The sequence below is a fragment of the Rhodoflexus caldus genome (genome assembly GCF_021206925.1).
GTDB classification, from domain to species: Bacteria; Bacteroidota; Bacteroidia; order Cytophagales; family Thermoflexibacteraceae; genus Rhodoflexus; species Rhodoflexus caldus.
Window position 1 is genome coordinate 115,344 of record NZ_JAJPRF010000003.1, and the last position, 115,343, is coordinate 230,686.

Genomic DNA, 115,343 nt, shown 5'->3' on the forward strand with positions numbered 1-115,343 from the left:
GCATCAAACCGTTTGAGGAGGCACTTGCTTACATTACTTCACACCCCGATGTGTGGGTTACTACTGCTGCCGAAATAGCGGAGTATTACTACGAACACTATTATGATATTGTGCTTCAAGCAATTGAGGCATAAAAAAGGCAGCTCAATCGGGCTGCCTTCGTTTTTATTTCTTTTTCGGAATCCACGCCCAGAGCATTTCGCAGACAATGGGCTGCTCGCCGCTTTCATCGGTTACGGTAACAGGCACGTAGAGTTCACCTTTGGGTGTATTGCGAATCATTTCCTGTTGCTCGGGAGTCAGCGTAGCAACGGCGCGCATAGCCCCTTGCGAGCGCCTCACAAAATCCGATTTGATGGATTTGATAAGTGGAAGGCGGTCATCGGGGACGTTCATACCGACGACCATGCCTGTTGCGGTTTCGGCCAGCAAAATCATGGCTGCTGCATGAATCTGCCCGATGTGGTTGCCTGTTTTGCGGCGGTTTTTCAGGTGCAGAACCACCTCATTTTCAGTCAGTTTTTCAAAATGAATACCGGCAGTACCCACTAAGGGAACAGCGCGACCGACTGCCCATGAAAGTACCCACTTGGGGTATTTGCTTAAACGTTTGGCATAAGTCGCCAGACGATTGGTTGAAGACATAGTACTACAATATCAATTGCTAAAATTCTTTGTGTTCTCTGTGGTAAACCTTTGCGCCTTTTGCGGTAAAAAAGACAAACCGCAGTGTATGCCAAGGCTCAAACGCAAAATGCACAGAGGTGCATCAGCAGCTAATGAAAGCGCAAGAGGTTTGCGAAAAATGTTTCATGTAAATTGCTGAAAAACAAATATTTACACCTGACAGGCTTCCCAAACCTGTCAGGTGTAAATACAACTACCAGAAAATGATATACAGCGCGGCAATCGCTCCGGCAATCAGCATGGCGCCAATGTTGAAAGTGGTGCTGGTACGCAAGAGTGCAGCATCAACGGTAATGCCCTTCGGATTGTCTTTGCTGCGGCTGTCCATCAGGCTGATGATGATGATGCCGGCTGCCAGCACGAGGAAAACAACCCCCATGCGGTCAATGAAGGGCAGCGCAGGCAGCAATTGTTTCAGCAGTGCCGACAGCGGGATGGTTGTAATGGCTGCAAACAGGGCAGCATTGGCGGTGGTGCGTTTCCAGAAGAAACCGAACAAGAAAATTGCCACAACCCCCGGCGATACAAAGCCTGTATATTCCTGAATAAATTGGAAGGCTTGGTCTAACGCGCCCAAGGCCGGTGCAACAATTGCCGCAATGGCAAAGGCAGCAAGTGCAACAATGCGTCCCGTTTTCACCAGATTGGCCTCCGATGCCTTTGGATTGATAAAGTTTTTATACAAATCCATGGTGAAAATAGTAGCGGTACTGTTGGCCATAGAGGCAAGCGATGAAACGATGGCTGCCGCCAATGCCGCAAAAGCCACGCCTTTGAGTCCTACGGGTAACAGGTTTAGCAATGCGGGGTAGGCTTTGTCAGATTTGACAATACCTGTTGCTGCGTCGGTCATGGCAGTGGTGAAAGTGCCTGCGCCGCCTTCCTGCATTACAACCACGTAAGCCGCAATGCCCGGAACAACCACAATCAGCGGCATGAGCAGTTTCAGGAAACCTGCGAAGATGACACCTTTTTGCGCTTCGTCTAAACTTTTAGCGGCCAGTGCGCGCTGTGTGATGTATTGGTTGCAGCCCCAGTAGTTCAGGTTGGCAATCCACATGCCGCCAATGAGTACGCTCAAACCGGGCAAGTCCAAATATGCGTCTTTTTTACCACCCGAACCGTCGGGAATCATCATTTGCCCTTCAGAGAAAATCATGTGGAAATGTTCGGGAGCTTTTTGGCGCAATGCTGCCAGTCCTGCCAATACGTCGCCACCGCCTACGAGGTCAAGCGCGAGATAGGTGGTGGCCAGGCCACCCGCAACCAGAAACACGACCTGCACTACATCCGTCCATGCAACCGCCATCAAACCTCCATAGATGGAATACACAATCGCTAAGGCCGAAAGTCCGATAACGGCGTAAATCATGGGTACATCCAACACTGTATGCAGCGTAAGCGCGCCCAGATAAAGCACGGAAGTCAGGTTTACAAACACGTAAACCAACAGCCAGAAAACGGCCATTGTGGTTCGCACGCGGCTGTCATAGCGCGATTCCAGAAACTGCGGCATGGTGTAGATGCCTGTTTTGAGGAAGACGGGCAAGAAGAACTTACCTACGACCAACAGCGTAGCAGCAGCCATCCACTCATAGGTAGAAATGGCAAGCCCCATCGCAAAACCCGACCCCGACATGCCGATAAACTGCTCGGCAGAGATGTTGGAGGCAATCAGCGATGCGCCAATAGCCCACCATGGCAACGACTGGCTTGCCAGAAAGTAGTCTTTAGAATCTTTTTCGTGCCCTTTCTTTTCGCGTGATACCCACAGACCGATAGCTATAATAGTGATGCAATAGCCGATAAAAACGATGTAATCAAGTTGTGTCATAGCCTGATGTGAAGTTGAAACGTTTTTTCATTTCTGTACTTCACAACAATACGAACTTTTCATTTGGGAGACAAATCTCGTTGCCACAAGTACACAAGAATACAAATGCTTGTGCAATTGTGGCAAGTAATACTATACGAACAAGGGCTGTGCTTCCTGCGCCACAATATCGCGCCAAAGTTGCTGTTCAGGGATGCCGGGCTTGCGCTTACCAAACATGAGGATGATATTTTGCCCTGCTGCGTCGTATAGCTCAACACCCGTAACGATGCCGTCTTCGGTGGGTTTGAGCACTACCCATGCCGAAGCAACGTGTTGGTCTTTCAGGTGTAGGTTAAATTCGGGGTCAAGTACGTTGAACCAACCGTTCATCGGCACAATATTGCGCGCAAGCCCCGTATGGATTTGAATGCAACCGCGATTGCCCGCAAAAATCATAATCGGGCATTGCTGTTCGGATACGGCAGCGAATACCCGCTTGACCTGTTCTATGGAAATTTCCCACGCATAGCCTTCGGGGGCTAAACGCAGCCCTTGTGTGCGGCTGACTTTGTACTTTTTCAATATGCCGAAAAATTCGTGCGTGTCTTTCATGTTGAGCCATGCCTTGCGGAATCCGACGATGTCAATCGTTTCATCGGGTTGCGGGGCTTCGGGTGCAGGGTACGGAATTATTTCCATAGGTGCGTAGGGGGCTGCGGCGCGGTATTTTTCTGCCAATGCTTCAAATGCTTCGCGGTCGCTTTTTTCGGTCAGGTAAATTTTATGCACTGCCTCGCCGCTTTTGTCAAAAAATTGTAGACTCAGGCGTTCGTTTTCATTCACGGCAAAGCCGAATGCCCAGTGCATCATGAACAGGCGCAGGTCAATATCATCGCCCAAGACCAACCCTACGTGATTATCAAAAGAAACGTTTTCATAAACGCCTTTACGCTCATGCACAACATGGTCGTTGCGGGTAAGTGCCATCACATAGCCTAATGAAGGTACATCTTTGAGTATTTCGCGGAAGTCGCCTTGCAGGCGCACGGCAGTTTCCCCAATGCCGCAGGCGACCAATTCGGCTTCACTTACGCCTAATTGTTTTGCCGCTTCGCGAATGCGGACTTTCGGGTGAGCAGCCTTGAAGGCTTCGTAGCGTTCTTTGAGGTTTTTCAGAATGGTTTGCATAACGTTTGAGGGGGTTAAATGATAAATGATGATGAAATCTTTTTTATGGTACATCATGCAGGACATACCCTGTCCCTACATATGACTGCCTGTGTACATGCACAATGAACGGGCAGCCTGATTCGGGATGCTGCATCAAATTGACTTCTACCCCGAATACGCGGTGAATATTTTCACAAGTCATGACCTCTTGCGGGCTGCCTGCCGCTATGACCTTACCTTTTTTGAGCATAATCAGATGGTCGGCGTACTGTGCGGCAAGGTTCAAATCGTGCAGTACTGCCACCACGCAATAGCCTTTTTGTGCCAATCGGCGGGCAAGGTCTAAGGTGTGGTATTGATGCAGCAGGTCTAAACCCGTAATCGGTTCGTCCAAAAAAAGATATTTTGGCGTATCAACAGGCGACTGCGGGTTGTGCAATTCTCTGCTGTCGGTAATTTGCGCCAGCACACGCGCCAATTGCACGCGCTGTTGTTCACCGCCGGAAAGCGTTTGATAGGTCCTGCCTTTCAAATGCTGCGTACCTGTCTGTTGCATGGCAAAATCAACAATTGCACGGTCGGTCGGGGTCGGATGCCCGTTGAAATGCGGATAGCGTCCCATTAGTACCAATTCTTCGCATACAAATGGCAGTGAAAGTTGCTGTTGTTGCGAAAGCACGGCACGCATTTGTGCCATTTGCATTGCCGAAAAACTGTTCAACGGCTTGCCGTGAAAATACACGCTGCCCTGCTGCAAGGGATAGTCGCGGCAAAGCACTTTGAGCAAGGTAGATTTACCTGCACCGTTAGCACCGACAATGGCAGTGAAAGCACCTGCGCGGGCTTCCAGCGAAACATCGGACAGCAACTGTTTTGCCCCGATTCGGTAGCTGAGATGTGAAACCTGAATCATACGGTCATGCGGCGTTTTTCTTTTATCAGAATCCAAAGGAAAAAGGGCGTACCAAGCATCGCAGTGATGATACCGATGGGCAATTCGGAAGGCGCAACCGCCGTGCGCGAAATCAAATCGGACGTGGTCAGGACGGCAGCACCCAGTAGCGCCGAAGCGGGCAGAATCAGTTTATGGTCTGCCCCTGCAAACAGGCGCAGCAAGTGCGGAATCACCAGCCCGATAAAGCCGATAGTTCCGGCAACTGCAACCGATGCACCCACTGCCATGGTTGCCCACAAAATGACTTGGCGTTTGAGCGATTTGACATCAATGCCCAAATACGCCGCTTCGCTTTCGCCTAATGCCAGCGCATTGAGGGCTTTTGAAAGGCGCGGCAGTGCAATCATCGGCAGCAGCACGAACGGCGCGACGGCGGCTACGCTTTCCCAACTTGCCCCGCCCAAACTACCCAAACCCCAGAATACGATGCTGCGCAATTGTGCATCGGTGGCGGTGTAGGTCAGTAGCCCCGTAAGTGCCCCCGCAAGTGCGTTAATGGCAATACCTGCCAGCAACATAGTAGCGATAACGGCTTTGCCGCCCGTTTTGGAAAGTCGGTAAACGGTCAGCGTGGTTATCACCGCACCGCCAAAGGCAAAGACCGACAGCGCATAGAATCCCAATAGTCCCGAGAGAGCGGTAAACACCTTGATTTCCAGTACAATCATTACAACGGCAAAAAGCGAAGCACCGGCAGAAACGCCAATCAGTCCCGGGTCTGCCAGCGGGTTGCGAAACAAGCCTTGCATGGAAGCCCCTGCCACTGCCAATGAAGCCCCTACCAATACGCCCAATAACACACGCGGCAGGCGAATAATCCAAAAAACGGCATCTTGTTGCGGCTCAAACCCGACAGCTTCGCCGCCAAAGCGATGGCTGACGATTGCCAACAGTTCGCGCCAGCCAATAGAAACCGCCCCGATGCACACCGAGCAAACGACTACTGCCAACAATAAGGCAATCAGTACCGAAATAATAAGCGTTTGTTTCATAGTCAGCGGATTTTATCGGCTAATTCCTGCAAGGCTTTGCCTAATCGCGGACTAAATCCGGTGAGCAGTTGCCCGTCCATTTCTACAATCTTGCGGTTTTTGCCTGCATTGGTTTGGGCAACACCCTGCACCTGCAACAACCCGTTGATACCACCCAAACTTTGCAAGCCGCTGCTAAACAGCAAAATCACGTCGGGGTTTGCCTGCAACAGCGATTCGGCTGTCAACGGTTTGAAGTCGTTGAAGTCGTTGGCGGCATTTTCACCGCCTGCCATTTCTATTGCCTGCGCTACACTTGTATTCTTACCCGCAACCATCAGCGAGCCTGCCCCGCGTGCATAAATGAAGAGTACTTTTTTCCGTGTAGCGGGTTTTTTGAGCGCGGCTACTTCTTTGCCTACCCGTTCGGCAAGGGCATTGCCTTGCGCGGCAAGATTAAAATCTGCCGCCACTTGTCGGATGAGTTTTTGCGTGCCTTGCAGCGAATATTCCTGTTCGTAAAGCAGTGTTTTAATGCCTGCGGCTTTCAGTTGTTGTTCCAATGCGGGGGACAATTGGCTGCGGATGCCGACAAAAACGGTCGGGCGCAATGCCAAAATACCTTCTGCCGATATATTACGGTTATGCCCGATTTTGGGGACTTTTTGCAGACTTTCGGGATAAGTGCTTGTTACATCCACGCCCGCAATATTTTTTTCCAACCCGAGTTCACACAGTATTTCACTAATGGTGCCGCTTGCCGAGACAATCCGTTCGCCGTTGGTCTGTGCCTGTATTAGGTTAATCAGGCAGCTTATCAGTAAGATTTGAAGAATGAATTGACGCATAGTGTTTTTCGTTGCAAGTGATTTTTGATGCGCAAATATTGAGCTTATTTAGACTAAATCCAAATAATTATCGCCAATTATTTGGAATCATTCTAAACAAGCCATAGGTTTGCAGCGTCAAACAGACCTCAAACATGAAAAGAATATGTACCATAAAATTTATCAGTGCGCTGATAATCAGTCAGATGCAGGCTCATGCGCAAAGTGACAGCCTGAAAATGCGCGAGTTGGATGAATTGGTCATCACCGCTACCCGTACCGAAAAGATGGTTTCGGCTCTGCCCATGCCCGTTACCGTTGTTTCACAGAAGCAGATACAACAGATGGGCAGTTTGCGGCTGAACGAGGTTTTGCAGGAACAAACCGGACTTGCCATTGTCAATAATCACGGGCAGGGTTTGCAGGTACAGGGGTTCAATCCCGAATACACGCTGATTTTGATTGACGGCGAGCCGCTCATCGGGCGCACAGCCGGAACATTGGAACTTTCGCGAGTGGCAGTAGGCAATATCAAGCAAATTGAAATCGTCAAAGGTCCGAGTTCAAGCCTCTATGGTTCGGAAGCACTGGCAGGCGTGGTAAACATCATTACGGAAAACCCCACAGCCAATCGCGCTGCTTTTTCCGCACGCTACGGCAGCAATCGCACGTTGGATTTAACCTCTAATCTGCAATGGAAGAAAGAGCGTACCTCTGCTTCGTTGTTCCTCAATCGGTACAGCACGGCGGGTTATGACCTTACGCCCCAAACTTTCGGGCAAACCGTTGAACCGTTTCACAACTACACGTTGCAAGCCAAAGCCGAACATCGCTTTTCCGATGCGTGGCGGCTCAGCTTTTCGGGGCGTTACTTTGCCGAACGGCAAACCGATAACTTCAATGTCGGCTCTGCACAAACGCCCGACTTGGTCAGCGGCGAAGGCAGCATTAAAGACCTGAATCTCAACCCCGTTCTGCATTTTAAGCCTTCGGGCAATTTCAGCGGGCGCATCAGCTTGTATCATTCCCGATACCGCACCGATGCGGCAAGCCGCCACCTGAGCGACGGCAAACCGTTTGACGAAAGTTTCTTCAACCAAACTTTTCTGCGTCCCGAAACCCAGCTCATTTGGCTGTTTTCACCCAAGCACAATACTACTTTCGGCGCGGGCATGGTGCAGGAAAGCGTTGAGGCAACCCGTTACACGCAACGGCAGCAGTTCCACACCATTTATGCCTTTGCCCAACACGAGTGGCTGCCTACCGAAAAATGGCACATCATCGCGGGCGGACGTTTTGACAACCATAGTGTGTATGGTTCGCAATTCAGCCCCAAACTTTCGGCGCAGTATCAACTGACCCCGAAAATTGCCCTTCGGGCATCGGGCGGTGTGGGCTTCAAAGCACCCGATTTTCGGCAATTGTACCTGAATTTTGTCAATACTGCCGCGGGCTATTCAGTGTTTGGAACAGAGGAAGTCAGCCGCCTGATTCAAGAATTGCAGGCACAGGGGCAAATCGGTGAAGTGTTTTTCAATCCCGAAACGGCAGGCAGTTTGCGAGCCGAGCGTTCACTTTCGTGGAACTTCGGCGGCAAATGGAATGCTTCCGAACAAACGTTGATTAATGTCAATTTCTTCCGCAACGACATTCGCGATTTGATTGAATCGCAGGTGTTTGCGCGACGCACCAACGGACAGAATATTTTCAGCTACCGCAACCTGAGCCGCGTATTTACGCAAGGCATGGAACTGGACGCTTCGCAACAAATTTCCGATTACCTCTGCATTTCGGCAGGCTATCAGTTGCTGTTCACGGGCGACAAATCGGTAATTGAACGGATTGACAAGGGCGAAATTTTCCGCCGCGACCCCGTTACGCTCATCACAAGCCGCCTGAGCCGCAGCGACTACGGCGGACTGTTCGGACGCAGCCGCCACATGGCAAACGCCAAAATATTCTACGAAAACAAAGCCAAAGGTTGGACTGCCAACTTGCGTGCCGTCTGGCGCGGACGCTACGGACTTGGCGACCGCAACGGAAATCTGGTATTAGACGATGCTTCAGAATACGTAAACGGCTTTGTAACCCTGAACGTCGCAGCAAGCAAAACTTTCTTCGGCGAAAAACTCAGGCTGCAAGTCGGGGCAGACAATCTGCTCAATTTTACCGACCCGACGGCGATTCCCAACATGCCCGGGCGACTATTGTGGACAAGTCTTCATTTCCAAATCCGATAAACTCAACCGACAAACAAACTTGCCATGTGCACCGGTTACATTCTGTTTCATCACGAGTCGGGCTTTGCCGCCTATTGCCAAAAGTGCGGCTGCGTGCGGTTTGCTTTCGGAACAACCGCCGTTTATTTCACCGAGTCTCAGTTCAGGTTGTTTTGCGAGTACATCTTGGATTTTTACCCGCACTACGACCCTGCGAGCCTGATGAAAAACGTGTGGATTCCTTTGGGCGAGCAAAATACTTACCTGATTCTCAGCGGGAAAGAATTACATCGGCTCAAAAAATCGCTGCGCATCGCATTAAACAGGCTGCATATCCGCCGACTTGTTGAAACGGCATGTGAACAACTCAACTGACGGATTTCATCAAATCCGCCGTCTGCTTTTCAAAATTCCAAATTTCAAACAAACCCAAACCTTTTTTACCATGAAAAACTTCACAGTTTTAATTGCCTGCGCAGTACTGTTGCTGCCTGCGCTCACATCTTGTAAAGATGACAACGTAAACCCCGTACAACCCGTTGTTACGCAAACCGTGCGCGACTTGCCCGCCGACCCCGTTACTATTGACCCTGCTACGGGCAGACCTCTGGGCGGCACGAATCGCTTCACGCTGTACAGTCTGCGCGAAAACCGCATCATTGCCAATTCGGACAGTGCCACCAACAAATGGGACATCGGTTTCAGAGGCACAACCCTGATTGTCAACGGCGGGGCTATTCGCAGCGGACAAGGCGGCGCGTACATCTTCACGGGACTTTTTGACGAACTGAAAGAAATTCCTGCAACGGCAGAGTTCCGCACCGACCAAAGCCCGAGCAATCTTGCCATCCCGAACGCTTCGGGGCAGGGCTGGTACAACTACAATTCGCAAACACACCTGATTACGCCTATTCCCGGACGGGTGATTGTGCTGCGCACGGGCGATGGAAAATTTGCCAAAATGGAAATTTTGAGCTATTACAAAGGCGCACCTGCCGTGCCAAGCTCAACTTCCGAGTCGCGTTATTACACCTTCCGATTCAGTTTTCAACCCGACGGCAGCCGCAAGTTTTAAACCTTCATGTTGCTATATCTGAATGCTGAGACATCGTAATAGTCTTGTGTAAAATTGAAACAGCCTCCGGTTACTGGTTGGAGGCTGTTTGCTTTATTAGCTTTTATGTTTTGCCGAGCAGCCTAATTTTTGTATCCCGCCTGATTGAGCAGTGAGTTATAAAAGGCAATGGAGGCTGCCAATTGTTGAGGATTGTCAAAATCTGGTTTGTGCTCTTCTAAATAGGCCTCAAACCCTTGTTGCGGAGGCAGCGCTTTCAATAGGCTTTTGCGGTTCTTTTTAAGTTTTATCAGCGACTTATCGGGCGCTACCAGATAGTACTCCACGTGCGAGGTGAATTTATCGTAATAGCGCCCCGTGCTTTGGGCTTTGCCGATGTCAGATGCTAAGAATCCGCGGGTATGATACGCCAGCAGGCCATATGCGCCCTCGTGCAGCACTTCGCAGAATCGGGGCGCATTTTTATCGCCTACGGGAAAGCGTTTAAAAATGTGTTTGTTTTTTTGCAGCGTGTCGTCCATAACGAAATACTCCACTGCCGTAGCATCCACAATCAGCGAATCGCCCGTGTCTTTGCGCCATATCATCAGTTCTTGTGCCTGATACACGTCTAACTTGGCAGGGATATTTTTTACCACATAGCCGTCCTTCATATGGATGTTGGTCGGCATCCATTGCGGGAATACGTAGGGCGAACCTTCATAGCCTTTGGCACGGTTGTCAAAGGTGCGCATCATCATGTTGGTGCCGCGGTTCAGCGTGCCGTCGTTGCTAAACAGTTTGCGCAAATCGTTGTCTAAACTGATTGCCTGAACAGCTTGCTTGCCTTGCTCGGGTTTGTTTTGTGCATATCCGCTACTTGCCGACAATATACCAAGTGCTGCTATGAGCGTTAAAAAATAGCCTTTCATACAAATTGTTTTTCAGATAGTTGCAATTTACGAAAGCTGTACCACAGCCTGTTACATTTGCAGTATCTTTTGCAGTTGTTCACGAGTGGTAATCGGGTTATCGTATTTTTTCAGGTTGAAAGTGTAGCTTTTGCTTTGCAACAGTCTATACCAGTCTAACTTCCGCCAATCTTCTACCGGAAAGTAAGCAATGGAGTAATCCGGCATCACAGCAAAGATATGTGTGGTTTGTCCGGGTGCAATGTAGATGTTTTTCCACTGTTCCTTGGTGAGTACTATTTTGAAGGCCTGTTCTGCGTTGATGTAGTAGATTCTTTCGGGCTGCTCCTGTTGCAGGCGGAAGTCTGCCATAATTTCAATTGCACCGGGCAGTTTCATGATTTTGTCAAAGTTGAAAAAACCAAAGTTGCTGATGCTTATGGGGCGAAAAACTTCGGCTATCTCATCTATTTTACGGCTTTGTTCATTCATGATTTGCACCAATTGTTCATACTCCTTAGACAGGTTATCGGGTTTGCGGCGCAAAAATTCGCTGATGCGCATGTAGGGGCGCGCACGGAAGCTGAACGTGTTCATCACCTTGTTTTCATAAACGGTTTTCCAGCGATAAACCGTGCGTGGTTCAATTTTACCTACCCGACGCTGTTTGGTACGTGAATTGACCTGCCATGTAGTATCATATTCGGTAAAAGACTGACGCACCTGTTTGGTTTTGCGGCGCTGGATGCTCAGTTTGTACGAGCCGTCTTTTTGCATGTCGGCAGTAGAGGTGAGGTGGAAATATTCATTGGTATCGCTGTTACTGCTCGTATATCCCAATTGCTCACTCAGCCATTGGGGAGTTTGTATGTCCTCCAACTTTTGCCATACGAGCGTGTAGGCGGGATAGTGGCTTTTGCCCAATTTCACGGGTGCATTCACCGTCAAATTTTCATAAACAGACATGCCGTAGGTATCCAGCAAGCGGCGGAAGTTGGCTTGCAGATTTTTGTCATATACCTTATTGTACTGATAGTTGAAATAGACATCCAAGGCCTCGCCAAAGTGCAATATCATCAGGTCTTTGGGGTTTACGGCACGCACCGATTCCAGTGAATCTTTCATGCGCTTTTTGGCTGCATTAGGCTTGGCAGGGCGCGCTTCTCTTTTAAATACCCACTTGCCTGCTTTTTCGTCCCACTCATAAAAACTGTAATCGTCGCCTTTTTGATAGGAAGCAAAGGTTATATCTATTTCTTTGCCCGAAGCGACAGAGAGTTCGCGGTCGCCCTGTTGTGCCGAAATATCCATCATGCCTGCGGTTTGGAACTGATAGGTAGTACCCGCACTGTCGTATTCAAGGGGTGCGCCTGCTGCAAAGGCATCTATTGCGCCGTGCAGTTCGCGGTATTTCAGGACTACTTTGCCTTTGACAAGGTTGCCGTCCTCATCGGTAAGCGCATCGGGCGGCACGATAATCTGCGTACCGCTTGGGTGGTTGATGAGCGCACCTTCCTCTGCCGCAAATTCGTAGGTGGTGTAAGGAATATCCAGTGCAGGAATCGGTGGTTGAAAAGCCTGCTTTTTTTCGGTGCATTGCCAGCCGCTCAGGGCAACAAGAGCAAGTAAAAGAAATGGGAGATTTTTCATAGGTTTGTCGGGTGGATTGATTTGAAACGATTAACCGCGTTCTGCGTGTGTTTTTCGCATATCTATGAACAGTTTTTGTTTTTCTTCTTCGCTAAGTGAAATGCCGTGGACAGCCAAGGGGCGAATGGCTTGGATAGTGCCGTTCTTATCTCGGTAGTACATCACGATATCATATTGCCGTTTGCTTTTCAGTAACGTCAGGCTTGGGAAAGTTGCCAGCGAAGCAATCAGAAACAACCAGTAGTTGCCAAGGCCGATGGTTAGTGCCCACAGCAACGCAACTCCTGATATCAACAAAAAAAGGGAACGACCATTGGCAGATGTCCCGTATTGCAGTTCTACCTGAACAATATTTTGCCAGTAGTATTCTGTCTTGTCTATTATCAGGCGAGAAGGAACGAGTAGGATTTTGCTTGAATGACTCATGGGGTAAACAGATGGTTTCAATGCTTGATACCACTGATACTGCTTAGGTTCCCTGTTTTTTTAAAAAAAATCTTGGAAAAGCTATATCGTTTGATGCTTTTACGGTATCCCTTTGACAATCAGCGCAAATCGTCCGAACTTTGTATCACTATGTTTACACCTGCACAAGCGGAGCGTTTCGCTGCTATGGAAACGCCCTTTTTCTACTACGACCTATCGCTGCTCAAAAAAACCATTGATGTAGCAGCATTACATGCCCGCAAGCATCAGTTTCATATCCACTATGCGCTGAAAGCCAATGTGAACCGCGAAATTTTGCAACCGATTGCCGCAGCAGGCTTTGGTGCGGACTGTGTGAGCGGCAATGAAGTCCTGCGCGCATTAGAGGCCGGTTTTTCTCCTGATAAAGTGGTTTTTGCAGGCGTTGGCAAATCCGACAAGGAAATCCGCACAGCACTGGCACACGATATCTTTTGTTTCAATGTGGAGTCGGTAGAGGAATTACAGGTAATTAACGAACTGGCGGCACAGGCAGGCAAAACAGCTACGGTTGCCCTGCGTGTAAACCCCTTGGTGGAGGTAAATACACACCACTATATTACCACAGGGACGGCCGAAAATAAGTTTGGCATTCCCCCGCGTGACTTTGACGCGTTGCTGCAACTGTTGCCGCAATTGTCCTATGTAAAAGTGATAGGTCTGCATACGCATATCGGTTCGCAGATTTGCGACATGGATAATTTTAAAAATACCTGCCTGAAATTCAACGAAATACGCCGATGGTTTGAAGAACACGGCTTGCAATTTACAGACCTGAACGTAGGTGGCGGGCTGGGCGTGGACTACAAACAACCCGATGAACACCCGATTCCTGATTTTGAAAGCTATTTTGATACAGTGAGTCGCTATTTGGAGCGCACACCACAGCAGCAGGTACATTTTGAATTAGGCCGTTCCATCGTAGCCCAATGCGGCAGCCTGATTACCCGTGTGCTGTACACCAAGCAAGGCGAAACCAAGCGCTTTGCGATTGTAGATGCAGGCATGACCGAGCTCATTCGTCCTGCGCTTTATCAGGCATATCACAAGATAGAAGCGGTGGGTGTTGCGGCTGACGAGTCTTATGCTTACGATGTGGTAGGCCCGATTTGTGAATCTTCCGATTTTTTTGGGAAGGAAGTAGTACTGCCCGCGCTCAAACGCGGCGATTTGCTGGCCATTCGCACAGCGGGTGCTTACGGGGAAGTGATGACCTCATTCTACAACCTGCGCGAAAAAGCCCCTGCGGTTTATGAAGATTGAACGCAGCAACTTGCTATCCCATCCATAGCCAAAGGGTTTGTAAGTATTTTTTGTAAATTATTGAAAAACAGTTGTTTAAACCTGACAGGCATCTAATAATGTTTGGTTTGTATATATTATACCCACCATAGCAGAGGGTTCGCAGCCCCTTTGATACAGACGAATCCTTTGCTACAGATAGCTGTGGATTTTGTAACTTCACCGCGCAACAAACTTTACTTTATGCGCAGCAAATCACTTGGCAAATTGCTTAATATAGAGCGCACCGAACGAGGTGCCGTACTGACAACCGACTTCGGCACGCTTGCCGTTACGTTCCATGCCCCCGACACCGTGCGCGTGCAGGCATGGCAAGCCGACACCGAACGCGAAACTTTTTCCTACGCACTTGCAGACCGACCAACCGCGCCTTTCACCGTTCAATGGGACGAGCAGGCGGGCATGCTGCAACTCAAAAGCGACGAACTCACCCTGCACATCCATAAAAACCCCGTGCGCCTGCAATTTTTTGACGCAACGGGCACGCTGCTCAACGAAGATGAGCCTGCTTTCGGCATTTCATGGATAGGGCATCAGGCAACCGCCTACAAAACCCTGCAACCCGACGAGCGATTTATAGGCATGGGCGAAAAAACGGGCAACTTAGACCGCCGAGGCAGCGGCTTTTCCCATTGGAACACCGACTTTTTCGGCTATGGCACCGAAAGCGACCCGCTGTACGCATCTTTGCCTTTCTACATTGGCATTTTGCCGCGCAGCAGGCGGTGTTATGGCATTTTTATGGATAGCCCCGTGAAGTCGCATTTTAATTTCGGGGCTTCCAACGACCGTTTCGCCTCATTCACCGTAGAAGAGGGCGAAATGAACTACTACTTCTTTGCCGGAACGACTGTTGCCGATATTGTCAAAGCCTATTGCCGCCTTACGGGAACGATACCGCTGCCGCCCAAATGGAGTTTGGGGTTTCATCAAAGCCGTTACAGCTATTACCCGCACCACGAAGTGCGCACGCTGGCGCAAACTTTCCGCGACAAGCAAATTCCCGCGGATGTCATCCATTTGGACATCCACTATATGGACCGCTACAAAATTTTCAGTTGGGACAAAGAGCGCTTCCCTGCTCACCGCCAACTGATTGCCGATTTGAAAAACATGGGCTTTCAGGTCGTAGTCATTTGTGACCCGGGCATCAAAGTAGAGGAAGGCTATGAGCCGCACGACGACGGAGTGGCAAAAGACGTGTTCATCAAATACCCCGACGGCACGTATTACCGCGGGCAGGTTTGGCCCGGCTGGTGCTATTTCCCCGATTTCACCGATGAAAAAGCCCGCCAATGGTGGGGCGAAAAGTTCGCCGAGTACGTCCAAAGCGGCATAGAAGGCTTCTGGAACGACATGAACGAACCCGCTACATGGGGGCAAAAGTTCCCCGATTTGGTGGAGTTCAGCTACGAGGGGCAAACCGCAACCGCCCGCAAAGCCCGCAACGTGTACGGCATGCAAATGGCGCGGGCAACCTACGAAGGCACAAAAAAACTGATGAACGGCAAGCGTCCGTTCGTGCTGACAAGGGCTGCCTATGCGGGTGCGCAGCGATATACTGCCCTCTGGACGGGCGACAACACCTCATCGGACGAGCATATGTTGCTGGGGGCGCGCTTGGTGAGCAGCATCGGGCTTACGGGCATTCCCTTTGCGGGCTACGACGTGGGCGGATTCGTAGGCGAACCTTCCGTCGCGCTGTTTGCCCGATGGATTGCGCAAGGGGCATTCGCGCCGTTTTTCCGCTGCCACACCATGATTAACACCCGCGACCAAGAGCCTTGGAGCTTTGGCGAAGAAGCGGAAGCCATTTCGCGCAACTACATCAGCCTTCGTTACCGCCTGATGCCTTACATCTATTCGGTTTTCTACGAGGCCTCAAAAAGCGGGTTGCCCGTAGCGCGTTCGCTGGCATTAGACAACCCCTACGACGACCGCGTGTACAACACCAACTATCAGAACGAATACCTCTTCGGTCCCGGTTTGCTGGTTTGCCCGACCGAAAGCACCCGCACCATCACCAAAGTATTCCTGCCCGAAGGCAAATGGTATTACCTTTACAACAATCAGCCTTACGAGGGCAACAGCGAGGTACTGGTGGAAAGCCCCTTAGAGTTTCTGCCCGTGTTTGCCAAAGCAGGCGCGATTATCCCGATGCAAAGTTTGGTACAGTCCATCCGTGAGGCGCACGACGGCACGCTCTACCTGCACGTGTACCGCCACAACGGCAGTTCCGATTTTGTATTTTATGAAGACGACGGGCAAAGCTACGACTACGAACGGGGCGTTTATCACCGCCGCGTCATCGTATATCAGGGTGCATCGCACGAGTTGATTCTGGAAGCTGCCGAAGGAAGTTTTGCAAGCACTTTTACCAACCTGAAACTCATTTTGCACGGCTTTGAAGAGGAAATCGGCGATGAGGTGTTGCTCAACGGGCAGCCGTTGGCAACTGCCGACGAAGAGTTGGCACTCTTAGACCCGCTGCCTAACTTTGACCCCTTAGGCAAACCGATTTTGCGGGTTGTGCAACAAAATAAAACAATCACTTGCCCGTTGGTGAAACAACGGATGGTGTTTAAATGGTAAAAAAACGGCTTCGCCAATACGCTAACCGCGCCGCATTCAACAAATTGCTGTTGCTGGCAACCGACCTTTTGCTGGGGGCGGTTGCCTTTGTTTTGTCTTTGCTTTTGTTTGAAGAGCAAGCCCCCGTTGCCTTAGGGCAAACCGCTGCCCTTGCCCTTGTGCTGCGACTGGCGGCATTTTTCGTTTTCAAAACCTACGCCGTCGTTATTCGCTTCATCCACCTGCGCGACATGGCAAAACTTACTCTCGCGCTGATGCTGTCCGATGTCGCTTTGGGTGTGCTTTCCTATGCCGTTTGGGGTAAATTTTCTGTTGCCATCGGCATTGCCTACTTCACCCTGTCGCTGATGGCACTGGCGGGCTATCGGGCATTGGTGCGCTATTTCAGTTGGGGCAACGATGCCGCCGATGAACATCCGCCTGTTCGCTTGCTCATTTTCGGGGCAGGCAGCGCGGGACTCATCACCAAGCACGTGTTGGAACATGCCCCCGGGCTTTCTTACAAGGTCGTTGCCTTTTTTGACGACGACCCGATGAAAAGCGGCAAAACCATTGAAGGCGTGCGCGTGTTCAACGTAGCCGAACATTTCAAAGACATTATCCGAAAAAACGGCGTGCAAAAAGCCGTCATTGCCATTCATCACCTTTTGCCCGAACGCAGGCAACAGTTTATAGAATGGTGTTTGGAAGCGGAAGTTCCCGTGATGAAAGTGCCGCCGCTAAGCCAATGGTACGAAGGCGGATTCAACCCCGCACAGTTGGAAAACGTGCGCATAGAAGACCTTTTGGAACGCGAACCCATCCGCATGGAGTCGCCGCACGTGCGCGAAACGTTCAGCGATAAAATTGTGCTGGTTACGGGTGCTGCGGGTTCTATCGGGCGCGAACTTTGCCGCCAATTGGTACGCTGCCGCCCGCGACAATTGTTGTTGTTAGACAAAGCCGAATCAGCCTTGCACGAGTTGCACCTGTCGCTCTTGGAAGAGGAGCATTACCCAGATGCGCTGCCCGTTTTGGCAGACGTTACCGATGCGGCAAACATAGCGCAAATCTTTGCCCGACATCGTCCGCAAGCCGTTTTGCACGCTGCCGCCTACAAGCACGTGCCGATGATGGAAAACTACCCGCAACAGGCGGTCAAAGTCAATATTTTCGGCACAAAGCACGTGGTGGATGCTGCCGTTCGTTACGGTGCGGAAAAGTTCATTCTGGTTTCTACCGATAAAGCCGTAAACCCTACCAACGTGATGGGCGCATCCAAGCGCATTGCCGAGCTGTACGTACAGGCATTGCACATGCAGGGCAGCGCGACCGCCTTTGCCGTTACGCGCTTCGGCAACGTTTTGGGTTCGGACGGCTCGGTCATTCCGCGTTTCAAAAAGCAAATTCAGGCGGGCGGTCCCGTAACGGTAACCTCGCCCGACATCGTGCGCTATTTCATGACCATTCCCGAAGCGGCGCAACTCATTTTGGAAGCGGGAGCAATGGGCAGTCAGGCGGAAATTTTCCTGTTTGACATGGGGCAACCCGTGCGCATCGCCGACTTAGCCCGCAAAATGATACGGCTGGCAGGCTTACAGCCCGACAAAGACATCGCCATTCGGTTTACGGGCTTGCGACCCGGCGAGAAACTCATGGAAGAACTTTTGTTGCAACAGGAAAATACCCTGCCGACTTATCACCCCAAAATCCGCATTGCCAAAAACATCCCGCAACTTGACATGCAGGGGGTGGATTTTTCATTGCAAGAATTTCAACATAAAATTGCAGAAAATGCCGATGATGCGGAAATTGTGCGCCTGATGATGCGTTTAGTACCCGAGTTTCAAAGCACAAATCCTAAGTTTGCAGCCGTTGGCGCACAAAAAAATTTGTAACAATCGGAACTTTTCTTCGTTTGGTACATATAAAACGGGGATGCCCGTTTCGCTGCGCGAATGAATTGTGTTGTTTGAATATCGTAGGTACAGGGCATGCCCTGTACCTACTACAAACGAAAAACAAACAACGGAAAACACGACAAAAAAACATACAACCAACCAAACCGTCAACCTTTGAATGACTGATGCCGAAAAACCTTGTCATAGTAGAGTCGCCCGCCAAGGCAAAAACCATTGAGGGCTATTTGGGAAAAGAATACACCGTCAAGTCGAGCTACGGGCATGTTCGCGACCTGCCCAAAACCGACGATGCGATTGACATTAAAAACAACTTCACGCCGCGCTACGAAATTTCGGAAGACAAGCGCGAAATAGTTGCTCAACTCTCTAAACTCGCCAACGAATCCGATGTGATATGGTTGGCAACGGACGACGACCGCGAAGGAGAAGCCATTTCATGGCACTTGTACGAAGCCCTGCACCTTGACCGCAAGGATACCCGACGCATTGTTTTCCGCGAAATCACCAAGTCAGCTATCCAAAAGGCGATTCAGCAGCCGCGCAACATTGATATAGACCTTGTAAATGCCCAACAGGCGCGCCGCATTTTAGACCGCTTGGTAGGTTTTGAACTGTCGCCGATTTTGTGGAAAAAAATCAAAAGCGGGCTTTCTGCGGGGCGCGTGCAGTCGGTTGCCGTGCGGCTCATCGTAGAGCGCGAGCGCGAAATCATCCGTTTCAAACCCGAATCGGAATACAAAATCACCGCCGTTTTCAATTTAGACAAAGGCAAAGAATTGCAAGCCGAGCTTCCTAAGCGCTTCAAAACCGAAGCGGAAGCCGAAGCGTTTTTGCAATGCTGCATCGGGGCAACCTTTACAATTGCCAATCTGGAAAAGAAACCCGCCAAAAAATCGCCTGCGCCGCCGTTTACAACCTCTACTTTGCAGCAGGAGGCAAGCAACAAGTTGCGTTTCGGCGTATCGCAAACCATGCGATTGGCGCAAAAGCTCTACGAAGCGGGGCATATTTCCTACATGCGTACCGACTCGGTGAACCTTTCCGACGAGGCAATGGAAGCCGCCGCCAACGCCATTAAAAAGGAGTACGGCGAAGCCTACCATCAGCCGCGCCGCTACAAAACCAAGTCGGAAAGTGCGCAGGAAGCCCACGAAGCCATCCGCCCGACCGACTTTTCGCGCAAAGTGGCAGGCGACGACCGCAACGAGCAGCGGCTCTACGAATTGATTTGGAAACGCGCCATTGCTTCGCAAATGGCAGATGCCAAGTTGGAGCGCACCACGGCAAGCATCGGCATTTCCACTACGCCCGAAATTCTGGAAGCAACGGGCGAAGTCATCCTTTTTGACGGCTTTTTGAAGGTTTATTTGGAATTCAGCGGCGAAGAGGAAGACGAAGAGCAAAAGGGCATGTTGCCGCCGCTGCAAGTGGGGCAAGTGTTGGATTTGAAACATCTGAAAGCCACCGAGCGATTCAGCCGCCCGCCTGCACGCTATACGGAGGCAAGTTTGGTGAAAAAACTGGAAGAATTGGGCATCGGCAGACCTTCCACCTACGCCCCGACCATCACTACGATTCAAGAGCGCGGCTACGTGGTCAAAGAGTCGCGCGAGGGCAAAGAACGCCCCTACACCGAACTCACTTTGCAGCAAAACACCATCAGCAAAGCGCAAAAAACGGAAAATACGGGTGCGGAAAGCATGAAACTTTTCCCGACCGACCTTGCCATGCAGGTTAATGATTTTCTGGTAGCGCATTTCCCGAACATCATTGACTACTCATTCACCGCCAAAGTAGAAGGAGAATTTGACCATATTGCCGAGGGCAAAACCCAATGGCAAAAGATGCTGGAAAGTTTTTACAAAGGCTTCCACCATCAGGTAGAGGACACGCAGAACAACGCAGACCGTGCCTCAACCGCCCGCAAAATCGGTATTGACCCGACCACCGGCAAGGAAATCATCGCCCGTTTGGGCAGATACGGCCCCTACGTGCAGTTGGGCAGCGAGGAAGACGGCACCGAAAAGCCGCAATTTGCAAGCCTTCGCAAAGGGCAGTTCATAGAAACCATTACTTTGGAAGAGGCTTTGGAACTGCTGGCAACTCCGCGCGAAGGGCGCTTGCTGGGCTACCACCCCGAAAGCGGCAAAGAAATGGTTGTGCGCGTAGGTAAATACGGCCCCTATGTACAGTTAGGCAGCGAGGAGGACGGCGTAAAGCCGCAATATGCGAGCCTGCGCAAAGGGCAATCGCCCGAAAAAATTACTTTGGAAGAGGCCTTGGAACTTTTCAAACTGCCGCGTGAGGTGGGGCAAATAGACGGCAAACCCGTAGTAGCCGCTATTGGCAGGTTCGGACCCTACGTGAGCTACGACAAGCAGTTTTTCTCATTGCCCAAAACCTTAGACCCGCTCACCGTTACGCTGGACGAAGCCAAAGAAGTGATTGAGAAAAAGCGCAAAGCCGACGCGGAAAAAGTCATTAAAGTATTCCCCGAAGATGCAAGCATTCGCATCCTAAACGGACGCTGGGGACCTTATATTGAGGCAGGCAAGCAAAATGTAAGGCTGCCCAAGGGAACAGAACCAGCCTTGCTGTCCTTTGACGAGGTAAAAGCGATAGTTGCTGCGGAAGCCCCTAAAACCGAACCGAAGGCAGGGGCAAAAACGGCAGCTAAATCAACTGCCAAAAAAACAACGGCAGCCAAAACAACAAAGTCGGCTACTGCCAAGAAAACCACTACTACCAAGAAGAAATGAAAACCTTTACATATCTGACGGTATTTCCGGCAATTGTTATGCTGCTGTGGGCTTGCGGAAACAGCGATGAGCAATTTGCCGCCAAAGCCCGCGAACTGTTAGGCAAGCAAGACTACGAAGGCGTGGTTCAACTGCTTGCCCCAAGGAAAGCGTCGTTAAGCGATGCCGATGCCGTGAATATGCTGGGCTATGCCTACATGGAGTTGCGTCAAACCGATTCGGCAATGACATGTTTCAATCAGGCTATCAAGCTCAACAACCAAAACTACAAGTATTTCTACAATCGAGGCAATGCGTTTTGGCAAATGGGTATGCCCGAAGAAGCCCTCAAAGACTTTGACCGCGCGCTGGAATTAGACCAGACCGTGTATGAGTTGTATCTGAATCGCGGGGCAATGCTGGCAGCCATGGGGCGGCACAAAGAGGCAATTGCCGATTTCAACCGTGCCGCCGACATGAACAAAAGCGACCGCAATATTTTCTTTAATCGCGCCCAAAGTCGGTTAGCCCTGAAAGAGTTCGACAAAGCCTCCGAAGACCTGCAATATTGCACCGAAATAGCTCCCGATTTTGCTCGCGCCTACTACATGCTGGGCTTGGTGATTTACTCACAATTGCCCGCCGATGCGAAAAACGACCCCAAAGGCTGTGAGTACCTGCAAAAAGCCGTCAATTTGGGTATGCCCGAAGCGCGCGATTTACTCTACGAAAAGTGCAGTCGGTAGATGACAAAGGTCATCGTTGGCAGCGCCGGGTTGTTGTTATCTTGCAGCCGTTTCACAAACTAACAACAACCATGAAATACTGCTGCCTTTTCATCCTTGGCATTTGCCTGCATGTGGCATGCGCTGCGCAGGATTCCCTGCAAACACCTTTGCAACGCTTTGGCGGAGGGGGATATTTCAAAATCGGTTACGGGGCAATTACGACGGAGGGGATTCCTGCCGTACTGAACAGCCGCAGCACCTTCGCCCCCGATGTGCTCACCGTAGGCGGTGGCGGTTTTGCCTATCTGAACCGCGTAGTAATCGGCGGCAACGGATTTGGTATGACAGGCAGCCGACACGGCGATACGCTCATTACGCACGGCGGCGGCGGCTTTGAGTTCGGTTATGACCTGCTCAATGGGGCTAACCGCCAATTGCTGGCAACCGTTATGCTGGGCGGCAGAGGTACGACCATCAACATAACCAATCGCAACAGTGCGCCCGTGTTTACATCGGGCAGTGTCATGGCAGGAATCAACCTGCATCTGCTGCAATATGTATTTCTAACTCCCAAAGCATCGGAGGCTTCGGGGGGCATCCACGTAGGGCTGCGGCTCTGCGCGTGGACAAGTTTTGGCGGCGGCACTTGGGAGCGCGACGGCAGGAAAATAGCAGGTTCCGGCAACTATCAGCCGCAAGGTGTCATGCTTTCCGCTACGTTTGGCGGTGCAGGCTTTGGCAGCAGGCGATAGTTCTGCGACTATTCCATGATATCTCCTGCCGGATTGCGGCCTGCCGCCCACAGCAGTTCAGCAAACGACTTGGCGTATTTAAACTGGAAGTCCACTAATTTCTGTTCGCCTTCCAACAGCTTGGCTTCCCGACTGTTTACCAAAAACAGGGAACTTTCGCCATTGAGAAACTTAATCTGTTCGCCGTTCAGAAGAACCTGATAGTTATTTACCATCTGTTCCTGTAAGCGCAGTTGAGTGCGTAAATTTTGCAAATCGTTATATACGGCGCTGATGTCGTTCAAAATTTCGCGGTTGAGTTGCGATAACTCAAATCGGCTTTGTTTAATCTTGATATTGGTTTGTGCCAATTTTGCCCGCTCTTTGCGCAAAAACAAAGGGAAGGAAAAATCAATACCGTATTTGTAATTATTGCGGAAGAATGCGCCGGAATTGGCTTCATCAAAGAACGGCGACTGTCCTAAGAAGTTGTAGTTCAGGTTAATCACCGGTTTGAGCATTTCTATGGCAAGCCTGCGCCCTACTTCCAATTGTTTGATTTTAAAATCCAATTTGAGCAATTCGGGGTGGTTTTCACGGGCGTATTGCAGCAAAGTTTCCAATTGGTCGCTTTCGCCAAGCTCGTGCAGGTTATTTGTAGGCAGGGCATTGTCGGGCAACTCCAATGGTTGGCTGTCCTCGTCCCACAGGTGATTGGAAAGTATCAGGCGTGCATTATTCCAGAAAACGGAACTGTTGTTAAATGCTACTTCGCGCTCTTGCAGGGTGATTTTTGCCTCAACGGAGTCAATAGCGGCCAAATCGCCTTGCAGGATGCGGGCTTTCACTGCTTCGTAGCGGATTTTAGCCAAATCTACTCCTTTGCGTGCAATTTGTAATTGTTTGTGTGCAGCATACCACTGCCAGTAGTCTTTGGTTGCCTGCAATACAATTTTGTTAATGGCTTTTATCCGTTCGGCTTCCAACATGCGGTTCATGTATTGCGCCTGTTGTAAAACGGCGCGCCGTTCGTCAAACAGTAAACCCTGTGCAACGGGCAAAATAATGCCGGCATAGAGTAAACCCGAGCTTGGGGTACTTTCTTTCGGGTTCAGGTAGATGCCCGAGTTCTGCTCGAAGCCTACTTTAAAATCCGGCCCGAAGGCGGTCGGAATTTTCATTTCGGCATTCCATGTGTTGAAATAATTCTGCTTTTTGAAATCCTTAAACTCGTGGCTTGCTGCCACTTTAGGGTCAAAAAAGCCGCGTGCCAAGCGAATTTCCTGCTTGCCCATTTCCGAAAGCAAATTGGCCTGCTTCACTATCGGGTGGCCGACAGCCAATTGCCGATAGAAGTCTTTAATACCGAATATGGTCGTATCATTGCCGGCTTTGAGTTTGTCTTCGGGGTAGAAGGCAAAGAAAGCCACAATAATGGATACTCTTGATAAAATGCGCTTCATGCTGTCATGCCTGTTTCTTGCTCACGTGAATTACTTTTTCTTGTCATCGCTCTTTCCTGCTGCATCCTCAGGGGCTTCTTTCAGGCTTGGCGGGAAGCCGTTCAACTGTCGCCATATTTCATACCATACAGGCACGTCGTCAAGCATTGCCCAGCCCAATACGCCGGAACCTTGGCGCAGTTGTTTCGGCCATGGGTCATCTTTGGGGTCAGGTTTTACCAGAATGCGATACTTACCCGCTTTGCTGTCCACCGCATCTATCACGGCTATTTCGCCGCCAAAAGTACCCACGGCTACGCTCGGCCATCCTGAAAACTGAATGGCAGGCCAACCGTCAAACTCTAAGCGCACCTTTCTGCCGATTGAAAGCAGGGGCACGTCCATGGGTTTGATGTACAGCTCCACGGCAACCTCGGGGTTGGCAGGCATGATGGTAACAACGGCTTCTTGTTCCTTGATGGTTTCACCGATACCTGCTTTGAGGGCTTTTACGACCATCCCGTCCTGAGGGGCGCGACAAACGTATTGCTCATTGCGGATTTTCATGTTGGCATACTCATTTTTGAGTTTTGCCAAATCTGCCTGCGCATTGGCAAGCCCTGAGATGGCGTCGTTCAGGTCTGAACGGGCTTTGGATATTTTTTCCAGATACTCGGCGCGTTTAGCATTAAGCTCGATTTGTGTATTGACAAGTTCCTGTTGCGATTGCAGGTATTTGTTTTCAGCCGATACGATTTTAGCATTGGATTCCTGCAATTTGCTGCGCCGCGATTCGAGCGTAATCAGTGCTATAAGCCCCTGTTTTTCCAGCACTTCGCCCGCTTCATATTGTCTCTTTGCAATCAGCAGGTTTACTTTTTCTGCTTCCAAGTCGGCGCTGTCAATGGATACTTTGAGCCGAGTTTGCTTGATTTTGTTGTTTTGCTGCGCCAGATTGAGGTCTAAGGCCTGCTGCAAGGCGCTAATTTGGGCTTGATAGCTTTCTATTTTTCCTTGATAGCCCAAAATAGCTTCTTCTTTACCCTGAATCTGCTCGGCCATTCTTTTGAGCAGTTCGGGGTCAAAGTATTTTTCTTTGATTTCTTCCAGCACCAAAATGGTGTCGCCTTTTTTCACTTGCTGTCCTTCGCGCACGTGCCAAGAGCGAATACGCCCCGCAATAGCCGACTCTACTGTTTGCGGGCGGTCTTGCGGAGTTAAGGCCGTTACGTTGCCGTCTGCCATAATATTCTGCTGCCAAGGCAGAAAGAGAACAATAAAGAAGATAGTGCCGATGCCTGCCAACCAATAAGCAAGTGCTTTGGCGGCCTTTGGCATGAGTAATACATCAGAGGTGCTTAGAAATTTTTTGGCGATGTTTTCATCTATTTCCTTATTGCCTGAAATACCTAACATAACAATTAGATTTTTTGGTTTAACAATTCAATACTACTTGCTGATACTCGGGGTGCTGTTTCAGTTCGCTGAATGTGCCTTGCAGATGTACTTTCCCCTCTTTGAGAATGATATTTCGGTCGCAGGCTTCCATCAGTACAGGGTCATTGGAGATAAGCAACAATGTCCACGGGTTGGAGCGGTCGGTGAGGAAGTTAAGCAGTTTGCGTTTTTCGTCTTTCTGCAATACCGAAAAGAAATCGTTCAAAATAAGTAGTTGCGGGCGTTCCGCTATGCAGCGAGCAAGCGTCAGTCGCACGTGAATACTGCTTGGCCATGATTTAGCACCTGCTATCAACTCTGTTTGTAAGCCGTTGGGAAGTTCATTGACAAAATCGGAAAGGCCGACTTTTTCCAAAGCCCAGATGACATCATCCAGTGCAACAGAGGTCTTGCCCATTGTAATATTGTCCAGAATGGTTCCTTCAAAAATGTTGTCAATAGCGAAGTTGGATGCCACCATGTCGCGAAGGGTATTCAGGTTGATGTCGCGCAGTGAGATATTGTTGAAGGCAACTACCCCTTCGTAGTTATCCAGAATACCGGAAAGCACGCGTACCAGCGTATCCTTGCCGGAGCTGTTAAAGCCTGACAGGCAGACCCTTTCTCCGGAGGCAATGTCTAAGTTGATGCCGTTGAGCACCGATTTATGGCTGTCCGGGTATTGGTATTTGAGGTCTTTGATGCGAACAGACAAACCGGCGCTGATGGTGTGCGGCAGGGCAATACCTGTTTGCCGCTCAACGGGCAGGTCGGTTACATGGCCTACCTTATCGGTAGCCGTCAGCATGTCATACACCGTGCTCATGCTCAGAATGACTTTTTCTACGGCTGCCAAAATCAGGATGATTACAATTTCGGAAGCTACGAATTGTCCTATCAGAATTTGGCGGTTGATAACTAACGAAACCCCGATGATGAGCAAGCCGCCTGTTACAATCGTTTTGAAGCCTACAATATTGCCGAACTGTGTCATCAGCACTTTGAAGTGCTTTTTGCGGTAGTACAGGTAGTTGTTCACCAAGTTTTCCGTTTTGTTGAGAGGCAGCGTGGTATGGCCTGCTAATTTGAAGGCCTCTACGCTGCGGGCAAGCTCCTCGAGCCAGTGTACTACTTTGTATTTGTATTTGGATTCAATGATGCTGGTGCGAAGACCCTCGGGGCCGGTGAAGTAGAAAATAGCAGCCAAAATACCGATTAAAGCAACCCCGAAAACAAGGAATGCGGGGTGATAGAACGAAAGGAGCAGTATGCCAAAGGCAATTTGCAATACAGAACTCGCCAAGTCTATCAACAGCTTGGGAAGGCTTTTCTGAATTGTGAGAATGTCAAAAAAGCGGTTCATGAGTTCGGGTGTGTAGTATTGGGTTACGGCTTCGGTGCGCACATTGGGTATGCGATAGCTGAACTCAAAGGCTGCTTTGACAAAAATCCGCCGCTGAATAACCTCTACAATGTGGTATTGCAAAATCTGCAATACGCCTGAGGCAATCACACCGATAATAACAAAGGCAATAATGAGTACAATTGAACTGAAAATAACACCGCCCGATACAAGCTCCATGATGGCCTGTACGCCCAGAGGCAGCGTAAGGCTGATTGCGGCAATAATGACGGCGTAGAAGTAAACATACCATATATCGCGTTGCTCGAGCCGCAGCAGCCGAAACATGCGTTGCATCGGGGAAAGATGGCGGGCTTCTTCATAACTTTTTTCACGCTCCGACAGCAGGGAAGTACGCGGAAAAGCTAACAGATAAATAACGTTGCCGTTTTTATCGGTGCCGAAAGTGAAGTTTTCAACGTTGGGAATTACTTCCAAATGAACTTCCCGACCGTCTGACTCGTAGTAGTAGCCCTCAAAAAAGCCTGCTTTGTTCTTAAATACAATCAGCGGCTGCCAAGTGTCATTTTGCCGGATAAACACGAGCATCGGGACGTTGGCCGATTTGAGCAACAAGCCGATTTTATCCTTAGGCAATACGTTTCGGAGTAGTGCCATTTCTATTTGCTCGCTTTTGTCGCCCAGCAAATCAATAAATCGGTCTAAATCGGAACCACAGTCCAGAATATTGGCATAGCGGTCGTTGAAGTTAAATAGTTTGTTGCCATGGTTGGTTAGTTCCGCAAGTCGTTTGATTATTGGTACAAATTGAGTTGAATTCATGTTACATGATTAAAATCGCTTCACATTTGCAGGAAAGTAAGAAGTGGTTGTTAGTTGTCCAAGTCATCATTTACTTAGACTGAATTCAAGGACTTTTACTGAAAAACTCCTCAGAAGGTTTTTATCCCTCAAAATTTCACAAAAAAGTGCAAAAAACACAACAGCCTCCTGCCGTTTGGTCGCAGGAGGCTGTTGGCAGCATGTTAAAAAATGTTAGATTACCAATTCTCTGCCCAGTCTTTCCAACAGTGCTTTGGTTGCGCGGATGCCTTCTACTTCCGACAATCGGTTGCCTTCATATTCAATGCCGATGTATCCGGTGTAGCCCGCATCTTTTACGATTTGCAACAGGCGTTTATAGTCCATTTTGGTTTCATTGCCTTGCTCATCAAAATCATAGGACTTGGCGCTTACGCCTTTGGCAAAAGGCATGAGCTCGCTTACGCCCGTGTAGCGGTCATATTCTTCTTCGCAGCCATCTTCCCATTTGCCGTTTTTGTATTTGAGGCAGAAATTGCCGAAATCGGGCAAAGTGCCGCAGCGATTGGTGTTGAGGTTTTTATTAACCGTACCAATGACTTCCGACAACCACTTGCCGTTGGAAGAGTAGCCGCCGTGGTTTTCCACAATAACATTGATGTCGTGTTTCATGCCAAATTCGGTGAGTTGGCTCAGGCCGTCTATAACGGCTTTTTTCACCTCCTCTGCGCTGCCTTCGCCGTAAGCGTTTACGCGTATGGAATGGCAGCCCAGAAACTTGGCGGCTTCTACCCATTTGTAGTGGTTTTCTACTGCCTGCTTGCGTTTTTTGGCATCCGAGTCGCCCATATTTCCTTCCGCATCTACCATAATGAGTACGCTGGTAACACCGTTGTCGTCGCAGCGCTTTTTCAACTCGGCAAGATAGGCGGAGTCTTTGGCTTTGTCTTTAAACAGGAAACTGACATACTCAACCGCATCTATACCAAAATCGTTTTTGGCTTTGAGCGGGAAGTCAAGGTTGTCTAATTCTTTGGCCATAATCATTTTGTGGAGCGACCACTCGGCTAGTGAAATTTTGAAAAACGGAGGCTTGACAATAGCGGTTGTTGCTGCGGTAGCAGTGGAGTCCTGTCCGGTGCTTTCCTCTTTGGTACTGCCTGTGCAACCTACTGTCCAAATGCCGGCGGCACTCAGTGCGGTCAATCCGGCAAATTGCTTGATAAAATCGCGACGTTTTGTATCCATTTTCTTTGGTGGTTATAAGTTGTTGAATAAGTATATGTTTGGCGTTGGAATGTGGATGCCTTCCAATTTTCTATCAAAAAGTCCGCTAAGTTTTACGCTAAGCGCGCTAAGCGTTTTGTAAGGATTAGTTTCCTTGTGCACTTTGCGATTGAACCTTTGCGAACTCTGCGGTAAAAAGAACTGAATTACTCCCCGCAGCCGATAGGCGCACCGGGCGGCAGTTCCTTATGCGTGCTGACTTTTGCTTTTTCGGGGGCTTTCATGCGTTCCAGTGCATAGTCTATGTGTGCCAAATAATGTTCGTTCATTTGGTTACCGCTACCGAAAATAGATTCAATATTTTTGGAAAGGCGGTTGCCTTGCAGGTAGGTACGCAGGTCGTTGAGTTTTTTGCTTACCACTGCCCGCGCCTGATAGTTGGCGCTTTCGTTTACGCTGAGTGCCAGCAAGTGCGTAAGCACCATTTGTTCGGTTTGCAACTGAATTTGTGCGGCAAGTCCGCTTTGGCGGGTAGCTTTCCATGTGGCATTGATGACTTGGTCTATTACCGAACTAAGCCCTAAACCGCTGCCGCGTGCTTCCAACAGCACCAATCGGCTGGCGCGCTCAGGATGGAACAGCAATCCCAGCGGCAAATCGGCGGCGGCTTCGGCAGCTGCCAGCGGGTCAAACAACAGCCCTGTGCGCTTGTTGAACAGTTCGCGGGTGAAAGCATAATTGGCAGGGCGCGGCGGAATCATGGCTACGATGCGCTCCGGCAAGGTGAGCGTTTCGGGTTTGATACATTCCAGCACTGCATCTAATGCCTTTTGCTGTTGCTTGACATCCAAAATTTGCGTTACGGTTTGGTTATCGCCGCGCAAGGCATAGGTATAATCCACACCGCCGATGAGCTTAACGGCTGCCTCTGCCTGATAGCGGTGATAGTTGTAAACAGGCACAAGTACATCTTCCAAAAACGCCAGTGGTTCGCCTTCTCGCACGGCTTTTTCCGAAAACTTGTCTAAGGCTTTTTTCCGAACGGCTAACACGTTGCGCAACTCATCGGCAGCATCCGTTCCGTTGTCCCACAGGTGCGCGTAGGGGTGCATACCGCCGGGTGCGCGTGCGTCGCGGTCAGAAATGTAGCGCATACCTTTGGCGAACACTTCGTCCAAATAGCGGCGCGAAGCGGCTGCATCGTCCGTTCCTTTGGGGAAGGTCTGATAGCCATAGGTGATGCTGACTTTGTCCCATTCGCCGATTTCGTCGGTGTAAACATCGCCGAAATCCAAGTCGCCGTTTTTGTCTAACTTAATCCAAGGGTGGGGATAGTCCATCACCGAAGCGCGGTTGTTGGTGCTGGCAGCGTAGTTGTGCATTAGCCCCAGTGTATGCCCTACCTCGTGTGCCGAAAGTTGCCGCAAGCGGTGCAAGGCGGCGTTGAGCATTTTTTCTGAAGGTTTTTCGCCTTTTTCAAAGGGGGAAAGCAAGCCCGTAAAAATCAGGTAGTCCTGCCGCACCCGCAGCGAACCGAGCGATACGTGCCCTTTGATAATTTCGCCCGTGCGCGGGTCTACCACCGAAGCGCCGTAGCTCCATCCGCGGGTAGAGCGATGCACCCACTGAATGACGTTGTAGCGCACATCCATCATGTCCGCACCTTCGGGCAATATTTCCACCCGAAAAGCATTTTTGAAACCTGCTGCCTCAAAGGCTTTTGCCCACCAGCGTGCACCTTCCAGCAGAGCCGTGCGGATGGGTTCGGGCGTGCCGTTGTCCAAGTAATAAACAATCGGCTTAACGGGTTCGCTCACTGCTGCGTTGGGGTCTTTCTTTTCTAAGCGGTGGCGAACGATGTAATGCTTTTCTATTGGTTCGGTAACGGGTGTGCTGTAATCATAAAACGACACCGACATGTAGCTGGAGCGCGGGTCTAATACTCGCGGCTGGTACTGGTTGTCGGGCAGTTGCACGAACGAATGGTGTGTGCGCAGCGTGATGGCTTCGGGCGAAGGCACTACTGACTGTACAAAGTTGCCCGCATCTTCACCGCCGACGAAGGTAATCGTGGCTTCCATTTCGGTATTGAGCGGGAAATTTTTGGTGCGGGGCAAATACAACGCCGAGCGCGAAGCATCGGGGCGGTAGCTACCCTGCCGCATCCGGCGGATGGTTTCCGCCACTTTGTGCGAGTCGCGCAGCAAGAAGTCGGTGGCATCAATCAACACCTTGTTGCCGTCTGCCGCTTCGGCCGTGAAGCCCCAGAGGGCACTTTGTGCAAATGATTCTTCCACTGCCCGCTTTTCGTTTGCCTGATTGGTAACGGCGCGGTAGCGATAGTTGGGCTGCACGAGCAGCACTTTTTTGCCTACGCGATGGAATTTCACAATGCGCTCTTCGCCTAACTGCCCGCGGTCTAAGCCGATGTCGTTGCTGCCAAGCCCGCCCGGCAGCGAATTGATATAGAGAAACTCTGTATCCCATTTGTCCACTTCTAACCAAAGTTTACCTTGTGCCTCATCTATCCAAAAGTTGAAAAAGCCTTCGTACTTTTTCATGCCTGCCGTTTTGGAGGCAATAGAGGGCAGCGATTGGGCATACATATGTCCGCCGTAAAAAGCGGTACAAAAGAGTAACAGCATTTTTAATTGAGCAGATGCAAACAGACGCATAACGCAAGCAGTTTAATTGAATAATGCGCCTACAATTTAAGATTTTACCGATGCTTTTCTTTTTGTGGTCTATCTTTAACCGCTAAAATTTTTCGCGCCGCACATGACGCTCAGTTTAGACACCATCAAGTCGCCCATTGCTTCGGAAATGGATACGTTTGAAATCCGCTTCAGGGATTCCATGCGTACCAAAGTGTTGTTGTTGGACAAGATTATGACTTACATTGTCAAACGCAAGGGCAAACAAATGCGACCGATGTTTGTATTTCTGGCAGCAGGCATGTGCGGACAAATCAACGAGTCCACGCATCGCGGCGCGGCACTCATCGAACTGTTGCACACCGCCACGCTGGTACACGACGATGTGGTGGACGACGCAAACTATCGCCGCGGCTTTTTTTCGGTCAATGCGCTTTGGAAAAACAAAGTAGCCGTGTTGGTCGGCGACTATCTGCTATCGCGAGGGCTGCTGCTTTCCATAGACCACGGCGATTTTGAACTGCTGCGCATCGTTTCTAAGGCAGTGCGCGAAATGAGCGAGGGCGAACTGCTGCAAATGGAAAAAGCCCGCCGCTTGGACATAGACGAGGCTGTGTATTTTGAAATTATCCGACAAAAAACCGCCACGCTGATTGCTTCCTGTTGTGCAGTGGGTGCGGCTTCGGGCGGCGCAGATGCCGCTACCATCCGTCAAATGGAGTTGTTCGGAGAAAAAATCGGCATTGCTTTCCAAATCAAAGATGACTTGTTTGACTACGGCAATGACGAAATCGGCAAACCGGTTGGCATTGACATCAAAGAAAAGAAAATGACGCTGCCGCTGATTTTTGCCCTCAATCAGGCAGACCGTTCGGTAAAAAACCACATCATCAACCTGATTAAAAACAAGTCGGACAAACCCAAATACATTGCCGAAATTATTGCCTTCGTGAAGCAATCGGGCGGTATAGAATACGCCCGCCAAGTGATGGAGCGCTACTTTACCGAAGCAAAGACCATACTGGCAGATTTTGCCGATACAGCCTACAAAACGGCCATGCTGCAATTGGTTGAATATACCATTGAGCGCAAAAAGTGATGCTTTTAAACGGCTTTTCTCCCCAGCGCTTTTGCCAGCAGTGGCGGCAGGGGTTGTTCGGAGCGCATTTTTTCCTGTAACTTCAAAAATCCGCCGATAAGTGCTTCGGGGCGCGGCGGACAGCCGGGTACGTACACATCTACGGGTACGATTCTGTCCACACCTTTAACCACGTGGTAGCCGTGTTGCCAATAAGGGCCGCCGCAGTTGGAGCAACTCCCCATTGAAATGACGTAGCGGGGCTCGGCCATTTGGTCATATAGGCGACGCAAGCGGTCGGCCATTTTGAAAGTTACCGTTCCTGCCACAATCATAACATCGGCTTGGCGGGGGGATGCGCGGGGAATCACACCGAAACGGTCTAAGTCGTAGCCGGAGGCATAGCTGCCCATCATTTCAATGGCACAACAGGCCAACCCGAAACTGAGCGGCCACATAGAGGAAAGACGCGCCCAGTTGAGCAGTTCATCGGCTTTGGCGAGGATGATACCGCCTTGGCCTGTTTTTTCCCGTAAGTCCGACAGAGTATTCATAACCGCAATGTTAGCGATTTGTGGCGTACCTTTGCAAAGTAAACCATTCAACCGCGCAATTGGTTTTTCAATTGTGCACTCTGTAAAGCTATGATTCACTCCACCATCGGAATAATTGGCCACCTGAGCGTTAGCATTGCTTTTGTTGCGGCGCTGGTTGCCGTTTATGGTTATATTCAAATCGGCCGACAGCCCGAAATTCATCGTGAGGCATGGCTGAAATTTGCACGCGGCGCTTTTTACGTACATGGCGCTGCCGTAGTAAGCATTATTTACAGCCTTTTTCACATCATCTACAACCATTATTACGAATACCACTACGCGTGGGACCATTCCTCCAACAACCTGCCCGTGCATTTTATGATTTCCTGCTTTTGGGAAGGGCAAGAAGGCAGTTTTTTGCTGTGGATTTTCTGGCATGTGCTGATTGGGCTGGTGCTGATGCGCACATCCAAACAATGGGAGCCCGATGTGATGATGGTCTTTGCTTTGGTACAGGCGTTTCTGACTTCCATGATTTTGGGCGTAGTATTTTTTGGTGAATTGAAAATCGGCAGCTCGCCTTTTATGCTGCTGCGCGAAGCACGCCCGAATGACCCGATTTTTCAAATCAACCCCGATTTTATTCCAACCGATGGCGGAGGATTGAACCCCCTGTTGCAAAACTATTGGATGGTGATTCACCCGCCGACCCTGTTTTTGGGCTTTGCCGGAACGCTGGTGCCTTTTGCTTATGCCATTGCAGCCCTGCGTACCGGTCGTTTCCGCGAATGGGTAAAACCTGCCTTGCCATGGGCTCATGCTACGGCGCTTGTATTGGGTGTAGGCATTATGATGGGTGCTTATTGGGCTTATGAAACGCTCAACTTTGGCGGCTATTGGAACTGGGACCCTGTGGAAAATGCGGTATATGTGCCTTGGCTGATTTTGGTGGCTTCCATCCACGTAATGATTGTTTTTCAGCGCAGCAATACTGCTTTAAAGGCTTCCTTTATTCTGGTCATTGCTACCTTTATCAGCATTTTGTATGCTACTTTCCTGACCCGCAGCGGCATTTTGGGCAATGCTTCGGTGCATTCTTTCACCGATTTGGGGCTTTCCGGGCAACTGCTGATTTACCTGTTGGCCTTTTTGGCAGTAGCATTGTTTTATCTGGTGCGCGCATGGAAGCAAATTCCTACGTCGGAAGAAGAAATTTCTACCTACTCGCGCGAGTTTTGGATTTTCATGGGAGCAACCACGCTGTGTCTGGCAGGGTTTCAGGTGATTATTCCGACCTCTATTCCGGTTTACAATAAGTTTTTGGATTTGTTCGGAATCACCTCCAATATGGCTCCGCCGGCCGACCAAGTGGCATTTTACACCAAATTTCAGTTGTGGTTCGGTTTAGCGGTTGCGCTGTTTTCAGGTACAGGGCAGTTCTTTTTCTGGAACAGGATGGATGCCAAGCAACTGCGCGAGGCACTGATGGTGCCGCTCACCATTACCATGCTGCTGTCTGCCCTTGTGTTGGTGCTTGCCAAAATTTCCGATTGGAAGTACATCCTACTGCTGACAGGCGGCATTTATTCCATTGTCGCCAACGGATTTATTTTGGCGCGCCTGATTAAAACCAAAACCTTCAAACTTTCGGGCGGAGCAATGGCACACATTGGCGTTGCCATGATGCTATTGGGCATTCTGGCTTCGGCGGGCTACTCCAAAGTTATTTCTCTGAACAACACAGGGTTGCTCTACAACCGTCAGTTCAGCGAAGAGATGAACAAGGAAAACCTGCTGCTGTTCCGCAACCAGCCGCAGCGAATGAAAGACTATACCCTTGTTTACAGAGGCACGCGCATGACTTCGCGCGACTTCCCCGACTACATAGACCAAGCGGCACTTCAAACAACTAATACTCCTTGGCTAATGGTTGCCAAAGAAGACCTGAACTACAAAGGCAAAACCTACTTTACCAAGGGCGATACGTTGAACGTGTACCATGAGAATGTGTACTACGAAATAGAGTACAAAAAGGACAACGGCAAAACCTTTACACTCTACCCACGCATTCAGTTCAATGAACAGATGGGTACGGGCGGCCTTGTACCCAGCCCCGACATCAGCCGCAACTTAGACCGCGACCTGTACACCCACATCACCAACATCCCCGACCCTGAGCAAGAGCGCAAGTGGAGCAATCCCGAAAACTTCACGCTTGCCGTAGGCGATACTTTCGTGGTGAATGACTTCATCGCTGTATTTGACGATGTGCGCCGCGGACAACAAATTGATGATGAGGATATTAACGTGTTTGCTCGCATCCGCATATTAGACCGCGACAAGGAGCATGAAGCCAAACCTGCCTATCTGATTAAAGGGCAAATGGTGCGCAAAATACCCTATGTGAATACAGACATGGGCATTAAACTGACTATTGAAGAAATCCGTCCGCAGGATAACACTTTTGTTATTCAGGCATCCACCACGCAAAAAGATTGGGTTATTCTCAAAGCCGTTGAAATGCCGCTCATTAATATTTTGTGGGCAGGCACCATTATCATGTCCATAGGTTTCGGGGTTGCTGTTTTCCGCCGTTACAAAGAGGCACAACAGGCGGCAAAATCGCACAGCCAAGCAACAATCAGCGGAAAAAAGGCCGTTATGGAGGCATAACCTTTCTAAAAAAATGTTTTATTCCGATAAAATGCTATTTTTGAGAAGTCAAATCCCATTTCAGGCGAATGACCTCCGAAGAAAAAAAGGCCTTCTTGTTGCTCAAAGCGGTTATCTTCCACTATCACGGCTTGGATGAAGAAGAAAAGCGGATATTGGAAGACACAGCCTATTCAATGGGTGCTGAAAATGAACTGAAATGGGCTACTCAGTTTGTTGAGGAAGACTACTACAATGCCTTTGACCGCGCCCGTGCTTTTTTGAATCAGGTGATGTCCAAATTAGACAAAAGCAAGCGGCTCTACTACCTCAGCTCTGTTTGGAATGCCAACAACCGCAAGGGCTACATCAGCGAAATGGAGGCCATTGCCATGCTCAGGCTTGCGCAGGACTGGCAGATTGAGCGCGAGCTGCTGGAAATGATTCGTAAGTAAGGGTAATACTCCTATTTTTGCACCTCATATTTTGCTCTTTACCCTCATGCAAGACCGGATTAAAGAACTCTTGGGCGAAATTGAAGCCTTCGCCATCAGCAATAAAGAAGAATTGGAACAGTTCCGACTGCGTTATATCGCCAAAAAAGGCGTTGTAACGGCGCTGTTTGACGAACTGAAAACCGTTCCTGCCGAAGAAAAGCGCAGCGTAGGGCAGCTGCTGAACCAGCTGAAAGACGCAGCAATGGACAAACTCAAATCCAAAACTGCCGAATTGGAGGCCGCTGCCATGGCTTCTGCCGGTAAGCCGCTGGATTTGACGCTGCCGCCCATTCCCAATGAGTTGGGAACCATTCACCCGCTTACGCAGGTGTGGGAACGCATCGTGGAAATTTTCGGGCGCATCGGCTTCAACGTGGAAGACGGCCCCGAAATTGAAAGCGACTGGAACAATTTTACCGCGCTGAACTTCCCCGATAATCACCCTGCCCGCGAAATGCAGGATACGTTTTTTATTGACGGCAAGGAAATCTTGTTGCGTACCCACACATCCAATGTGCAGATTCGCCTGATGCACAAGCAAAAGCCGCCTATCCGCAGCATCATGCCCGGGCGCGTGTATCGCAATGAGGCCATTTCAGCGCGTGCGCACTGCATTTTCCATCAGGTAGAAGGCCTCTACGTGGACAAAAACGTGAGCTTTGCCGACCTGAAACAAACGCTGTATCACTTTGCCAAAGAATTGTTTGGTAAGGATACGCAGGTGCGTTTTCGCCCTTCTTACTTTCCGTTCACCGAACCAAGTGCAGAAATAGATATTTCCTGCGGTCTGAACCGCCCGGGAACCTGTGCGCTTTGCGGCGGCAGCAAAAATATCTGCAAGGGTACGGGCTGGGTAGAAATCGGCGGTTCGGGGATGGTACACCCCAACGTATTGGAAAACTGCGGTATAGACCCCGAAGAATTTACGGGTTTTGCCTTCGGTATGGGCATTGAGCGCATTACGATGCTCAAATACCAAATCCGCGACTTGCGCCTGTTCACGGAAAACGACGTGCAGTTTTTGCGTCAGTTTGAGACGCTGTAAACATAGTTTTTAGCCAAAAGAACACGAAGTACACAAGGTAGCATGACAATTTTCTTGTGTACTTCCCCTGTAATTTCAAAAAACACCTACCTACCGCTGCGCCGAACGCTGCAAATAGGCTTTGACCCGCTCAACGGCATTTTGGCGGACGTTGAAGTAGAACAGGTTGTAGTCGGCGCGGTGCCAATTTTTGATGTTGAGCAATGCTGCACCCGCTATTTTCGGGCGGCTAATCCATAACATGCCTTCGTGTGCTGCTGCATCGTGCAGCCCCGGTTTCAAGGGTTTGAATTTTTGCCCTACCGCGCCCATGTGCAATGTTGCGGGGGCAGGTTCACCGTTGGTTGTCCAATTGAGCGGGTTGGTTGCCGCTGCCTTGTACAATTCCTTGTCGTGGTTGGGCGGTGTGTAGCCTTTGGCGTAGGTATTCCACGTTACAAAACAGCCCGTTTGGTCGGCATTTTGGCAAACGGGAATGTGGGTGAAGAAATCGGCGGGGGTGGGCATTCCTACCAAATAGGCAACAATCAATTGCTCTTGCAGGGGCTGCCCGTCAATCAGTTCGCGGATGAGGCGCTTGCCGTGCTGCGTTCCTTGGCTGTGCGCGGCAATAATGAACGGTCTGCCCTGATTGAAATGCTTCAAATAATATTCAAACGCTGCCTTTACGTCGGCATATGCCGTATCAAAAGCGGCTTTGGCATCGGCTTGGTTAGGTGTGAAATAAGCGTAAATGTGTGCCTGCCGATAGCGTGGTGCAAATACGCGCCCTGCCGCATTGAAAATGCTCGCCTGATTGAGAATGGTGGAATTATCTACCCGTTGGTTCAAATCGGCATCTTCAACGTTGCCGTTCCACGGGTAGCCGTTGGCAGGTTCGTAGGTGTAGATGGTGGGATGGATGAAAAACACATCGGCAGGGGCTGTTGCCTGATTGTCGCGCAGGGTGTCCACACGCGGCAGGCTGTCGGCTGCATCGCGTTTGTCGGGGTGGGCTGCCCAGAGTTCCAATCGGCTGTAGTCGGGGCGTGGCGGAACGTTTGCAGGCTCAAAGCGGCTGCTTAGTACAACCCGCTTAGCGGTACATCCTGCAAGAGTAAACATCAAAGCAACTGCCAACCATAATTTATTCGGCAAACGGAAGTGGCGCATATCTTTTCTTTTGTTAATTTGTCGCAACGGAAGTCAAAACTATATGAAAGGTCATCGGATTTCAAACGCATTTGCGCGGCTAAGTGTTTGCGGCTTGTTGTGCATCGGGCTGTTGGCGTGCAGTTCGCCGAAGTCTTCGGAACAACCGCAAGACAACGAAGATGTCGGTAAAGAGGTTTTAAAGCCGTTGGTTGAAATCCGAAACGAAGTACTGGCGCGACTTGCAAGGCAGTTTACCGCAATAGCTCTGCCCCACGACACCCGCAGCGATTCGGTTGCACCTTTGGTTAGCCCCTTGCGCGATGCCGACTTACGGGCGTTCCTGCGCAGAGGAAGCGCATTTGAAGGGGCTTACCAATGCTACCCGATGTATCGCCTGCCCGACTACGGCGATTTTGTGGCGCTGATATATGCGACTTTGCAACAAGAAAGCGGCGGTTTGCGATTGCTGCTCGTTACCTACACGCCCGAAGGTCGCCCCATAGACGAACTGTTGCTCAAAGACGACAGCGATACGGGCAGCGAATACACAACCCTCAATACGCGGATTGCAACCGATTTTACGTTGGAACAAGCCGTTTTGCAGGTGCTTTATGAACAGAAAGGCGAAGAAGAAACGGTAGAAAAAGACCGCAAAGAACAACTGCGCCGCTACAGTATAACCCCCGAAGGTAAAATTAAACGACAGCCATGAGCAAAATTTTTTATGGCTGGTATATTCTGGCGGCAGTTTTCGTTGTTTACATGTTGAGCAGCATCGGCGTAAGCACCTTGCCGCTGCTCAATGCGCAGTTGAAAACCGTGCACGGATGGACACACGAACAGGTTTCGGGTCCGCCTTCGCTGCTGTATTTTTTCATCAGTTTTGTTGCCTTTTCGCTGGGTTGGGTATTAGATAAAATTGCCCCAAAAACCATTATGGTTGTGGGCGCACTTTGCATGATTGTTTGCCTTGCCGCTTATTATTTCATCACCGACTTGTGGCAACTCTACGCCGTGTATGCTTTATACAGCGTTGCACTTACCTGTACGGGCATTATGCCTGCCATGGTGTTGCTCAACCGCTGGTTTGCCGACTATCGCGGTGTGGCGGTAGGCATTTTTTTGATGGGCTCAAGCCTTGGCGGGGCGGTTTTTCCCAAATGGGCGGCGTGGATGATTGAGCAATACGGCTGGCAAACGGCAGCGCTGGGGCTGCTTGTTGCTTGCATTGCGCTGATTCTTCCCCCGCTGTTTGCAATTAAAAATTCCCCTCGGCAACTCGGGCTATTGCCCGACGGCAAAACGGTTGCTTCGGTGCAGTCGGCGGCAAAGGCATTGAAAAAAGCCACTGTTACAAGTATCGGGCAGGCACTGCGCGAACCGCTTTTCTACCTGTTGCTGTTCGTAACGGCGGTGATGTGGTTTTGCATTACAGCGCTGATTCAGCATCTGGCGTATTACATGAAAGATTTGCAGGTAGAACTTTCCCTAAGCGGTACGCTGCTTAGTGTGTTTTTCGTTTGCAGCATTTTCGGTAAGGTTATTTTCGGGTATTTGAGCGACCGATTTTCACCCAAATACATTTTGCTGCTGGCAAGCGCTTCCATGACATTGGGTTCGCTGGCGTGGCAATTAGCCGCCACCGCAGGCATAGAAATGCTCTATGCTGCAGCTGTTATCTACGGCATCGGCTACAGCGGCACTTTCACCATGATTCAGATTGTGCTGGCTGCCTACTACGAAGGCCCCGTTTACGGCAGGTTGCTCGGCTTTTTTACGATGGCAGACACGCTGGCGGGCAGTTTGGGCATCTATTGGCTCGGCTACTTGCGCACCGAATCGGGCAGCTATGCAAGCGGAATGCAAACAATGGCAATCCTCTGTGCGCTCTCTACGGTTTGTGTGCTGCTGATGCGCAAACCCGAACAGGCAGCAAGCGCGTAAAATTTGTCGGGCAGTAAATAAACGCATCGGTACTTCTCGGATTTAGAAAAATCCGTTGGTTGAAGAAAACCTCGCCGCAAACTGCTCAACTTCTTTGTCCATCAACCCTTGCTTCTCAAAATAACCAATTGAATAGCGGGGAAAATAATCGCCAGAAAACGCACAAATCTTTGGATTAATTTCTAACTTCAAAAAATTATGGTCTGCCGAAGAACTTTGCCTTAGCATAACTGCGCGATATGTGGTGTAGAAGATGGATAATCGCTTTCACTTTACTGTTATTATTGGTTGTTGCGCAAGACAGCATAGCCCAGCGCATAACACGGCGCGTAGACAGCTTGGAAAAAGTTCTTTTGAAACAGACAGAAACAGCGCCAAGGCTTGTGCTGCTCAAACAGTTGTCAGCTTTCAAAAACCGACAGGGAGCAACCGATGGCAAAAGCCTTGGCTATTTTCGGGAGCTAATCCGCATCGGAAGACAAATAGGGGACTCCGTAAGCGTTGCAGAAGGTTTGTTCTATACAGGCTTTCATCATTTTTTAAATCGGCGGCTGATTTTATCCGGTCAAACCTATCATTATGCCTTAACGAGTCTGAAAAACACAGATAGTGCATACACGCTGAAATCTCAAATATACAATGCCATAGGCATTAACTATGCATACGTAGGGAGCTATTCAACGGCTTTGAACAACTATCACAAGGCACTGGCTATTGCAGAAAAAGTCCGACACTGGCAGGAAAAGGCAGATGTATTAGATAACATGCGAGATGCCTTTGAAAACCTTAACCTGCTTGATTCAGTCAAGTATTACAGTCGCTTGTCGCTGGCTGCCTATCAGTACCTTTTGGCAAACGACAACGACAGCAGTTACTATTGCGCAGGCATCGGCAAAGCCCTGATAGCACTTGGGCAGCCATACAAAGCCATAGAATACCTCAATATGGGCTTCAAAATCAGCAAGCGGGAACAGTCGCAGACAGGCATGGCAAATATCCATCGGCATTTGGGGAGTTGCTACCAGATGTTGAAAAACTATGCACAAGCGAGAAATCATTACCTTGCTGCTGTTTCGCTGAATGAAAATCTGCGTGTGGTTGTCAGTAGAAAACTGAGTGAAATAGCTGTTATGGAAAAAGATTATCGGCAAGCATATCAATACTTGGAGGAGTACGTGCATACGGTAGATACGCTCCGAGGGATAAAAATCAGAGAACAACTGTTTGAGCTTGAACAACTTTACCGAAACATGGACAAAGAGCGCGAGGTGTTACAGGCCAAAAATGAGGCCATGCAAAGTAAATCGTTGGTCAATTTGTTTTCGGGCTTATTTGCCATTACGCTGATTATTCTGATTTTTACAGGGGTACTCTACTGGCAGAAAAAACAAAACGCTGCCAAACTGAGCAAATTGAACCAAGAAATTTCTTACATCAATCAGCATTTGGATGAGTTGGTACAAAGGCGTACCGACGTGATACAGCGACAAAAGCAGCAGATAGAAAGGTTTGCATTTATGAATGCGCACGAGATACGCGGCCCTGTGGCCACTATCTTAGGCTTGGTTAATATCATTATTCAAGAAGACCTGTTGCGCGATAACAAAGAGGTAGAGCAACATTTGCAAATGACGGTGCAGAAAATGGATATGATTGTGAGTCATGTGCAAAAAACCCTCGACAATGAGGATTGGAAAAATATGGATTTGCCGCCCGTTCAGTAAATATTGGCAGCAAAATGCGCCCGCGAAAGCGTAATTTTGCGGCATGTTATCCGTCAATAATCTTTCTTTTTATCTGGGCAGCCGCGCTTTGTACCGCGAAGCCTCTTTGCACATCAAACCCAAAGACCGCATCGGGCTGATTGGCGCGAACGGAACGGGCAAATCTACCCTCTTGCGCCTCATCACGGGCGAATACACACCCGACGAAGGCAGCATCGAAAAAAGCGGCGACTGCACCATCGGCTTTCTGAATCAGGACTTACTAAGCTATCAGACCGAAGACAGCATTTTGGCAGTAGCCATGGAAGCCTTTGAGCGCCAAAATCAAATTCAGCACGAAATGGATTTGATTCTGGCAAAAATGGAAACCGAATATTCCGACGATTTGGTGGAAAAGTTGGGCGCATTGCAGGAAGAATTTCAGATGCTGGACGGATACAGCCTGCAAGCCAAAGCCGAAGAGATTTTGGAAGGTTTGGGCTTTGCCACATCGGATTTGCATCGCCCCTTGCGCGAATTTTCGGGCGGCTGGCGGATGCGCGTTATGCTGGCTAAAATGCTGCTCATGAAGCCTTCTCTGCTCATGCTCGACGAACCGACCAACCACTTAGACCTACCCTCTATTCAGTGGCTGGAAAACTACCTTCGCACCTACGAAGGCGCAATTGTGGTGGTTTCGCACGACCGCGAATTTTTGGACAACGTTTGCAACATCATCGTGGAAGTAGCTCAGCAAAAACTGAACTACTACCCGGGCAACTACTCATTCTATTTGGAAGAAAAAGCCCTGCGTGCCGAAATTCAAAACAATGCCTATGAAAACCAGCAACAGGCAATCCGTCAGGCAGAGCGTTTCATAGACCGCTTCAAGGCGAAGGCAAGCAAGGCGCGACAAGTGCAATCGCGCGTGAAAGCCTTAGAGCGCATGGAATTGGTAGAAGAAGTGGTGGACGAAACAGCGCGCGTCAATTTCCGATTCTCTTTTGACCAACAGCCGGGCAAAGTAATTGCCCAATTGGAAAATATTTCCAAAGCCTATGGCAGCAACGTCATTCTGCAAAACAGCAGCGCCACAATTGAGCGCGGCGATAAAATTACACTCATAGGGGCAAACGGACGCGGAAAATCTACGCTGTTGCGCATTATTGAAGGCAGAGAACCCGTAGAGGGAAAAGTACAAATCGGCTACAACGTGCAAACCGCCATGTACGCACAGCACCAATTGGAAGTACTGAACGTAGAAAATACCATTATTGACGAACTCAAACAGGCAGGCACGAACAAAACCGAAGCCGAATTGCGCAGCATCTTGGGCTGTTTCCTGTTCAGCGGCGACGATGTTTTCAAGAAAATCAAAGTGCTTTCGGGCGGCGAAAAGTCGCGGGTGGCGCTGGCACTCACGCTCATTTCGCGCTCTAACTTTCTGCTGCTGGACGAACCTACGAACCACTTAGACATTCAGTCGGTCAATATCCTGATTCAGGCTTTGCAGCAATACGAAGGCTCTTTTGTGGTAGTTTCCCACGACCGCCATTTTGTTTCGCAAATTGCCAATAAAATTTGGTGGATTGAAAACCATCAAATCAAGGAATACCCGGGCACTTACGATGAGTTTGTCTACTGGCAAAACCTGCAACAGAAACAAGCGGCTGCCAACATTCCGCAGCCTGCCAAAACCAACGATAAGCCCAAGGCAAACAACCTAAGCGAAAGCCAGCGCGAAGATTTGCGCAAACAACTCAAAAAAATTCAAAAACAATTGGAAGAAACCGAACACCGAATAGCCGCGCACGAACAGCACAAAAAGCAGTTGGAAGAGGAAATGGCGTTACCTTCGGTATATGCCAATCCGGCAGGGCTGGCAAAAATTAACGCCCAATACGATGCTTTAAAGGCAGAAATCGGAAAAGAAACCGAACTTTGGGAACGCCTTGCGTCGGAAATTGACGCGCTGGAAGCTAAACTCTGACAATCACATGCAACAACTTTGGTTCTGGAATGAGTGGCCGCGCACAGCCTCCAAACGGCTGTTTGCGGCTTTCGTTATTTTTTTTCTCATAGCACTGCTTGGCGGGGCTTATCTCTGGTCGCAGGGCAGCGAAACGACTATCCGCTGGTATACCGAACCCGAACTGCAACCCAAACGGACGGTGGTGGAAGATTTCAACCAACTGTCGTTCGGCTTTACGGTAGATGCCGATTCGTACCTCATCAGCGAACGATATCGCGCCACGGAAATAGTGTTGGACATTGTCTATGCCCGAATTTACGCTGTCTTGGTAATTGCGGGCATGGTGTTGCTGCTCACCGTTGCAACCTTCCTCAAACGGATTCCTTTTGCCGTTATCAGCACCGTTATCATTTTGCAACTTGCCACTTCGGGCTTTGACCAAATGGCAATTGCGGGTATGGCTTTCAGCAATGTTCCGTTGGTGGCGTTGCTGGTGATGTTTTTGCTGCCCGCCTATTATTTTCAGGAAATAGCCAAGCAAACTTCGCTGCCCGTTCGCTTGGGTGTTTTTGCCGTGTTGGCAATGGTTGCCGCAGCCCTTGTCGGGTGGCAGGCAGAAAGTGCGCAGCCGCTGATGCAATGGGCAGGCTATTCCTATGCCGTTCCGTTGGGGCTTACCGCACTGCTCATTTGGTTTACGGGGCATGAACTGCTGGGCGCGCTGTTTGTTTTTGTGTCCAATTTGGGCGCTTCCGCTTCGGGCAACCCCATCCGACATTTTGCCATCATCGGCGGAATCTACCTGCTCAATATCGGCTACGACTACCTGCTGGATGCGGGCATGACAAGCTATAAAATCTTCATGGTCAGCCCCTTTGTCTGGTTTTTTATCAACCTTTTGCTGGGCTTTTGGAACTTTTGGCGCAAAGAGCCTGCGCTTGTCGGCATTGCATCGGTTGTTCCTTACGGCTATTTCGGCTTTTTGGGGTTGAGTTTTGTTGCGCTGGGCTTCATGGGCTATGCCTTTGCTACCGACAATACGTCGGTGATTAAAGTTTTGGAAGATTTGATTCGCTACGCACAGTTTGGCGTGGGGCTGATTTTCTACATCTACATTTTGGCAAACTTCACCGCCCCGATGCGGCAGGGCCTGCCCGTGCATAAGGTCATGTACCAAGGGCGCATTGTTGCCTACGGATTTGTGAACTTGGCGGCTTTGGTGGTTGCGGGCGTAATGGCTGCCAACTCGGATTTCTTTGTTTTTGAACAATCTAAAGCGGGCTATTTCATTTATCAGGGCGATATGGAACGCGCCAAAGGCGACCTTGTCATGAGCGAGCAGAACTACAAATTCGCCTTGGCGTTAGACCCGTACAGCCACCGCGGGAACTATTCGGTCGGTTCGCTGGCACGGATGCAGGGCGATGAGGCAACGGCGCTGTTTTTCTTCTCACGGGCTACTTTCCGCAACCCCAACCCGGCAGATTACGTGAACATCGCCGAACTGATGACCAACAACAACCGCTTTTTGGATGCCCTATTCCAACTGCGCGAAGGGCTGCAACGATTCCCGCAAGACGGGCGTCTGATGAACAACATGGGGCTGCTCTATACCAAAACCGACGTAGTGGATTCGGCATTCTATTATTTGAAAAATGCAAAAGAACACCTTGCGCACCCCGAAATAGCCGAAAGCAATTTCTACGCAATGGCTATCCGCTACGAGTTTGCGGGTTCGCCCGATACCCTGCGCCAAATGCTCAAACCGCGCCGCAACATCGGCACGGCATTGAACGAATTGGCACTGCTCAACCTATTGCGCCAACCGACCGCCGAACCGTTGGATGAAAAATTCCTGCCCGATTCGGCAATGAATACCTACCAGTTGTGCTATTTGTACAACTACGCGCTCAACCGCATTGGCGATGCCGACACAAGCATTATCAACGTATTGGACAAATACGCCCGCGTGCCTGCCAACGAAAGTTTTGTTCCCTATTTGCAACTTGCCAAAGCGCTCAAATTGCGACGCATGGGGCAATACGGACGCGCCTACAACATCTTGCAAAAATTGCAATACGAAAGCCCGCCCAACAACCCCTACTACGCCAATGTGTTGGGCATATTGGCTTTACAGGTGGAAGAATACCGCGAAGCTGCCCGTTGGTTTGATATGTCGTACCGTAGGGGCAATGCCGAAGCATTCCTGAACCGCGCCATTTGCCTGACGGAAATCCCCGACCGCCGCGCCGAAGCATTAGAGGCATGGCAGATGCTGGAGGAAAGCAGCAATACAACCTATCAGGCAATTGCCCGCGACATCCTGCACGTGATTCATCCCGACAGCGTGCGGAAAATCAACCTGTCGGCTTTGGACGACGAAGGCAAAATGCGCTTCATCCACTACAACCACGCACAACTTTCCGACGAAGCGTTTAACAAAATCTTCCAAACCTTGCAATCGCCCGTGGCGCAGGTGCAGGCAGCCGTTGAGCGCATCCGCTACTACATAGCCGAAGGCAACACGGAAAAAGCCGCCAACATCCGCAATGCCATGACGGGCATCAGTGTCCCCGATGTGTTGGTACAAACCCTGCGCGATGCCGATTTGCGCCTGCTCTACGCCCAACAGCGCTACAAAGAAATGGGCGCAGTGCTGAAAGGCTACGAACCGCCCTTGCCGCTTTCGGGCTACAAGCCGTTTTACGAAGGCATGTATGCCATCGGCAACAACGATTTGCAGCAGGCGGAAGTCAGACTGAAAGAAGCCATTGCCCGCCTGCCGCAAAAACAGGAATTTTATGTTGAATTGGCAGGGCTGTACAACAAGCGCAAAGAGCCACAAAAGGCATACGACGTGCTGGTGGACGTTCTGCGCACCCGCGACGACTACCACGACTACCCGCCCGCCGTCTATGAACTCTACGCCCTGCAATGTTTGGAAATGGGCTTAGACAGTTTCGCCGATGAAGCCATTCGCAAATTGGAAGACCTCATTCCGCCGCAGCGCTACGCCCGAGTGGTAGCCCTGTTCAATCAGCGCAAGGCAGAGCTGGCAAAGCAGCGCGAAGTGAATTGGTAATCCCCATAACAAAGGAACTGCGACGCACCCTTTGCTATGGGAATGTTGTGTGCATTCGGGATGATTACAGACGGCTTTACGACAAATAATTCGCAATGCGAATCAGGTCGGCAAATACACCGGCTGCGGTTACTTCCGCACCTGCTCCCGAACCTTTTACCACCATCGGGCGCTCAGGGTAGCGGGCGGTCGTAAAGGCAATGATGTTATCCGAACCCGACAGCGAAGCAAAAGGATGCTCCTGCCCTACAGAATCCAACGAAATAGTGGCTTTACCGCCCTCAAAACGGGCAATGCAGCGCAGTTTTTCGCCTTTTTCGGCAGCTTGGCGACGCATTTGCTCAAAGTGGTCGTCGTAGGTAGCCAGCACGCGCAGGAACTCATCAACCGTCGGAGCGTCTAAGCAGGGCTGCGGTAAGAAGCCGTTGATGGTGATGTCTTCAAATTCCATGGCGTAACCGCACTCACGCGCCAAAATCAGGATTTTGCGCCCTACGTCTTTGCAGCTCAAATCTTCACGCGGGTCGGGTTCGGTATAGCCTTTTTGCTTGGCATCTTTCACTACCTCGCTGAAAGGAACAGAGCCGTCAAAGGTGTTGAAAATATACGACAGCGTACCGGACAGCACCGCCTCAATGCGGATGATTTTATCGCCGCTGTTAATCAAATCGCGCAGGGTGCTGATAACGGGCAGCCCCGCACCTACGTTGGTTTCGTAGAGCATGATGACGCCGTGCTGCTTGGCAAGGCGGCGGTTGCGGATGTACTGCTCGTAGCTGCTTGAAGAGGCTATCTTATTGGGCGTAACAATGGAAATACTTGCTCGCAAAATCTCGTCGTAGGTATTGGCAACGGCAGCACTGGCAGAGTTGTCTATAAAAACAGAGTTGGTCAGGTTGATTTCGTTCATCTGTTTGACAAACGAATGAATGTCGGATGCCGTGGTGCTGTTTTCTAATTCTTCACGCCAGTTTTCAATGGAGATGCCGTTTTCTTTCAGCAACATTTTGCGGCTGTTGGCAAGCCCAATGATGCGGAAATCTATGTTGTACTCGTTTTTCAGGTAATTGCGTTGTTCCTGAATCTGCTTTAACAGGGTGCTGCCAATCAGTCCTGTGCCTGCCATGAAAATATTGAGCACCTTCGTATCGGATTCAAAGAAGGCCTGATGCAGTGCCCGCAGTGCTTTTACTTCATCAGCCTTGCCGATAACGGCGGAAATGTTCAACTCGGAAGAACCTTGCGCAATGGCAACCACATTAATACCGTTGCGTCCCAATGCTTGGAACATACGCCCGGCAACTCCGCTGGAGCGGCGCATGTCTTTGCCCACAATGGCAATAATAGAGAGGTCGGTTTCTACGATGACCTCATCCAGCAGTGCATTGCGAATTTCAAAGGCAAACTCTTTTTCAATCAATTGTTTGGCAGTATCTGCCTCTTCGGGTTTTACGGCCAAACAAATGGAGTGTTCCGAAGAAGCCTGCGTAATCAGGATGACGCTGATGTTACCTGCGGCAAGTGCTCCGAACAAACGGGCAGAAATACCCGCTACACCTACCATACCGCTGCCTTGTACGCGTAGCAGTGCTATGCGACTGATGGAGGTAATGCCCTTAATCGGCCGACCTGTATAGGCAGCTTCTTTGCCGATGTAAGAACCTTCAAACGCTGTGTGAAACGTGTTGCGAATCACTATTGGCACATCTGCCTTCATGGCAGGCACCATCGTCGGCGGATAAATCACTTTTGCCCCGAAGTGCGACATTTCCATCGCTTCTTCGTAGGTAAGGGCAGGAATGGAGAGTGCTTGCGGTACTTTGCGCGGGTCGCAGGTCATCACCCCGTCCACGTCTGTCCAAATCTCGGCGACGGACGCCTGCAAAGCCGCTGCGAAGATAGAGCAGGTATAGTCCGAGCCGCCGCGCCCCAGTGTAACGGTGTCGCCGTTGGGTGCGCCGCCGATGAACCCGGTGGCAATAATCAGTCCGGGGGTGGCAGCCACATATTCCCGAATCAGGGGGTTAGTGGCTTCAAAATCAACGGCAGCATTGCCATAGCGCCCATCGGTTTTGATAACTTTGGTCGTATCCAAATAACTTGCCTGCAAGCCTTGCTCCCGCGCCGCTTCGCTGATGATGGTGCAAGAGAGCCGCTCACCAAAGCTCATCACATAGTCCAGCGCACGGATACTCATTTCATTGAGCAGGAAAATACCGTTGAGCAGTTCGTCTAATTCGTTGAGCATCGCCTTCACTTTGGCAAGTGTGGCGCTTTGCTGACGCACGTCTATCAGTTCTTTAACGCAGTCTAAGTGGCGTTTTTCAATATTGGCAAAAAGGGTTTTGTAGCTTGTATCGTTGTTGGCGGCGGCTTTTGCCGTTGCAATCAGTTCGTCGGTGATGCCTCCCAGCGCCGAGCATACCACCACCTTTGCTTCCGGGTCGTTTTTAATGATGTTTACCACATTGCGGATGCGTTCGGCATTCTGCACCGATGAACCTCCGAATTTGAGTACTTTCATAATAGGTTTGAATGTAAAATTTGGGTTGAAAATAATGTTTAACAAGGCTTAACCGCCTTTTGGCAGCCGCCCGAAAAAACGGAATATGTGTAATGATGGATATAGTATGTGTATAGTCATGCCCCTTAGGGCATGGTTGTTGTCATGCCGCATGTAGTTGTGTTGTACAGAGAAACAACAATTACGAACATACTATACAGGTGTGGATAAGGCGGTGCAAAGCTATCAATAAAATTTTGCAAAAAAGAAAAAACAGGGAGGGATTTATCGCAGTTTTACTTATTGGCAGATTGGCGCAGATGCGGCAATTTTGCATCGGCTATTTCGTACACTAAAACCCTCATTATCATGGGACAAATCCAATGGGAAACCATTAAGGAATACAAAGAAATCTTGTTTACCTATCACAACGGGATTGGAAAAATCAGCATCAATCGCCCGCAGGTGCACAATGCTTTCACGCCTCTGACGGTTCAGGAAATGATTGATGCAATGACGCACTGTCGCTATGACGACCGCATCGGTGTGGTAATCCTGACAGGCGAAGGCGGCAGAGCTTTTTGCAGCGGCGGCGACCAAAGCGTGCGCGGACACGGCGGCTACGTAGGCAACGACGGCGTACCACGTCTCAACGTGTTGGACTTGCAAAAACTTATCCGCAGCATTCCTAAACCTGTTATTGCAATGGTGGCAGGTTGGGCAATTGGCGGGGGGCATGTGCTCCATGTGGTTTGCGACCTAACCATCGCTGCCGAAAATGCCCGATTCGGACAGACCGGCCCCAAAGTAGGCAGCTTTGACGGCGGCTTCGGTGCTAGCTACCTTGCCCGCATCGTAGGACAGAAAAAAGCCCGCGAAATTTGGTATCTGTGCGACCAATACGACGCACAGGAAGCCCTCCAAATGGGATTGGTTAACAAAGTGGTGCCTTTGGAAAAATTGGAAGAGGAAACTGTTGCGTGGTGCAATAAAATTTTGGAAAAATCGCCCATTGCCTTGCGGATGCTCAAATCGGCCTTCAATGCCGAATTGGACGGGCAAGCAGGCATTCAGGAACTGGCAGGCAATGCTACGCTGCTCTACTACCTGAGCGACGAAGCCAAAGAAGGCAAAAATGCGTTCATAGAAAAGCGCAAGCCCGATTTCAGCAAATTTCCGAAGTTCCCGTAAGGTTTTTTTGATAAGTTGATAAACAAATCCGACGGTTTTTTAGAGAACCGTCGGATTTTGCAGATAGATTCTAAAAAAGCCGTCTAAATCCGCCGACAGGGATAGCCTAAGACAGTTTGTCAGCAAACGAAGCCCCTGCCGGCAGTTAGAATCAAGTCAATCTGCATCGCCCTTAAAAACCTCAGTGCCCTCAGCGGCAAAATCTTTGTGCTCACTGCGGTAAAAAACAAAGCCATGACTGAGTATCCTTTCAGCCGTATTCCGCACGACCGCCTCACATGGGTTTCTGCCTATGACAAAGAGACGTTGTGCAAAAAAATTGCGGCGGCGATTTACCGCAAGAATGAAATCCGCATGAGTAGGCACAAGTTTAACGGTCAGATGATTAACGACGGTGAGTTTCGCCTTTCGCAATGGGTCAGCCATCCCAATTTATTTTTGCCGATGTTGCGCTGCCGCATCGAGCCAACCTCATCGGGCTGTTTGATTTTTGTAGAATGTAGCCTGTTTTTCAGCACACAAGTACTGATGTCGGCGGGATTGCTGTTTTTGTTTTCGGCTGCCTTGTTTTTTTTGTTTGTACAACGCGATTGGCTCTATGCCGCTACCATGTTGATTGTCATCAGCCTGTTTTATCTCACGGTATTGGGCAATTACCACCTCCAAAAGCAAATCAGCCTGAACCTGTTGCAACGGGTGATTGCGTGAGTGATGAGCCATTGAATATCTCCCATGGCATTTGCTGATTGGGTTTGCATATGGTGCTGTTTCAAACTAACTTAACAGCCTCAAACAAACCTGATTACATGAGAATTTTACGATACGCAATAGCCCTTGCGGCGCTTGTGCCTTTTGGCTGCAAGCAGAAGCAAGCGGTCAATCAGCCGCAAGAAACGCTCTTTACCGCACTCTCGCCCGACCAAACGGGCATCCATCTCACCAATACCGTTACCCCTGAAAAGGATTTCAACATATTCAACTATCGCAATTTTTACAACGGCGGCGGCGTTGCCATCGGCGACATCAACAACGACGGGCTGCCCGACGTGTTCCTTACCGCCAATCAGGGCGACTGCAAATTGTTTTTGAACAAGGGAAATTTTCAGTTTGAAGACATTACCCAAAAGGCAGGAGTTGCCGGCAAGCATGCTTGGAGCACGGGCGTAACCTTTGCCGACGTGAATGCCGACGGCTGGATGGATATTTACGTGTGCAACAGCGGCAACAAAAAAGGCGACGACAAAGCCAACGAACTCTACATCAATAACGGCGACCTGACCTTCACCGAAAAAGCCGCCGAATACGGCTTAGACGACCGCGGCTACGGCACACACGCCGCCTTTTTTGACTACGACCGCGACGGCGATTTAGACCTGTACCTGCTCAACAACAGTTTTACACCCATCGGGCGCTTGGGTTATGCCAACCTGCGCGAACAGCGCGACCCGCTGGGCGGCGATAAACTCTTCCGCAACGACAACGGCAAGTTTACCGACGTGAGCGAACAGGCAGGCATCTACGGCAGCCTCATCGGTTTTGGGCTGGGCATCACCATTGGCGATGTGAATAACGATAACTGGCCTGACATCTACATTTCCAACGACTTTTACGAGCGCGACTACCTCTACGTCAATCAACGCAACGGCACATTTGCAGAGCTTTCCAAAGACTATTTCCGTCATGAAAGCCTCTCTTCTATGGGTGCGGACATTGCCGACCTGAACAACGACGGTTGGCAAGACATTTTCGTAACCGACATGCTGCCTTGGGACGACTACCGACTGAAAACCACCACCACTTTTGAAGGCTATGACCTCTTTAACCTCAAACTCAGCCGCGATTTTTACTACCAATACAACCAAAATTCGCTGCAACTTAACAACGGCAACGGCACTTTCAGCGAAGTTTCGCGGCTGGCACAAGTCCACGCCACCGATTGGAGCTGGGGCGCACTCATTTTTGACATGGACAACGACGGGCAAAAAGATATTTTCGTCGCCAACGGTATCCATAAAAACCTCACCGACCAAGACTTTGTCAATTTTCTGGCGAGCGAAGAAAATTTGCGCCGCGTACAAACGGGCAATTTCAACATTCAGGAGTATTTAGACCTGATGGAAACCAAGCCCGTGAGCAACTATGCCTTCCACAACACGGGCAACATGAGCTTTGTCAATAAAGCCCGCGAGTGGGGGCTGGGCGAGCCGGGTTTTTCCAACGGCGCAGCCTACGGCGACTTGGACAACGACGGCGATTTAGACCTGATTGTGAACAACGTGAACATGCCCGTAAGCGTTTATCGCAACAATACAAGCGAAAAGCTGGGTAATAACTTCCTGAAAATCAAACTCAAAGGAACTGCTGCCAATCCTAACGGCATCGGTGCGAAAGTCGCTGTTCACCACGGCGGAACGGTGCAATGGCTGCAACAAATGCCCAATCGCGGCTTTCAGTCGTCGGTAGATTGGACGCTGGTTTTCGGTTTGGGCAAAGCCGCACAAGCCGATTCGGTTGTGGTCATCTGGACGGACGACAAGATGCAGACGCTGGGTAAAACAAACGTTAATCAAACCTTAGAGCTTAACTATGCCGATGCCAAGCTGACGTGGCAGCCCGAAAAACCGACAGCAAAAGGCTACTTTGCCGATGCAACCGCCGAAACAGGGCTGAATTTCGTCCACAAGGAAAGCGAGTTTGCAGATTTCAAACGCGATGCGCTGCTCAAACAAAAGTATTCTACGCAAGGTCCCGCGCTGGCAACGGGCGATGTAAACGGCGACGGGCTGGAAGATATTTTCTTCGGCGGAGCCGCAGGGCAACCTTCGCAACTTTGGTTGCAGCAGGCAGGCGGCAAGTTTGCACTCAAAACCGTGCCTGCCTTTGAAACTGACAAAGCCACCGAAGCCGTAGATGCAATTTTCTTTGATGCCGACGGCGACAAGGACTTGGATTTATTCGTCGTTACGGGCAGCAACGAGTTCAACCCCGAAGACGACCTTTTGCAAGACTTGCTTTACCTCAACGACGGCAAGGGCAATTTCACCAAAGACGAGCGACTGCCCAAACTCTACGACAGCGGGGCAGCCGTTGCCGCCGCCGATTTTGACAAAGACGGCGACACGGATTTGTTCGTGGCTAACCGCCTGATTCCGAGCAAGTACGGACTGAACCCGCCGCATACTTTGCTCATTAACGACGGCACGGGCAATTTTAAAAACTTCACCAAACGCTACCTGCCCGACATGGAAAAAATCGGAATGTTGACCGACGCGGTATGGGCAGACACCGACGGCGACGGCTACGAAGACTTGATTCTGTTCGGCGAATGGAGCGCGCCCATTCTGTACAAAAACCAAAAAGGGCGCAATTTCATTGCCGATGAAGCCTTTGCCAAAGCGGCGGCAAGCGGTTTTTGGCATACCGTTGTACCGATGGATGTTGATAACGACGGTGATATTGACTTAGTGGCAGGTAATCTGGGGCTCAATTCGCGCCTGCGCGTAGATGCCGCGCACCCCGCAGAGTTGCACATCAACGACTTTGACCGCAACGGCGAAATTGAGCAAATCATTTCCTGCCCCGCCGAAGACGGCAAAAACTACCCCATGCTATTGAAAGGCGACTTGCAAAGCCAAGTGCCGATGATTAAGAAAAAATACCTCAAATTCACCGACTATGCCGCCAAGTCCATCAGTCAGATTTTTGATGCGGCACAGATGGAGGGCGTAATCGTGAAGACCGCTACCGAACAGCGCACGGGCATTTTCATCAACAACGGCGCGGCGGGTTGGGAGTTCCGTCCGCTGGCGTGGCAGGCGCAGGTATCGCCCGTGCAAGCCATTCTGCCAATGGATTTCAACGGCGACGGCAACACGGATTTGCTGCTGGCAGGCAATTTCTTTGACGTGCTGCCCGAAATCGTTCGCTACGATGCCCTCTACGGGCTGATGCTGGCAGGCGACGGCAAAGGCAACTTCACGCCTGTTTCACCGCTGCAAAGCGGCATGGTGATGACGGGGCAGGTGCGGCATATGCGGGCAGTAGTCCCTAAAAACGGTAACCCGCTGATTATTGCGGCAAAAAACAACGAACCGGCACAGGTGTGGAAGGTACAACGGCCTGCGCAGCAACAGGTGCAATAGATAAATGTATCAGCATTGCCAGCCCATAACCAGCACATCATCTGTTTGGGGCTGGCTGCCTTTCCAAAGGTCAAAAGTTTGGGCAATTTGCTTCCGTTGTTGTTGCATGGGCAATTGTTGCACGTCGAGCAACAACTCTCTGAAACGCTGCGATGAGAATTTTTTATTGGCAGTGCCGCCGAACTGGTCTTTAAATCCGTCCGTAGTCATGTAGCATTTGATGCCTTGCTCAATGGGAATGGTTTGTTCGGTAAAGTTGCGCTTCTCTTCTATTTGGTAGCCGCCGATGCTGTATCGGTCGCCGCGAACAATGCGCAACTCATCGTTTTGTATGATGTACAAATCGCTTTTAGCACCTGCAAAATGCAGCGTTTGTGTTTGTCGGTCAATCGTACAGAGGGCAATATCCATTCCGTCGCGGTTATCGCTGCTGTCTTGTCGCAATATGATGCGCACTTTGCGATTCAACTCTTCCAAAATTTGTGCGGGCGATGTAATGCCTTGCACATCAATCAACTGGTTGAGGATAGAATTGCCTATCATGCTCATCAGCGCACCGGGTACGCCGTGTCCGGTGCAGTCTATGGCGGCTACTATTATTTTTTCGTCAGTACTTGTTTCATCCTGTACCTTAGCTACGTAGTAAAAGTCGCCGCTGACAATATCGCGCGGTCGGTAGAAGACAAAACTATCGCTGAAATACTCTTTCAGGCGGCCTTCGGTGGGCAGTAGGGCGGTTTGAATGCGCTGTGCATAGCTGATACTTGCAGTAATGGCATTGCGCTGATTTTGGATTTCCTCATTTTGCAAGTGCAGTATTTTGTTTTGCTCCTCCATCAGGCTGCTTTGTGCCAAAATCTCTTCTTTTTGTTGCTCTAACTCAATGTTTTTATGCGCAATTTCATTGTTCTTTCTGATTAGCATTTGATTGGCCGCTTGTTTTTGCCGATTGTTTCTGTAAACAACCGCCAGCAATATACCGCCCATCACTGCCAGCGCCATAAAAAAATAAGTCAGAATTTGGGCTGCTTTGGCCTCTTCCTCTTTCAGGCGCTTATCCTTTTGCAGCATCTCTATTTCCGCCTGTTTCTTTTCTGTTTCATAAATGGTCTGCATTTGCGACATCTGGCGGGCGCTGTTTTCGTTAAAAATAGATTCATGCAGCGCTATGTATTGTTGCTGGTGCTGAAATGCTTCTTTAAAATTTCCCTGCAGGGCAAATATTTCAGCCGCTAAGGCATGGGCATCCTTCTCAAAAATCTTGTTTTGCAATTCGCGACTTATCAGAATGGCTTCGTTGAGGTGTTCAATGGCCTTGGAGTAGTTTTTCAGTTTTTTTTGTACTTGCGCAAGCTGAATGAGATATTCGGCTACGCTTGCCAAGTCTTCTATGCTGCGAAAAATGCGGATACTTTCGCCAATGTTATTCAGGGCTTCGCCGTAGCGCTTTTCAGCTATTCTGCATTTGCCGATGATGCCCAGCGAAAAAGCGACGCAGTCCTGCATATTGGGATGGTTGCGGCTGACCTGCATGGATTTTTCCTGATACGCAATGGCTTTGTCGTATTCTCCCATTTCCTGATATGCCTCCCCGATGTTGAGCAGATAAACAGCGGCGGCTTCTGTTAGCTGTTGCTCCTGCGCCAGCTCGAGTGCCTTTCTGTAATACTCCAATGCCTTATCATACTTCTTCTGGCGGAAATACAAAATGCCGATGCTGTTATAGCTCCGCGCTTGCGATGAGCGGATATTGATTTGTTCGCTGATTTTGAGTGCCTGTAACTTATAGTCCAGCGCCAGCGCATATTCGCCGAATCGTTCGTAAAATGTACCGATAATGCCTAAGGCTGCGCTTTCGCCTCTTTTAAAATCAAGTTGTCGGGCAAGTTCCAGCGCTTCTTTGGCGTATTTAAAAGAAGATGCGGGGTCACTGTTGGAAGCTGTAAAGCCAAGCTGATTCAGCACATGCACGCGGGAAGTATCCGTAGTATAAGGCAGAATTTGCAACAGGCTGTCCATGATAGATTTACTGTTTTGTGCCTGTACGGAAAAAGCAGCGCACATCAGCAGCAAATACGAAAAAACAGGTCTTAGAAACCGCATATGAACAAAAGTAGTGCATTTTGTCTGCAAAAAACATTACTTTTAAAACAACTAAACCACAACACTCCTATGCGGTATCGTTTTTTCATGCTGTATATTTCATGGTTACTGACAGGCAATCCGACGCTCTTTGCGCAGAAAGTAAAGGAAGTAAAGGCTTTTCAGATAGAAGCCGGACAAACCGAACGCCGTCTGCAACTGCATGAAAAATACGACGAGCGGGGCAATCTTATTTATTCCTACCGACCGGATTTGTACTGCACGATGGAGTACAGTTATGATGAACAAAACCGATTGAGCCGCTCCTACCAAATGTGTGGGGAAAGTTTTTGGAACGGTTCTATGGTTTACAGCTATCCTGCCAAAAACTTAGTGGTGGTGCGCAGCGAAGAAATGGTTGGCGGCAGCTACTTGCGGCGCGATACACTCAATGCACAAAATCGCATACAGGCAAGTTGGTCTTATTGGGTGCAGGAAGGCGAAACGGCGGACTCCATGATTACTCATATCAGCTACACCTACTCTCCCAAAGGTTTGCTGCTGCGCACGCACACGCAAACCATTACGTATGATAAACGCAACCCAAAAGTGCCCGACAGCCGCACCAATGATTTTGAAGAGTTTGAATATAACAGCCGCGATAGCCTGACGGCAAAATACGTTTATGCAGAAAATCCTCAGCAAAAGCGAATGGTTTATCAGGCGCGTTATGACAGCCTCACAGGCAGAAAGACAGAATCCTTTGAGCAGCCATATGCGGAAGGCGGCGTTACGCGCAGCGAATACCTGTATGACGAGCAAGGTCGTTTAAGTCATTTTAAGAACTGGTATCTGCCGTCGGAGGAAGCCGAATGGATGATGACAAGAGAAGTGCTATATCGCTACCCCAATGAGCAGGAGCGAGTGGAAGTTTGGCGTTCTTACTATGAAAATACGTTTGACTCCGAAGAAGTTCGAACGTTCCAAAACGACTTGCCGGTGCGCATTACCATTCTGGATGCGCAGGGGCAAGGGCGGCAATTAGTCATTTATGAATACACCTACTACAACTGATGTTGTTACCAGATGCCATGGTTAAAATCTGATTCGCTGACGGTTTTGTAGCGAATCATCAGTTTTTTTCGGACGGCTTTTTCCAAATCTTTAAAGGGGAAAGCAATCAGCGGAAGGTCTGCCCGCTTGGGGTTTATTTCGGCAGGCAGCGAAAACACCCACATGTCCAAATTTCGCCAGCGTTCGGCATAAACAATCACAATATCCTGTTCGGTAAACCGCAGCGTGCCTGCTATGTTGGTATAGGTGAGTTTTTCGGGAATCTGTTGCACCGATACAATCATGCGGCGGACGCTATCCGGTTCAAAGCCGGTTAAACGGGCTTTTCGCATGGCTTTAACGGCACGCGGGAATAAAGTTTTGGCTTGTCGGTCTTTTTGTCGGGCTAAGTTACAGGCAGCAAGTGTACCTTCACTTGTAACAGCCTGCGCAAACTCCAACTGAATGGTGCTGCGGCAACTTGCGGCAAGCAGCAGGCTGCTGATAATGAAAAAAAATCGGGAGAGGCAGTGCATAAACGATTGGTCTGTTCCGATACATAGTTAAGCAAAAAAATTCGCTTACTGCTATTGTCTGTTATTTCACCAACCGATTGTGGTCAGTGATTACCTGTTTGAGAAATTCAAAAGCATTGGTTTCATTAAAGCTGTTCAATCCAAACCTCTCGAGCAGTTTATTGGCTGCTGCCTCTACCACGGCTCGGTTGCCGTTTCGGCGAAAGGCATAGAGCACATCTTTGATAAGGGCAATATCGGCATCGGTGAGTTGTGCTGCCTGCGGGTATTGTGGCAGCACATCTTCCGTGGGGGATGGTGCAGGCATGGCGAGTTTCATATTGCCTTCTCCTACGTAAACAACCGTTGTGCCGGCTGCCATATCGCCCAAACGCTGCCCTTTGCCGCCAATGGCAATGGTAAACAATGCCAACAGGCCGCCCATCATTCGCAGTTCTACTAAGCCGAGCAGCCAGCGAAACAGATAGTTACCCAAGGTAACGGCCTCTCCGTCCGTTCGCACAACCCTGATTTTCATGACCTTTTTGCCAAAACTTTGTCCTTCCATAAAAACCTCGCAAAGCAGGTCGTATAAAAACCAAGGCATAATCAGGCCAACCGTTATCCATGTGCTATCCCACAATTCCGTATTAAACGTTTTGTCAAGCATGTAATTGATGCCGCTTAACAGAATGAAATAAGAAATAATCACCAACACGTCGAACAGGTAGGCAAGCAGGCGGTCGCCAAGGCTGGCCAGCCTGTATTCAATGGTTACGTTTTGGGAAGTCCTGACACGGATAACTTGCATTATCAGACAACAGCGGTTTCTTCTGATTTTTTATGGCCGACCAACAGGTTTTTTCTTTTCAGAATGGTTTCCAGCAGTTTAACAGACTGTTCGCCCTGAAATACGTCAAACGGAAAATACAAAAACTGTGCTTTTGAAAGTACAAACAAGAAGCCTTCTTTCTTTTTCTCTACGCGCTGAATTTTGTTCCACTCTATAATGAAGCCCTCTTTGTCGGTTTTCATTACTTTAATGGCACGGCTGTCAATTTCATAGCGCAGTCTTTCAAAAAGAAGCTTGGACTGTTCCAGTTGCGTAACGGCTGTGAATTGAATAAACCAGAAAAGCAAGTACAGTACAATGAGCAAAAGTGCGATAAAAATAGACCAGCCGAGCGTGTCTTTGTAAAAAACGGGAATCAGCAGCACTGCTGCCGGTACGAGCCAAGCCCACCACCATTCGCGGGCGATGTTGAGCATGGCAAATTTGATGTACTGGTTTTTGTCAAATTGAAATTTCTTGGTTTTGATAATCATAGTTCGGTAATGATTGTAGCATGAATAATGTTGTCAGCAGGCTTTGAGGCTGAGGTCTAATATTTTGGCCGAGTGGGTAAGAGCACCCATCGAGATAAAATCTACGCCTGTGGCAGCAATTTGCGGCAGTTCTTCGAGTGTAATGCCGCCGGATGCTTCGGTTTGGCAACGGTTGCCAATGAGTTGCACCGCCTCCCGCATGGTTGGTATATCCATATTGTCCAGCATGATAACATCTACGCCGCCTACCTGCAAGGCCTCTTCCACCTCTGCCAAGCTGCGGGTTTCTACTTCTATGCGTATGGAAAGTCCCTTGGCTTGTTTGTATGCCAATGCTGCCTTTACGGCGTTAGTGATACCCCCGGCATAGTCAATATGATTGTCTTTCAGCATAATCATATCATAAAGCCCAAACCTGTGATTGGTTGCGCCACCGATGAAGGTTGCCCATTTCTCAATCATGCGAAAGTTGGGGGTGGTTTTGCGGGTGTCCAAAATGCGGGCTTTGTAGCCTTTGACCATCTGAACGGCTTTATGTGTTTGTGTGGCGATGCCGCTCATGCGCTGCATACAGTTCAACACAAGGCGTTCGGCTTGCAAAATGGCGCGGGCATTTCCCTGCACAATAAAAGCAACGTCGCCGCGGCGGATGGGGCTTCCGTCTTGCAGCAGCGTAGTAACTTCTATTCGGCCAACGTGGCGGAAAATAATTTCGGCTAAGGTTACTCCTGCCAGAATACCGTCGCTTTTAACCAACAGTCGTGCTTTGCCTTCTGCTTCGGCGGGAACTGCGGCAAGAGAGGAATGGTCGCCTGCATTGGCACCTGTTCCCAAGTCTTCTTCAAATGCGCTGTCTATCAGCCGGGCAAGCGCCTGCGGGGTTACGTAAGGAGGTATCACACCGCAAAAATAGCAAATGTCGGCCTAATTGTTGTTTTCCTTGCCGTCGTCCTTGCTAAAGTCAATGGCATCTATTACGTAGTTGCCGTTTTGTTGTTTGAGCTTCATAAACACACGGAAAGAACCAGCCTTGTTGTTGCGGTCGCGGCAGGTGTATTTGCCAATGGCATAATGCAAATTGCTTTCTTTGGAGCTGCCTTCGTGGATATACTCAAAATTTTGGGGAGGGTTGTCGCGAAAGAACTCTTTGAGGATGTATTCAGCTTGTGTTTTGCTGTAATCTTTGGCGTTGGCCTTGCTCATATTGGCATCCTGAATCTTCAACTCAACCAAGGTGTTGAAATGCCGGGCTAATTCTTTGGAGTCGCCTGCTTTGATAGCAGTTTTGGCGCTGGTGATAATTTCTGCCTGTGCCCGAGATTCCAGATTAATCAGACAGGTTGCAGCCAGCAAGCAGATGAACAGTAAGCAGCGTAGTGTTGTCGCATACATGGTGTTGCAGCAGTTAAGCAGGGGTAAAAAGTATGTCTTCTAAAATGATGCCAATCGGGTTGCTAAATGGTACTAAATTACGCGCAGCGGCTTATTTATACAAATTATTTCGGGGATAAAAATCCTGATTATCAGGCATCATCGGGGTCGGGTAGCATTTCAATATCGTGTATCAGCACTTTGCGTGCAATGGCTTGTCCGGTAGGTGTAGCCGCAAGGCCGCCGAGAGCAGTTTCTTTGTAGCGGGTTTCCATGCTTTGCCCTACTTCGCCAAGTACGCCGACACATTCATCTACGGGTATCACGGCATTGAAATTTGCTATTGCAATTTGTGCGGAAGAGTAGGCGATAGCTGCCGCACTTGCGTTGCGCACAATGCAGGGCATTTCTACCAGCCCGGCAATGGGGTCGCAAATCAGCCCAAGCATGCACTGGATGGTGATGGCTACGGCATTGAAAACTTGGTCAATATCACTGCCGAGACTGTACACAATCGCACCTGCGCCCATGGCTGCTGCCGTGCCCGTTTCTGCCTGACAACCGCCTACTGCGCCCGCAATAGATGCGTTGCGCTCAATGATGAGGGCGATGCCTGCGGCTACCAGCATGGCTTCAATAATTTTTTCGTCGGAAAGATTGTGCAATTCTTGCAGGGTATATAAGATGCCGGGCAGTATGCCTGATGCGCCGGCCGTGGGTGCTGCTACGATACGCCCCATGCAGGCGTTTACTTCTTTGGCAGCCAATGCACGGGCAATCAGGCGCTGAAATTCGGGTGAAAGTACGGTAACGGGGCTGTTATATACTTTTTTGCCGCCGTTTTGCACCATTCCCGAGCGCGAAGTCATGTCTTCGGTCAGCCCTGTTTCCACTGCATCGCGCATTACGCGGTAGGCGCGCATCAGCCCTTCGCGAATATCGGATTCGGTAGCGCCTTTTTGGGCGATTTCATAGCCTATAACCGGCTCAAAAAGCGGTTTGCCTGTTGCAAGGCAATACTCTTTCCAGCTTTTAAAATCGTCAAACAGGATGCTCATGGTTGCTTATTGTTTTTTCACTTCTGCCAAAAATACGCGTTGTGTTACAGTATGCCTTGTTTGCGGGTTTAAAAATTCGGGTGTCAGCATGGAAACATGGTATTTTTCAAACGTTTGCAGCGGGCGCACTTTTACGGGCAACTGTTGCAACTCCCGCATCCCCAATGTGTCGGTGTAAACGTAGCAACTGCCGCCATTGAGTTGAGCGATAACTTCTTCTGCGCTTTTCAGTTTTGGCACAACATGCTGTACTTTAAAGTCGAGCGAGTGCATAAATAGTTCCTGATGATTGTCGGTCAGGCGTGAAAGTGCCCAAAGCCGATTGACGGGGATGTTGTTTTGCAGCACGTAATTGCCCACGGCGCTGCCTCCTTGGTAGTGGAAAAGTTCGGGATATACCTGTATGTTCAGCGTGGCGCACAGGGTGATAATGCCTGTTACAGATGGCCCTAATAAGCTCTGCATGACCGTTTGCGGACTGAAAGAGAACAGCGACCACAGGAAAAACAACAGTGCCCAGCCACTCCAAAACCACCATTCGCGGGTAGGGGTTGCCCAAAAAACCAGCAACAGTGCCGCTACGCAAAGCAGAAATCCCAGCAGCGACTGTACAAAGCGCATGACTTTAAATTCGGCCTGTGCAGCGTGAGCCATCAGATAGTCGGCATAAACACCTGTGAGTACGGCCCCGAGCGGAAATACAACGAACGTGTAGTGCGGCAACTGGTAGCGCGACAGAGATAGAGCAAAGAAAGGAAGCAGAAAGCCGCCCAATGAAATCACCTCAACAGCCTGCCTGCGCGCTAATTGGCGGAAGTGGAACACGAGCGCCGCAACAAAGAGGATAACCCACGGCAGAAAACTCCATAAAAAATTTTGTGCCTGAAAGAAGATATCCACATCGTTTACCCACTCGTTTTCACCTGTGATGCGCCCGAAACTTTGTTTCCAGAAATAGAAATAAGGCCCTTCCATGCCGTATTGGGCATACAATCCCCAAACCATGGGCGCGAGCATAGCCGCAACAATGAGCAGGAGTAGCAGCCACTGCGGGCGGAAGAAGTCAGACCATCGGCGTTGATAGACAAACTGCGTAGCAAATGCCAGCACAGGTACGGCAAGGCCAATCGGCCCTTTGGCAAGCAGCGCACAACCCAGCCCAAATCCGCCGCCGAGCAGGTAAAACCAACCGCCTTTTTTGCCGGATGCTTGCAATGCCAGCCATTCGCTGATTTGCCAGATGCTGAAAATAACCCATCCGGTGAGCATGGTGTCAGTTCGCACATCGCGGTGTATGAGGAAAAAGGCCATTGAAGAGGCAATGATTAACGCAGCACTGTAAGCCGCGCGGCGATTGTAGTACAGCAAAGCAAACCGATAGGTAGCGTATACCCCCAGCAAGGAAACCAGAATGGGAATAAGCCTGTAAGTAAAGTTGCTGACTCCCAACAGTTTGAACGTTAGTGCAGCCAGCCAGAAAAGCAGCGGCGGTTTGTCTAAGTAGTTCTCGCCTCTGTCTTTTATTTGCAGCCATTCTCCCGTTTCGGCTATTTCCCGCGAGATAGCGGCATATTGGGCTTCATCAATATCCATCACTTCCAAAAAAGCGCCGGCAGCATACACGAGCGCAATTGCAATAAACGGAATCCGGCTATCGGTCAGAATGTTATTTTTCATCATTGGCAGCTTGCTGAATTGCATTGCAAAGTAACGTTGCTTTTTGCTGAAAGGCCTGCAAAAGTTCGGCAGAAAGGCGGTCTGATTCGTTGATTAAATTTTCCGACAACTTTTGTAAGTCGTATGCTTGCAAGGCCTCCAAGTGCGGATGCAGTTTATGTTTGGCGCGTCTGGCTTGTTCTATGTCGCCGTTTTGCAGGGCTTCGGCAAACCGATTGAAATAATCTTGCAGTTCGCGTGCGGTCAGGTTCAGAATATATTTCATAAATTTGACATCACCATTGGCCGACTCCCTGAAAAAGTCCAGATTGTATTCGTTCAAATCCATAGCAAAACGGGTTTAAGTTTTTTCTGATTATGCGCTGCCTGATAGTTGATGATGATAATATTACAGCCGAGATGATAGCGGAGTTTGCACGTCGGGAAAATATATTTTCCGAAGTAAGCACCTGTAACCATCCGGTAACAGCCTTGTCAATCTTGGAAAAAGGCAATTACGACGTGCTCTTTCTGGACATAGAGATGCCCGATATGAGCGGCTTGGAATTATTGCAGGCACTCAATCAACCCGTGCTTTGCATTTTGATAACCTCTAAAACGGAACATGCCATTGAAGCCTTTGAGTACGGGGTGATTGATTATTTGGTTAAACCGGTGCGCTATCATCGCTTCCATGCTGCCATTCAAAAAATACAGGATTTTACGAAGTCGCGCCTAATTGCCGAACCGGATGACGACAACGTATTTATCAAGGCAGGCAGTCAGCAGTTTATCAAAATACAGTTGAGCAAAATTTTGTATTTAGAATCGCAGTCGGACTACGTCGTGTTTTATATGGAAGGCGGCCAGCAACATATGGTACTGGCCACCATGAAAGCAATGGCTTCTAAACTGCCTTCCAACTTTTTGCGGATTCACCGCTCCTATCTGGTTAATTACCACAAGATAGATACCGTAGAAGACGATTCGGTAACTATTCAGAAAAAGCACATTCCCCTGAGTGGCTCTTATAAGGCCATGCTTTTCAGGCACTTAAAGATGCTTTAATAGGTAGTTATCAAGATTTTGCCGCTTCGCCCTTCTTTTTCCGAATCGGTAACAGCCTGAACCGCATTTTCCAACGGATAAGTAGCCGCTACTTGCACCTTCAATGTGCCGTCGTGCAGCAGGGCGATAATTTCCTGTGCTGCCTTTTGGCGCACTTCGCGGGGAGCCGAACTGAGCCACTCGGTCAGCCAAAAACCCTGAATGGTCAACCCTTTAAAAATCAGCAGCCCGTTGTTTACGGGTGTTTCTTTGAGGCTTAACATGCCATAGACAAACATCTTACCTTTGGCTTTCAGGCTACTAAGTGCCAGCGCCGATACGTCGCCGCCGGTAGCATCAAAGCAGCAGTCCGCCATGGCACCATTGGTAAGTTCTTTTACTCGCTTAGGCAAAAACTCTTTTTCCGTATTGACTACCGCAGCAGCACCCAATGCGAGCAGTTGCTCGGTTTGGCTATCGCGGCGGACAGTGCAAATAACTTTAATGCCTTTGGCGGCCGCCATTTGAATCACCAATTGTGCGAAAGTAGAGCCGCCGGCAGTCAGAATCAGCCATTGACCTTGCTGCAAGCCCGAATCGTGGAGCATAGCCCAAGCGGTAAACGGATTAACAAATATCTGTGCGCCCACTTCAAAAGGCATGGTTGGCGGCAGCGGGAAAATCGCTTTGGCAGAAACAACGGCGTATTCAGACCAAGCCCCGATGGTAGTAAAGGCCACCCGACTTCCAACGGGCAGGTTTACCCCTTCGCCAACGGCTTCTATGATGCCACAGCCTTCAAAGCCCGCACCCGAAGGCAGTTGCGGACGAATGCCGTACATTCCTTGCACGAACATCACGTCAGACGGATTAACGGGGCTTGCCATTACTTTCACCAATACTTCGCCCGCGGCAGGTGTCGGTGTAGGAATTTCTTTCAGTTGCAGCACCTCTTCGGGGCGGCCTGCTTTTTCAAAAATGATGCTTTTCATGCGGTTTGAACGTTTATAACAGAGAGTTGCCACGATTGCGGCTCATATCGGACAAAGGTATTAATTTGCATAGGTTTGCAAAACCAATTTGTTTATGTCCGTACTGAAATGGTTGCTGAAAATACTATTGCTGGCCGCTGCTTTTTGGCTGCTGTGGTACATCAGCGTATTTTGGTATAAGCCTTTTTCGGTAGAAGATTTCTATGAGCGCATTGCCACGCGCTACTTGCTGCCCCGCGAAGCATGGCAAACAGGCGCGCTCACCTACGATAAGGCAGGTCGGCTGGCACTTTTCTTGAAACCCGGCACGGCTGCCCCCTTGCGCGAGTGGGAAATTCGGACGGCAGACTTGGCGGCAGACCTGGTTGTTTTGCAAAGCTATCGGCGTGAAGAGCAAAATGCAGGGCAGTTACTTTCTACCGATGCGCTCGCTTGGCAAATGCAGCAACTGATAGAGGCCGATACCTGTTTAGACGTTGTGCATCCGTTCAATCCTTTTTCGGGGATACACCTGCTTTTTACGGAGCGATTGCTGCTTGCACAAGCCCCTAAAAATGCCATAGAAACCTCCGAATATCTGGAAATACTGGCTGCTTTCAGCGCCATAACCGCACAAGCCCTGAAAACGGCTTTTCGGTTAGACTCCCGCTGCGGCAGGCCGTTGCCTTGTTTTGCTGCGGCTGCATCAAAAAAACAACTGGCGCGCTTTCTGGCCGTTAAGCCTGTTTCTAACCCGCTCTACCTGCAATTTAGGAAACATCTGGCACGCTTAGAGACAGGCCGAGATACGAAGCAAGAACTTGACTCCGAAGCATTGCTGCTGTTGGAAACATCGGTTTACCCTGCTTTTCAAGCCATTTACAACTACTTGGACAAATATGATTGCAGCAGTTCTCTGCCGCCCATGCGCGCTATAACCGATACAGTACAGTACCACAAAATATTTCAGCGGTTTGCCAACAAATCCATTCATCCGCAGGCACTTTTTCGCTATGCCGAAAGTATTACCGATAGCCTCAAAGAAGCGCTTGTGCAGTCGCTTAACAGTACAAAGAACAATTGGCAGACGGCGTATAGAAAACTGAACAACACCTACCACGCAGAACAATTGCAAAACAATCCGGCGAAAGCCTCTTTGGTAGCGGCGCTGCAAGAAGCCTGCTACTATTTAGACACAACCGCGCTGTATCTTTTTGAAACCATCCCACCGGCAAACTATCATCCTTACCGAATGCCCGTAGTGCTGGAAGACTTTATTCCTACGGGGCGGCTGCATCCTACCGAGCCGCAAATCCTGCTGAATCCTTCCGACAGCACACAGATTCCTCCCGTAGAGGTAATGGCTTTTGCTGCCTTAGAAATTGTACCCGGCAGGCTGATGCAAAGGCAGTATCAGCGCTTGCAAAATAAGTTACCGACTTTTCGCCGTTATTGGGAAGAACCCGTATTTACCAACGGTTGGAGCAGCTACATAGCCGTTGTGATGTCCGAGGAAAATATTTTTGAAAATCCGGCGCATCGCAGCGGCCTGATTCATCAGCAGCTTGTGCGGTCTGCTGTTGCGGTGGCAGACATGGGCATGCACCTTTACGGATGGAGCTATGCTCAGGCGGTAGCCTACCTTGCCACTCATACGGCGCTGCCGATTGTTGAAATCAATAAAAGGCTGTACCGAGTGCTGCTTTTTCCGGCATACAGTTGCACCTATCTGATGGGTTGCAGGCAGTTGATGCGCCTTCGCCAACAGGCACAGCAGGAACTCGGCGAACTGTTTGATATCCGTCAGTTTCATCATCAGGTACTTGCTGCGGGGGCTTTGCCGCTCCACCTGACGGATAGGGTGGTTAAATCTTATATTGCATCTACAAAACATCAGCAAAATGATTAGAGTTGTTCAATGCCTGCTCATATGCAGTGCGTTAGCAGGGTTAGGATGTAACCCCGGTGCTAAAACCACAACAGATAATACCGCGTCCAATGGGCCCGCTACCGTTGTGGCGAGCACCGGAACCACGCTGGAACGGCAACTGCTGGCTGCCTCGCCTGCCGACCAAGCCGGAATGCTTTCTCGTCGGCTTATCTACATTGACACGCTGGTGCAACAATACGTAGATAAGCAAGCCATCCCCGGAGCGGTTTGCCTGATTGCCCGCAAAGGAAAAATTGTTTATCACAAAGCCTTCGGCTACCGCGATGTGGCCTCACAAACGCCAATGGATAAAGATGATATTTTTCGCATCATGTCCATGAGCAAGGCCATTACTTCGGTGGCCGTGATGATGCTTTACGAAGAAGGTCGCTTTTTATTGGATGACCCTGTGTCGGACTTTATCCCCGAATTTAAGAACCCCAAAGTATTGAAGCGGCTCATTCTCAATAAGCGAGATACTTCCTTTGTGGCTGTTCCTGCCAAAAAAGAAATTACGATTCGTCATTTGCTGACCCACACTGCCGGCATACCCTATTTGCACCCTTTGCAACTGAAAGCCCGCATACCGCAATTTCACAGCACACAGCCGCTTACGCTGTCGCAAACCATCCCGAAATTGGCACAGTTGCCGCTGCTCCACGAACCGGGCGAAAAATTTACCTACGGCCTGAATACCGACGTGTTGGGTTATCTGGTGGAAAAAGTATCGGGAATGAGCTTGGCTGAGTTTTTCAGTAGGCGCATTTTTAAGCCGCTTGGAATGGATGACACGTTTTTTTATGTACCACAGGAGAAGCAGAACCGTTTGGTAACGCTCTACGAAGAAGGCAAAGACGGAAAAGTGATTCCACATACGCAGCCCGCCGCCTATGCGGACTATGCAACCAAGGGCGCGCAGACTTATTACAGCGGTGGCGCGGGGCTTTGCAGCACCGTTGTCGACTATGCCAAGTTTATGCAAATGCTCCTCAACGGCGGCCGCTACAACGGTGCGCAGATACTCAGCCGCAAAACCATTGAAATCATGGTAAAAAACCAAATTGGCGAACTGACCACTTGGAACGGAACCAAGTTCGGATTGGGTTTTGAACTGTCCGATGCGCGTCAGGCCGCCCTGATGCCCGGTTCGGAGGAAATTTATCGCTGGGGCGGCATGTATTTTACCGATTACTGGATTGACCCCAAGGAAGAACTCATCGCCTTGTTTTTTACGCAAGTGTGGCCTTCCAAACATCTGTTTTTGAGCAAGCGCTTTCAGGTACTGACCTATCAGGCAATTGTGGACTGATGCCCTGACAAAGCCGCTGCAAGTACTTCCCGAGTGTACCGATAGCCGATGTCAAAAATTTCTTTTGCCTTTGCCACGTCAAAAACCTTATAGGCGGCCATTTCGGGCGGCTCTATGAACAAGTGGCACAACGATTTGCGCGATTCTATATTGGCATTGATGACCAAATGGAACGTGCGCTCAATGACTTGTTTCATATTGTTCACCTTCAATTCACTGACGGCATTGGAGTGGATGCCGATAATGTAGTCGCAGCGGCCAACCAATGGCTCGGCAGGCAGGTTGTTCAAAATGCCGCCGTCAATATAAAATCTGCCGCCGATTTCTACGGGTGCGAACAAAAACGGAATGCAGGAGGCCGCCTGTATGGGTTTTATCAGTTCGCCGCTGTTGAAATACACAATTTCTCCACGCTCAATATCGGTAGCATTGACAAACAGCGGGATTTTCAGGCTTTCAAAACTGTCTTCGGCAAGAAACAGGCGAAATGCCTCTGCTGTTTTCTCCATTCGCAAGATGCCCGTCAGGTTGCTTGCAGGTTTGAAATAGCGCAGGATGTTGGTTTTCGTAATAAAATCGAGCATTTCAGTAGGGCTCTGCCCGGCAGCATAGAGTGCCCCTACAATTGCTCCGGCACTGGTTCCTGAAATAAAACGGGGCTGAATCCCCATTTCGTTAATTGCCTGCAAAGCTCCCAGATGCGAAATACCGCGAGCACCACCGCCCGAAAGTACAATGCCTATATTTTCAGGAATGTTCATGAGAACAAAAATACGCAGCAAATGGCAGTAAATTTGTCCGCCTTGTGGCAGATGATTTTGGTTTTAACTTTAATTAAGCAAGCGATGCAAAAAAACAACCGAACGCTGTGGATATACAGCCTTTCTCTGTTGCTGTTATTGGCGGCAGGCGCATGTAAAAGACACCCGCACGGTGCTCCTCCCGGGCAGGTTAAAAAAGTAACGGGCGTGCATCCGGTATCGGGAAAAGTGAACGGAAAAGCTACTGCACCGGGGCAGCAAAAGAAGAAAAACAAAAAGTAGCCGTCTTTTGCCGCAATATTTTAGCGGATGCGCTGTTATGAATCAAAGATAACCCTTTAAAACCATGTTCAGGCGCATTTCTATGTTCATGCTCATCATCGGTTGTATGGCAACGCTGATGATAGGTTTCGGTTCTTGCTCCGGCGGCTCGCGTGGCCGCTCTACTGCCCACGTTAAGAAACATTCGGGCTTTAGTCCCGGCAAAGGAAAAGCCAAAGCACCCGGGCAGCGCATCAAAAGTGCCAGAAGGTAAACGCAAGTTCGGCCTGTTTTGCAAAGGGCAGTTCAGGCTGAACTTTATGCAAAAACAAGTCTTGTCAATTGTTTGGCAAAAACGGCTTTGCTAATTTTGCTGCTACTGTTTCATTTCAACCTGTTCCTCTTCGTGAAAGTTACCGAACATCTGAAAAACGCTAAATCAACGCTTTTTTCCTTGGAAATTATCCCGCCGATGAAAGGCGAGAGCATAGAGTCCATCTTTCAGGCGATAGACCCGCTGATGGAGTTTAAGCCGCCATTTATTGATGTTACCTACCATCGCGAGGAATACGTTTACAAAGCAGGGCCTAATAATACGCTCACCAAGCAGCGGATTCGCAAACGCCCGGGAACGGTTGGCATTTGTGCGGCTATTATGCACCGCTACAAGGTGGATGCCGTTCCGCACATCATTTGCGGAGGCTTCAACAAGGAAGAAACAGAAAATGCGCTGATTGATTTGCACTATTTGGGGGTAGAGAACGTGCTGGTGCTGCGCGGCGATGCAATTAAATCCGAAGGAGCTTTCACCCCTCAGCCGGGAGGCCACTCCTATGCTTCGGAATTGCTCGAGCAGGTGATTAACATGAACCACGGCCGTTATCTGGACGATGAACTGCAACACCCGACGCCTACCAACTTCTGCATAGGGGTTGCAGGCTATCCCGAAAAGCACTTTGAAGCGCCAAACATGGCCTCAGACCTCCGATACCTGAAAATGAAGGCAGACATGGGAGCAGACTTCATTGTTACTCAGATGTTTTTTGACAATCAGAAATACTATGATTTCGTAGCCCGTTGCCGCGAAATGGGTATCACTATTCCGATTATTCCGGGGCTGAAACCATTGGCTACCAAAGCGCAACTCAACGTGCTGCCGCGTATTTTCCATATAGACCTGCCCGAAGATTTGGTAAAAGAAGTGGAAAAATGCAAGACCAATCAGCAGGTTAAGGAGTTGGGCATTGAGTGGTGCATCAATCAATCCAAAGAACTGATTAAGTTTGGTGTGCCGTGCCTGCACTACTATACCATGAGTAAGTCTGATGCCGTGCGTCAGATTGCAGCCAACGTGTTTTAGAGAGTTATTACCTCAAATCTTCCCAGTCAAGTCCTTCCGCTAACTGATTGACAAGGTCAGGATGCTGTTTGAGCAGGTTTTTTGCTGCCGGATAGTTGCTGTCGCGGCATACAAGCGCTGCGGCAAGCCTTTGAGCCGGCTCTTCGCTGTCTATGAGTTTTTGCAGGTCGGTCAGAATGGCCTCGTTTACAAAACCTGCTACGGGCAGCCATAAATCGGGAACGACAGGCCGCCCCGCTGCCCAGCGCTCGTGTGCAAAATCGGAAAGCATCCGCGCCAAACTAGCATTTGCCCGCGCCCGTAACCCAATGATTTTCTGGATAGGTTTACCGGTAAAAATAGCTTTCAACACCATCTGATTCCATGCGTTTTCATCTAAGTAGTCCGCCGGATAGGGGTTTTCTAAGGCAATGGCTTCAAAAACGGGTGCCATGTTGGTGCGAATCCCCTCCGTTACCCGAGTGATATGTGCCTCGGGAAAAGGCAGGAGGGGCAAGGCTTTGTACAGTGCCGTCAGTTCGGCTACATCACCTGTTTCAAAAAGGCGACTGAGCAGATGGGTATAGCTCGCCGCATCGGGTTGAGGTACGGAAAGCAGCAACAGCGCCCGAGCTGCTTGGTCGGTTGTCCAATGCAGCGGTGTAAATCCTTTGCGCAACTGCTCTGCCTGCACTCGGTCGGCAGGCGATACCACCAACTCATCTCTGCCTACTACGCGCGGCACGGCTGCAAAAGCCAGATAAAAACTTTGTGCCGTAAATTTCTCCGATAGCTCCTGTTTTTTTCGGCGAATCCACTGAATGGCAGGCTCATCGGCTACGCATATAAGCAACTGTAACAAAAAATCGGCATAAGCAGAGGTAGGCTGCATCATAATCGGGCAAATGTTCGGCTCAAAAGTTAGTGTATTTTTGTGTGATTTTTGATTTTGACACAAATTATGGCTCTTTGCTCGGTTGTTATTCGCTGCCACAACGAAGAAAAACACATCGGTAAATTATTAGACTGCATCATGCAACAAAGCATACGCGATGTGGAGATAGTGGTGGTAGATTCAGGCTCAACCGACCGCACCGTTGCCATTGCTCAACAATACCCCATTCGTTTGGTGCATATCCAGCCCGGAGAGTTCACTTTTGGGCGGGCGCTGAACAGGGGCATTGTGGCAGCTTCGGGGCAGTACATCCTGATAGCCAGTGCGCATGTGTATCCTACGGCCAACGATTGGGTCGAGAAAATGCTGGCACCCTTTGCCGCCGACTCACGCGTGGCACTCACTTTCGGCAGGCAAATTGGCAACCATCTTACCAAGTATTCCGAGCATCAGATTTTTCGCAAATGGTTTCCACCGGAGCCTCATTGGTATCTGCAAGACCATCCGTTTTGCAACAATGCCAATGCCTGTATCCGTCGCGATGTGTGGGAGCAACTGCCTTACGACGAGCAACTTACCGGCTTGGAAGACTTAGACTGGGCAAAAAAAGCCTTGCAAAAAGGCTACTTGCTGGCATATGTGCCCGAAGCGCCCATCGTACATATCCACGAAGAAACACCACAACGAATTTTAAACCGCTATCGGAGGGAAGCTATTGCCTACAAGCGCATTTTTCCGGAGGCGCATTTCTCGCTGCGCGATTTTTTGTACTTGTTTCCTACCAATGTCATCAGCGATTGGTACCATGCTTGGCAGGAAGGCGTTTTTTGGAGTAACTGGAAAGAAATCGTCATATTCCGCCTGATGCAGTTTTGGGGCACTTACCAAGGCTACCGACAACGCGGAGAAGTGAGCGAGATGCTCAAACGCCGATTCTATTACCCCAACAAGTTGAAAAATCAGTTTTCGCGCGAAATTTAAATCAATTTGGCGTTGTGTTTGTTTGATGTGTAATAAAAAAACGCTAAATTTGATATTACACCTTAAATGTAACGCCTATGGTACCTACATCTACTCCGGCAAAGTGCCTGTTATTGGTATTTGCCTTTTTTTCGTTTATGGCAAATGCTCAAAATGCTACCAGCTGGGCAGATGCTAAAAAGAACAAGGAAGCTACGATAGTAGTAAACTACATTCAAACGCCCATGTTTTCGTACAGCAGTTCCCAGAAGGATAAACCCAAGGGAATCTGCGTGGATTTGATGGAGAATTTTGCCAAATACCTGGAAATGCAAAAAGGCATTAAGGTAAAAATTGAATATCGGCCTTATGAGGATTTCGCTAAATTCTATGCTGCCACCAAAGCAAGCGGCAACGGCACTTTTGGTATAGGTAACATTACCATTACCGAAGCACGTAAGAAAGAAGTGCGTTTTTCTCCGCCGTTTATCAGCAATACCACGGTTCTGCTGACACACAATTCAGCTCCTACGCTGCGCAAAATGGAATTGCTCGGAAAAGATTTTGCCGGCATGACTGCCTATACCGTAAAAGGAACGACCAATGCACAGCGCATAGAGATGCTGAAAAAGCAATACATGCCCGAAATGCCAATCAAATACCTTAATTCCAGCATAGAGGCCATGCAGATGGTTGCGCAAGACCCCAAGGGCTTTACTAATCTGGACTTTGTGTATTACAACGATGCCATTCGCGACAAACTGCCTGTTAAACGCCACCCTGTGGGCGATTTTACGGCAGAAGAATTCGGTATTATTATGCCTTTGGTTTCTGATTGGCAGCCTGCCATTCAGGATTTCTTTGCTGCCGAGGGAAGAAACTATCGCAACAGTGCAGAGTATCGTGCATCGCTGAATACGCACCTCGGTGAAAGTGCGGTTCGGTTGTTGGAAAGCATCCAACAGCGCCGATAGCCCCCTCCGAATGTGATAAAAATAAAAACGGGAGTCATTTCCAAAGCCTTGAGGAATGACTCCCGTTTGTTTTACAGAAAATCGTAGTTCCTGTTTATTGTTGAGGTGCGGAAGTGTCGTCGCTTGTGGCAGGCGGCGGAGGAAGCAATCCCATTTTGGCTTTCAGTTCCAGCAGGGCATCGCTTTGTGTGCTTGAGCCCAATACCTTCTCCACTTCGTCATCAATGGTTTTACTTTCCAACGCAATGGCACCGTAGGACTGCGCCAGTGCTTCGTCCTGAGCTACTTTTTCTTTCATGCGTTCCAGCATGGAAATGGTGCTGCTGGAGTCAATCTGCGCCAGTTGCTTATTGATGTTTTTAGTAGCTTCACTGACTTTGGCACGTGCTTTCAGGGTGCGCAACTCATTTTCATAGGTGCTTACCTTGCTTTTCAGCTTATTGATGTTTTGCTCCATCGTGCTGACGCTTTGCTCGTGCATAGCCAATTCTTTGGCGGTGCGTTGTGCTTCCTGTTCGGCTTTTTCTTTCATGCGGAGCATCTCTCCGGCCAATCGGTCGGCTTCTGCGGGAGCAAGCTGACCTGTCTGCGCGCGCTGCAACAACATAATGGCCTTTTGCTCATAACTTTTGGCATCGCTGATAAATTTGGCATTGTCATTTTTGGCGCGGATAGCAAGTGCTTTTATTTCGGCCAGCCCTTGCAAACTTTTATTCAGGTCTTCCTTCAAATCGCGGATGCCCTGTTCGGTCATCTTAATCGGATCTTCCAGTTTATCCAATACATTATGTGCTTCGGCTTTGCCTATGCTAAAAATTCTGCTGAAAATTCCCATATTTTTAACTGATTTATTGATTGGTGAGGGTGGTTGAACAAGTCTTACTTAGCAAATTGCAGCATTTCTCCGGCATATTCTGCCATCAGAAGTTTCAGCGAGTTGATGCTTGCTTCCACTTCGTTCAGGTCAAGGTTTTCCAGTTGCAGGGTGTCGCGGAACAACAGGCGCTTACCGGTTTCATCCAGCACAAATGCTCCGTGAATAATCTCGCGGTTTTTTTGCAATAATGCCCTTAGCACCTGTGCGTCGCTGCTGTCAATATCAAAAAGATATTGTTCTATTACCAGAATGGGGTCATTGCAATCTACAATCATGTTTTGGATGCCGTCTTCCGGTGCATTGATTACGTAAATTTGGTCTATGACATCTTCGCGGGCAATGTCGTAGCCCAACTCTTGCAGGTATTGCTTTACTTTTTCAAAATGCGTCATGTTGTTTAGCTTTTGAGTGGTTCGTTTTTTAAATGTAGGCAATGAAAGTTAGTAAAATCTTGCAATAAATTATGGAGTTGATACGCAATGAGATGCAAAAATGTTGTGGCAACCGTGCATGTAAATCGTGCGTTTGTAACACCGTACAGCAAAACAGTACCGTTATGCAGTATCTGCTTCTAACAATCGTCGCCTTTTGTGTAATGCCGCTTTATACAAGGGCGCAACAGACAGACACGATAGCCGGACAGCCGATTGCCGTAGGGATTCGGACGCATTACGGCATCATTTTACCACATTCCGAAGAAATTCGGAGTATTTCCTTGTCGCGCCCTCGGGGGGTAGAAGTAGAAATCAGCCGCCAGTTGCTGCGGAAGGAATACTGGCAGTATTGTTCTTGCTATCCGCGCATTGGCATTTCGGCAGGCTATTTCAGTTTCAACAATCCGCAGATTCTCGGGAGTGCATGGTCTGCGGTGGCTTTTGTAGAGCCTTTTATGGCAGCACCTGCACGCCTGAGCGTATCTTACAGGCTGGGAGCCGGTTTCAGTTACCTGAATCGCGTTTTTCACCCATTAAACAACCCGCTGAATTTGTTTTACAGCACTCCTGTCAGTTTTAATTTGCTGATGAACATAAGTCTGAACTATCGGCTGACACCTCAGCTGACAATGCGGATGCACGGAAACTTTAACCATATTTCCAACGGAGGATTGAAAGAACCCAATAACGGTATCAACTTCCCTACAATGGGTATGGCTGTTGATTATGTGTTGGAAAGGGTGCATTTCCCTGAGTTTCGGAAAACAGATTGGCGGCAAGAACACCGACAAGGCTGGCAGTATCGTATAGCGGCTTATACAACGGCTAAAACTGCCGAACGCAACGACGACAGGCGCTACTGGATTTTTGGGGCTACCGCCGATGCATCGCGAAGGGTTGGCAGGCTGAGTGCCTTAGGGGTAGGTGTGGAAGTAACGGTGGATTATTCATTGCAAGAGTGGTTGCGTCGTTATGAGCCGCAGCAAAGCAATGATTTCACAAGGGTAGCGATGTTGGCAGGGCATGAGTTGCTTTTAGGGCGGTTTGGTTTTGCCCAGCAATTGGGCGTCTATTTGTATGCCCCTTACAAGGCTATGCACCCTGTTTATCAGCGGTATGAACTTACTTACAAAGCGCCCGGCGGTATATTATTCGGTATGAGCCTGAAAGCGCATACAAGAACGGCTGATTTTATGGATGTGCGTTTAGGCTACATTTTCGGTCAAAAGTAAAAAAATACCCCCTGACGGCTTTGGGAGGCTGTCAGGGGGTAGCGATATAGGCAACGCGATTGCTGTTAGAGCTTAAATGCTTCCTGCAATTGTTTTACGTAGTCGAGTTTTTCCCATCCGAAGAACTGCACGTTGTGCAATTGTCTGCGTCTGATTTCTTCTTTTACGCCGTTGCTTTCTTTGAGTTCTACGCGGAAAGTTTCAATTTCTTTCTCGAACGGTTCGCGACCCATGTGGCCATAGGCGGCAGTTGGCGAGAAAATCGGATTTTTCAGGCCGAAGCGCTCAACAATGGCACGCGGACGCAAATCGAACATTTCGGCTACCACATCGGCAATTTGTCCGTCGGTCAGGCCTGTTTTTGAGGTACCATAGGTATTTACGTTTACCGAAACAGGGTGAGCCACACCGATAGCATATGCTACCTGTACAAGCGCTTCTTCGGCTACGCCTGCCGCTACGAGGTTTTTGGCAATATGACGGGCAGCGTAAGCGGCACTTCTATCCACCTTAGAGGCATCTTTTCCTGAGAATGCACCGCCGCCGTGTGCACCTTTACCGCCGTAAGTATCTACGATGATTTTACGTCCGGTCAGGCCGGCATCGCCATGCGGGCCACCGATAACGAACTTACCGGTTGGGTTGATGTGGAAAATGGTGTTTTTATCAATCAACTCCGCAGGGATTACGCGGGGAACGAGAATGCCGGTGATGTCTTCTCTGATTTTCTCGAGCATGGCAGTTTCGCTTGCAAACTCATCGTGCTGTGTAGAAACCACAATGGTGTGCACGCGCTTGGGTTTGCCGTTGCCGTCATACTCAATAGTTACCTGAGCTTTGGAGTCAGGGCGCAAGTATGGCATCAGGTGCAGTTCGTTTTTGCGGATATTGGCCAGTTCTTTCATCAATTGGTGCGAGTAGGCCAATGCCATGGGCATATATTGAGCGGTTTCTTTGTTGGCATAGCCAAACATCATGCCTTGGTCGCCGGCGCCTTGTTCTTTGTGGGTTGCCTCGTTCTCATCCACACCGCGGGCAATATCGGGCGACTGGCTGTGCAGTGCTACAATTACACCGCAAGATTCTGCATCGAAGCGGTACTGGTCTTTATTGTAACCAATGCGGCGAATGGTTTCGCGCACTACATCAGGAATTTCTACGTATGCCTTGGTAGTTACTTCACCGGCGACTACTACCAAGCCTGTTGTTACCAGCGTTTCGCAGGCTACACGCGAGTCAGGGTCTTGCGTGAGCATAGCGTCCAACACGGCATCAGAAATCTGGTCTGCAATTTTGTCGGGATGTCCTTCTGAAACGGACTCCGAAGTGAACAAATAAGCCATTGTAAATGAATCAGGTTAAAATTTAAATTTAACAGTATTTGCCGGAGAAACTTTGCTCTCCATCATATCTAACAAACCAACGCGGTAATAGAAGGCTTTGCCGTTTTCCTGCAATTCGCCTTGCTTATTGCTGAACGAGCGGATTTTTCCGGTTTTTGGGCGGATGGTATAAACGTAAGAAGCTCCTTGCAGGAGGGTCTGAATCTGGGCTGCTCCTTCGGGAGTGCTGCGCAATACTTCCAAGTCGGCCAATGAACTTACCAAAGAACGCGAGCTGCGCGAAAGCTCTTTTTTGCGGAAAGTAAAAGTTGCCATGCTGTTGGGTTCGGGCTGTTCCTGAGCAGACTGGTTCAGTGCTGCGTTCAGTGCATCAACATTTTGGAAGTCAAACATCATCCCGAATACGTATTGCTCGCGATTGTTGATAGCCTGTACATTGCTGATGCCTTGCATGTTGGTTAGTCGCTCTATCCCCTTGGCAAAAGAAGAGTCCATCTGCGCAAAAGGCGTGCGGTCTTTGGTAATCTGCATCCCCATTGCCATGTCAATCAGGTTCTTGCTGCTGCTCATGTCAATCAGAAAGGTGTAAGTGCCTGCGCCTTGTTTGTCAATGGCTATTTCTTCGCGTACTTCAAAGCAAGCGGTACTTATGAAAACAGCTATCAGCAGCAATACACTGTTGGCAAAACGATGCCTGAAAAAAATGCGCATACTTTTATTTGACTAATTTTTTGTAGCGGATACGCTTAGGTTCTACAAAACCTTCTTGTTTGCGGCGGAAGTCTTCGTATTCGGTAAAGTTGCCTTCGAAGAAACGCACCTGCGAGTCGCCCTCAAATGCGATGATGTGGGTAGCGATTCGGTCTAAGAACCAACGGTCGTGCGAAATGATAACGGCACAGCCCGCAAAGTTTTCCAAACCTTCTTCCAAAGCGCGGAGTGTATTTACGTCCAAATCGTTAGTAGGTTCGTCCAGCAGCAAGAGGTTAGCATCTTGTTTCAGGGTCATGGCAAGGTGTACGCGGTTGCGCTCACCGCCTGAAAGTTGCCCTACTTTTTTCTGTTGGTCTGCGCCGTTGAAGTTAAAGCGGCTCACATAAGCACGGGAATTAACTTCTCTGCCGCCCACGAGCATGAGTTCGTTGCCGCCCGAAATGGTTTCCCAAACGGTTTTGTTGGGGTCTAAGTTGTCGTGGGTTTGGTCTACATATGCCCAGCGCACGGTTTCGCCGATTTCAAAAGTGCCGCTGTCGGGTTTCTCAATACCCGTAATGAGTTTGAAAAGGGTAGTTTTACCCGCACCGTTGGGGCCGATAACGCCCACGATACCGCCTTGGGGCAAAGAGAACGACAGGTTTTCAAACAAGAGCTTATCGCCGTAGGCTTTGGATACGTTGTGTGCCTCAATCACTTTCGTACCCAGACGCGGGCCGGGCGGAATATAAAGTTCAAGTTTTTCTTCTTTTTGTTTGGTTTCTTCGCCCAACATGCTTTCATAAGCATTCAGACGGGCTTTTTGTTTGGCCTGACGGGCTTTCGGAGCCATCCGTACCCATTCCAATTCGCGTTGCAGAGTGCGCTGGCGCTTGCTTTCCTGTTTTTCTTCCTGTGCTAAGCGGTTCTGTTTTTGCTCCAACCAAGAGGAATAATTTCCTTTCCAAGGAATACCTTCGCCGCGGTCAAGTTCCAGAATCCATCCGGCTACGTTATCAAGGAAATAGCGGTCGTGAGTAACGGCTATGACAGTTCCTTTGTATTGTTTGAGGTGTTGCTCTAACCAGTGTACCGATTCGGCATCCAAGTGGTTCGTAGGTTCGTCGAGCAACAGCACGTCCGGTTCTTGCAACAGCAGGCGGCAAAGTGCCACGCGGCGTTTTTCACCTCCTGAAAGGTTGGCAATCATAGCATCTTCGGGCGGGCAGCGCAGCGCATCCATTGCGCGTTCCAACTTATTGTCTAAGTTCCATGCGTCGCAGGCTTCCAATTTTTCCTGAATTACCGCTTGGCGGGCAAGCAGTTTATCAAAATCGGCATCGGGGTCGGCAAACTTTTCACCGATGGCTTCAAACTCGCGCAGCAAATCTACTACCTCCTGCACACCCTCTTCTACTACTTGTCGCACGGTTTTGTTGGGGTCTAATTGTGGTTCCTGTTCCAGCAAGCCAACACTGTAACCGGGCGAAAAAACAACTTCTCCCGTAAAGTTTTTGTCTATACCTGCAATAATGCGCAGCAAAGAGGACTTGCCGGAGCCGTTCAGACCTAATACACCAATTTTTGCACCGTAGAAAAAGGAAAGGTATATATCTTTGAGCACCTGTTTGGAAGGAGGATAAATCTTACTCACTCCCGCCATTGAGAAGATAATGGTTTCGCTCATATATGCGTTTTTATGATTTAAAAGGATGAGTTCCTGTGAGATAGGCAAAAACAGCGCAAATATGCGAAATAAAATCTGTAATATTGTTAGCTACAGCAACTAAGACACCTTAACAGACAACCAAGATGCTATCCGGCGACAACGGTTTTCAGGCAATCTTTCAAAATCCCTTTTTAGGGAACATACTGCTCGACAATCAGATGCGGGTTGTACTGTTCAATGAAGAGGCGCAGAAAAGTATTCAGCGTTTCTTTGGCTTGGAGGTAGCAGAGGGAACTTCTTTTTTGCGCTATGCTACTACCGACGAGCAGCGCGAGCGAATGATTCTCAATTTTCAAAAGGCTTTGCAAGGGCAGTTTGTGCGGTTTGAAGTAGAACTGACCGATTTGGAGGGAAACAATCAGTGGTTTTTGGGCATGTATATGCCAATCCGCAACGAGGCTGGCGAGGTAACATGGGTCTGTTTTTCTTATTACGACATCAATAAGTTACATCAACAAACGCTTACCATAGACCGGCAACGCCGCGAACTGGAAAAGTCAGAAACCATATTCAAAGCACTTTTTGAGAATCAGCCTTACGCCAATATTTTGATTTCTCCCGAAGGCCGACTCTTGGCCGCTAACCGAAAAGCAACCACTTTTTTTAAGAAATTTAACTTATCCGTCAGTCCGGAAACTGCCGATGTGTTTATTGCCTTAAAGCGGTCGCCTATTGAAGAAATTGCCGAATTAGCCCAAAATGCTCTGAAAAGCAATATGGCAATCGCAACAGAAAAAGAGCTGCTCGATGCGGGCAACAAGAAGCACTGGATGGAGTTTCACGTGATGCCGATTGCTCATTCGGAGGGGGAGGTGTTCGGCGTGCATATCCAGATGAAGGATACCAGCCAGCAAAAAAAGACCGAAGAACTGATGCGCCTGCAACAAGAGCGCCTGCGCCATTCGGAGAGTCAGTTGCGCGCCGTTTTTGACAGTTCGTCCGATATCAACATTTTTGTAGGGCCTGATTATCGGATTATTTCTTTTAACAAGCAGGCTGTTGATACGGTGCTGCAACAACTGCAAAAAAGACTGCTGCCGGGCTTAGATGTCCGCAATATCGTATTGGAAGAGCGGCAGGAAAGTTTTGAACAAAATTTTCAGGCGGCTTTGAATGGTCAGGCAATCACTCTGGAAGTTGCACTGCCTAATTATCTTGGCGAACGCCACTGGTACAGATTCAGTTATACGCCTGTGATTGACCGGCTCGGCGTTACGATTGGTGTTATCATTAATGCCATCAACATTAGCAAGCGCAAGCAGAATGAGGAAAAAGTATTGCAGCAAAACGAGCAGATAAAAGAATTTGCTTTTTTGACAGCTCACCGCCTCAGAGCGCCCGTAGCCAGCATATTGGGACTGATTCAGGTTTTTAACCTTGACAGCAACATGAGCCGCGATGATATCAGCGAAATCATCAGGCGACTGCAAATAGCTGCCGAAGAATTAAATCATGCCGTGGGCGAAATGAATCGCTCACTTGAACCCTTGCAAACAAATCAATCAGCTGAAATTCAGATGTCTTCCGTTTCTGTTATCAATCACAGTGCCCGCCCTGTATCTATTGTGCTCATAGATGACGACCCGATTGTCAATATGGTGAGTAAAACACTTTTGCAGCGCAATTATCCCGGGCTTGTTATCCATGCATTTCTGAAAGCAGAGGAAGCGCTTCAATTTTTGAAAACGAGCAAAGAACAGCCTTCGCTCATCTTACTGGATGTAGTCATGCCCGAAATGAACGGCTGGCAGTTTCTGCAAGAGTTTCAGAAATTGCCCGTACAACCTCCTGTTTGTATGCTTTCCTCTTCGTTGCGCAAATCAGACCATGAAGAAGCTAAAAAATACCCATCTGTTGTTGATTTTATCATCAAACCACTTGATGCGGAAAAAATAAAAACTGTGATGAAGTTTTTAAAGGTTTCAGAATAGGCTTTGCTATAAATTTGTAACCTCATTTACCTACCCAAATCTTTTTTTCCCATGAATCCAAAATATGACCTGACGATAATCGGTTCCGGCCCGGGGGGGTATGTAGCCGCTATCCGCGCCGCACAGCTTGGCCTGAAAACCGCCATTATTGAAAAATACAACACCCTTGGCGGAACTTGCCTGAACGTAGGCTGTATCCCTTCCAAAGCCTTGCTGGATTCTTCCGAACATTTCCACAATGCCTTGCACAACTTTAAAGCACACGGTATTGAACTCAACGACCTGAAAGTCAATCTGGAACAAATGATTCAGCGCAAACGCGACGTGGTGAGCAAAACTTGCGAAGGCGTGGCGTTTCTGATGAAAAAAAATAAAGTGGATGTTTACCACGGTATCGGCTCGTTTGAAAGCCGCCATCAAATAAAAGTTACTGCTGCCGACGGCTCAGTAAAAATGCTGGATACCGACAAGGTGATTATTGCCACAGGCTCTAAGCCGATTATATTGCCGGGCATCCCGTACGACAAAAAGCGTTTCATCACTTCCACCGAAGCGCTGGAAATGAAAGAAATTCCCAAACACCTCATCATCATTGGCGGCGGCGTTATCGGTATGGAAATCGGCTCTATCTACGGCCGCATGGGCGCGAAGGTAACCGTTGTGGAATATACCGATTCGCTGATTCCTTCCATGGACAGAACCATGGGTAAAGAGTTGCAAAAAGTGCTTGCCAAACTTGGTTTCAGTTTCCACTTTAAGCATAAAGTAACCGGCGGACAGGTAGAAGGCGATGAGGTGGTGCTGACTGCCGAAAACGAAAAAGGCGAAACCGTTACTTTCCGTGGCGACTACTGCCTGCTCTCCACGGGTCGCCGCCCCTACACCGACGGTCTGGGTTTGGACAAAGTCGGCGTGAAATTGGACAACCGCGGCAGAGTAGAAGTAGATGAGCATCTGGAAACCAACGTGAAAGGCATCTATGCCATCGGTGATGTCATCCGCGGGCAGATGCTGGCGCACAAAGCCGAAGAAGAGGGCGTGCTCGTAGCCGAACAGATTGCAGGACAAAAGCCGCACATTAACTACTTGCTCATTCCGGGTGTAGTGTACACATGGCCGGAGGTGGCAGGCGTAGGCCATACCGAAGAAGAACTGAAAGCTGCCGGCAGAAAATACAAGGTGGGTTCGTTCCCGTTCAAAGCATTGGGTCGCGCCCGCGCCAGCATGGACACCGACGGATTAGTAAAAGTGCTTGCCGATGCGCAAACCGATGAGATTCTGGGCGTGCATATCATTGGCGCACGTGCGGCAGACATGATTATGGAAGCTGTTGTAGCAATGGAATACCGCGCCTCGGCGGAAGACATCGCCCGCATGAGCCATGCACACCCTACGTTTAGCGAAGCCATGAAAGAGGCTTGCTTAGCCGCTACGGAAAATCGCGCACTGCATATTTAGGCGGTGGAGCAAATGAACGTTGATTGGGAGTTTGGCAAATCAACCCGCTTCATCTGCGTTCAAAAAAGCGTAAAAATTTGCTTAAGCAACATATGCCAAGACCTTCACGCGCAAATGACACGGATTTATGCAAATGGCTGCATATATCCGTGTCATTTTTAGGTAAGTGAGCAGTTTAAAACCACCTTTCAAATTTACCGCAAAGCCTGCTGAGTATTACGCGAAGAGCACTGATTGTTTTTATGATGAGTCTTTTCTTTGTGTGCATTGCGGTTAAACCCTTTGCGTACTCTGCGGTAAAAAAGAACGCATTAATCTGCTCACCTGCTTATGGTGCTTGCCTGCTTGTCTCCGATTACTGCTTTCTGAAAAACAAGTCCCCGCTGATGGATTCTATGCGTACCTGTTTGTGTCCGTCGCCTAATTGGCCAATGATGCGACTGCCTATGCCTGCTTGTGAATCTTTGTTGTGGATGACTATCGGCAGATTGCTGAATATCTCTCCGTTGATGGTTTTCAGGCTGACCTCTGCACCGTTGTTGTCTGGCCATGCTACATCTACAAAACCACTGATGGATTTTGCTTCGAGGTTATTTTCTATTCCCCGAATTTCAATGTTGCCCGAAATAGAAGATACGTTCAGTTCAGCATTGCGGGGGACTGCTATTTCAATCCGAATATGGGCGCAGAGGCAACCTTGCCTGTTATGGTAAATTATCCCATGGGCTTTGTCTGCTTCGGGGCAATCTTCGGAGTTGCCTTTTTTGAGCATGGCAGCATCCCAGTCGGTTTTGATGAAAAGACGGTCGGTTTCATTAGTTGATTCCAACAAAAAAGCATCGTTGAGTTTACCGCCATTGACCGTTACGACAGCCTTAAACTGTACATGGTCGGCGTTGTGTGCCTTGATGAAGATGCTGTCGGCAAATTTGAGTTCCATGCGGAGTTTTTTGCCCAATGGCAGCGGAAAATCACGGCTGATGGTCTTGCTTTGGGAGTAGGCGCTGCCTGCCGCCATCATGAACAGACAGAAGAAAATGACAGTGAGAGTTCTCATAGGAATCAGGTTTTTGACGATGAATAGTAAAGCTCGGGCGTTTATTTTTTCTTGCGGAGGTAGATGTTGCTGCTGATTGTTTCCAAGCGCAATTCGGTTCCGCCGCCGTTGATAGTTCCTTCTACCTTGTTACCGCCGCCAATTCGTTGGAGGTTTTCTTTGTCGGCGCGCACGGCCACGTCAAAGTCTGTGAAAATATCGCCGTTGATAGACTTGGTTTTCAGCAAAACTTTGCTGTCGGGCGGTAAGGTTACATCAATTTCGCCGCTGGTATTGGTGATGGCAGAGGGCAGTTCGGGGTGCAAACTGCTGAAGATTACTTCAATGTTACCGCTGATGCTTTTGGCAACAACCGTGCGGGCATTGTTAATCATCACGTTTGAATTATTAGATTTCACTTCTATGGCTCCTTCCACATCTTGAATATTGATTTGGCTGCCCTGCCAGTTGGTCTCGGTGATGGAAACCGTCGCCTGTTTAGGCACTCTGATTTTCAGCTTTAAGTCGCTTGCGACTGCTTTTTTTACTTCAACGGTTGTACCTGTAACGGTTACTTCTACGCCAACACCTGTGTTGTCGCTGCCGCCCTGATAAAGCGACTTTAAGCCCTTGGCGCGGTCAGGAATAGGGGTGCGGCCTTCAGAGACAATAATTAACTCATCGCCGTTGTAGCCTTCCACGGTCAGGTTGGTGCGGTCTGTTATCACCTGAAGCGTGCCTTTGCTGCCTCCGGGGAATTTGGTTTTGTACTCTTGTGCATAGCCTGTGCAGATGAGCATCAAGGCGAAAATAAGTAAGCCAATGGTTTTCATGGGATTTAGATGGGTTTGATGTGATTTTTTGCTTTTAAGTAATGTGTCAAAATGAAGCGTTGTTGTCATTCAAAGCGCTGTTAGCGTCTTCGACGGCTAACAGGCTTTTCCGAATCACTAACAGCGGTCGTTAGACTCTGTGAGCGGATTCAGATAAGTTCGTTTTAGTCTGCTCACCGGCTTAAATGTTCTACCGCAAAGTCGCTGATTTTTATGCCAAGCACGCAATGATTCTTTATGTATTTTGTGATTAAACCTCGGTGCTTTCTGTGGTAAAAAATGTTACAATTCGTATAGCCTGCCGACTCCTTCGGCAGCTTTTGCACGCACAATGCCTTCGGTATGCGGCGCATCCATCAGTTTTTTCAGCGTGCCGAGCGCATCCGATTCTCTGAGCGAGACTAATAATTCAATCAACTCAATTTGCAGATGCGGGTCGGTAGCGTTTTCCAGCACACCAATGAAAGCGGCGCGTACATGGGGCAAATTCCCGAATCGGGATAATGCACGGGCAGCCGTCAGTTGCACATTCAGGTTAGGGTCATTTTTCAGCGTACTTATAAGTGCTGCAATAATTTCATCATTCGCATCGTTTGCCGCGCTGTCGGCATAGTAATTGGCTGCTTTGATGCGCATGGCTGCCGTTGGGTTATTGAGCATTTGCAGCGCCTCTTTTTGTTTATGTTCGGCTATGGCGGTTTCCAGTGTTGCCAAGCGGGCTTCCATGTTGCGCTGCTGCATGTAGCGGCCTACTACATACGCACCGATAATCAGTAGGGAAAAAGCCGCCAGCACTAATACCGCCGCTGCACGGTGCAGTTGAAAATACTGATTGCCTGCAAGGGACAACCTTGGGGGAGGAACTTTCGCCGCCTGCTGTTCAGCCAGCAGAAAAGCCGCGAAGTTTTGGCGCAAACTGTCGTCGGGTTGCTCATCGCTCCATGCAGCCATTTGCCCGAAAAGCTCCTGCACTTGTGCATATTGCTCCTTCCATTGCGAATGGCGATTGATGGCATCCAGCACCATTTCGCGGATTTCGCCCGTGAGTTTGCCTTCGGCAAGGTCTATCATCAGGCTTTGAATTTCTTCTTCGGTGAATGTTTGCATAACTCAGTTTCCTTCCATTTTGAAATAGATTTCGCGCAGCCTGTGAATGGCGCGATGGATTTTTACTTTGACGGCCGAGAGCGAAAGCCCCATCAATTGCCCGATTTCGTCGTATTTCAGTTCCTGATAACGGCTCATGACAAGCAGTTCACGCTGTTCAGGCGGGAGCATATCCAAGGCTTTTTGCAAATGTTGCAGTTGCTCGGTTTGCATGGCGCGACTTTCAGGCGTGTGCTCGGCAGGCGGCGCATGGGCAGGCTTCAAGGGTACGGTTCGGCCGATAGCCGATGCTTTCCAATGGTTCTGCCATACGTTGCGGGCAATCTGATACACCCATGCACGAAATGGCCGCCCTTCCTGATAACTGCTGCGGTAGCGAATCAGCCGCACAAATACATTCTGCGTCAGGTCTTGCGCGGTTTCGCGGTCGCCTGCCAGCCGAAGGAAAAAGTTGAACAGTTTGACGTGGTAGCGCTCAAACAGCTCGGAAGCCTGTTCCGGACTTCCCCGACTGACGGCCAGCATGATTTCTTCATCGGTAAGCATCAAAATAGTTCGGTGCGTTTTGCGTTCGTATGACCTGATTACCGCCATTACGGGGAAAGGTTACAGAGGGGATGAAAAAATTAATAGAACGCATCCTGAAAATGTACCAGTTCGGGCGGGTTTGACCAAGTGATGGAGATGATGTCAAAGCGGATGTCGCCGTGCCAGTCCTGCTCGGCGATGAAGTGCTCCGCAGCGCGTTTGATGCGCTCCTTCTTGGCCGTGTTCACTGCTTCTTCGGGGTAGCCGAAGTCGTTGGTTTCGCGGCTTTTAACTTCCACGAAAACTATCGTTTCCGCCTGCCGTGCTACAATGTCTATTTCCGTGCCTTTGGGTTTGTAGTTGCGCCTGAGAATTTCGTAGCCCTGTGCCTGCAAATGTGCTGCTGCCATTGCCTCGCCCTGTTCGCCTTTTTGTTTGCGGTTCATACCTGAGTTTTTTGGCATACCTTTACGGTAAATTTCGTAACAGCCTCATGGGTTTAGCAAAAATACTTTGGATTCTGTCTTTATTGGGTTTTCTGGCGGTTTTGCTGATTACTTATGTTTACATGCCTGAAAACGTAGCCGTATTGTTTGATGAACTCGGGCTGCCGTATTACTTTCTGCCGCGCGATTATTACTTTTATGTGGCCGTATTGGCTTGTGTACTGCTGAACAGTGCCATTCTTGTGCTCGGCAGCAGCGTAACCCGTCTGCCTTCTTCTTTATTGCCCGTACCGAAACGCAAATATTGGGCAGCACGCGAAAATCGCCCCCGCTTTACCAAACGCTTTGAGCATTGGACAAAAGGGGTTGCCTTCTTCCTCAATCTGATTTTGTGTCTGCTGTTAGTAGATATTCTGAAAGGCAACGATTCGCAGGTGAACTATAACACGCAAACACTGCTCTATGTATTCAGTGCTTTGCTAGTGGTTTGGTTTGGCTTCTATTTTGTCGTTTTCGGCGTGTATGTGGAAAAACTGGACTGACCGTCTGCACCTGCTACAAACCCTTACACCTGCCAAAATTTTCAATCTTTTGCAGTTGATGCTCAGTTATCGGCTGTCTAAGTATCTGCGGAGGCCGCTTCACAAGGGGCTTCCTGCTGCTGTCTCCATTGAGCCGACAACTGCCTGCAACCTGCGCTGTCCGGAATGCCCAAGCGGTTTGCGTTCTTTTACGCGTCCTACGGGTATGTTGCAGGCTGAACTGTTCAAAAAAAATATTGACGAACTGCAAAAGCAACTCATTTGGCTGACTTTCTACTTTCAGGGCGAGCCTTATCTGCATCCACAGTTTACCGAATTGGTGCGCTATGCGCATGAACGCGGCATCTATACGGCCACATCTACCAATGCTCATTTTCTAAACGATGAAAATGCCCGCAAAACGGTGGAAAGCGGGCTTAGTCGGCTGATTATTTCCATAGACGGCACCACGCAGGAAACCTATCAGGCGTACCGCATCGGTGGCAAATTAGAAAAAGTGATTGAGGGTGCGCGACGCATTTTATCGTGGAAAAAGCAACTGAAAAGCGCTACGCCGCATGTTATCTTTCAGTTTTTGGTTGTTAAGCCCAACGAACATCAGATTGACGAAGTAAAAGCGCTCGCCAAAGAGTTGGGTGTTGATGAGGTACAGCTCAAAACCGCACAGATTTACGACTACCACAATGGTTCGCCACTGATACCGACGCAAAGCCGCTATTCGCGCTATGCCCGACAAGCCGACGGGACTTATCAAATCAAAAATCCGCTGGAAAATTCCTGCTGGAAAATGTGGCACTCCTGCGTAATTACTTGGGACGGCAAGGTTGTGCCTTGCTGCTTTGATAAAGACGCACACCATACCTTAGGCAATGTTGCCGAACAACCATTTGCCCGCGTATGGCGCAGTGAAACCTATCGGCAGTTCCGGCAAGCGCTGCTGCACTCGCGGCAGGAAATAGACATTTGCCGGAACTGCACCGAAGGCATGAAAATTTTTGAGGAATAACCGTTACTGATACTTCTTCATTTCCTCTTCCCGAAGTGCACGGCGCAGGATTTTGCCCACATTGGTTTTTGGCAACTCCGTGCGGAACTCAATATGTTTCGGAAGTTTGTAATTGGTGAAGTTCTCTTTGCAGTATTCACGCAGTTCTTCCTCTGTAAGCGACTGGTCGCGCTTGACTACAAATATTTTTACCGCTTCGGTAGATTTAGGGTCAGGTACGCCAATGGCAGCTACTTCCAGCACTTTCGGGTGCAGGGCTACCACGTCTTCAATTTCGTTAGGATATACATTGAAGCCCGAAACGAGAATCATTTCCTTTTTCCTGTCCACAATTTTGAAGTAGCCACCGGGTAATTCAATCCCGATATCGCCTGTGGCTAACCAGCCGTCCTTAATCACTTTGTCGGTTTCTTCGGGGCGCTGCCAGTAGCCCGCCATAATTTGCGGCCCGTATGCCCAAATTTCGCCCGGCTCGCCAAAGGGGGCAGTGCTGCCGTCTTCCTGTACAATTTTAAGTATAGTGGAAGGCAGCGGAATGCCAATGGTGCCTATTCGGCCTGTACCGTCGGTAGGGTTGCAGGAAAGCACGGGAGAACTTTCAGTAAGTCCGTAGCCTTCTGCCAATACACAGCCTGTTACTTTGCGCCAGTTTTCGGCTACTACTGCCTGCACGGCCATGCCGCCGCCAACAGATACTTTCAACTTGGAAAAATCTAATTGACGGAACTCGGGCTGATTGAGCAGGCCGTTGAAAAGCGTATTGACACCGGTGATGGCCGTAAACGGATATTTTGCCAAATCTTTGATAAAGGCTTTCATATCGCGCGGATTGGTAATCAGCAGGTTTGTGCCGCCCATCATAAAAAAGCCGAAGCAGTTCACTGTCAGTGAGAAAATATGATACAGCGGCAGGGCTGTTACAATCAGTTCTTTGCCTAATTCCAACGAAACCTCCATGGCGGCACGCATCTGCGCCACATTGGCGGTAATATTCCGATGCGTGAGCATGGCACCTTTTGAAACGCCCGTAGTGCCACCTGTGTATTGGATAAATGCAATATCGGAAGGTTGGATGGAGGGTTTGCTGAAAGTCAGTCGCGCACCTTCGGACAGTGCATCGCGGAGTGCCACAGCCTTGGGAATGTTGTAGGCAGGCACCATTTTTTTAACATATTTCACTACCGAATTGACAATCAGCCGCTTCGGGAAAGGCAAAAAATCGCCGATTTCCGAAATGATGACATGCTCGAGTGCCGGCGTATGGGGCAGCACTTTTTCCAGCACGGAAGCAAAGTTGGCAAGGATAACAATTGCTTTTGCGCCGGAGTCGTTGAACTGATGCTCCATTTCGCGCGGGGTGTAAAGCGGGTTGGTATTAACCACTACCATGCCTGCACGCAAAATACCGAACATCACAACGGGGTAAGCCATTACGTTGGGCATCTGAATGGCAACGCGGTCGCCTTTTTTCAGAGTAGTTTTGTTTTGCAGGTAGGCGGCAAATTGGGCGGAAAGTTCATCTATCTCTTGGAAAGTCAATGGCTTGTCCATGTGGATAAACGCCGGATTTTTCGCGTATTGCGCAAAAGCAGTTTCCAGCATGGCAGGGATAGAGGAGAACTCATCAGGGTTGATTTCGTGAGGCATCCGCGCCGGATAGCTCTCAAACCATGGATATTGCTGATTCATTGGCTTATATTCAATGTTTTCATTTTCAACGGGTCGGTCGCTAAGTTAAGCATTTCAGTGTCTGTTTGTACGGGTTGCTAATGGATAATGCGCTCATCGGCAGGTTTATCTACCTGTGGGGTCTGTCCGCCGCGGAGTACGGAGTTGCCGTTGAATCGCTGTGTTTGGTCAATAGATACGCCCGCTAACCAATCCGATTCGTTGAACTGCCCGCTTTGCCCGAAAGCCAGCAGTGCGTTCTGATAGCAAACTTTGTGTACATCGGCTTCGCTGATACCGCGTTCCAGCATCAGGGAAGCGGTTTTGGGCACTGCCAGCGGGTCGCTTACCCCCCAGTCGGCGGCGCTGTTCACAAAAATACGCTCCGAACCGTACTGCTGTACAACGGCTACCATGCGCTCATTGCCCATTTTTGTGTGTGGATAAATGGTAAATGCTGCCCAAAAGCCTCGCTCGAGCACTTCGCGAACGGTTTCTTCGTTGTTGTGGTCAACAATCACTTTTTCGGGAGAAAGACCGTGCTCTATACACAAATCCATGCTGCGGCTGGTGCCGTGTTTCTTGTCGCGATGTGGCGTGTGGATTTGTACCAGCAGGTCTAACTCTTTTGCCATTTCCAACTGCGCGCGGAAATATTTTTCCTCAGCGGGGGTTTGGTCATCAAAGCCGATTTCACCAATACCCAGCACGCCTTCTTTCATCAGGAAGAGCGGCAAAAGTTCCATTACTTGCTCGGCGAGGGCTTCGTTGTTGGCTTCGCGGGAGTTCAGCCCGACGGTGCAGTAGTGGCGAATCCCAAACTGACTGGCGCGGAAACGCTCCCAACCGACCAGCATACTGAGGTAGTCTTTGTAAGTACCGACTTCGGTGCGAGGTTGCCCTTGCCAAAAGGCAGGTTCAATAATGGCTACGATGCCTGCCGCCCGCATGGCCTGATAGTCGTCGGTGGTGCGGGAAACCATGTGTATATGGGGGTCTATGAACAGCATATGAATGGGATGTAAAAATAGCGCACCGCAAAATACACAATTCATAAAAAAAGCCACTCCGTTTGCGGAATGGCTGCGTGACCCCGACGGGAATCGAACCCATATCAAAAGTTTAGGAAACTTCTATTCTATCCGTTGAACTACGGGGTCGGTGAAGCAAAATTATTGAAATTGTACTATATTTAAAAGTTCAAGAGGCGTATGGCTGCCCGCATCCACAGCGGCTGCCGATATATCCGCCCATTTGTTATGTATGAAGAAGCAAAAACCCAAAGCAAAGAAAAATAAACTTAAGGCGCACAACTACGACCCTCGCCAACTGCAACACCAACTTATCGATTTATTTGAGCGTTCCAGAAATGCCACCTATACCATCAAGCAAATTTTCAAGAAACTACATGCCCAAGACCTGCAAGCGCGTGCAGTAGTGGAGTCCATGATTGACTCGCTGGTGCGCAAAGAGATTTTGCAGCGCAACGGGCAAGTGGTTTACCTGACCAAAAAGGGGGCACAGGAAAAAGAAACACTGACGGGCAGGGTGGATTACGTAAATCCTGAATTTTTGTTCGTGGTAAGCGAAGACGGCAGTTTTCCCGATATCCGCGTCAGTCGCCGCCATGCCGGCACTGCCCTCGATGGCGATACGGTGCGCGTGCAAATTCACCGCTACAACCAAAGCGACCGCCCCGAAGGCGAAATTGTAGAAATAGTACAGCGTTTTCGCTCCGATTTTGTGGGTGTTATCGAGCTATCCCCGCGTTTTGCTTTTGTCATCCCCGACAAGCGCAAAATGTATCACGACATATTCGTTCGCCTGAGCGATACCAAAGGCGCAAAGCACGGCGAAAAGGTCGTTGCCGCTATCACCGGCTGGGACGAAGCAGGTAAAAACCCCTTTGGCATTGTTACCAAAGTGCTGGGCAGGGCAGGCGAGCACGAAACCGAGATGCACTCCATTATGGCAGAGTATGACTTGCCGATGGAGTTTCCCGAAGAGGTAATAGCAGAGGCCGAGCAAATCAGTGAGGCTATTCATGCCAAAGAAATTGCCAAACGCCGCGATTTCAGAGGGGTGCCAACCTTTACCATTGACCCCGAAGATGCGCAGGATTTTGATGATGCGCTGTCGTTTCGCAAGTTGGAAAACGGCAATTATGAAATAGGTGTGCACATAGCCGATGTTACGCACTACGTACTTCCGGGAACGCTCATTGAACGAGAGGCGTATCGCCGTGCCACATCGGTTTACTTAGTGGACAGGTGCGTGCCCATGTTGCCCGAAAAGTTGTCCAACAAACTCTGTTCGCTGCGCCCCAATGAAGAAAAACTTACGTTTTCTGCCGTTTTTGAAATTACGGAGCGCGGACGAATCGTAAGTGAGTGGTTCGGCAGAACGGTTATTTACTCGCAGCGCCGTTTTACCTACGAAGAAGCACAGCAGGTAATAGAAACCGGTCAGGGCGATTTTGCCGAAGAAATTCTGACCTTGAACAAACTCGCCAAGTTGTTTCAGCGCAAGCGAGTGCAAGCCGGTGCTATTTTGTTTGAAACAACAGAAGTGAAATTCCGCTTAGACGAACGGAAAAAGCCGATTGAAATTTTCACCAAAGTGCGCAAAGATGCGCATAAACTCATCGAGGAGTTTATGCTGCTTGCCAACAGGCAAGTTGCCGAGTTTGTGTATCAGATGCGGAAGGGCAAAGATCGCAACGTTATGGTATATCGCACCCACGACAAGCCCGATGAGGAAAAAATAGAGAACTTTGCCAATTTCGCCAAGCAGTTTGGGCATAGCATCAAAATCGGTGATAAAGAACTTGCCAAATCGTTGAACGAGCTTTCGTTACTGGTTGAGGGCAGACCAGAACAAAACGTGCTGCAACATTTGGCCATTCGCGCGATGGCAAAGGCCAAGTACACTACCGACCCGCTGCCGCACTTCGGGTTGGCGTTCAAGCACTATTCGCACTTTACCTCACCTATCAGGCGCTACCCCGATATGATGGCGCACCGCCTGTTGCAACACTATCTGGACGGCGGCGAGCCTGTCAATCGCACAGAGTATGAGGAACGCTGCAAGCACAGCAGTGCCATGGAGAAACGCGCCGCAGATGCCGAGCGTGCCAGCATTAAGTACAAACAGGTAGAACTCATCCAAGACCTGCAAAAAGCCGGGCAGTTGCGGGGTAAACTGCTTACGGGCGTAGTTACAGGCGTTACCGAATGGGGTGTTTACGTAGAACTCACCGACACCCGATGCGAAGGCATGGTGCGCATGAGCGACATTCCGGGCGACTACTACGAGCACGATGCGAAAAACTACTGTGCAGTCGGCAGGAGGTATGGCCGCACGATTCGCTTAGGCGACCAAGTGCAGGTGCGCATCAAAGCCACTAACCTCGAGAAGCGCACCATTGACTTTTTTATGGAAGAGTTTTAAAACTTGTTACCGAAACTTTGGCGCAAATCAGGTCTTTTATTTTCTCAAACTGCGGCAGGATTGTTCGCGCATAGTTCGTGAATTTTTCGGCCAGCGTAGTGCCGGGTTGCGTGCGTGTAACGGAAAAAACGCCATGCCATGTGGCTACCGTGCGGTCTTTGTTTTCATAAACCAGCCAAAGCATCAGTACAAACTGTTCTTTAAGCTGCGAGGGTAGCGGTGCAAAAAAAGGAACGTCAATGTAGCTGTGTTGCGGCAAATGATTTTCTTTTGGCAGTAATTCTGTCTCTTTACTGAGGCACAGATGACAAAACAGGGGCAAAAATTCATTTTCGGCTAATTGCTCGCAGGCTTTGCAACGCATTGCCAGCACGTCAATTTGTTGGTCGGTCATGATGGTTCAATGGTATAAAAAAATAACAAGGTAAGGGTGAAAAAACAGGCAGCACATAAAGTTACGCTAAGTTGGCCAATAATCGGAGTAGCCGCGATGGTTTTATTTTTGCTGACTGTTGTAAGTTGCTCCCATTCGCAATCGTCTGAAAAAAAGAAAGTTGTCGGCCACGTGGAAGCAGAAAAGCCGCGTTTCCGCATCGTTCCCCCGCGAACGCCGCTGCAAAACAACGACTCCGATACACTCACGCTGCATGTAATAGACAGCGCCATTGAAAAGTTTCGCGCAAAATGGCTGATTGGCGGGCTTTCGCTGGCAATTGCCAAAGACGGGCGGCTGGTGTATGCCAAGGGCTTCGGCTATGCCAATCAGGAAAAGCGGGAGGCCATGACACCGCAGCATCGCTTCCGAATAGCGAGTGTGTCTAAACTGATTACTGCCGCCGCCATTATGCAAATGGCGGAACAAGGCAAGTTGAAACTGACCGATAAAGTTTTCGGAGCATCGGGTATTCTTTCCGACAGCCTTTATCTGAACGCCAAAGACAAGCGAGTGTATCAGATAGAAATCAGGCATTTGCTTCAACACACAGGGGGCTGGAAAAATGCTTTCCGTGCCGACCCGATGTTTATTCCGTTAGAAGTAGCCGCCTACATGCGAACAAAACCGCCGATTGACTTAGACGTGATTATCCGATTCATGCTGTCGCAAAAAATGCTGGCCGAGCCGGGCGAGTTTTTTGACTATTCAAATTTTGGCTACTGCCTGCTGGGGCGCGTTATTGAGAAGGTAAGCGGGCAAAGTTATGAGCGCTATGTGCAGGAGAATTTGTTAGCGCCTTTGGGCATTCGGCAGATGCAAATCGGTAACAACCGCTACGAAGAACAACTGCCCAACGAAGTAACCTATTACGACCACTCGGGCGCATCGCTGAAACCCGATATCAGCGGCAGCGGCAACAAGGTTTCGCGCCCCTACGGCGGAACAGACGTTAAAATGCTCGGTGCGGCGGGTGGCTGGATTGCCTCATCCGTAGAACTTTTGCGGCTCACCCTTTCATTGGACGGCATGGCAACCGTTCCCGATATTTTATCGCAGGAAAGTATCCGCCAAATGACCTGCAATTCGGGTAATTGGGTACAGGACAGCACCCGCTGCCTTGAAATCGGTTGGCGCTATTGCAACCCGCAGGAGTGGGTACGCACCGGCTATTTCGGCGGCACCCATGCCGTTATCTGTCGCCGCAGCGATGGCATTACGTGGGTGTTGCTTACCAATCAGAGTTCATGGCGCGGCCCTTATTTCAGTTTTGAAGTACTGCCCGAAATGGAGCGCATACTGTCGGCGGTGCAAATATTCCCGCAGCGCGATTTGTTCGGGCGGGAAATTTTGCCATAGGCAACAGACAAAGTGCGGGGCGTTTCGGAATGCGGAGTGTACACAAACCTGTTATTCAATGATTGATACAAGAAATCTTCCAAGCCACTTGCGCTTTTGTATAAATGCCTTACCGTAGATTAGCTGCTCCCAAACGTATGATAAATTTTGTCCCCTCGCCCGGTTTGCTTTCTACGCTGATTTCGCCACCCATTTCTTCTATCTGATTTTTGGTAATGTACAAACCGATGCCTTTGGCATCCTTATTTCCGTGGAAGGTTTTGTACATGCCGAAAAGTTTGTCTCCATAGCGTTCCAAATCTATTCCGATGCCATTATCGGCAATTTCTAACCAGACGTTGCCCTCGTGCACATAGGCGGAAATATGGACGAAGGGTTTTCTTTGAGGGTGGCGGTATTTAATGGCGTTGGTAATAAAATTCAGCGCAATGCTGTCTAAGTAGGCGGCTTTGTAGTCTAAGGTCAGGTTGTCGGGTATATCTACCCGAATGGCTACGGCCTTTTGTTGAATTTTGGCAGCCAGTGATTCAATAACACTTTCAATGTGATTTTTCAGGTTGAGGGTGCGCACGGTATCATCCTTTCCTGCATCTACGATTTCGTTCAGGTCTGCTATGGTACGCATCAGTTGTGCAGAGGCTTTTTCCAAGTATTCCGACAACTGCTTTTTTTCTGCCTCGTCCTGTGTGTCGCCTATCATCCGAATCAGCGCGGAGATGTTGCCTGCATGTGAACGCAAGTTATGCGATACGATGTGGGCAAAATGTTCCAGCCGTGCCTTCCGGTCAAGTGCTACTTTAATAGTTGCTTGCAACTGATTTTCTCGGGCTTTTAGCTCGGTGATATTGGTCAGCGAGGAAACGGTAGCCATGATTGTTTTGCCGTCCTCCTCCGTAACGGGTACGCAGTTAACCAATATCCATATCATTTGCTCGTTTGTTTTTTGCACTCCGATAATGTTGTTAAAAACAGGGAGGCCGTTTTTTAGTACGCACATAGACGGGTATTCATCTTGCGGATATTCGGTGCCGTCTTCGCGAACAGTCTTTAATTCGGAAAAGTTGAGCAAGTTGGCTGCATTTTGCTCTAATTCCAGCATTTCTGCCGCTGCATGGTTGTAGAAAATAACCTTGCCGCTTTTATCTCGCATGATAATGCCGTCGGTGGTGGCTTCAATAATGGATTGATTAATTTTTTGCAGCCGGTCGCGTTCTTGGAAGGCCTGCATCCGCATAGTAATGTCACGTGCCGTGGCATAAATCAAACCCTGCTTTGCCAATAACTTCCATTCTATGGTGCAGTAGGTACCTTTTTTACTTTTATAGCCTATGGTAAACTCTGCAACGGCATCCTCCCGCTTTAACTGCCCGAATGCTTCCCGTACTTTTGTGCAGTCGTTGGGATGGATAAAGTCAAAGAATTTATATTGTTGCAGCTCGGTTTTGGAATACCCCAATGACTGCTCCCATTGCGTATTAACCCGCAAAAGTTGCCCGTCCATGTCCATAATTGCCAGCAAATCCAGATTGACATCAAAATAGTTCTCAAACAATTGCCGTTCTATTCGTGTAGCGGCTTCTGCTTCTTTGAGATGTGTAATGTCCACATGGCAGCCGATGAGTTTAACAGGTTTCCGCTCATCATCCCACTCAATGATTCCGCCCGTGCAGTTTACCCACACAATAGCGCCGTTTTTATGAATGTAGCGCACCTCTACTGAAAACGGCTGTTTGCCGCCATTTTCCATGTGCTTGACTACTTCGCTGTCAAATCTGGCCAAATCTTCCGGTATAATCAGGCTGCGGATGGTTTCCGCTTTTTCGTCCAATTCACCCTCGGCGTAGCCAAAGGTTTCCTTAAATTTTCGGCTCAGATAAACGGTCTGATTTTGAATGTTCCACTCCCAATAACCTGCCAGAATCTCTTCCAGAATGGTTTGATGGGTCATCAGATGGTGTATTGCCGGCATCTTTTGAAATTGATATGTTTAGGTTCAAACAGCTAATCAGTCATACGTCAAACACCGCATTTGTGTTATATCAGCTGCAAAACTGCATAAACTTTTGCGCATCAAGGCTTGAAAGCGTATTTTACGGTTCAAATTCAGACATTTACACAATTGTATTGCATTAAAAACACTTCGCGATGACACCTTTTTACCGTAAATCACTCTTGCGCGGTTTGTTGGGCGTATCGTTGTTCATGGCGGGCTACGCACCTGCTGTGGCACAGCGGAAACCACAAAACAATGCTCCGGCAACACCCGCGCCTACTCCGGCAGCTCGCCGCATGGAAGCCTTCAAACTCCGCCATCAGTTGCAGGAAAGTTCTATTGTTGCCAATGTACCTTTTAAAAACATAGGCCCAACGGTGATGAGCGGACGCGTAACCGATGTAGATGTTTGTCCGGCAGACCCTTCTCAGTTCTTGGTTGCTTACGCTTCGGGCGGTCTGTGGCATACAACCTCCAACGGCACACAGATGACCCCTGTTTTTGATACACAGGCGAGCATGACCATTGGCGATATTGCCGTACAGTGGCAGGGAACGACACCCGCCGTTATATGGGTAGGTACAGGCGAAAACAATTCCAGCCGCTCTTCCTATGCCGGCACGGGCATATACAAAAGCACCAACGGCGGTAAAACATGGGAACATTTAGGATTGGAAGAATCGCAGCACATCGGGCGCATTGTTTTGCACCCAACCGACCCGAATACGGTATGGGTAGCTGCTTTGGGGCATCTGTATTCGCCCAACCCCGACAGAGGCATTTACAAAACCACTGACGGCGGCAAAACATGGCAGAAAACACTGTTTGTGGACAATAACACAGGTGCAATTGATTTGGTAATAGATCCGACCAATCCACAGGTACTTTACGCTGCCATGTGGGAGCGCAGTCGCCAAGCATGGGACTTTAAAGGCTCCGGCAAAGGTTCGGGTATTTACAAAAGTACCGACGGCGGCGCAACTTGGACGAAGCTCAATACCGACGGTAGTGGCTTCCCCAACACCGACGGTACAGGTCGCATCGGCTTGGACGTTTTTGCAGGCAATCCAAATATTATTTATGCCGTTTTAGACAATCAGGACAGCCGCCCTGCCGAAAAACCGACGGGCAAAGAAGTTATCAAGCCTTCCGCTTTTCGCACCATGACGGCAGAGGAATTTGCCAAACTGCCCGATGAAGACCTGCAAGCCTACTTTGAGCGCTACGGCATCCCTTCTAAATACACGCCCAAATCGGTTAAACAAGACATTGCCAACAAAAAATATCCCGTAAAGGCACTTGCCGATTTTATCAATGCCAACGACGATTTGTTTGAAATTGAAGTAAAGGGTGCAGAAGTGTATCGTTCGGACGACGGCGGTAAAACATGGCGCAAAACACATGACAAACCCTTAGACGGCCTTGTGTTTACCTATGGCTATTATTTCAGCCAAATCCGCATAGACAGCAAAAACCCCGATAAAATCTATACCATGGGTGTGCCTGTGATTAAGTCGGAAGACGGCGGCAAAACTTGGAAAGCCATGAACAGCGACAATGTTCATGCCGACCACCATGCCCTCTGGTTGAATCCCAACCGCCCCGGACACATGATTTTGGGCAACGACGGCGGTATCAACATCAGCTACAACGACGGCGAAACATGGCAAAAAATGAATAACGTTCCTGTGGGACAGTTTTATGCCATCAATGTGGATATGGCGCAGCCTTTCAATGTTTACGGCGGCTTGCAGGACAACGGCGTTTGGGTAGGCCCAAGCACTTACCGCCACAGCTTAGACTGGCACGATACAGGCCGTTATCCGTATCAGATGCTGATAGGCGGCGATGGTATGCAGGTGGAAATTGACACGCGCGACAATGCAACGGTTTACACAGGTTTTCAGTTTGGCAACTATTTCCGCATTAATACCAAAACGGGCGAGCGCAAATTCATTACTCCGCGCCACGATTTGGGCGAAACCCCTTACCGATGGAACTGGCAAACGCCTATTCACCTTTCCCGCCACAATCAGGACATTTTATACATGGGTTCGCACCGCTTCCACCGTTCATTGGACAAAGGCGAAACCATGCAAACACTTTCCGGCGACCTGACCGCAGGCGGCATTAAAGGCAACGTCCCTTACGGTTCACTGACAACCATTGACGAGTCGCCTCGCCGTTTTGGGTTGCTCTACACCGGCTCCGATGACGGTTTGGTGCATGTGTCCAAAGACGGCGGTTATACATGGACGCGCATTTCGGACAAATTGCCGCAAAAACTTTGGGTAAGCCGCGTAATAGCCTCACACCATGCCGAAGGTCGGGTGTTTGTGTCGCTCAATGGCTATCGCTATGACCATTTTGACCCGTATTTGTATGTTTCCGAAGACTACGGACAAACGTGGACGCGTTTAGGCGGCAATCTGCCCGCCGAACCTATCAACGTAGTGCGGGAAGACCCTGTCAATGACCAGATTCTGTACGTGGGTACCGATAACGGGGTGTATATTTCCTTTGACCGCGGTGTTTCGTTTGCTGCCATGAGCAACGGGCTGCCTGCCGTTGCCGTACACGACCTGCGCATCCATCCTCGCGACAAACAACTGGTTGTAGGTACGCATGGGCGCTCTATTTTCACTGCCGACGTACAGCATATCCAGCAGATAGACCAGCAGATGATAACAAAAGCCTTGCACTTGTTCCCCGTACAGGCTATTACTGCATCGGAGGCATGGGGGCGGCCGCGCAACTTTGCCGAAGCGATTTCACCTGAGCGGCAAATTGTTTTCTATCTTAATTATGCGATTAAAAATGCCATCAGCAATATCCGTATTCTGTCAGCAGGTGGCGTAGTGCTGCATGAAATGACAGACGAAAGCGAGGCCGGTATCAATATCGTAAACTATGACCTGACTATGAATGAAAAAGCCGTTGCAGATTTGCAGAAGGAAATGCAGACCAAAGCTAAAGACGGCAAAGAAGTTAAAATCGGTGCAGCGGGCAACGGCAAATACTACCTGCCGGTGGGTGAATATACCGTTGAAGTTCGCGCCGGTGAATCGGTAGAAAAACAAACACTCAAAGTAGAAGCTCCGCGCAGTGGCGGCGGTCGTCGCGGCGAGCCTTCCGCCGAACCTCACGAAGAGGACTAATCGGATACAGTTTTAAACCTGACAGGTTTCCAAAGCCTGTCAGGTTTGTACATGACTAAGAAAATCAGCGTTTATCCATGGTATCCGCCAAAAATCCGTGTTCCCAAAGAACCCAACATCAGTACTTAAAATTGTAAGAAACAGCCGGCACGAACGAGCCTACGACGGAAAACCGAACTGCTTCCGTATTTATCGGTGTATCGGGGTTTTGGCGGAAGTAGATAGCAAACGGATTGCGGCGGTTATAGGCATTATACACAGAAAGAACCCAGTAGCTTTCCCACCGCTGTTCAGGCTTTTTCTTCTTGTTGTATTTGGTAACGGACAAATCTAAGCGATGGTAGGGCGCAATGCGCACGTTATTGCGGCTGTTGTCCACATTGTGCGGAATAATTAACCCCTGCACTTCGTAGCGCCCCGTCGGGAAAGTTACAGGCGTCCCCGTTTGGAAAACAAAGTTTGCAGCAAATTGCCAGTATTTATTCCGCTCATAGGCTACAGAAATATTGCCGTTGTGTCGGCGGTCAAACCGATTGGGAAACCATTGGTTGCTGTTGATACCCTCCACTTTGCGCTCTGAATTGGCAAGCGTGTAACTAACCCATCCGGTGAGTTGTCCTTTGGTTTTGCGTACATAAAACTCCGCGCCGTATGCTCTGCCAATGCCTTGCACCAAGTCGCCCTCAATGAACTTATTGAGCAGCAGGTCTGCATTGTCAATATAGTCTAACTGATTTTGCAGCGATTTGTAATACACTTCCACCGAGGTTTCAAACATGTTGTCCTTAAAGTTGCGGAAGTAGCCCAGAGCTACTTGGTCGGCTAATTGCGGTCGGATATTATTCGTGCTGGGTGTCCATACATCAAGCGGCGTGGAAGCTGCCGTATTGGATACCAAGTGGATATACTGCGCCATGCGGTTATAGCTCGCTTTCAACGAACTTGTCGGAGAAAGCCCCAAATTCATGGAAAATCGCGGTTCTATATTGCCGTATTGCTGAATGGTTTCAAACTGCCCGAAATTTCGTATCTCCACAGGCAGGCGGCGAGTATTGGGCGGTGCCTCCCCGAAATAATAGGCTTCGCCGCGCCCCATATAGTTAAACATGGAATAGCGGAAACCATATTGTACGGTGAGTTTTTCACTCAACTTCTGTTCGTTGTCAAAATAAATACCCGATTCAAGCGCGTATTTGCTGTCCAAACTGATGTCGCTGGTGCGGTCTGCACTGCTGATAACTGCTTTTCCGGGGCGGAAATCGTATAAAATTGTTTGCAGGCCAAATTTCAGGGTGTTATTGGCATTCAGATAATAGGTAAAATCGGGTTTAAGGCTGTAGTTGATAATATTGGAGCGCCAGTCAAATCGGGAGCCTTGAACGCCCGAATCGCGGAAGCCAATCAGGTAGTCGTAATTGCTGTAAAACGCCGTCAGGTTCATAAATAAACGGTCAGAGTAGAGGTGATTCCATCGGAAAGTGGTTGTAGCATTACCCCAGTTGAAATCGAACCCGCTGCCGAAAACATCGCGCCCGAAATACCCCGAAAGGTAGAAGTTGTTGCGGTCGTTGGCCTTCCAATTGACCTTAGCAGTCATATCATAAAAATAAAAACGGCTGTTCCGCAGGTCGTTGTTCAGAAAAGGCTTGGCCAGCACGTCAATGTAAGACCGACGGCCTGCCAAAATAAAAGAGGCTTTGTCTTTTACGATAGGCGCTTCCAAAGTCAGGCGGCTGAAAATAGCTCCAATGCCGCCTTGCATGGCAAATTGCTTGTTGTTGCCTTCTTTGGTGCGCACATCCAAAATAGACGACAGCCTGCCTCCGTAAGGTGAAGGGATGCCGCCTTTAATCAGTTTTACATCTTTGACCGCATCGGGGTTAAACACGGAAAAAAAGCCGAAAAGGTGGGCAGAGTTATATACAGGCGCTTCATCTATCAGCACGAGGTTTTGGTCTATGCTGCCGCCGCGCACGTTGAAGCCGGTTGCTCCTTCGCCTACGGTGCTTACCCCCGGCAACAGTTGAATGCTGCGAATGATATCTACTTCGCCCAAAAAGGCCGGAATGCGCTGAATAGTCTTGATATCCAACTTATTCACACTCATTTCCATGTTTTTTACCGCCGCATCGGCTGCTTCTGCGGTTACAACCACCTCCTGCAATTCAACATTGTCTTCTGTCAGTTCTACGTCTTCTTTGCGGTTGGCCGTCAGTGCTATATTTTTTATAACAGCCTGATAGCCAATAGATGTATAAACAATATCATATGTACCTTTAGGCAGCGTCAGCGAATAAAATCCGTAGGGGTTGGTGGTTGTGCCGGTGGTAGTTCCTTTGATGGCGATATTGACCCCAATCAACGTTTCACCGCTTTTACTGTCTCGTACATAGCCGCTGATGGTAAATTTTTCTTGTGCATACAGGCTTTGGGAGGTGCTTACAATGAGCAAAAACAAAAGCAATGTTTTTATACAAAATCGCATATGGTGATAAAAGTGAGTGATAAATAAATGCTTCACATACATACTGAAAAATTGCCGCATCGGTTGCTTGGCAATTTTTTTTCTCCGAAGTGTGTTTTTGTGATAACTATGCAGTTAAGCATATCAACATAAAAAACCCTTTCCTGTATTGTGTTGTTTTGTTTTTCCTGAAAACTATGAAGTCATTTTTTCTTTTACTGCTCGGTTTTTGTGTTAATTTATTGCATCTACACGCACAAAACGCAACTCCCGTAAGTTGGGCGGCTGCACAAAAAAATCGTCAGGCAACCCTTGTGGTAAACTACTTTCAGTCTCCGATGTTTTCTTACAGTGCTTCTGCCAAAGATGCTCCCAAAGGAATATGTGTGGACTTGATGGAGAGCTTTGCCAAGTATGTAAGTACCAAAAAAGGTGTACAGATTAAGATAGAGTATCACGGCTATGACGGTTTCAGCAAGTTTTATGAGGCCACCAAGAACAGCGCAAACGGCACATTTGGCATTGGCAGCGTTACTATTACGGATGCCCGCAAAAAGGAAGTGCGATTTTCACCGCCGTTTATCAACAGTGCCAACTTTTTGCTTTCCCACAACTCTGTTCCAACGCTCCGCAGAATGGAGCTGATGGCAAAAGATTTTGCCGGCATGACTGCCTATACTGCTAAAAATACGACCAATGCCACCCGCTTAGAAGCCATCAAAAAGCAGTACATGCCAACCATGCAAATCAAATACCTTGAGTCGAGTATTGAGGCCTTACGGGCTGTTGCACGCGACCCCAAAGGATTTACGTACTTAGACTTTGTGTATTACAACGATGCCCTACGCGATAAACTGCCTATCAAACGCCACCCCGCAGGGGATTTTACAGGAGAGGAATTCGGCATTATTATGCCTATGAACTCTGACTGGCAGCCGCTATTGCAGGAATTCTTTTCCGAAAAAGGGGCTAACTATCGCAACAGCAACGAGTATAAGAAATCGCTGAACACTCACTTGGGTGAAAGTGCCGTAAAACTGTTAGAGTCTATTCAGCAGAAAAAATAATTTTTCATGTAGGTCAGGCATCGCGGCGCATAGCTTTCTTGCCAAGCATATACATGCCCAAGCCGAGCAACATAGCTCCAACGGCATATACAATGAGTTCGGAACTATCGCGACCCGGTGCCTGATGTTGTGTGTCCGCTTTTCGGTTGCCAACCACCGTAATTTCTTCTGCCTCATGGCTAAAAATTGTGGCGGTATCTGCCAGTACCGGCACATCTGCTGCATTGTTGGCAATTGCCGGCTCCCTGTCGGTTGCACCAAAGTTAGGCGATATGGCGGGCTTAGTCGTATTTGGAGTAACTGCAGCCTTCGTCATATCTTCGGCTTGCTTACCCATTATATTAAATGCAATACCTGCCAGTGTAAGTAATTTTTGGCTGGCTTGCAGCAATTCATAGTCCTCGCCCAATTCATTTTTTGTGGCGTTATCTGTAACTGCCCAAACAGCATATTGCCCGGCCTTATTTTGGGCGCTGTTAGCTTCAATAATATGTGCAAGTCTTAAAAGCGGCTCGGCAGCTAATTTTCCTACCTCATAGTTTACATATACATCGGGTGCGTTCTTATGCAACTCTCCGCAGAGCGCATTGATGCGCTCATATTTTTTTTGCCGTGGCGCAAGCGTAAAATATCTTGTTTCCGAAACAAGCATGTTCTGTGTGCTGCTGTCCAATGAGAGCAGCATAGTACCGCAGGGCAGCACTAAATGTAAGGTGCTGTCCGTTGTATTTTCAATGCGCACTTCCATGCACTCGCCGAAATGGCTGCTGACGGGATTTGATAATAAGCGGTGCGGATTGTAAGCCCCCCTGATAGCAACACGTATTCTGTTGGACTGTTTTGCGCTCAGTAAACCTAATGTGTCTTTCTTTGTCGGTGCCCAATAGGGTTCTACCCTGCACCATGCAGGCAAAGATGCCATTAGGATAACGAATAGAGCCACAGAGCGTTTCATAAGAAAATATGCAATTTGAGCCTAACTTTACACAAATAGGATTTTAAGCGTTTTTTTAGTTTTTCAACTCTGCGTTTGTTTGCAATCTTCCGCTACCGACCTAAAGGTAAAATTTGACAATATTGATTTTAGATTCATTACTTGCATGACAACTCACCAAGAACAGTTCTGTAAGTATTTATACAGTCAATTCAATCTTGCGGTTGTGCAATTACACAGTAACTACGCATAAATTTAGAAAAAATTGTGCGTTGGTAATAATTGCATAGGAGATTGATAAGCATCGGTATGGTGATATTGATGTAATATTTAGCCGATAAATTTCATAAAATACGGCTTTTTACGGCAAATATTGCATCGGGTAGTTAATGAGATTTGCCAATTGCCTAGCAGGTATCCTAACCAAATAGTGCAATAAAATTTTGTTGGTTATGAATAGGTTAGCTATATTTGCAGTCCTTTTTTAAAACCATTCAAATTAATGGATACCTTAAGTTATAAGACTATCTCGGTAAACAGAGCTTCTGTTACCAAAGATTGGGTTGTTATTGATGCCCAGTCTGCGGTCCTGGGTCGCCTTGCAAGTGAGGTTGCCCGTATCATTCGTGGCAAACATAAGCCCGGCTTTACCCCGAATGTGGACTGTGGAGATAATGTAATTGTCATCAATGCCGATAAGATTCGACTGACCGGCAAAAAATGGACTGACAAGGAGATTATCTCTCACACTGGCTATCCCGGTGGCCAGCGCATCGCCTCTCCTCGCGCAGTTCATGCCAAATCGCCTGTCAAACTGGTTGAGATGGCTGTTCGCGGTATGTTGCCTAAGAATCGTTTAGGCCGTCGTCTTTTTACTAACCTGTATGTATATGCAGGAAACGAACATCCTCACGCAGCCCAGCAACCTAAAGAAATCAAACTCTAATGGAAGTAATCAACACTATCGGCAGAAGAAAAACGGCTGTAGCACGCATCTATGTTTCAGCCGGTTCAGGTAAAATTACCGTTAACCAACGCGAGCTGAAGGACTATTTTCCTTCTGAGATTTTGCAGATTATCGTTAATCAGCCACTGAACACTGTGAATGCTTTGAATGCCTACGACATCAAAGTTAATGTAGCAGGCGGTGGTCTGAAAGGTCAGGCAGAAGCAGTTCGTCTGGCTATCTCACGTGCCTTGTGCGAAGTAACAGCAGAAAACAGACCGGCTTTGAAGAAAGAAGGCTTCCTGACCCGCGACCCTCGCATGGTAGAGCGCAAGAAGTACGGACGCAGAAAAGCTCGCAGAAGATTCCAGTTCAGCAAGCGCTAATCGGATTTATTCGTTGGTTATTATTTTCCACATTCTCAAGAACGGTAATTTATGTCTAACTTAGAATATAAAGACCTTTTGGATGCAGGTGTGCATTTCGGGCACCTGACCCGTAAATGGAATCCTAAAATGGCGCCCTACATCTTCATGGAGCGCAACGGAATCCATATTATTGACCTGAACAAAACGCTGACTGCGCTGGATACAGCTTGCGAAGCAGTGAAGAAAATTGTTCGCTCCGGTCGCAAAGTAATGTTTGTTGCTACCAAGAAGCAGGCTAAGGAGGTAGTAGCTGAAGAGGCACGTCGCCTGAAAATGCCTTACGTAACCGAGCGTTGGCTGGGCGGTATGCTGACTAACTTTACTACTATCCGCAAGTCTTTGAAAAAGCTTTCAAGCATTGAAAAGCTCATTAAAGACGAGAGCAGCTATAACAACTTGGCTAAGCGTGAGCGCCTGATGATAGCTCGCGAGCGCGACAAACTGCAAAGAATTCTGGGCGGAGTTGCCGACCAAGCTCGTCTCCCGGCCGCTTTGTTTGTAGTAGATATCAAGCGCGAGCACATTGCCATTAAGGAAGCTCAAAAGCTGAACATCCCTGTTTTTGCTATTGTGGATACCAACTCCGACCCTAATCAGGTGGACTTCCCTATTCCGGGCAATGACGACGCATTCAAGTCTATTTCTCTGATTACCTCTACATTTGGCAAAGCCATTGAAGAAGCGCTGATGGAGCGTAAGAAAGAAAAAGACGAAAGCAAACTGAAAGACGAAGAAAATCAGAAGCGCGAAATAGACGAAACAACTGTTTCCGTAGATGCTGATGAAGACAACGAATAGTCGGACAGTTAATTAATACACACAAAGAGTGAAAAAGACGCAAGGATTTTTCACTCTTTTTTTATTTGTACAACTTTGTGTATCAACCAAATTTAAATGTTATGGCAGCAGTAAAACTCACCGTAAACAGCAACGGTTCATTAAAAGTAGAAGGCGATTTTGAAATTGTAGATGCACAAGGAAATGTATATGGCTTGGGCGGACGCACGGCAGTATCTATTTGTCGCTGTGGTTTGTCGCAAAACAAGCCTTTTTGCGATGGCTCGCACCGCGGCCATTTTGACCACGATGCTAAGGCTTTTGACCTCCCTCCTAAAAAGCAGTAGCAGGGATTAGCCGCAGCCGCAACGCAATGTGCCAAAGCAAAATGGCAATCAGTGCGCCTGCCATTGCGCCCAAAAGCACATCAGCCGGATAATGTACGCCTACATATATCCGGCTGTAACTTACAATGGCTGCCCACAAGCATATGCCCCAACGAAGCGCATTTTTATACTGCCATTGCGGAAACAGCAGCCATAAAAACGCTGCTAATGCAAAAGTGTTCGCAGCATGAGAAGATATGAATCCGTATTGTCCGCCGCAACCAATCGGTACAAATATTTGTTCTTGCAACGAAGGTTCATGGCAGGGGCGCAAACGCTCAAAAAGCGGTTTTATCAGCCCTGATGCAAACTGGTCGCTGCACAAGATGATGCAGGCAATCAATAGCAGGTATCGCCAAGATTGCTTTTTGTACGATACAATAATACCCAATCCAATCAGGATGTAGAGTGGAATCCATACGTGGGTGGCGGTGGCAAAAATCATTATCCCGTCTAAGGCAGGATGGTGCAGGCTGTTCAGCCATAAAAAAAGGTTTTTGTCCCACGCTTGTAAGGTGTCTATGATAGATGCTGTTGTCATTACAAAGGGAAAAAAGCATACACCATGCGCGCTACCAAAAAATAAACGGCCAGACCCAGCAAATCATTGGCAGTGGTAATAAATGGCCCTGAGGCAAGGGCGGGGTTAATGCCGAAACGGTCTAATACCAATGGAGTAACCGTTCCCATAAGCGATGCCAGAATAACTACGCTGAACAAGGCTACCGAAACCACTATGGCAAGCGTCATTTTATTGAAAATGACAATGTTAAAGCCAAATACTACCATTGAAATCACCAGCCCGTTGAGCAGCGCTACCAACATCACTTTCCACAATCGCTGCCAGATAGAGGCCGTGGGGGTGCTGTCTTCGGCGAGGCTCTGCACAACAATGGTTGAAGACTGTATGCCTACATTGCCGCCGGTAGCCGTGATGAGCGGAATAAAAAATGCCATTGCGGGAATCAAGGCAAGGTCTTGCTCAAAAATGCCGATGAAGCGAGCACCCAAAATTCCACCCAACATACCAATCAGCAGCCAAGGCAGGCGTGCGCGGGTCAGTTTCCAAATAGAATCATCTTCTTCAATATCCTCCGAAATACCGGAAACCGCCTGTAAGTCTTTGTCGGCCTGCTCAACAATTAAGTCCACGATATCGTCAATGGTAATGCGCCCCAATAGTTTTCCGCGCACATTGACCACAGGGATGGCTTCAAGGTCATACTTTTGCATCAGGGCAGCCACTTCTTCGCCTGCGCGATAGGTTTCTACGGCTACCACATCTTCTATTACCAGATTTTTAATCAGTTCGTTGTCTTTGGCAATTACGATTTGTTTGAGCGGCAGTCTGCCAACCAGCACGTCATCGTCATCTACAACGTAAACCGAATAAATTTTTTCTACATTTTCTGCCTGTCGTCTGATTTCTTCAATGCATCGCTGCACCGTCCAGTTGATATTGGCTTTGATGAGCTCGGTAGCCATCAATCCGCCGGCACAGTCGGGTTCATAGTGCAACAGGTCTTTGATATAATTGCTTTGTTCTTCGCTCAACAGCGCCATCACCTCTTCTCGGATGCGAACGGGTTGCTCATTGAGCAAATCCACCGCATCGTCGGAGTCCATATAATCTACAATGGCGGCTATTTCCTCTGCATTGAACAGCTTTAAAAAATCTCTTCGGATATCTGACTCCAAGTCGCTGAGAATATCGGCGCTCACATTGGGTGGCAGCAGTTGAATTACATACTTACTGTCAGCGCCATTGAGTTCATGCAAAATAGCGCTGATGTCTGCCGGATACAGGTCAGCCGTTACGCGAAGGATGTAGTCATCGTCGCGTTTGCGAACGGCTTGCTCAAACTTGTTCAGTAATTCGGTAGAGAGTTCCAAAACTTTTTATTTTTTCATGGTGGCAGGATACTGATAGCCAAATCGCTTGGTAATTTCTGCTTTGGGCAGCACCTCTGAGGATATCTTCATCGGAATATCCGTATTGGGGCGATTGAATCGGTCGCCGGGCTGTGCAGCAATTTTATCGAGTACGTCAAAACCATCCAGAATTTTCCCGAAAACGGTGTATTCTCCATCCAGAAACGGCACTCCGCCAATGGTGGTGTATTTCTGAATTTGCTCGGCGGTCAGCGGCTTGTCCAACTCCACACCAAATTCTTTTTCACAAATGTCTTTGTGTTGTAAAATGAGCTTCTGAATGCCTTCATTGTCGCCGCGTTGTTGCAACTCGTTGAGTTGTGCGGTCAAAGAAGCATAGGCAGGTTTGGTAAGCAATTGCTGAAACAGTTCGTAGAGTTTGTACAAATCGGTGCGCATATCGAGCAGTTCCTGTTCGGTGTAGGTTTTGCCCTGTACAATGTAGAACTGGCTGCCGTCGGATTGTTTTTCGGGGTTTACTTGGTCGCCTTTGCGGGCAGCACAAATAGCGCCTTTCTCATGGAAATACTTATCGGGCATAAACTCGGCAGGCAGGAAATAGCCGGGGCCGTTATTGCCCAGCATCACGCCCGGCGCAGCACCTCTGGACTGCGGGTCGCCGCCCTGAATCATAAAGTCTTTGATGCAGCGATGGAACAGCAAATCGTCGTAGTATTTTTCCTTGACCAGTTTAATAAAGTTGTCTCGGTGTTGTTTGGTTTCTTCATACAAAATGGCGTGCATTTCGCCCATGGGTGTACTGATGGTAATCAGCACGTCTTTGTCGGGAGAAATTTCTGCGGTCGTTGTTTGGGACTGTCCCTGTGAAGATTGTTCACAAGCAGTCAGCAAACCAAAAATTACCAGCCCTGCCAACAGTCGTTGCATATACTTCATTCGCTTTGTATTCTGTTTATCTTTGCCAAAATTACATAAAAGCAGTCAATCCAACCGCCATGAATCAATCGGAGCGCATCATTATCGGCTTAGACCCCGGAACGGTGGTCATGGGCTATGGCATTGTAAAAATGACAGGCCGCAAGTTGGAAGCACTGCAAATGGGTGTTATCCATTTGAGTAAGTACGATAATCATGCGCAAAAGCTGCAAAAAATCTGGGAGCGCGTCCATCAGTTGGTTGAGCAGTACATGCCCGATGAAATGGCATTGGAAGCGCCTTTTTACGGCAAAAATATCCAGTCTATGCTTAAACTTGGGCGTGCCCAAGGGGTAGCAATGGCTGTAGCGCTTGCCAGAGGGATTCCCATTATTGAATATGCACCCAAAAAAGTAAAGCAGGCGGTAACGGGCAACGGCAGTGCTTCAAAGGAGCAGGTGGCGGCAATGCTGCAAAGTCAGTTGGCGATTGGTGAACTGCCGGAACTGTTAGATGCTACCGATGCGCTTGCCGTGGCGGTTTGTCATGCTTACCAGCAGCAAACACCTGCCCGCGGAAAAGCCAAAAATTGGGCGGCATTTATTGCCGATAATCCCGACCGGGTTAAAAAATCTTAGAAAACAGGGCATTTGATACCGGTCTGGCGGCGAAAATCGCGCGTTGCCCACGTGTACACGATGCCTATTTCATGCGAGCCGCTCGTTACCCTGTTCATATTGCTGATGGGCAGGTCATAACTGTAAGCCATTTGCCAGTTGTCGCGATAAATGCCGATGATAGCAGCAACAGCATCCTGACGAGGCAGGCCGAACGATTGCAACAAGGGCAGGCCGCGATACTGTGCGCCAACCTGAATGGGGGAGCGTTCAAATGCCACACGAGCGCCTATATCCAACTGTCGCGCTGCTCCCTGTTGTTTAAAAAGCATTGCAGGCAGCAGGTAGATATCGCCGCTGCCATCCGTCGGAAAGGAAAACTTGCCTCCCATATGAGCGGCATAGAGGCGCGGCAATGCGGCAGACTCGCCGGTTAGGAAGGAAATATCGGGCTTGTTCAGATGCAAAACCGAAGCCCCTGCCCAAAACTGCGCGCTGTAAAACAATATGCCGGAGCCAAAATCAGCAAAAAAACGGCTGTTGCTGCCGTTGCCCTCAAATACATCGGGTTCATCGGGGCGCACTTGGCTGGTAAAGCGCAGTGAGTTGATGGCAGTGCTGCGATTAGACAGCCCCGCGTTCAGTCCCATGCGCAATATGTACTTGCTGCTCAATCGCAGTTGAAAACTGTACACTGCCTGCAAGGCAATTTGCTGGAACTGACCGGTCGGTGCCGTATCGTGGGTCAAATAAGCCCCTGCTCCGCTGCTAATGGTTGGGAGGTTAGCATCAAAAGCGGCATAGGTAGTCGCCATGCGTGCCGACGCACCTAACCACTGCTGCCGATGCAGTAATCCCATGCGATATTGCGTAGTAGTGCCTGTAAAAGCAGGATTTACAGCCATAGGCGCAAGGTAAAACTGCGTAAACTGTGGGGTTTGCGCGTGCAGGCTCCAAGACAGGAAAAGCCATATTAAACCTGCCGAAGTCAGATAGTAGTTTCTCATCAATTTTCACTGCGCAAGGGTAATGCCACAGTTCGCAAAGGAAGGGTTTGCATGTCCGGCATTTTTTGTTCTTGCGGTTGCCGGGCAGGGTTGCCCGCAATTTTGGTGGCAGGCTTTTCGGTTGCTGCCTTTTTCTGACGGGGCGTTATAAAATCCTTACGGATGATTTCTTCTTCTAAATGCTTTCTGGAAGTTGTGCGACGGATATATTTTTCCATCATCAGGCTGGCGATAGGGGCAGCCCATGTGCCGCCAAATCCTGCATTTTCTACATAAACCGCAATGGCAATTTTAGGATTGTGCTTGGGGGCAAAACCGATGAATACTGAGTGGTCATCGCCGTGGGGGTTCTGTGCCGTTCCTGTTTTTCCGCAAATCGGCAAATCGGGGATGAATGCACGTCTGGCAGTGCCTGCCCGCACTACCTGTTCCATACCCGAAACGATGTACTCAAAATATTCCCGCTTGATACCGGTTTCATGCTTCACCAGGAACTTTTCGTCAATATTGCCCGGTTGGTCTATTCCTTTGATGATGTGGGGCGTATAATAATAGCCGCGATTGGCCATAATAGCGGCAAGGTTGGCCATTTGAATGGGCAGTACACCTATCTCGCCTTGCCCGATGCTAAGGGAATAGATGTTGCCGAATTTCCAAGGATTGCCCTTGTACTTTTTATCATAGTACGCTACGGTAGGCACTAAGCCCGATTTTTCATTGGGCAAATCTGACCCGAGCGGCTTGCCAAGCCCGAACTTATCTAAGTATTTCACCCAATTGGCAAGACCGATACGGGTATCTTCCACATAGTTTTTGGATTTCTCCTGAATGATAATCCGATGGAATACCCGATGATAGAATGGGTTGCAGGAGTGTTGCACCGAACCTCTTACATCTAACGGGCTGGGGTGCGAGTGGCACTTGACAATATCCTGTACGCAAGGGATTCTGGTATTTACGGTATCTATTACGCCCTCCTGTAAGCCGATAAGTGCTTGCACCAACTTAAAAATAGAGCCGGGCGGATAAGGAGCCATTAGTGTGCGGTTGTAAAGCGGGCGATGCGTGTCGTTTACCAGCATGGCATAGTTCTGCGACACCTCTTTGCCTGAGCCGGTCAGTTTGTTGGGGTCGTAGGAGGGGGCAGAAATCATTGCCAAAATTTCACCCGTTGCCGGTTCTATGGCTACAATGCTGCCGATTTTGTTTTGCATCAACAGTTCGCCGTATTGCTGTAACTCCAAATCTACCGAAGAAATCAGCGTTTTGCCGTTTTCGGGCAAGGTGTCAAATGCTCCGTTGCGATAAGAGCCTTTTACCACGCGCCGTACATCCACGTAGTTATAGGTTACGCCGCGTTTGCCTCTCAATATGCGCTCATAACTTGCTTCAATACCCGACCTGCCTATTTGGTCACCCGCTTTGTAGTAGCCTTCCGCATCTTGTTCTAAAATTTTCTTATCAACTTCCTTTACATAACCCAACGCATTGGCCATGCTTTTATGCGGATACTCGCGAACGGTACGAGCTTCTTCAAAAAGACCGCTGAACTCATCCATACGGTCTCTGATTTTGGCGAAGTGGTCTATCTTAACGTCCTTTAAAAATAAGGAGGGTTTATGGCGGGAGTACTGTTTTGCTTTGGTGTATTTATCAATCAACTCTTCTTTGCTGATATCGAACAGGCTGCAAAATTGGACGGTGTCTTTCAGAAAAAAGTCTTTGGGAATGATGTAAATATCAAATACGGGCGTATTGGAAACAACGAGCTTTCCGTAGCGGTCGGTGATGATACCGCGTACGGCATGGCGTACTACACGCTGCACGGCATTATTGTCAGCTTCTACTTTGTAGTCTTGGTCAAGTACCTGCAAAAAGAACAGTTTTACCAAAAATATAAAGCCAACAACAAAAATGGCGAACTGAATAATATATCGCTTATTCACGTCAGCAGAACAGGTATAGGTTTAACTGAAAATATTGATTGATAAAGGGTTACGCAGCAATTTAGCGCACTTTTGTTAA

96 protein-coding genes and 1 tRNA gene (1 of these 97 only partly in view) are annotated in these 115,343 nt (G+C 49.0%); 45 read left to right on the forward strand and 52 right to left on the reverse strand.

All coding sequences use genetic code 11. The annotated features are described in order from the left end of the window. Positions 1–134, forward strand: the end of a protein-coding gene (locus NDK19_RS04730; protein WP_250630700.1) for a polysaccharide deacetylase family protein. 766 nt of this gene lie to the left of the window's left edge; only the last 134 of its 900 coding nucleotides appear in the window; its start codon lies off the left edge, out of view; its stop codon occupies positions 132–134. Between the two features lie 31 nt (positions 135–165). Here the strand turns inward: NDK19_RS04730 and NDK19_RS04735 are convergent, their stop codons facing one another. From NDK19_RS04735 to NDK19_RS04760, 6 genes are all read right to left on the reverse strand, one after another. Continuing rightward, positions 166–645 (reverse strand): DUF4442 domain-containing protein, encoded by a 480-nt coding sequence (locus NDK19_RS04735; RefSeq protein ID WP_250630701.1) that lies wholly within the window; start codon positions 643–645, stop codon positions 166–168. 235 nt (positions 646–880) lie between these two features. Continuing rightward, entirely contained in the window at positions 881–2,521 is a 1,641-nt protein-coding gene (locus NDK19_RS04740) for a sodium/sugar symporter (RefSeq protein ID WP_250630702.1), read from the reverse strand. Between the two features lie 132 nt (positions 2,522–2,653). Further along, positions 2,654–3,691 (reverse strand): hemin-degrading factor, encoded by a 1,038-nt coding sequence (locus tag NDK19_RS04745; RefSeq protein ID WP_250630703.1) that lies wholly within the window; start codon positions 3,689–3,691, stop codon positions 2,654–2,656. A gap of 43 nt (positions 3,692–3,734) precedes the next feature. Continuing rightward, complete coding sequence (locus NDK19_RS04750) at positions 3,735–4,586, reverse strand: heme ABC transporter ATP-binding protein (RefSeq protein ID WP_250630704.1); 852 nt, start codon at positions 4,584–4,586, stop codon at positions 3,735–3,737. Beyond that, positions 4,583–5,620, reverse strand: a complete 1,038-nt coding sequence (locus NDK19_RS04755) for a FecCD family ABC transporter permease (RefSeq protein ID WP_250630705.1) — start codon at positions 5,618–5,620, stop codon at positions 4,583–4,585. Before NDK19_RS04755 ends, NDK19_RS04750 begins: the two co-directional genes overlap by 4 nt. A gap of 2 nt (positions 5,621–5,622) precedes the next feature. Beyond that, positions 5,623–6,447, reverse strand: a complete 825-nt coding sequence (locus NDK19_RS04760; RefSeq protein ID WP_250630706.1) for a heme/hemin ABC transporter substrate-binding protein — start codon at positions 6,445–6,447, stop codon at positions 5,623–5,625. Positions 6,448–6,581: 134 nt separating this feature from the next. Between NDK19_RS04760 and NDK19_RS04765 the strand changes: the two genes are divergently transcribed. The 3 genes from NDK19_RS04765 (at position 6,582) to NDK19_RS04775 (ending at position 9,720) form a co-directional block, all read left to right on the forward strand. Next, complete coding sequence (locus NDK19_RS04765) at positions 6,582–8,666, forward strand: TonB-dependent receptor plug domain-containing protein (RefSeq protein WP_250630707.1); 2,085 nt, start codon at positions 6,582–6,584, stop codon at positions 8,664–8,666. A 24-nt stretch (positions 8,667–8,690) separates the two neighbouring features. Continuing rightward, positions 8,691–9,020, forward strand: a complete 330-nt coding sequence (locus NDK19_RS04770; protein ID WP_250630708.1) for a DUF6686 family protein — start codon at positions 8,691–8,693, stop codon at positions 9,018–9,020. Positions 9,021–9,090: 70 nt separating this feature from the next. Then, positions 9,091–9,720 carry an HmuY family protein gene (locus NDK19_RS04775; protein WP_250630709.1) on the forward strand — a complete coding sequence of 210 codons (630 nt, stop codon included), beginning with the start codon at positions 9,091–9,093 and terminating at the stop codon, positions 9,718–9,720. A gap of 122 nt (positions 9,721–9,842) precedes the next feature. Here NDK19_RS04775 and NDK19_RS04780 read toward each other — a convergent pair whose 3' ends face one another. The 3 genes from NDK19_RS04780 to NDK19_RS04790 are packed head-to-tail and all read right to left on the reverse strand — an operon-like array spanning position 9,843 to position 12,686. Next, positions 9,843–10,631, reverse strand: coding sequence for a hypothetical protein (locus NDK19_RS04780; RefSeq protein WP_250630710.1), 789 nt, complete (start codon positions 10,629–10,631; stop codon positions 9,843–9,845). Positions 10,632–10,682: 51 nt separating this feature from the next. Beyond that, on the reverse strand, positions 10,683–12,260 hold the full coding sequence (locus tag NDK19_RS04785; RefSeq protein ID WP_250630711.1) for a hypothetical protein: 1,578 nt from the start codon (positions 12,258–12,260) through the stop codon (positions 10,683–10,685). Positions 12,261–12,290: 30 nt separating this feature from the next. Continuing rightward, complete coding sequence (locus NDK19_RS04790) at positions 12,291–12,686, reverse strand: hypothetical protein (RefSeq protein WP_250630712.1); 396 nt, start codon at positions 12,684–12,686, stop codon at positions 12,291–12,293. A 93-nt stretch (positions 12,687–12,779) separates the two neighbouring features. On the opposite strand from NDK19_RS04790, the gene lysA reads away from it, so the two are divergent. From lysA to NDK19_RS04820, 6 genes are all read left to right on the forward strand, one after another. Beyond that, positions 12,780–13,988, forward strand: coding sequence for a diaminopimelate decarboxylase (gene lysA / locus NDK19_RS04795; RefSeq protein ID WP_262910276.1), 1,209 nt, complete (start codon positions 12,780–12,782; stop codon positions 13,986–13,988). Positions 13,989–14,210: 222 nt separating this feature from the next. After that, positions 14,211–16,619 carry a glycoside hydrolase family 31 protein gene (locus NDK19_RS04800; RefSeq protein ID WP_250630714.1) on the forward strand — a complete coding sequence of 803 codons (2,409 nt, stop codon included), beginning with the start codon at positions 14,211–14,213 and terminating at the stop codon, positions 16,617–16,619. Then, a complete protein-coding gene (locus tag NDK19_RS04805; protein WP_250630715.1) occupies positions 16,613–18,496 on the forward strand; it encodes a polysaccharide biosynthesis protein in 1,884 nt (627 codons plus the stop codon). The genes NDK19_RS04800 and NDK19_RS04805 overlap by 7 nt, the downstream gene beginning before the upstream one ends. A gap of 188 nt (positions 18,497–18,684) precedes the next feature. Then, the gene (topA, locus tag NDK19_RS04810) at positions 18,685–21,279 is read left to right on the forward strand and encodes a type I DNA topoisomerase (RefSeq protein ID WP_250630716.1); all 2,595 of its coding nucleotides are present in this window, start codon (positions 18,685–18,687) and stop codon (positions 21,277–21,279) included. After that, the gene (locus NDK19_RS04815; protein ID WP_250630717.1) at positions 21,276–22,004 is read left to right on the forward strand and encodes a tetratricopeptide repeat protein; all 729 of its coding nucleotides are present in this window, start codon (positions 21,276–21,278) and stop codon (positions 22,002–22,004) included. Before topA ends, NDK19_RS04815 begins: the two co-directional genes overlap by 4 nt. A 71-nt stretch (positions 22,005–22,075) precedes the next feature. Further along, on the forward strand, positions 22,076–22,738 hold the full coding sequence (locus tag NDK19_RS04820; protein ID WP_250630718.1) for a hypothetical protein: 663 nt from the start codon (positions 22,076–22,078) through the stop codon (positions 22,736–22,738). Positions 22,739–22,746: 8 nt separating this feature from the next. On the opposite strand, the gene NDK19_RS04825 is transcribed toward NDK19_RS04820, so the two are convergent. From NDK19_RS04825 to NDK19_RS04845, 5 genes are all read right to left on the reverse strand, one after another. Further along, positions 22,747–24,180, reverse strand: coding sequence for a TolC family protein (locus tag NDK19_RS04825; protein WP_250630719.1), 1,434 nt, complete (start codon positions 24,178–24,180; stop codon positions 22,747–22,749). Positions 24,181–24,210: 30 nt separating this feature from the next. Next, positions 24,211–25,575: an HlyD family secretion protein gene (locus tag NDK19_RS04830; RefSeq protein WP_250630720.1), complete on the reverse strand. Its 1,365-nt coding sequence runs from the start codon at positions 25,573–25,575 to the stop codon at positions 24,211–24,213. A gap of 19 nt (positions 25,576–25,594) precedes the next feature. Beyond that, positions 25,595–27,781, reverse strand: coding sequence for a peptidase domain-containing ABC transporter (locus NDK19_RS04835; RefSeq protein ID WP_250630721.1), 2,187 nt, complete (start codon positions 27,779–27,781; stop codon positions 25,595–25,597). A gap of 213 nt (positions 27,782–27,994) precedes the next feature. Beyond that, positions 27,995–29,008 (reverse strand): sugar phosphate isomerase/epimerase family protein, encoded by a 1,014-nt coding sequence (locus NDK19_RS04840; RefSeq protein ID WP_250630722.1) that lies wholly within the window; start codon positions 29,006–29,008, stop codon positions 27,995–27,997. A 185-nt stretch (positions 29,009–29,193) separates the two neighbouring features. Further along, entirely contained in the window at positions 29,194–31,662 is a 2,469-nt protein-coding gene (locus NDK19_RS04845; RefSeq protein WP_250630723.1) for a zinc-dependent metalloprotease, read from the reverse strand. Positions 31,663–31,765: 103 nt separating this feature from the next. Here NDK19_RS04845 and NDK19_RS04850 point away from each other — a divergent pair, with 103 nt between their 5' ends. After that, the gene (locus NDK19_RS04850) at positions 31,766–32,740 is read left to right on the forward strand and encodes a polyprenyl synthetase family protein (protein WP_250630724.1); all 975 of its coding nucleotides are present in this window, start codon (positions 31,766–31,768) and stop codon (positions 32,738–32,740) included. 5 nt (positions 32,741–32,745) lie between these two features. Here NDK19_RS04850 and NDK19_RS04855 read toward each other — a convergent pair whose 3' ends face one another. Continuing rightward, positions 32,746–33,273: an NADH-quinone oxidoreductase subunit B gene (locus tag NDK19_RS04855; RefSeq protein WP_394801673.1), complete on the reverse strand. Its 528-nt coding sequence runs from the start codon at positions 33,271–33,273 to the stop codon at positions 32,746–32,748. A gap of 90 nt (positions 33,274–33,363) precedes the next feature. Here NDK19_RS04855 and ccsA point away from each other — a divergent pair, with 90 nt between their 5' ends. The 3 genes from ccsA (at position 33,364) to pheS (ending at position 37,449) form a co-directional block, all read left to right on the forward strand. Next, the gene (gene ccsA, locus NDK19_RS04860; protein WP_250630725.1) at positions 33,364–35,928 is read left to right on the forward strand and encodes a cytochrome c biogenesis protein CcsA; all 2,565 of its coding nucleotides are present in this window, start codon (positions 33,364–33,366) and stop codon (positions 35,926–35,928) included. A 68-nt stretch (positions 35,929–35,996) separates the two neighbouring features. After that, on the forward strand, positions 35,997–36,362 hold the full coding sequence (locus NDK19_RS04865; RefSeq protein ID WP_250630726.1) for a hypothetical protein: 366 nt from the start codon (positions 35,997–35,999) through the stop codon (positions 36,360–36,362). A 46-nt stretch (positions 36,363–36,408) separates the two neighbouring features. Next, a complete protein-coding gene (gene pheS / locus NDK19_RS04870; protein ID WP_250630727.1) occupies positions 36,409–37,449 on the forward strand; it encodes a phenylalanine--tRNA ligase subunit alpha in 1,041 nt (346 codons plus the stop codon). A 90-nt stretch (positions 37,450–37,539) separates the two neighbouring features. Here the strand turns inward: pheS and NDK19_RS04875 are convergent, their stop codons facing one another. Continuing rightward, complete coding sequence (locus tag NDK19_RS04875) at positions 37,540–38,601, reverse strand: DUF3089 domain-containing protein (RefSeq protein ID WP_250630728.1); 1,062 nt, start codon at positions 38,599–38,601, stop codon at positions 37,540–37,542. A 43-nt stretch (positions 38,602–38,644) separates the two neighbouring features. Between NDK19_RS04875 and NDK19_RS04880 the strand changes: the two genes are divergently transcribed. Beyond that, complete coding sequence (locus NDK19_RS04880) at positions 38,645–39,295, forward strand: hypothetical protein (protein ID WP_250630729.1); 651 nt, start codon at positions 38,645–38,647, stop codon at positions 39,293–39,295. Beyond that, entirely contained in the window at positions 39,292–40,527 is a 1,236-nt protein-coding gene (locus tag NDK19_RS04885; RefSeq protein WP_250630730.1) for an MFS transporter, read from the forward strand. The genes NDK19_RS04880 and NDK19_RS04885 overlap by 4 nt, the downstream gene beginning before the upstream one ends. Before the next feature lie 42 nt (positions 40,528–40,569). Here NDK19_RS04885 and NDK19_RS04890 read toward each other — a convergent pair whose 3' ends face one another. Then, positions 40,570–40,719, reverse strand: coding sequence for a hypothetical protein (locus tag NDK19_RS04890; protein ID WP_250630731.1), 150 nt, complete (start codon positions 40,717–40,719; stop codon positions 40,570–40,572). Positions 40,720–40,766: 47 nt separating this feature from the next. On the opposite strand from NDK19_RS04890, the gene NDK19_RS04895 reads away from it, so the two are divergent. From NDK19_RS04895 to NDK19_RS04905, 3 genes are read left to right on the forward strand one after another with little or no spacing between them, the layout of a single operon-like run. Next, on the forward strand, positions 40,767–42,251 hold the full coding sequence (locus NDK19_RS04895; RefSeq protein ID WP_250630732.1) for a tetratricopeptide repeat protein: 1,485 nt from the start codon (positions 40,767–40,769) through the stop codon (positions 42,249–42,251). A 43-nt stretch (positions 42,252–42,294) separates the two neighbouring features. After that, a complete protein-coding gene (locus NDK19_RS04900) occupies positions 42,295–44,220 on the forward strand; it encodes an ABC-F family ATP-binding cassette domain-containing protein (RefSeq protein WP_250630733.1) in 1,926 nt (641 codons plus the stop codon). Between the two features lie 7 nt (positions 44,221–44,227). After that, on the forward strand, positions 44,228–47,284 hold the full coding sequence (locus tag NDK19_RS04905) for a tetratricopeptide repeat protein (RefSeq protein WP_250630734.1): 3,057 nt from the start codon (positions 44,228–44,230) through the stop codon (positions 47,282–47,284). A gap of 76 nt (positions 47,285–47,360) precedes the next feature. On the opposite strand, the gene thrA is transcribed toward NDK19_RS04905, so the two are convergent. Then, complete coding sequence (thrA, locus tag NDK19_RS04910) at positions 47,361–49,808, reverse strand: bifunctional aspartate kinase/homoserine dehydrogenase I (protein ID WP_250630735.1); 2,448 nt, start codon at positions 49,806–49,808, stop codon at positions 47,361–47,363. A 348-nt stretch (positions 49,809–50,156) separates the two neighbouring features. Between thrA and menB the strand changes: the two genes are divergently transcribed. The 3 genes from menB to NDK19_RS04925 all read left to right on the forward strand — a co-directional run bounded on the left by menB (position 50,157) and on the right by NDK19_RS04925 (position 55,120). After that, positions 50,157–50,978 (forward strand): 1,4-dihydroxy-2-naphthoyl-CoA synthase, encoded by an 822-nt coding sequence (gene menB, locus NDK19_RS04915; RefSeq protein WP_250630736.1) that lies wholly within the window; start codon positions 50,157–50,159, stop codon positions 50,976–50,978. 234 nt (positions 50,979–51,212) lie between these two features. Beyond that, a complete protein-coding gene (locus NDK19_RS04920) occupies positions 51,213–51,686 on the forward strand; it encodes a hypothetical protein (RefSeq protein ID WP_250630737.1) in 474 nt (157 codons plus the stop codon). A gap of 98 nt (positions 51,687–51,784) precedes the next feature. Then, the gene (locus NDK19_RS04925) at positions 51,785–55,120 is read left to right on the forward strand and encodes a VCBS repeat-containing protein (protein ID WP_250630738.1); all 3,336 of its coding nucleotides are present in this window, start codon (positions 51,785–51,787) and stop codon (positions 55,118–55,120) included. A 9-nt stretch (positions 55,121–55,129) separates the two neighbouring features. Here the strand turns inward: NDK19_RS04925 and NDK19_RS04930 are convergent, their stop codons facing one another. Further along, the gene (locus NDK19_RS04930) at positions 55,130–57,223 is read right to left on the reverse strand and encodes a tetratricopeptide repeat protein (protein WP_250630739.1); all 2,094 of its coding nucleotides are present in this window, start codon (positions 57,221–57,223) and stop codon (positions 55,130–55,132) included. 69 nt (positions 57,224–57,292) lie between these two features. On the opposite strand from NDK19_RS04930, the gene NDK19_RS04935 reads away from it, so the two are divergent. Then, positions 57,293–58,276, forward strand: coding sequence for a hypothetical protein (locus tag NDK19_RS04935; protein ID WP_250630740.1), 984 nt, complete (start codon positions 57,293–57,295; stop codon positions 58,274–58,276). Positions 58,277–58,281: 5 nt separating this feature from the next. Here the strand turns inward: NDK19_RS04935 and NDK19_RS04940 are convergent, their stop codons facing one another. The 8 genes from NDK19_RS04940 to NDK19_RS04975 all read right to left on the reverse strand — a co-directional run bounded on the left by NDK19_RS04940 (position 58,282) and on the right by NDK19_RS04975 (position 64,530). Beyond that, positions 58,282–58,791, reverse strand: coding sequence for a hypothetical protein (locus NDK19_RS04940; RefSeq protein WP_250630741.1), 510 nt, complete (start codon positions 58,789–58,791; stop codon positions 58,282–58,284). 61 nt (positions 58,792–58,852) lie between these two features. Continuing rightward, the gene (locus NDK19_RS04945; protein ID WP_250630742.1) at positions 58,853–59,581 is read right to left on the reverse strand and encodes an RDD family protein; all 729 of its coding nucleotides are present in this window, start codon (positions 59,579–59,581) and stop codon (positions 58,853–58,855) included. A gap of 2 nt (positions 59,582–59,583) precedes the next feature. After that, positions 59,584–60,096 carry a YcxB family protein gene (locus NDK19_RS04950; protein WP_250630743.1) on the reverse strand — a complete coding sequence of 171 codons (513 nt, stop codon included), beginning with the start codon at positions 60,094–60,096 and terminating at the stop codon, positions 59,584–59,586. Between the two features lie 33 nt (positions 60,097–60,129). Beyond that, complete coding sequence (gene nadC / locus NDK19_RS04955) at positions 60,130–60,996, reverse strand: carboxylating nicotinate-nucleotide diphosphorylase (RefSeq protein ID WP_250630744.1); 867 nt, start codon at positions 60,994–60,996, stop codon at positions 60,130–60,132. Positions 60,997–61,020: 24 nt separating this feature from the next. After that, entirely contained in the window at positions 61,021–61,488 is a 468-nt protein-coding gene (locus tag NDK19_RS04960) for a DUF4783 domain-containing protein (protein ID WP_250630745.1), read from the reverse strand. A gap of 131 nt (positions 61,489–61,619) precedes the next feature. Beyond that, a complete protein-coding gene (gene sdaAA, locus NDK19_RS04965) occupies positions 61,620–62,525 on the reverse strand; it encodes an L-serine ammonia-lyase, iron-sulfur-dependent, subunit alpha (RefSeq protein WP_250630746.1) in 906 nt (301 codons plus the stop codon). 6 nt (positions 62,526–62,531) lie between these two features. After that, positions 62,532–64,205, reverse strand: a complete 1,674-nt coding sequence (locus NDK19_RS04970) for an ArnT family glycosyltransferase (RefSeq protein WP_250630747.1) — start codon at positions 64,203–64,205, stop codon at positions 62,532–62,534. Then, on the reverse strand, positions 64,192–64,530 hold the full coding sequence (locus tag NDK19_RS04975; RefSeq protein WP_250630748.1) for a hypothetical protein: 339 nt from the start codon (positions 64,528–64,530) through the stop codon (positions 64,192–64,194). Before NDK19_RS04975 ends, NDK19_RS04970 begins: the two co-directional genes overlap by 14 nt. 29 nt (positions 64,531–64,559) lie before the next feature. On the opposite strand from NDK19_RS04975, the gene NDK19_RS04980 reads away from it, so the two are divergent. Next, complete coding sequence (locus NDK19_RS04980) at positions 64,560–65,249, forward strand: LytR/AlgR family response regulator transcription factor (RefSeq protein WP_250630749.1); 690 nt, start codon at positions 64,560–64,562, stop codon at positions 65,247–65,249. On the opposite strand, the gene NDK19_RS04985 is transcribed toward NDK19_RS04980, so the two are convergent. After that, positions 65,246–66,220, reverse strand: coding sequence for a zinc-dependent alcohol dehydrogenase family protein (locus NDK19_RS04985; protein WP_250630750.1), 975 nt, complete (start codon positions 66,218–66,220; stop codon positions 65,246–65,248). The two genes, NDK19_RS04980 and NDK19_RS04985, sit on opposite strands and share 4 nt — an antisense overlap. A gap of 94 nt (positions 66,221–66,314) precedes the next feature. Here NDK19_RS04985 and NDK19_RS04990 point away from each other — a divergent pair, with 94 nt between their 5' ends. Beyond that, positions 66,315–68,108 (forward strand): DUF885 family protein, encoded by a 1,794-nt coding sequence (locus NDK19_RS04990; RefSeq protein WP_250630751.1) that lies wholly within the window; start codon positions 66,315–66,317, stop codon positions 68,106–68,108. Between the two features lie 106 nt (positions 68,109–68,214). Beyond that, a complete protein-coding gene (locus NDK19_RS04995) occupies positions 68,215–69,438 on the forward strand; it encodes a serine hydrolase domain-containing protein (protein ID WP_250630752.1) in 1,224 nt (407 codons plus the stop codon). Here NDK19_RS04995 and NDK19_RS05000 read toward each other — a convergent pair. Continuing rightward, positions 69,420–70,199: a patatin-like phospholipase family protein gene (locus NDK19_RS05000; RefSeq protein ID WP_250630753.1), complete on the reverse strand. Its 780-nt coding sequence runs from the start codon at positions 70,197–70,199 to the stop codon at positions 69,420–69,422. The genes NDK19_RS04995 and NDK19_RS05000 overlap by 19 nt on opposite strands. An 84-nt stretch (positions 70,200–70,283) precedes the next feature. Between NDK19_RS05000 and NDK19_RS05005 the strand changes: the two genes are divergently transcribed. The 3 genes from NDK19_RS05005 (at position 70,284) to metF (ending at position 71,820) form a co-directional block, all read left to right on the forward strand. Then, on the forward strand, positions 70,284–70,481 hold the full coding sequence (locus tag NDK19_RS05005; RefSeq protein ID WP_250630754.1) for a hypothetical protein: 198 nt from the start codon (positions 70,284–70,286) through the stop codon (positions 70,479–70,481). Positions 70,482–70,545: 64 nt separating this feature from the next. Continuing rightward, on the forward strand, positions 70,546–70,734 hold the full coding sequence (locus NDK19_RS05010; protein WP_250630755.1) for a hypothetical protein: 189 nt from the start codon (positions 70,546–70,548) through the stop codon (positions 70,732–70,734). Positions 70,735–70,866: 132 nt separating this feature from the next. Then, complete coding sequence (gene metF / locus NDK19_RS05015) at positions 70,867–71,820, forward strand: methylenetetrahydrofolate reductase [NAD(P)H] (protein ID WP_250630756.1); 954 nt, start codon at positions 70,867–70,869, stop codon at positions 71,818–71,820. Between the two features lie 7 nt (positions 71,821–71,827). Here the strand turns inward: metF and NDK19_RS05020 are convergent, their stop codons facing one another. Then, positions 71,828–72,694 carry an EboA domain-containing protein gene (locus NDK19_RS05020; protein WP_250630757.1) on the reverse strand — a complete coding sequence of 289 codons (867 nt, stop codon included), beginning with the start codon at positions 72,692–72,694 and terminating at the stop codon, positions 71,828–71,830. 66 nt (positions 72,695–72,760) lie between these two features. On the opposite strand from NDK19_RS05020, the gene NDK19_RS05025 reads away from it, so the two are divergent. Both NDK19_RS05025 and NDK19_RS05030 read left to right on the forward strand, forming a co-directional pair. After that, positions 72,761–73,675 carry a glycosyltransferase family 2 protein gene (locus NDK19_RS05025; RefSeq protein ID WP_250630758.1) on the forward strand — a complete coding sequence of 305 codons (915 nt, stop codon included), beginning with the start codon at positions 72,761–72,763 and terminating at the stop codon, positions 73,673–73,675. A gap of 77 nt (positions 73,676–73,752) precedes the next feature. Then, positions 73,753–74,628, forward strand: a complete 876-nt coding sequence (locus NDK19_RS05030) for a substrate-binding periplasmic protein (RefSeq protein ID WP_250630759.1) — start codon at positions 73,753–73,755, stop codon at positions 74,626–74,628. 94 nt (positions 74,629–74,722) lie between these two features. On the opposite strand, the gene NDK19_RS05035 is transcribed toward NDK19_RS05030, so the two are convergent. Both NDK19_RS05035 and NDK19_RS05040 read right to left on the reverse strand, forming a co-directional pair. After that, positions 74,723–75,463: a PspA/IM30 family protein gene (locus NDK19_RS05035; protein ID WP_250630760.1), complete on the reverse strand. Its 741-nt coding sequence runs from the start codon at positions 75,461–75,463 to the stop codon at positions 74,723–74,725. Between the two features lie 44 nt (positions 75,464–75,507). After that, positions 75,508–75,897 carry a YbjN domain-containing protein gene (locus NDK19_RS05040; RefSeq protein ID WP_250630761.1) on the reverse strand — a complete coding sequence of 130 codons (390 nt, stop codon included), beginning with the start codon at positions 75,895–75,897 and terminating at the stop codon, positions 75,508–75,510. A 203-nt stretch (positions 75,898–76,100) separates the two neighbouring features. Here NDK19_RS05040 and NDK19_RS05045 point away from each other — a divergent pair, with 203 nt between their 5' ends. Beyond that, positions 76,101–77,171, forward strand: coding sequence for an acyloxyacyl hydrolase (locus NDK19_RS05045; RefSeq protein ID WP_250630762.1), 1,071 nt, complete (start codon positions 76,101–76,103; stop codon positions 77,169–77,171). 65 nt (positions 77,172–77,236) lie between these two features. On the opposite strand, the gene metK is transcribed toward NDK19_RS05045, so the two are convergent. Genes metK through ettA form a run of 3 tightly spaced genes read right to left on the reverse strand, consistent with a single transcriptional unit; the run spans position 77,237 to position 80,894 of the window. Then, entirely contained in the window at positions 77,237–78,514 is a 1,278-nt protein-coding gene (gene metK / locus NDK19_RS05050) for a methionine adenosyltransferase (protein ID WP_250630763.1), read from the reverse strand. Between the two features lie 15 nt (positions 78,515–78,529). Beyond that, on the reverse strand, positions 78,530–79,225 hold the full coding sequence (locus tag NDK19_RS05055) for a hypothetical protein (RefSeq protein WP_250630764.1): 696 nt from the start codon (positions 79,223–79,225) through the stop codon (positions 78,530–78,532). 4 nt (positions 79,226–79,229) lie between these two features. Beyond that, entirely contained in the window at positions 79,230–80,894 is a 1,665-nt protein-coding gene (gene ettA, locus NDK19_RS05060; RefSeq protein WP_250630765.1) for an energy-dependent translational throttle protein EttA, read from the reverse strand. Between the two features lie 125 nt (positions 80,895–81,019). On the opposite strand from ettA, the gene NDK19_RS05065 reads away from it, so the two are divergent. Together NDK19_RS05065 and lpdA are read left to right on the forward strand one after the other, a co-directional pair. Next, a complete protein-coding gene (locus NDK19_RS05065) occupies positions 81,020–82,867 on the forward strand; it encodes a PAS domain S-box protein (RefSeq protein ID WP_250630766.1) in 1,848 nt (615 codons plus the stop codon). A gap of 51 nt (positions 82,868–82,918) precedes the next feature. Next, on the forward strand, positions 82,919–84,325 hold the full coding sequence (gene lpdA, locus NDK19_RS05070; RefSeq protein ID WP_250630767.1) for a dihydrolipoyl dehydrogenase: 1,407 nt from the start codon (positions 82,919–82,921) through the stop codon (positions 84,323–84,325). Positions 84,326–84,680: 355 nt separating this feature from the next. Here lpdA and NDK19_RS05075 read toward each other — a convergent pair whose 3' ends face one another. From NDK19_RS05075 to NDK19_RS05095, 5 genes are all read right to left on the reverse strand, one after another. Continuing rightward, complete coding sequence (locus NDK19_RS05075; protein WP_250630768.1) at positions 84,681–85,382, reverse strand: DUF4097 family beta strand repeat-containing protein; 702 nt, start codon at positions 85,380–85,382, stop codon at positions 84,681–84,683. Between the two features lie 41 nt (positions 85,383–85,423). Continuing rightward, entirely contained in the window at positions 85,424–86,194 is a 771-nt protein-coding gene (locus tag NDK19_RS05080) for a DUF4097 domain-containing protein (RefSeq protein WP_250630769.1), read from the reverse strand. Positions 86,195–86,476: 282 nt separating this feature from the next. Further along, entirely contained in the window at positions 86,477–87,301 is an 825-nt protein-coding gene (locus NDK19_RS05085; protein WP_250630770.1) for a HEAT repeat domain-containing protein, read from the reverse strand. A gap of 3 nt (positions 87,302–87,304) precedes the next feature. Beyond that, positions 87,305–87,895 carry an RNA polymerase sigma factor gene (locus tag NDK19_RS05090; RefSeq protein ID WP_250630771.1) on the reverse strand — a complete coding sequence of 197 codons (591 nt, stop codon included), beginning with the start codon at positions 87,893–87,895 and terminating at the stop codon, positions 87,305–87,307. Between the two features lie 32 nt (positions 87,896–87,927). Then, the gene (locus tag NDK19_RS05095) at positions 87,928–88,275 is read right to left on the reverse strand and encodes a YraN family protein (protein ID WP_250630772.1); all 348 of its coding nucleotides are present in this window, start codon (positions 88,273–88,275) and stop codon (positions 87,928–87,930) included. 47 nt (positions 88,276–88,322) lie between these two features. Here NDK19_RS05095 and NDK19_RS05100 point away from each other — a divergent pair, with 47 nt between their 5' ends. Next, on the forward strand, positions 88,323–88,817 hold the full coding sequence (locus NDK19_RS05100) for a hypothetical protein (RefSeq protein ID WP_250630773.1): 495 nt from the start codon (positions 88,323–88,325) through the stop codon (positions 88,815–88,817). Then, entirely contained in the window at positions 88,798–89,823 is a 1,026-nt protein-coding gene (locus NDK19_RS05105) for a radical SAM/SPASM domain-containing protein (RefSeq protein WP_250630774.1), read from the forward strand. Before NDK19_RS05100 ends, NDK19_RS05105 begins: the two co-directional genes overlap by 20 nt. 3 nt (positions 89,824–89,826) lie before the next feature. Here the strand turns inward: NDK19_RS05105 and NDK19_RS05110 are convergent, their stop codons facing one another. The 3 genes from NDK19_RS05110 to NDK19_RS05120 form a co-directional block, all read right to left on the reverse strand. Next, positions 89,827–91,512, reverse strand: coding sequence for an AMP-binding protein (locus NDK19_RS05110; RefSeq protein ID WP_250630775.1), 1,686 nt, complete (start codon positions 91,510–91,512; stop codon positions 89,827–89,829). A gap of 77 nt (positions 91,513–91,589) precedes the next feature. Further along, positions 91,590–92,501: a TatD family hydrolase gene (locus tag NDK19_RS05115; RefSeq protein ID WP_250630776.1), complete on the reverse strand. Its 912-nt coding sequence runs from the start codon at positions 92,499–92,501 to the stop codon at positions 91,590–91,592. A gap of 78 nt (positions 92,502–92,579) precedes the next feature. Further along, positions 92,580–92,651, reverse strand: a tRNA-Arg gene (locus tag NDK19_RS05120). A gap of 103 nt (positions 92,652–92,754) precedes the next feature. Between NDK19_RS05120 and rnr the strand changes: the two genes are divergently transcribed. Then, positions 92,755–94,941, forward strand: coding sequence for a ribonuclease R (rnr, locus tag NDK19_RS05125; protein ID WP_250630777.1), 2,187 nt, complete (start codon positions 92,755–92,757; stop codon positions 94,939–94,941). Here the strand turns inward: rnr and NDK19_RS05130 are convergent. Beyond that, the gene (locus tag NDK19_RS05130) at positions 94,925–95,335 is read right to left on the reverse strand and encodes a hypothetical protein (protein ID WP_250630778.1); all 411 of its coding nucleotides are present in this window, start codon (positions 95,333–95,335) and stop codon (positions 94,925–94,927) included. The genes rnr and NDK19_RS05130 overlap by 17 nt on opposite strands. Positions 95,336–95,431: 96 nt before the next feature. Between NDK19_RS05130 and NDK19_RS05135 the strand changes: the two genes are divergently transcribed. Beyond that, complete coding sequence (locus tag NDK19_RS05135; protein WP_250630779.1) at positions 95,432–96,733, forward strand: serine hydrolase domain-containing protein; 1,302 nt, start codon at positions 95,432–95,434, stop codon at positions 96,731–96,733. A gap of 109 nt (positions 96,734–96,842) precedes the next feature. On the opposite strand, the gene NDK19_RS05140 is transcribed toward NDK19_RS05135, so the two are convergent. Next, positions 96,843–98,702 carry a PAS domain-containing sensor histidine kinase gene (locus NDK19_RS05140; protein ID WP_250630780.1) on the reverse strand — a complete coding sequence of 620 codons (1,860 nt, stop codon included), beginning with the start codon at positions 98,700–98,702 and terminating at the stop codon, positions 96,843–96,845. 176 nt (positions 98,703–98,878) lie between these two features. Here NDK19_RS05140 and NDK19_RS05145 point away from each other — a divergent pair, with 176 nt between their 5' ends. Continuing rightward, complete coding sequence (locus NDK19_RS05145) at positions 98,879–101,884, forward strand: WD40/YVTN/BNR-like repeat-containing protein (RefSeq protein WP_250630781.1); 3,006 nt, start codon at positions 98,879–98,881, stop codon at positions 101,882–101,884. A 118-nt stretch (positions 101,885–102,002) separates the two neighbouring features. On the opposite strand, the gene NDK19_RS05150 is transcribed toward NDK19_RS05145, so the two are convergent. Then, positions 102,003–104,369: a TonB-dependent receptor gene (locus tag NDK19_RS05150; protein ID WP_250630782.1), complete on the reverse strand. Its 2,367-nt coding sequence runs from the start codon at positions 104,367–104,369 to the stop codon at positions 102,003–102,005. 176 nt (positions 104,370–104,545) lie between these two features. On the opposite strand from NDK19_RS05150, the gene NDK19_RS05155 reads away from it, so the two are divergent. Then, positions 104,546–105,415 (forward strand): substrate-binding periplasmic protein, encoded by an 870-nt coding sequence (locus NDK19_RS05155; protein WP_250630783.1) that lies wholly within the window; start codon positions 104,546–104,548, stop codon positions 105,413–105,415. Between the two features lie 13 nt (positions 105,416–105,428). Here the strand turns inward: NDK19_RS05155 and NDK19_RS05160 are convergent, their stop codons facing one another. Beyond that, positions 105,429–106,370 (reverse strand): hypothetical protein, encoded by a 942-nt coding sequence (locus NDK19_RS05160; RefSeq protein WP_250630784.1) that lies wholly within the window; start codon positions 106,368–106,370, stop codon positions 105,429–105,431. 481 nt (positions 106,371–106,851) lie between these two features. On the opposite strand from NDK19_RS05160, the gene rplM reads away from it, so the two are divergent. The 4 genes from rplM (at position 106,852) to NDK19_RS05180 (ending at position 108,847) form a co-directional block, all read left to right on the forward strand. After that, the gene (gene rplM, locus NDK19_RS05165) at positions 106,852–107,295 is read left to right on the forward strand and encodes a 50S ribosomal protein L13 (RefSeq protein WP_250630785.1); all 444 of its coding nucleotides are present in this window, start codon (positions 106,852–106,854) and stop codon (positions 107,293–107,295) included. After that, a complete protein-coding gene (gene rpsI, locus NDK19_RS05170) occupies positions 107,295–107,681 on the forward strand; it encodes a 30S ribosomal protein S9 (protein WP_250630786.1) in 387 nt (128 codons plus the stop codon). The genes rplM and rpsI overlap by 1 nt, the downstream gene beginning before the upstream one ends. A gap of 51 nt (positions 107,682–107,732) precedes the next feature. Next, positions 107,733–108,521 (forward strand): 30S ribosomal protein S2, encoded by a 789-nt coding sequence (rpsB, locus tag NDK19_RS05175; RefSeq protein WP_250630787.1) that lies wholly within the window; start codon positions 107,733–107,735, stop codon positions 108,519–108,521. A gap of 101 nt (positions 108,522–108,622) precedes the next feature. Continuing rightward, positions 108,623–108,847: a CDGSH iron-sulfur domain-containing protein gene (locus NDK19_RS05180; RefSeq protein ID WP_250630788.1), complete on the forward strand. Its 225-nt coding sequence runs from the start codon at positions 108,623–108,625 to the stop codon at positions 108,845–108,847. Here NDK19_RS05180 and NDK19_RS05185 read toward each other — a convergent pair. From NDK19_RS05185 to NDK19_RS05195, 3 genes are read right to left on the reverse strand one after another with little or no spacing between them, the layout of a single operon-like run. Next, positions 108,834–109,427 carry a phosphatase PAP2 family protein gene (locus tag NDK19_RS05185; RefSeq protein WP_250630789.1) on the reverse strand — a complete coding sequence of 198 codons (594 nt, stop codon included), beginning with the start codon at positions 109,425–109,427 and terminating at the stop codon, positions 108,834–108,836. The two genes, NDK19_RS05180 and NDK19_RS05185, sit on opposite strands and share 14 nt — an antisense overlap. Continuing rightward, complete coding sequence (gene mgtE / locus NDK19_RS05190; RefSeq protein WP_250630790.1) at positions 109,427–110,779, reverse strand: magnesium transporter; 1,353 nt, start codon at positions 110,777–110,779, stop codon at positions 109,427–109,429. Before mgtE ends, NDK19_RS05185 begins: the two co-directional genes overlap by 1 nt. Before the next feature lie 6 nt (positions 110,780–110,785). Then, complete coding sequence (locus tag NDK19_RS05195; RefSeq protein ID WP_250630791.1) at positions 110,786–111,715, reverse strand: peptidylprolyl isomerase; 930 nt, start codon at positions 111,713–111,715, stop codon at positions 110,786–110,788. Between the two features lie 59 nt (positions 111,716–111,774). Between NDK19_RS05195 and ruvC the strand changes: the two genes are divergently transcribed. Beyond that, a complete protein-coding gene (gene ruvC / locus NDK19_RS05200; RefSeq protein ID WP_250630792.1) occupies positions 111,775–112,332 on the forward strand; it encodes a crossover junction endodeoxyribonuclease RuvC in 558 nt (185 codons plus the stop codon). On the opposite strand, the gene NDK19_RS05205 is transcribed toward ruvC, so the two are convergent. Both NDK19_RS05205 and mrdA read right to left on the reverse strand, forming a co-directional pair. Beyond that, positions 112,329–113,318, reverse strand: coding sequence for a PorP/SprF family type IX secretion system membrane protein (locus NDK19_RS05205; RefSeq protein WP_250630793.1), 990 nt, complete (start codon positions 113,316–113,318; stop codon positions 112,329–112,331). The two genes, ruvC and NDK19_RS05205, sit on opposite strands and share 4 nt — an antisense overlap. Then, positions 113,318–115,264 (reverse strand): penicillin-binding protein 2, encoded by a 1,947-nt coding sequence (gene mrdA, locus NDK19_RS05210; RefSeq protein WP_250630794.1) that lies wholly within the window; start codon positions 115,262–115,264, stop codon positions 113,318–113,320. Before mrdA ends, NDK19_RS05205 begins: the two co-directional genes overlap by 1 nt. Between the last annotated feature and the right edge of the window lie 79 nt (positions 115,265–115,343).

What these genes read in the sequence shown, in the direction of transcription:
- NDK19_RS04785 (WP_250630711.1), bottom strand. Translation starts at nt 12,260, where the DNA reads ATGAAAAATCTCCCATTTCTTTTACTTGCTCTTGTTGCCCTGAGCGGC.
- NDK19_RS04945 (WP_250630742.1), bottom strand. Translation starts at nt 59,581, where the DNA reads ATGCAAGTTATCCGTGTCAGGACTTCCCAAAACGTAACCATTGAATAC.
- thrA (WP_250630735.1), bottom strand. Translation starts at nt 49,808, where the DNA reads ATGAAAGTACTCAAATTCGGAGGTTCATCGGTGCAGAATGCCGAACGC.
- NDK19_RS04790 (WP_250630712.1), bottom strand. Translation starts at nt 12,686, where the DNA reads ATGAGTCATTCAAGCAAAATCCTACTCGTTCCTTCTCGCCTGATAATA.
- NDK19_RS05065 (WP_250630766.1), top strand. Translation starts at nt 81,020, where the DNA reads ATGCTATCCGGCGACAACGGTTTTCAGGCAATCTTTCAAAATCCCTTT.
- NDK19_RS04780 (WP_250630710.1), bottom strand. Translation starts at nt 10,631, where the DNA reads ATGAAAGGCTATTTTTTAACGCTCATAGCAGCACTTGGTATATTGTCG.
- ruvC (WP_250630792.1), top strand. Translation starts at nt 111,775, where the DNA reads ATGAATCAATCGGAGCGCATCATTATCGGCTTAGACCCCGGAACGGTG.
- NDK19_RS05110 (WP_250630775.1), bottom strand. Translation starts at nt 91,512, where the DNA reads ATGAATCAGCAATATCCATGGTTTGAGAGCTATCCGGCGCGGATGCCT.
- NDK19_RS04925 (WP_250630738.1), top strand. Translation starts at nt 51,785, where the DNA reads ATGAGAATTTTACGATACGCAATAGCCCTTGCGGCGCTTGTGCCTTTT.
- lpdA (WP_250630767.1), top strand. Translation starts at nt 82,919, where the DNA reads ATGAATCCAAAATATGACCTGACGATAATCGGTTCCGGCCCGGGGGGG.
- NDK19_RS04935 (WP_250630740.1), top strand. Translation starts at nt 57,293, where the DNA reads ATGCGGTATCGTTTTTTCATGCTGTATATTTCATGGTTACTGACAGGC.
- NDK19_RS04950 (WP_250630743.1), bottom strand. Translation starts at nt 60,096, where the DNA reads ATGATTATCAAAACCAAGAAATTTCAATTTGACAAAAACCAGTACATC.
- NDK19_RS05100 (WP_250630773.1), top strand. Translation starts at nt 88,323, where the DNA reads ATGGGTTTAGCAAAAATACTTTGGATTCTGTCTTTATTGGGTTTTCTG.
- NDK19_RS05000 (WP_250630753.1), bottom strand. Translation starts at nt 70,199, where the DNA reads ATGAACATTCCTGAAAATATAGGCATTGTACTTTCGGGCGGTGGTGCT.
- NDK19_RS04775 (WP_250630709.1), top strand. Translation starts at nt 9,091, where the DNA reads ATGAAAAACTTCACAGTTTTAATTGCCTGCGCAGTACTGTTGCTGCCT.
- rnr (WP_250630777.1), top strand. Translation starts at nt 92,755, where the DNA reads ATGAAGAAGCAAAAACCCAAAGCAAAGAAAAATAAACTTAAGGCGCAC.
- lysA (WP_262910276.1), top strand. Translation starts at nt 12,780, where the DNA reads ATGCTTTTACGGTATCCCTTTGACAATCAGCGCAAATCGTCCGAACTT.
- NDK19_RS05205 (WP_250630793.1), bottom strand. Translation starts at nt 113,318, where the DNA reads ATGAGAAACTACTATCTGACTTCGGCAGGTTTAATATGGCTTTTCCTG.
- NDK19_RS05090 (WP_250630771.1), bottom strand. Translation starts at nt 87,895, where the DNA reads ATGGCGGTAATCAGGTCATACGAACGCAAAACGCACCGAACTATTTTG.
- NDK19_RS05085 (WP_250630770.1), bottom strand. Translation starts at nt 87,301, where the DNA reads ATGCAAACATTCACCGAAGAAGAAATTCAAAGCCTGATGATAGACCTT.
- NDK19_RS04840 (WP_250630722.1), bottom strand. Translation starts at nt 29,008, where the DNA reads ATGGATACAAAACGTCGCGATTTTATCAAGCAATTTGCCGGATTGACC.
- NDK19_RS05155 (WP_250630783.1), top strand. Translation starts at nt 104,546, where the DNA reads ATGAAGTCATTTTTTCTTTTACTGCTCGGTTTTTGTGTTAATTTATTG.
- topA (WP_250630716.1), top strand. Translation starts at nt 18,685, where the DNA reads ATGCCGAAAAACCTTGTCATAGTAGAGTCGCCCGCCAAGGCAAAAACC.
- NDK19_RS05130 (WP_250630778.1), bottom strand. Translation starts at nt 95,335, where the DNA reads ATGACCGACCAACAAATTGACGTGCTGGCAATGCGTTGCAAAGCCTGC.
- NDK19_RS04855 (WP_394801673.1), bottom strand. Translation starts at nt 33,273, where the DNA reads ATGAATACTCTGTCGGACTTACGGGAAAAAACAGGCCAAGGCGGTATC.
- sdaAA (WP_250630746.1), bottom strand. Translation starts at nt 62,525, where the DNA reads ATGAGCATCCTGTTTGACGATTTTAAAAGCTGGAAAGAGTATTGCCTT.
- NDK19_RS05150 (WP_250630782.1), bottom strand. Translation starts at nt 104,369, where the DNA reads ATGCGATTTTGTATAAAAACATTGCTTTTGTTTTTGCTCATTGTAAGC.
- rplM (WP_250630785.1), top strand. Translation starts at nt 106,852, where the DNA reads ATGGATACCTTAAGTTATAAGACTATCTCGGTAAACAGAGCTTCTGTT.
- NDK19_RS05040 (WP_250630761.1), bottom strand. Translation starts at nt 75,897, where the DNA reads ATGACGCATTTTGAAAAAGTAAAGCAATACCTGCAAGAGTTGGGCTAC.
- NDK19_RS04740 (WP_250630702.1), bottom strand. Translation starts at nt 2,521, where the DNA reads ATGACACAACTTGATTACATCGTTTTTATCGGCTATTGCATCACTATT.
- NDK19_RS04765 (WP_250630707.1), top strand. Translation starts at nt 6,582, where the DNA reads ATGAAAAGAATATGTACCATAAAATTTATCAGTGCGCTGATAATCAGT.
- NDK19_RS05145 (WP_250630781.1), top strand. Translation starts at nt 98,879, where the DNA reads ATGACACCTTTTTACCGTAAATCACTCTTGCGCGGTTTGTTGGGCGTA.
- NDK19_RS05010 (WP_250630755.1), top strand. Translation starts at nt 70,546, where the DNA reads ATGTTCAGGCGCATTTCTATGTTCATGCTCATCATCGGTTGTATGGCA.
- ettA (WP_250630765.1), bottom strand. Translation starts at nt 80,894, where the DNA reads ATGAGCGAAACCATTATCTTCTCAATGGCGGGAGTGAGTAAGATTTAT.
- NDK19_RS04760 (WP_250630706.1), bottom strand. Translation starts at nt 6,447, where the DNA reads ATGCGTCAATTCATTCTTCAAATCTTACTGATAAGCTGCCTGATTAAC.
- NDK19_RS04985 (WP_250630750.1), bottom strand. Translation starts at nt 66,220, where the DNA reads ATGAAAAGCATCATTTTTGAAAAAGCAGGCCGCCCCGAAGAGGTGCTG.
- menB (WP_250630736.1), top strand. Translation starts at nt 50,157, where the DNA reads ATGGGACAAATCCAATGGGAAACCATTAAGGAATACAAAGAAATCTTG.
- NDK19_RS05195 (WP_250630791.1), bottom strand. Translation starts at nt 111,715, where the DNA reads ATGAAGTATATGCAACGACTGTTGGCAGGGCTGGTAATTTTTGGTTTG.
- NDK19_RS04820 (WP_250630718.1), top strand. Translation starts at nt 22,076, where the DNA reads ATGAAATACTGCTGCCTTTTCATCCTTGGCATTTGCCTGCATGTGGCA.
- NDK19_RS05055 (WP_250630764.1), bottom strand. Translation starts at nt 79,225, where the DNA reads ATGCGCATTTTTTTCAGGCATCGTTTTGCCAACAGTGTATTGCTGCTG.
- NDK19_RS04770 (WP_250630708.1), top strand. Translation starts at nt 8,691, where the DNA reads ATGTGCACCGGTTACATTCTGTTTCATCACGAGTCGGGCTTTGCCGCC.
- NDK19_RS05180 (WP_250630788.1), top strand. Translation starts at nt 108,623, where the DNA reads ATGGCAGCAGTAAAACTCACCGTAAACAGCAACGGTTCATTAAAAGTA.
- NDK19_RS05135 (WP_250630779.1), top strand. Translation starts at nt 95,432, where the DNA reads ATGGTTTTATTTTTGCTGACTGTTGTAAGTTGCTCCCATTCGCAATCG.
- NDK19_RS04930 (WP_250630739.1), bottom strand. Translation starts at nt 57,223, where the DNA reads ATGCGGTTTCTAAGACCTGTTTTTTCGTATTTGCTGCTGATGTGCGCT.
- NDK19_RS04800 (WP_250630714.1), top strand. Translation starts at nt 14,211, where the DNA reads ATGCGCAGCAAATCACTTGGCAAATTGCTTAATATAGAGCGCACCGAA.
- ccsA (WP_250630725.1), top strand. Translation starts at nt 33,364, where the DNA reads ATGATTCACTCCACCATCGGAATAATTGGCCACCTGAGCGTTAGCATT.
- NDK19_RS05185 (WP_250630789.1), bottom strand. Translation starts at nt 109,427, where the DNA reads ATGACAACAGCATCTATCATAGACACCTTACAAGCGTGGGACAAAAAC.
- NDK19_RS05005 (WP_250630754.1), top strand. Translation starts at nt 70,284, where the DNA reads ATGCAAAAAAACAACCGAACGCTGTGGATATACAGCCTTTCTCTGTTG.
- NDK19_RS05160 (WP_250630784.1), bottom strand. Translation starts at nt 106,370, where the DNA reads ATGAAACGCTCTGTGGCTCTATTCGTTATCCTAATGGCATCTTTGCCT.
- NDK19_RS04735 (WP_250630701.1), bottom strand. Translation starts at nt 645, where the DNA reads ATGTCTTCAACCAATCGTCTGGCGACTTATGCCAAACGTTTAAGCAAA.
- NDK19_RS04750 (WP_250630704.1), bottom strand. Translation starts at nt 4,586, where the DNA reads ATGATTCAGGTTTCACATCTCAGCTACCGAATCGGGGCAAAACAGTTG.
- NDK19_RS05095 (WP_250630772.1), bottom strand. Translation starts at nt 88,275, where the DNA reads ATGAACCGCAAACAAAAAGGCGAACAGGGCGAGGCAATGGCAGCAGCA.
- rpsB (WP_250630787.1), top strand. Translation starts at nt 107,733, where the DNA reads ATGTCTAACTTAGAATATAAAGACCTTTTGGATGCAGGTGTGCATTTC.
- NDK19_RS05035 (WP_250630760.1), bottom strand. Translation starts at nt 75,463, where the DNA reads ATGGGAATTTTCAGCAGAATTTTTAGCATAGGCAAAGCCGAAGCACAT.
- pheS (WP_250630727.1), top strand. Translation starts at nt 36,409, where the DNA reads ATGCAAGACCGGATTAAAGAACTCTTGGGCGAAATTGAAGCCTTCGCC.
- NDK19_RS04905 (WP_250630734.1), top strand. Translation starts at nt 44,228, where the DNA reads ATGCAACAACTTTGGTTCTGGAATGAGTGGCCGCGCACAGCCTCCAAA.
- NDK19_RS04850 (WP_250630724.1), top strand. Translation starts at nt 31,766, where the DNA reads ATGACGCTCAGTTTAGACACCATCAAGTCGCCCATTGCTTCGGAAATG.
- NDK19_RS04960 (WP_250630745.1), bottom strand. Translation starts at nt 61,488, where the DNA reads ATGTATGCGACAACACTACGCTGCTTACTGTTCATCTGCTTGCTGGCT.
- NDK19_RS04745 (WP_250630703.1), bottom strand. Translation starts at nt 3,691, where the DNA reads ATGCAAACCATTCTGAAAAACCTCAAAGAACGCTACGAAGCCTTCAAG.
- NDK19_RS04845 (WP_250630723.1), bottom strand. Translation starts at nt 31,662, where the DNA reads ATGCGTCTGTTTGCATCTGCTCAATTAAAAATGCTGTTACTCTTTTGT.
- NDK19_RS05105 (WP_250630774.1), top strand. Translation starts at nt 88,798, where the DNA reads ATGTGGAAAAACTGGACTGACCGTCTGCACCTGCTACAAACCCTTACA.
- metK (WP_250630763.1), bottom strand. Translation starts at nt 78,514, where the DNA reads ATGGCTTATTTGTTCACTTCGGAGTCCGTTTCAGAAGGACATCCCGAC.
- NDK19_RS04815 (WP_250630717.1), top strand. Translation starts at nt 21,276, where the DNA reads ATGAAAACCTTTACATATCTGACGGTATTTCCGGCAATTGTTATGCTG.
- NDK19_RS05140 (WP_250630780.1), bottom strand. Translation starts at nt 98,702, where the DNA reads ATGCCGGCAATACACCATCTGATGACCCATCAAACCATTCTGGAAGAG.
- NDK19_RS04920 (WP_250630737.1), top strand. Translation starts at nt 51,213, where the DNA reads ATGACTGAGTATCCTTTCAGCCGTATTCCGCACGACCGCCTCACATGG.
- rpsI (WP_250630786.1), top strand. Translation starts at nt 107,295, where the DNA reads ATGGAAGTAATCAACACTATCGGCAGAAGAAAAACGGCTGTAGCACGC.
- NDK19_RS04940 (WP_250630741.1), bottom strand. Translation starts at nt 58,791, where the DNA reads ATGCACTGCCTCTCCCGATTTTTTTTCATTATCAGCAGCCTGCTGCTT.
- NDK19_RS04835 (WP_250630721.1), bottom strand. Translation starts at nt 27,781, where the DNA reads ATGAATTCAACTCAATTTGTACCAATAATCAAACGACTTGCGGAACTA.
- NDK19_RS04805 (WP_250630715.1), top strand. Translation starts at nt 16,613, where the DNA reads ATGGTAAAAAAACGGCTTCGCCAATACGCTAACCGCGCCGCATTCAAC.
- NDK19_RS04895 (WP_250630732.1), top strand. Translation starts at nt 40,767, where the DNA reads ATGTGGTGTAGAAGATGGATAATCGCTTTCACTTTACTGTTATTATTG.
- NDK19_RS04975 (WP_250630748.1), bottom strand. Translation starts at nt 64,530, where the DNA reads ATGGATTTGAACGAATACAATCTGGACTTTTTCAGGGAGTCGGCCAAT.
- NDK19_RS05080 (WP_250630769.1), bottom strand. Translation starts at nt 86,194, where the DNA reads ATGAAAACCATTGGCTTACTTATTTTCGCCTTGATGCTCATCTGCACA.
- NDK19_RS04990 (WP_250630751.1), top strand. Translation starts at nt 66,315, where the DNA reads ATGTCCGTACTGAAATGGTTGCTGAAAATACTATTGCTGGCCGCTGCT.
- NDK19_RS04885 (WP_250630730.1), top strand. Translation starts at nt 39,292, where the DNA reads ATGAGCAAAATTTTTTATGGCTGGTATATTCTGGCGGCAGTTTTCGTT.
- NDK19_RS05030 (WP_250630759.1), top strand. Translation starts at nt 73,753, where the DNA reads ATGGTACCTACATCTACTCCGGCAAAGTGCCTGTTATTGGTATTTGCC.
- NDK19_RS05045 (WP_250630762.1), top strand. Translation starts at nt 76,101, where the DNA reads ATGCCGCTTTATACAAGGGCGCAACAGACAGACACGATAGCCGGACAG.
- NDK19_RS04970 (WP_250630747.1), bottom strand. Translation starts at nt 64,205, where the DNA reads ATGATGAAAAATAACATTCTGACCGATAGCCGGATTCCGTTTATTGCA.
- NDK19_RS04830 (WP_250630720.1), bottom strand. Translation starts at nt 25,575, where the DNA reads ATGTTAGGTATTTCAGGCAATAAGGAAATAGATGAAAACATCGCCAAA.
- NDK19_RS04900 (WP_250630733.1), top strand. Translation starts at nt 42,295, where the DNA reads ATGTTATCCGTCAATAATCTTTCTTTTTATCTGGGCAGCCGCGCTTTG.
- NDK19_RS05025 (WP_250630758.1), top strand. Translation starts at nt 72,761, where the DNA reads ATGGCTCTTTGCTCGGTTGTTATTCGCTGCCACAACGAAGAAAAACAC.
- NDK19_RS05020 (WP_250630757.1), bottom strand. Translation starts at nt 72,694, where the DNA reads ATGATGCAGCCTACCTCTGCTTATGCCGATTTTTTGTTACAGTTGCTT.
- NDK19_RS04980 (WP_250630749.1), top strand. Translation starts at nt 64,560, where the DNA reads ATGCGCTGCCTGATAGTTGATGATGATAATATTACAGCCGAGATGATA.
- NDK19_RS05075 (WP_250630768.1), bottom strand. Translation starts at nt 85,382, where the DNA reads ATGAGAACTCTCACTGTCATTTTCTTCTGTCTGTTCATGATGGCGGCA.
- NDK19_RS04865 (WP_250630726.1), top strand. Translation starts at nt 35,997, where the DNA reads ATGACCTCCGAAGAAAAAAAGGCCTTCTTGTTGCTCAAAGCGGTTATC.
- NDK19_RS04880 (WP_250630729.1), top strand. Translation starts at nt 38,645, where the DNA reads ATGAAAGGTCATCGGATTTCAAACGCATTTGCGCGGCTAAGTGTTTGC.
- NDK19_RS04875 (WP_250630728.1), bottom strand. Translation starts at nt 38,601, where the DNA reads ATGCGCCACTTCCGTTTGCCGAATAAATTATGGTTGGCAGTTGCTTTG.
- NDK19_RS04755 (WP_250630705.1), bottom strand. Translation starts at nt 5,620, where the DNA reads ATGAAACAAACGCTTATTATTTCGGTACTGATTGCCTTATTGTTGGCA.
- NDK19_RS05115 (WP_250630776.1), bottom strand. Translation starts at nt 92,501, where the DNA reads ATGCTGTTCATAGACCCCCATATACACATGGTTTCCCGCACCACCGAC.
- NDK19_RS04825 (WP_250630719.1), bottom strand. Translation starts at nt 24,180, where the DNA reads ATGAAGCGCATTTTATCAAGAGTATCCATTATTGTGGCTTTCTTTGCC.